The organism is Micromonospora sp. WMMD712 (assembly GCF_029581295.1).
GTDB classification, from domain to species: Bacteria; Actinomycetota; Actinomycetes; order Mycobacteriales; family Micromonosporaceae; genus Micromonospora; species Micromonospora carbonacea.
Genome location: NZ_CP120743.1, coordinates 3008059 through 3121827, shown reverse-complemented (window position 1 = coordinate 3121827; position 113769 = coordinate 3008059). Strand labels below are relative to the sequence as shown.

Annotated in this window: 103 protein-coding genes and 1 pseudogene (1 of these 104 only partly in view); 62 read left to right on the top strand and 42 right to left on the bottom strand. The window is 73.9% G+C overall.

What is annotated here, in order from left to right; translation table 11 throughout:
- From rho to prfA, 3 genes are all read left to right on the top strand, one after another.
- Positions 1–837, top strand: partial view of a transcription termination factor Rho gene (gene rho, locus O7633_RS13205; RefSeq protein WP_282328033.1) — the final stretch only. Its footprint begins 1269 nt before the window's first position; only the last 837 of its 2106 coding nucleotides appear in the window; its start codon lies beyond the left edge, outside the window; it ends in the stop codon at positions 835–837.
- Between the two features lie 361 nt (positions 838–1198).
- Positions 1199–1423: a 50S ribosomal protein L31 gene (rpmE, locus tag O7633_RS13200; protein ID WP_043966028.1), complete on the top strand. Its 225-nt coding sequence runs from the start codon at positions 1199–1201 to the stop codon at positions 1421–1423.
- Between the two features lie 100 nt (positions 1424–1523).
- Complete coding sequence (gene prfA / locus O7633_RS13195) at positions 1524–2612, top strand: peptide chain release factor 1 (RefSeq protein ID WP_074472761.1); 1089 nt, start codon at positions 1524–1526, stop codon at positions 2610–2612.
- Positions 2613–2685: 73 nt separating this feature from the next.
- Here the strand turns inward: prfA and O7633_RS13190 are convergent, their stop codons facing one another.
- Positions 2686–4236: a GGDEF domain-containing protein gene (locus O7633_RS13190; RefSeq protein WP_074472762.1), complete on the bottom strand. Its 1551-nt coding sequence runs from the start codon at positions 4234–4236 to the stop codon at positions 2686–2688.
- A 77-nt stretch (positions 4237–4313) separates the two neighbouring features.
- On the opposite strand from O7633_RS13190, the gene prmC reads away from it, so the two are divergent.
- The 4 genes from prmC to O7633_RS13170 all read left to right on the top strand — a co-directional run bounded on the left by prmC (position 4314) and on the right by O7633_RS13170 (position 9009).
- On the top strand, positions 4314–5309 hold the full coding sequence (prmC, locus tag O7633_RS13185) for a peptide chain release factor N(5)-glutamine methyltransferase (RefSeq protein ID WP_282328032.1): 996 nt from the start codon (positions 4314–4316) through the stop codon (positions 5307–5309).
- Positions 5310–5468: 159 nt separating this feature from the next.
- Complete coding sequence (locus tag O7633_RS13180; RefSeq protein ID WP_178066251.1) at positions 5469–6119, top strand: L-threonylcarbamoyladenylate synthase; 651 nt, start codon at positions 5469–5471, stop codon at positions 6117–6119.
- A complete protein-coding gene (locus O7633_RS13175; RefSeq protein ID WP_278129064.1) occupies positions 6120–6731 on the top strand; it encodes a phosphotyrosine protein phosphatase in 612 nt (203 codons plus the stop codon).
- A gap of 157 nt (positions 6732–6888) precedes the next feature.
- Positions 6889–9009, top strand: coding sequence for a transglycosylase domain-containing protein (locus tag O7633_RS13170; RefSeq protein ID WP_282328031.1), 2121 nt, complete (start codon positions 6889–6891; stop codon positions 9007–9009).
- Between the two features lie 21 nt (positions 9010–9030).
- Here O7633_RS13170 and O7633_RS13165 read toward each other — a convergent pair whose 3' ends face one another.
- A complete protein-coding gene (locus tag O7633_RS13165) occupies positions 9031–10530 on the bottom strand; it encodes an SDR family oxidoreductase (protein WP_282328030.1) in 1500 nt (499 codons plus the stop codon).
- Positions 10531–10608: 78 nt separating this feature from the next.
- On the opposite strand from O7633_RS13165, the gene O7633_RS13160 reads away from it, so the two are divergent.
- From O7633_RS13160 to O7633_RS13105, 12 genes are all read left to right on the top strand, one after another.
- Positions 10609–11040, top strand: coding sequence for a hypothetical protein (locus tag O7633_RS13160; RefSeq protein ID WP_282328029.1), 432 nt, complete (start codon positions 10609–10611; stop codon positions 11038–11040).
- Between the two features lie 181 nt (positions 11041–11221).
- The gene (locus tag O7633_RS13155; protein ID WP_074472880.1) at positions 11222–11458 is read left to right on the top strand and encodes an AtpZ/AtpI family protein; all 237 of its coding nucleotides are present in this window, start codon (positions 11222–11224) and stop codon (positions 11456–11458) included.
- 11 nt (positions 11459–11469) lie between these two features.
- On the top strand, positions 11470–12267 hold the full coding sequence (atpB, locus tag O7633_RS13150) for a F0F1 ATP synthase subunit A (RefSeq protein ID WP_282328028.1): 798 nt from the start codon (positions 11470–11472) through the stop codon (positions 12265–12267).
- Positions 12268–12334: 67 nt separating this feature from the next.
- Positions 12335–12568 carry an ATP synthase F0 subunit C gene (locus O7633_RS13145; RefSeq protein ID WP_178066246.1) on the top strand — a complete coding sequence of 78 codons (234 nt, stop codon included), beginning with the start codon at positions 12335–12337 and terminating at the stop codon, positions 12566–12568.
- A gap of 31 nt (positions 12569–12599) precedes the next feature.
- Entirely contained in the window at positions 12600–13139 is a 540-nt protein-coding gene (locus O7633_RS13140) for a F0F1 ATP synthase subunit B (protein ID WP_278129050.1), read from the top strand.
- Positions 13139–13960 (top strand): F0F1 ATP synthase subunit delta, encoded by an 822-nt coding sequence (locus tag O7633_RS13135; protein ID WP_282328027.1) that lies wholly within the window; start codon positions 13139–13141, stop codon positions 13958–13960. The genes O7633_RS13140 and O7633_RS13135 overlap by 1 nt, the downstream gene beginning before the upstream one ends.
- A 103-nt stretch (positions 13961–14063) precedes the next feature.
- Positions 14064–15704 (top strand): F0F1 ATP synthase subunit alpha, encoded by a 1641-nt coding sequence (gene atpA / locus O7633_RS13130; RefSeq protein WP_178066244.1) that lies wholly within the window; start codon positions 14064–14066, stop codon positions 15702–15704.
- A gap of 9 nt (positions 15705–15713) precedes the next feature.
- The gene (locus O7633_RS13125) at positions 15714–16643 is read left to right on the top strand and encodes a F0F1 ATP synthase subunit gamma (RefSeq protein ID WP_282328026.1); all 930 of its coding nucleotides are present in this window, start codon (positions 15714–15716) and stop codon (positions 16641–16643) included.
- Positions 16643–18079, top strand: coding sequence for a F0F1 ATP synthase subunit beta (gene atpD, locus O7633_RS13120; protein ID WP_278129044.1), 1437 nt, complete (start codon positions 16643–16645; stop codon positions 18077–18079). The genes O7633_RS13125 and atpD overlap by 1 nt, the downstream gene beginning before the upstream one ends.
- 213 nt (positions 18080–18292) lie before the next feature.
- Positions 18293–19429 (top strand): LCP family protein, encoded by a 1137-nt coding sequence (locus O7633_RS13115; RefSeq protein ID WP_278129042.1) that lies wholly within the window; start codon positions 18293–18295, stop codon positions 19427–19429.
- 125 nt (positions 19430–19554) lie between these two features.
- On the top strand, positions 19555–19839 hold the full coding sequence (locus O7633_RS13110) for a F0F1 ATP synthase subunit epsilon (protein WP_043966060.1): 285 nt from the start codon (positions 19555–19557) through the stop codon (positions 19837–19839).
- Positions 19840–19851: 12 nt separating this feature from the next.
- Positions 19852–20307: a DUF2550 domain-containing protein gene (locus tag O7633_RS13105; protein WP_043966062.1), complete on the top strand. Its 456-nt coding sequence runs from the start codon at positions 19852–19854 to the stop codon at positions 20305–20307.
- 348 nt (positions 20308–20655) lie between these two features.
- On the opposite strand, the gene O7633_RS13100 is transcribed toward O7633_RS13105, so the two are convergent.
- Positions 20656–21228 carry a cob(I)yrinic acid a,c-diamide adenosyltransferase gene (locus tag O7633_RS13100; RefSeq protein ID WP_282328025.1) on the bottom strand — a complete coding sequence of 191 codons (573 nt, stop codon included), beginning with the start codon at positions 21226–21228 and terminating at the stop codon, positions 20656–20658.
- Between O7633_RS13100 and murA the strand changes: the two genes are divergently transcribed.
- Positions 21227–22663 (top strand): UDP-N-acetylglucosamine 1-carboxyvinyltransferase, encoded by a 1437-nt coding sequence (gene murA, locus O7633_RS13095; protein WP_282328024.1) that lies wholly within the window; start codon positions 21227–21229, stop codon positions 22661–22663. The genes O7633_RS13100 and murA overlap by 2 nt on opposite strands.
- A gap of 174 nt (positions 22664–22837) precedes the next feature.
- Positions 22838–23686, top strand: coding sequence for a 3-hydroxyacyl-CoA dehydrogenase family protein (locus O7633_RS13090; protein WP_043966069.1), 849 nt, complete (start codon positions 22838–22840; stop codon positions 23684–23686).
- A 62-nt stretch (positions 23687–23748) separates the two neighbouring features.
- On the opposite strand, the gene O7633_RS13085 is transcribed toward O7633_RS13090, so the two are convergent.
- The 3 genes from O7633_RS13085 to O7633_RS13075 all read right to left on the bottom strand — a co-directional run bounded on the left by O7633_RS13085 (position 23749) and on the right by O7633_RS13075 (position 26370).
- The gene (locus O7633_RS13085) at positions 23749–24552 is read right to left on the bottom strand and encodes an alpha/beta hydrolase-fold protein (RefSeq protein ID WP_278129036.1); all 804 of its coding nucleotides are present in this window, start codon (positions 24550–24552) and stop codon (positions 23749–23751) included.
- Positions 24553–24676: 124 nt separating this feature from the next.
- On the bottom strand, positions 24677–25525 hold the full coding sequence (locus O7633_RS13080) for an ABC transporter permease (RefSeq protein ID WP_074472780.1): 849 nt from the start codon (positions 25523–25525) through the stop codon (positions 24677–24679).
- A complete protein-coding gene (locus O7633_RS13075; protein ID WP_178066237.1) occupies positions 25522–26370 on the bottom strand; it encodes an ABC transporter ATP-binding protein in 849 nt (282 codons plus the stop codon). Before O7633_RS13075 ends, O7633_RS13080 begins: the two co-directional genes overlap by 4 nt.
- A gap of 96 nt (positions 26371–26466) precedes the next feature.
- Here O7633_RS13075 and O7633_RS13070 point away from each other — a divergent pair, with 96 nt between their 5' ends.
- Positions 26467–28470, top strand: coding sequence for a protein meaA (locus O7633_RS13070; RefSeq protein WP_282328023.1), 2004 nt, complete (start codon positions 26467–26469; stop codon positions 28468–28470).
- An 85-nt stretch (positions 28471–28555) separates the two neighbouring features.
- On the opposite strand, the gene O7633_RS13065 is transcribed toward O7633_RS13070, so the two are convergent.
- Together O7633_RS13065 and O7633_RS13060 are read right to left on the bottom strand one after the other, a co-directional pair.
- Positions 28556–28852, bottom strand: a complete 297-nt coding sequence (locus O7633_RS13065) for a DUF1540 domain-containing protein (RefSeq protein WP_043966077.1) — start codon at positions 28850–28852, stop codon at positions 28556–28558.
- A gap of 94 nt (positions 28853–28946) precedes the next feature.
- Positions 28947–29942: a polysaccharide deacetylase family protein gene (locus O7633_RS13060; protein WP_282328022.1), complete on the bottom strand. Its 996-nt coding sequence runs from the start codon at positions 29940–29942 to the stop codon at positions 28947–28949.
- Between the two features lie 688 nt (positions 29943–30630).
- On the opposite strand from O7633_RS13060, the gene O7633_RS13055 reads away from it, so the two are divergent.
- Positions 30631–31227 carry a hypothetical protein gene (locus O7633_RS13055; RefSeq protein WP_282328021.1) on the top strand — a complete coding sequence of 199 codons (597 nt, stop codon included), beginning with the start codon at positions 30631–30633 and terminating at the stop codon, positions 31225–31227.
- A gap of 76 nt (positions 31228–31303) precedes the next feature.
- On the opposite strand, the gene O7633_RS13050 is transcribed toward O7633_RS13055, so the two are convergent.
- A complete protein-coding gene (locus O7633_RS13050) occupies positions 31304–31921 on the bottom strand; it encodes a DUF4126 domain-containing protein (RefSeq protein WP_278129028.1) in 618 nt (205 codons plus the stop codon).
- Positions 31922–31992: 71 nt separating this feature from the next.
- On the opposite strand from O7633_RS13050, the gene nucS reads away from it, so the two are divergent.
- Complete coding sequence (gene nucS, locus O7633_RS13045; RefSeq protein WP_043966085.1) at positions 31993–32652, top strand: endonuclease NucS; 660 nt, start codon at positions 31993–31995, stop codon at positions 32650–32652.
- Positions 32653–32694: 42 nt separating this feature from the next.
- On the opposite strand, the gene O7633_RS13040 is transcribed toward nucS, so the two are convergent.
- On the bottom strand, positions 32695–34206 hold the full coding sequence (locus tag O7633_RS13040; protein WP_282328020.1) for an aldehyde dehydrogenase family protein: 1512 nt from the start codon (positions 34204–34206) through the stop codon (positions 32695–32697).
- Between the two features lie 291 nt (positions 34207–34497).
- Here O7633_RS13040 and O7633_RS13035 point away from each other — a divergent pair, with 291 nt between their 5' ends.
- From O7633_RS13035 to O7633_RS13015, 5 genes are all read left to right on the top strand, one after another.
- Positions 34498–34926 (top strand): FHA domain-containing protein, encoded by a 429-nt coding sequence (locus O7633_RS13035; protein ID WP_278129024.1) that lies wholly within the window; start codon positions 34498–34500, stop codon positions 34924–34926.
- A 119-nt stretch (positions 34927–35045) separates the two neighbouring features.
- Complete coding sequence (locus tag O7633_RS13030) at positions 35046–36104, top strand: alpha/beta hydrolase (protein ID WP_282328018.1); 1059 nt, start codon at positions 35046–35048, stop codon at positions 36102–36104.
- 170 nt (positions 36105–36274) lie between these two features.
- A complete protein-coding gene (locus O7633_RS13025) occupies positions 36275–37945 on the top strand; it encodes a 3-hydroxybutyryl-CoA dehydrogenase (RefSeq protein WP_282328017.1) in 1671 nt (556 codons plus the stop codon).
- Between the two features lie 128 nt (positions 37946–38073).
- Entirely contained in the window at positions 38074–38400 is a 327-nt protein-coding gene (locus O7633_RS13020; protein ID WP_043966091.1) for a hypothetical protein, read from the top strand.
- A 66-nt stretch (positions 38401–38466) separates the two neighbouring features.
- Complete coding sequence (locus O7633_RS13015) at positions 38467–39276, top strand: alpha/beta hydrolase (protein WP_282328013.1); 810 nt, start codon at positions 38467–38469, stop codon at positions 39274–39276.
- A gap of 22 nt (positions 39277–39298) precedes the next feature.
- On the opposite strand, the gene O7633_RS13010 is transcribed toward O7633_RS13015, so the two are convergent.
- From O7633_RS13010 to mce, 4 genes are all read right to left on the bottom strand, one after another.
- Positions 39299–40537 (bottom strand): AI-2E family transporter, encoded by a 1239-nt coding sequence (locus O7633_RS13010; protein ID WP_282328011.1) that lies wholly within the window; start codon positions 40535–40537, stop codon positions 39299–39301.
- A 207-nt stretch (positions 40538–40744) separates the two neighbouring features.
- On the bottom strand, positions 40745–42964 hold the full coding sequence (locus tag O7633_RS13005; protein ID WP_282328010.1) for a hypothetical protein: 2220 nt from the start codon (positions 42962–42964) through the stop codon (positions 40745–40747).
- A gap of 180 nt (positions 42965–43144) precedes the next feature.
- Complete coding sequence (locus tag O7633_RS13000) at positions 43145–44398, bottom strand: cell division protein DivIVA (protein ID WP_074477402.1); 1254 nt, start codon at positions 44396–44398, stop codon at positions 43145–43147.
- Between the two features lie 698 nt (positions 44399–45096).
- On the bottom strand, positions 45097–45567 hold the full coding sequence (gene mce / locus O7633_RS12995) for a methylmalonyl-CoA epimerase (protein ID WP_074477404.1): 471 nt from the start codon (positions 45565–45567) through the stop codon (positions 45097–45099).
- 81 nt (positions 45568–45648) lie between these two features.
- Here mce and O7633_RS12990 point away from each other — a divergent pair, with 81 nt between their 5' ends.
- The 6 genes and pseudogenes from O7633_RS12990 to O7633_RS12965 form a co-directional block, all read left to right on the top strand.
- Complete coding sequence (locus O7633_RS12990; protein WP_278129013.1) at positions 45649–46845, top strand: acetyl-CoA C-acetyltransferase; 1197 nt, start codon at positions 45649–45651, stop codon at positions 46843–46845.
- Positions 46842–47846: a methylmalonyl Co-A mutase-associated GTPase MeaB gene (meaB, locus tag O7633_RS12985; protein WP_278129011.1), complete on the top strand. Its 1005-nt coding sequence runs from the start codon at positions 46842–46844 to the stop codon at positions 47844–47846. The genes O7633_RS12990 and meaB overlap by 4 nt, the downstream gene beginning before the upstream one ends.
- 88 nt (positions 47847–47934) lie before the next feature.
- Entirely contained in the window at positions 47935–48348 is a 414-nt protein-coding gene (locus O7633_RS12980; protein WP_074477410.1) for an Asp23/Gls24 family envelope stress response protein, read from the top strand.
- Positions 48349–48442: 94 nt separating this feature from the next.
- Complete coding sequence (locus O7633_RS12975; RefSeq protein WP_282328004.1) at positions 48443–50131, top strand: methylmalonyl-CoA mutase family protein; 1689 nt, start codon at positions 48443–48445, stop codon at positions 50129–50131.
- Between the two features lie 142 nt (positions 50132–50273).
- Complete coding sequence (locus O7633_RS12970; RefSeq protein ID WP_282328002.1) at positions 50274–51188, top strand: tetratricopeptide repeat protein; 915 nt, start codon at positions 50274–50276, stop codon at positions 51186–51188.
- Between the two features lie 65 nt (positions 51189–51253).
- Positions 51254–52189, top strand: a pseudogene (locus O7633_RS12965) (arginase family protein); the annotation flags it as partial.
- Positions 52190–52924: 735 nt separating this feature from the next.
- Here O7633_RS12965 and O7633_RS12960 read toward each other — a convergent pair.
- A complete protein-coding gene (locus tag O7633_RS12960) occupies positions 52925–54898 on the bottom strand; it encodes a penicillin-binding transpeptidase domain-containing protein (protein ID WP_282328001.1) in 1974 nt (657 codons plus the stop codon).
- 324 nt (positions 54899–55222) lie between these two features.
- Here O7633_RS12960 and O7633_RS12955 point away from each other — a divergent pair, with 324 nt between their 5' ends.
- Complete coding sequence (locus O7633_RS12955) at positions 55223–60280, top strand: NAD-glutamate dehydrogenase (protein ID WP_282327999.1); 5058 nt, start codon at positions 55223–55225, stop codon at positions 60278–60280.
- A 71-nt stretch (positions 60281–60351) separates the two neighbouring features.
- Here O7633_RS12955 and O7633_RS12950 read toward each other — a convergent pair whose 3' ends face one another.
- Both O7633_RS12950 and O7633_RS12945 read right to left on the bottom strand, forming a co-directional pair.
- Complete coding sequence (locus O7633_RS12950) at positions 60352–61077, bottom strand: class F sortase (RefSeq protein ID WP_282327998.1); 726 nt, start codon at positions 61075–61077, stop codon at positions 60352–60354.
- A 1-nt stretch (position 61078) separates the two neighbouring features.
- Positions 61079–61993, bottom strand: a complete 915-nt coding sequence (locus O7633_RS12945) for a hypothetical protein (RefSeq protein ID WP_282327997.1) — start codon at positions 61991–61993, stop codon at positions 61079–61081.
- Between the two features lie 589 nt (positions 61994–62582).
- Between O7633_RS12945 and O7633_RS12940 the strand changes: the two genes are divergently transcribed.
- Positions 62583–64388 (top strand): glycoside hydrolase family 6 protein, encoded by a 1806-nt coding sequence (locus O7633_RS12940; RefSeq protein WP_282327996.1) that lies wholly within the window; start codon positions 62583–62585, stop codon positions 64386–64388.
- A gap of 162 nt (positions 64389–64550) precedes the next feature.
- Here the strand turns inward: O7633_RS12940 and O7633_RS12935 are convergent, their stop codons facing one another.
- The 3 genes from O7633_RS12935 to O7633_RS12925 all read right to left on the bottom strand — a co-directional run bounded on the left by O7633_RS12935 (position 64551) and on the right by O7633_RS12925 (position 65796).
- Positions 64551–64916 (bottom strand): hypothetical protein, encoded by a 366-nt coding sequence (locus tag O7633_RS12935; protein ID WP_282327995.1) that lies wholly within the window; start codon positions 64914–64916, stop codon positions 64551–64553.
- Positions 64917–65065: 149 nt separating this feature from the next.
- Entirely contained in the window at positions 65066–65329 is a 264-nt protein-coding gene (locus tag O7633_RS12930; RefSeq protein WP_282327994.1) for a hypothetical protein, read from the bottom strand.
- Positions 65330–65583: 254 nt separating this feature from the next.
- Entirely contained in the window at positions 65584–65796 is a 213-nt protein-coding gene (locus O7633_RS12925) for a hypothetical protein (protein WP_282327993.1), read from the bottom strand.
- Positions 65797–66222: 426 nt separating this feature from the next.
- On the opposite strand from O7633_RS12925, the gene O7633_RS12920 reads away from it, so the two are divergent.
- Positions 66223–67122: a helix-turn-helix domain-containing protein gene (locus O7633_RS12920; protein WP_282327992.1), complete on the top strand. Its 900-nt coding sequence runs from the start codon at positions 66223–66225 to the stop codon at positions 67120–67122.
- Positions 67123–67223: 101 nt separating this feature from the next.
- Here O7633_RS12920 and O7633_RS12915 read toward each other — a convergent pair whose 3' ends face one another.
- Both O7633_RS12915 and O7633_RS12910 read right to left on the bottom strand, forming a co-directional pair.
- A complete protein-coding gene (locus O7633_RS12915; protein ID WP_282327991.1) occupies positions 67224–68204 on the bottom strand; it encodes a hypothetical protein in 981 nt (326 codons plus the stop codon).
- A 10-nt stretch (positions 68205–68214) separates the two neighbouring features.
- Positions 68215–68910 carry a hypothetical protein gene (locus O7633_RS12910; protein ID WP_282327990.1) on the bottom strand — a complete coding sequence of 232 codons (696 nt, stop codon included), beginning with the start codon at positions 68908–68910 and terminating at the stop codon, positions 68215–68217.
- 300 nt (positions 68911–69210) lie between these two features.
- Between O7633_RS12910 and O7633_RS12905 the strand changes: the two genes are divergently transcribed.
- From O7633_RS12905 to O7633_RS12875, 7 genes are all read left to right on the top strand, one after another.
- Positions 69211–71625, top strand: coding sequence for a nitrate- and nitrite sensing domain-containing protein (locus tag O7633_RS12905; protein WP_282327989.1), 2415 nt, complete (start codon positions 69211–69213; stop codon positions 71623–71625).
- On the top strand, positions 71625–72047 hold the full coding sequence (locus O7633_RS12900; protein ID WP_074477436.1) for a roadblock/LC7 domain-containing protein: 423 nt from the start codon (positions 71625–71627) through the stop codon (positions 72045–72047). The genes O7633_RS12905 and O7633_RS12900 overlap by 1 nt, the downstream gene beginning before the upstream one ends.
- Positions 72037–72423, top strand: a complete 387-nt coding sequence (locus tag O7633_RS12895; RefSeq protein WP_282327988.1) for a DUF742 domain-containing protein — start codon at positions 72037–72039, stop codon at positions 72421–72423. Before O7633_RS12900 ends, O7633_RS12895 begins: the two co-directional genes overlap by 11 nt.
- Positions 72404–73003: an ATP/GTP-binding protein gene (locus O7633_RS12890; RefSeq protein WP_074477438.1), complete on the top strand. Its 600-nt coding sequence runs from the start codon at positions 72404–72406 to the stop codon at positions 73001–73003. Before O7633_RS12895 ends, O7633_RS12890 begins: the two co-directional genes overlap by 20 nt.
- 112 nt (positions 73004–73115) lie before the next feature.
- Entirely contained in the window at positions 73116–74153 is a 1038-nt protein-coding gene (locus tag O7633_RS12885) for a lactonase family protein (protein WP_282327987.1), read from the top strand.
- Positions 74154–74328: 175 nt separating this feature from the next.
- Positions 74329–76071, top strand: a complete 1743-nt coding sequence (locus O7633_RS12880) for a substrate-binding domain-containing protein (RefSeq protein ID WP_178066211.1) — start codon at positions 74329–74331, stop codon at positions 76069–76071.
- A 297-nt stretch (positions 76072–76368) separates the two neighbouring features.
- Positions 76369–77784 (top strand): sugar transferase, encoded by a 1416-nt coding sequence (locus O7633_RS12875; RefSeq protein WP_256095815.1) that lies wholly within the window; start codon positions 76369–76371, stop codon positions 77782–77784.
- A gap of 21 nt (positions 77785–77805) precedes the next feature.
- Here O7633_RS12875 and O7633_RS12870 read toward each other — a convergent pair whose 3' ends face one another.
- On the bottom strand, positions 77806–78936 hold the full coding sequence (locus O7633_RS12870; protein WP_282327986.1) for a PP2C family protein-serine/threonine phosphatase: 1131 nt from the start codon (positions 78934–78936) through the stop codon (positions 77806–77808).
- A 99-nt stretch (positions 78937–79035) separates the two neighbouring features.
- On the opposite strand from O7633_RS12870, the gene O7633_RS12865 reads away from it, so the two are divergent.
- Positions 79036–79677, top strand: a complete 642-nt coding sequence (locus tag O7633_RS12865) for a MarR family transcriptional regulator (RefSeq protein ID WP_282327985.1) — start codon at positions 79036–79038, stop codon at positions 79675–79677.
- 107 nt (positions 79678–79784) lie between these two features.
- Here the strand turns inward: O7633_RS12865 and O7633_RS12860 are convergent, their stop codons facing one another.
- The 3 genes from O7633_RS12860 to O7633_RS12850 all read right to left on the bottom strand — a co-directional run bounded on the left by O7633_RS12860 (position 79785) and on the right by O7633_RS12850 (position 83863).
- A complete protein-coding gene (locus O7633_RS12860; protein WP_282327984.1) occupies positions 79785–80804 on the bottom strand; it encodes a cobalamin B12-binding domain-containing protein in 1020 nt (339 codons plus the stop codon).
- Entirely contained in the window at positions 80801–82474 is a 1674-nt protein-coding gene (locus O7633_RS12855; protein ID WP_282327983.1) for a PP2C family protein-serine/threonine phosphatase, read from the bottom strand. The genes O7633_RS12860 and O7633_RS12855 overlap by 4 nt, the downstream gene beginning before the upstream one ends.
- Before the next feature lie 132 nt (positions 82475–82606).
- A complete protein-coding gene (locus O7633_RS12850; protein WP_176735007.1) occupies positions 82607–83863 on the bottom strand; it encodes an ROK family transcriptional regulator in 1257 nt (418 codons plus the stop codon).
- A gap of 49 nt (positions 83864–83912) precedes the next feature.
- On the opposite strand from O7633_RS12850, the gene xylA reads away from it, so the two are divergent.
- Genes xylA through O7633_RS12835 form a run of 3 tightly spaced genes read left to right on the top strand, consistent with a single transcriptional unit; the run spans position 83913 to position 88012 of the window.
- Positions 83913–85100 (top strand): xylose isomerase, encoded by a 1188-nt coding sequence (gene xylA, locus O7633_RS12845; RefSeq protein WP_282327982.1) that lies wholly within the window; start codon positions 83913–83915, stop codon positions 85098–85100.
- A 10-nt stretch (positions 85101–85110) separates the two neighbouring features.
- Complete coding sequence (gene xylB / locus O7633_RS12840) at positions 85111–86553, top strand: xylulokinase (RefSeq protein WP_282327981.1); 1443 nt, start codon at positions 85111–85113, stop codon at positions 86551–86553.
- A 34-nt stretch (positions 86554–86587) separates the two neighbouring features.
- Positions 86588–88012 carry an MFS transporter gene (locus O7633_RS12835; RefSeq protein WP_282327980.1) on the top strand — a complete coding sequence of 475 codons (1425 nt, stop codon included), beginning with the start codon at positions 86588–86590 and terminating at the stop codon, positions 88010–88012.
- Positions 88013–88579: 567 nt separating this feature from the next.
- Here O7633_RS12835 and O7633_RS12830 read toward each other — a convergent pair.
- The 5 genes from O7633_RS12830 to O7633_RS12810 all read right to left on the bottom strand — a co-directional run bounded on the left by O7633_RS12830 (position 88580) and on the right by O7633_RS12810 (position 94872).
- On the bottom strand, positions 88580–90256 hold the full coding sequence (locus tag O7633_RS12830) for a glycoside hydrolase family 13 protein (RefSeq protein WP_282328547.1): 1677 nt from the start codon (positions 90254–90256) through the stop codon (positions 88580–88582).
- Positions 90257–90355: 99 nt separating this feature from the next.
- Entirely contained in the window at positions 90356–91378 is a 1023-nt protein-coding gene (locus O7633_RS12825) for a LacI family DNA-binding transcriptional regulator (RefSeq protein ID WP_278128970.1), read from the bottom strand.
- A gap of 61 nt (positions 91379–91439) precedes the next feature.
- Positions 91440–92405, bottom strand: coding sequence for a carbohydrate ABC transporter permease (locus tag O7633_RS12820; protein ID WP_178066202.1), 966 nt, complete (start codon positions 92403–92405; stop codon positions 91440–91442).
- Position 92406: 1 nt separating this feature from the next.
- Entirely contained in the window at positions 92407–93456 is a 1050-nt protein-coding gene (locus O7633_RS12815; protein WP_278128968.1) for a sugar ABC transporter permease, read from the bottom strand.
- A gap of 69 nt (positions 93457–93525) precedes the next feature.
- The gene (locus tag O7633_RS12810) at positions 93526–94872 is read right to left on the bottom strand and encodes an ABC transporter substrate-binding protein (RefSeq protein WP_278128967.1); all 1347 of its coding nucleotides are present in this window, start codon (positions 94870–94872) and stop codon (positions 93526–93528) included.
- 259 nt (positions 94873–95131) lie between these two features.
- On the opposite strand from O7633_RS12810, the gene O7633_RS12805 reads away from it, so the two are divergent.
- Positions 95132–95905, top strand: coding sequence for a M23 family metallopeptidase (locus O7633_RS12805; protein ID WP_043966153.1), 774 nt, complete (start codon positions 95132–95134; stop codon positions 95903–95905).
- Between the two features lie 69 nt (positions 95906–95974).
- Here O7633_RS12805 and O7633_RS12800 read toward each other — a convergent pair whose 3' ends face one another.
- The 5 genes from O7633_RS12800 to O7633_RS12780 form a co-directional block, all read right to left on the bottom strand.
- Positions 95975–96466 carry a TspO/MBR family protein gene (locus O7633_RS12800; protein ID WP_278128965.1) on the bottom strand — a complete coding sequence of 164 codons (492 nt, stop codon included), beginning with the start codon at positions 96464–96466 and terminating at the stop codon, positions 95975–95977.
- 147 nt (positions 96467–96613) lie between these two features.
- Positions 96614–96760: a GPGG-motif small membrane protein gene (locus O7633_RS12795; protein WP_013288160.1), complete on the bottom strand. Its 147-nt coding sequence runs from the start codon at positions 96758–96760 to the stop codon at positions 96614–96616.
- On the bottom strand, positions 96751–97524 hold the full coding sequence (locus O7633_RS12790; protein WP_074477467.1) for a metallophosphoesterase: 774 nt from the start codon (positions 97522–97524) through the stop codon (positions 96751–96753). Before O7633_RS12790 ends, O7633_RS12795 begins: the two co-directional genes overlap by 10 nt.
- A gap of 13 nt (positions 97525–97537) precedes the next feature.
- A complete protein-coding gene (locus O7633_RS12785) occupies positions 97538–97834 on the bottom strand; it encodes a hypothetical protein (RefSeq protein WP_074477469.1) in 297 nt (98 codons plus the stop codon).
- Positions 97831–98472: a nucleotidyltransferase family protein gene (locus O7633_RS12780; RefSeq protein WP_255378733.1), complete on the bottom strand. Its 642-nt coding sequence runs from the start codon at positions 98470–98472 to the stop codon at positions 97831–97833. Before O7633_RS12780 ends, O7633_RS12785 begins: the two co-directional genes overlap by 4 nt.
- A gap of 98 nt (positions 98473–98570) precedes the next feature.
- On the opposite strand from O7633_RS12780, the gene O7633_RS12775 reads away from it, so the two are divergent.
- The 4 genes from O7633_RS12775 to O7633_RS12760 all read left to right on the top strand — a co-directional run bounded on the left by O7633_RS12775 (position 98571) and on the right by O7633_RS12760 (position 102899).
- On the top strand, positions 98571–99374 hold the full coding sequence (locus O7633_RS12775) for a dTMP kinase (protein ID WP_282327978.1): 804 nt from the start codon (positions 98571–98573) through the stop codon (positions 99372–99374).
- 223 nt (positions 99375–99597) lie between these two features.
- Positions 99598–100512: a MurR/RpiR family transcriptional regulator gene (locus O7633_RS12770; RefSeq protein WP_074477475.1), complete on the top strand. Its 915-nt coding sequence runs from the start codon at positions 99598–99600 to the stop codon at positions 100510–100512.
- Positions 100509–101462, top strand: a complete 954-nt coding sequence (gene murQ / locus O7633_RS12765) for an N-acetylmuramic acid 6-phosphate etherase (protein ID WP_282327977.1) — start codon at positions 100509–100511, stop codon at positions 101460–101462. Before O7633_RS12770 ends, murQ begins: the two co-directional genes overlap by 4 nt.
- A gap of 447 nt (positions 101463–101909) precedes the next feature.
- Complete coding sequence (locus tag O7633_RS12760) at positions 101910–102899, top strand: sigma-70 family RNA polymerase sigma factor (protein WP_178067778.1); 990 nt, start codon at positions 101910–101912, stop codon at positions 102897–102899.
- 74 nt (positions 102900–102973) lie between these two features.
- Here the strand turns inward: O7633_RS12760 and O7633_RS12755 are convergent, their stop codons facing one another.
- The 3 genes from O7633_RS12755 to O7633_RS12745 all read right to left on the bottom strand — a co-directional run bounded on the left by O7633_RS12755 (position 102974) and on the right by O7633_RS12745 (position 104985).
- Entirely contained in the window at positions 102974–103963 is a 990-nt protein-coding gene (locus O7633_RS12755) for a C40 family peptidase (RefSeq protein WP_074477481.1), read from the bottom strand.
- 210 nt (positions 103964–104173) lie between these two features.
- Positions 104174–104500, bottom strand: coding sequence for a DUF3817 domain-containing protein (locus tag O7633_RS12750; RefSeq protein WP_282327976.1), 327 nt, complete (start codon positions 104498–104500; stop codon positions 104174–104176).
- A gap of 50 nt (positions 104501–104550) precedes the next feature.
- The gene (locus O7633_RS12745) at positions 104551–104985 is read right to left on the bottom strand and encodes a hypothetical protein (protein ID WP_282327975.1); all 435 of its coding nucleotides are present in this window, start codon (positions 104983–104985) and stop codon (positions 104551–104553) included.
- Positions 104986–105107: 122 nt separating this feature from the next.
- Between O7633_RS12745 and O7633_RS12740 the strand changes: the two genes are divergently transcribed.
- Genes O7633_RS12740 through O7633_RS12730 form a run of 3 tightly spaced genes read left to right on the top strand, consistent with a single transcriptional unit; the run spans position 105108 to position 106355 of the window.
- The gene (locus O7633_RS12740; protein WP_282327974.1) at positions 105108–105422 is read left to right on the top strand and encodes a DUF6158 family protein; all 315 of its coding nucleotides are present in this window, start codon (positions 105108–105110) and stop codon (positions 105420–105422) included.
- On the top strand, positions 105422–105757 hold the full coding sequence (locus O7633_RS12735) for a hypothetical protein (protein WP_074477488.1): 336 nt from the start codon (positions 105422–105424) through the stop codon (positions 105755–105757). The genes O7633_RS12740 and O7633_RS12735 overlap by 1 nt, the downstream gene beginning before the upstream one ends.
- Positions 105758–105815: 58 nt before the next feature.
- Positions 105816–106355 carry a DUF1360 domain-containing protein gene (locus O7633_RS12730; protein ID WP_282327973.1) on the top strand — a complete coding sequence of 180 codons (540 nt, stop codon included), beginning with the start codon at positions 105816–105818 and terminating at the stop codon, positions 106353–106355.
- A 62-nt stretch (positions 106356–106417) separates the two neighbouring features.
- Here the strand turns inward: O7633_RS12730 and O7633_RS12725 are convergent, their stop codons facing one another.
- The 3 genes from O7633_RS12725 to O7633_RS12715 form a co-directional block, all read right to left on the bottom strand.
- Positions 106418–106615 carry a hypothetical protein gene (locus tag O7633_RS12725; protein ID WP_278128952.1) on the bottom strand — a complete coding sequence of 66 codons (198 nt, stop codon included), beginning with the start codon at positions 106613–106615 and terminating at the stop codon, positions 106418–106420.
- 32 nt (positions 106616–106647) lie between these two features.
- Complete coding sequence (locus tag O7633_RS12720) at positions 106648–106869, bottom strand: hypothetical protein (RefSeq protein WP_282328546.1); 222 nt, start codon at positions 106867–106869, stop codon at positions 106648–106650.
- 668 nt (positions 106870–107537) lie between these two features.
- Complete coding sequence (locus tag O7633_RS12715) at positions 107538–108647, bottom strand: 3-deoxy-7-phosphoheptulonate synthase (protein ID WP_282327972.1); 1110 nt, start codon at positions 108645–108647, stop codon at positions 107538–107540.
- A 297-nt stretch (positions 108648–108944) separates the two neighbouring features.
- On the opposite strand from O7633_RS12715, the gene O7633_RS12710 reads away from it, so the two are divergent.
- The 5 genes from O7633_RS12710 to O7633_RS12690 all read left to right on the top strand — a co-directional run bounded on the left by O7633_RS12710 (position 108945) and on the right by O7633_RS12690 (position 113669).
- Positions 108945–109160: a hypothetical protein gene (locus O7633_RS12710; protein WP_074477498.1), complete on the top strand. Its 216-nt coding sequence runs from the start codon at positions 108945–108947 to the stop codon at positions 109158–109160.
- Positions 109161–109280: 120 nt separating this feature from the next.
- Positions 109281–110573 (top strand): pitrilysin family protein, encoded by a 1293-nt coding sequence (locus tag O7633_RS12705; protein ID WP_282327971.1) that lies wholly within the window; start codon positions 109281–109283, stop codon positions 110571–110573.
- Positions 110570–111916 carry an insulinase family protein gene (locus O7633_RS12700; RefSeq protein ID WP_282327970.1) on the top strand — a complete coding sequence of 449 codons (1347 nt, stop codon included), beginning with the start codon at positions 110570–110572 and terminating at the stop codon, positions 111914–111916. The genes O7633_RS12705 and O7633_RS12700 overlap by 4 nt, the downstream gene beginning before the upstream one ends.
- Positions 111917–112138: 222 nt before the next feature.
- The gene (locus tag O7633_RS12695; RefSeq protein WP_282327969.1) at positions 112139–113164 is read left to right on the top strand and encodes an aspartate-semialdehyde dehydrogenase; all 1026 of its coding nucleotides are present in this window, start codon (positions 112139–112141) and stop codon (positions 113162–113164) included.
- 88 nt (positions 113165–113252) lie between these two features.
- Complete coding sequence (locus O7633_RS12690; RefSeq protein ID WP_282327968.1) at positions 113253–113669, top strand: CBS domain-containing protein; 417 nt, start codon at positions 113253–113255, stop codon at positions 113667–113669.
- The last annotated feature ends 100 nt before the right edge of the window (positions 113670–113769 follow it).

Here is a 113769-nt window from a genome sequence, read left to right as displayed (position 1 = left end):
GAGCGGCTGCGGCTGGAGACGGAGCCGCACATCCTGACGACGCGGGTGATCGACCTGGTCATGCCGCTCGGCAAGGGCCAGCGGGCGCTGATCGTCTCGCCGCCGAAGGCGGGCAAGACGATGGTGCTCCAGGCGATCGCGAACGCCATCACGCACAACAACCCGGAGTGCCACCTGATGGTGGTGCTGGTGGACGAGCGGCCCGAAGAGGTCACCGACATGCAGCGGTCGGTGAAGGGCGAGGTCATCGCGGCCACGTTCGACCGCCCGCCGCAGGACCACACGACGGTGGCGGAGCTGGCGATCGAGCGGGCGAAGCGACTGGTCGAGCTGGGACACGACGTGGTCGTGCTGCTCGACTCGGTGACCCGGCTCGGTCGGTCGTACAACCTGGCGGCGCCGGCCTCCGGCCGGATCATGTCGGGTGGTATCGACTCCACCGCGCTCTACCCGCCGAAGCGCTTCCTGGGTGCGGCCCGCAACATCGAGAACGGCGGCTCGCTGACCATCCTCGCCACCGCGCTGGTGGAGACCGGTTCCATGGCGGACACGGTCATCTTCGAGGAGTTCAAGGGCACCGGCAACGCGGAGCTGAAGCTCGACCGGAAGATCGCCGACAAGCGCACCTTCCCGGCCGTGGACGTCAGCGCCTCGGGCACGCGCAAGGAGGAGATCCTGCTCGCGCCGGAGGAGCTGGCCATCATCCACAAGCTCCGCAAGGTGCTGCACTCGCTGGACTCGCAGGCGGCGCTCGACCTTCTGCTGGACCGGCTCAAGCAGTCCCGCACCAACATCGAGTTCCTGATGCAGATCGCGAAGTCCACACCGGGCGAGTGATCCGGTAGGCAGTACGCGCGGAAGGGCACGGCCGCTCACGGCCGTGCCCTTCCGCGCGGTGTGCGCCCCGTGCGTCGCGTGCCCCCTCCGCGCGCCCCGCGCCCCTGGCCCGGGTGGTGAGAAGGGGACCCTTCTCTACCGGATGCGTTAAGAAGGTGCCCTTCCTTGCACCCGGGGAATGCGGGAGGGGACCGGCACGTTGACGAAGCCGGACCTGCTGTGCGGCCCGCGCGAGGGGCCGGCTCACGCCCATGGCACACTGGTCAATCGGCCACCGGTTCCGGTTCACGCCCGATCCCGACGCACGTGTCGGGGCCGCACGGGCGACCCGGCGACCACCAAGCGAGAGGACCGAGGCGACATGAAGCCCAACATCCACCCGGAGTACACGACCACCGAGGTCACCTGCTCCTGCGGCAGCACCTTCACGACCCGCAGCACCGCCAAGGGCGGTTCCATCCACGTCGAGACCTGCAGCGCCTGCCACCCGTTCTACACCGGTAAGCAGCGCGTTCTCGACACGGCCGGCCGGGTCGCCAAGTTCCAGCAGAAGTACGCCAAGGTTCAGGCCAAGAAGGCCAAGTAGCTCCACGTTCGGCGCCCGCGTCCGGCTTCCCGCCGGGCGCGGGCGCTGTCCGTATTGCCCGCCTCCGTCCGGTACGTCGTCGTCGAAGGAGCACCCGAGCATGAGCAGCGAGCGGCTGGCGGCCCTCCTCGACGAGTACGCCGAGCTGGAGAAGCGCCTTGCGGACCCGGCGATCCACGCGGACCAGGGCGTCGCCCGCCGGGTGGGCCGCCGCTACGCCGAGCTGTCGCCCCTGCACAAGGCGGCCGGCGAGCTGGAGCAGGCCCGTGCCGACCTGGCCGCCGCCCGGGAGCTGGCCGCCGAGGACCCGTCCTTCGCCGGCGAGGCGGAGTCGATCGCCGCCGGGCTGCCCGCCCTGGAGGAGCGCCTCGCCGAGCTGCTGATCCCGCGCGACCCGCACGACGCCAAGGACGTGATCGTCGAGATCAAGGCCGGCGAGGGCGGCGAGGAGTCCGCCCTGTTCGCCGGGGACCTGCTGCGGATGTACACCCGGTACGCCGAGCGCCGTGGCTGGCTCACCGAGGTCATCGACGCGCAGGACTCCGACCTGGGCGGGGTCAAGGACGTCTCGCTGGCGATCAAGACCAAGGGCGTCCCGGAGGGCGGCAACGGGGTGTGGTCGCGGCTCAAGTGGGAGGGCGGCGTGCACCGGGTGCAGCGCGTACCCGTCACCGAGTCGCAGGGGCGCATCCACACCAGCGCCGCCGGGGTGCTGGTGCTGCCCGAGGCGGAGGACGTCGACGTCACCATCGACGCCAACGACCTGCGGATCGACGTGTTCCGCTCGTCGGGCCCGGGCGGGCAGTCGGTCAACACCACCGACTCGGCGGTGCGGATCACCCACGTGCCGACGGGGATCGTCGTCTCCTGCCAGAACGAGAAGTCGCAGCTGCAGAACCGGGAGCAGGCGATGCGCATCCTGCGGGCGCGGCTGCTGGCCGCCGCCCAGGAGCAGGCCGACGCCGCCGCCTCGGACGCCCGCAAGGCCCAGGTGCGCACCGTGGACCGCTCGGAGCGCATCCGCACGTACAACTTCCCGCAGAACCGGATCACCGACCACCGGATCGGCTACACGGCGTACAACCTCGACCTGGCCCTCGCCGGCGAGCTGGACGGCGTGCTGGACGCCCTGGCCGACGCGGACCGCGCGGCGCGGCTGGCCGGCGACCCGGAGCTGACCCGCCGCTGAGGCGTGCCGGCGGGGCTGCCGCCGCTCGCGGCCCCGGACCGTGCCGCCGGTGCGGGGCGGCCCGGACCGGGGATCAGCCGGCGCGCAGCCGGTTCTTCGCGGCGAGCATCTCCCGGTCGGCGGTCTCGAACGCCGCGCCGATCGCCCCGCGCAGGCCCGGGCCGTTGGCCTCGACCTCGGCGAAGCCGATGGTCACCCCGACCGGGGTGCCCGGCACCAGCGCCTCCCAGTCCTCCGTGCGCACCGCCGCCTCGATCCGGCGGGCCACGTCGGCCGCCTCGGCCATGCCCGCGCCGGACAACACCACCACGAACTCGTCGCCGCCGTAGCGGGCCACGAAGTCGCCCCGGCGCATGACCCGGTTGATCACCCCGGCGATGCGCTGGAGGACCAGGTCGCCGGAGTGGTGGCCGTGGCGGGTGTTGACCGCCTTGAAGCCGTCGAGGTCGCACACCCCGATCACCACCCGCTCCCCGCCGGCCACGACGGCCGCGATGTAGCGCTCCAGCCGGCGGCGGTTGGGCAGGCCGGTCAGCGGGTCGGTGAGCGCCTCGCCCTCGAACCGGGCCGCCTCCCGCCGCATCTCCTCGTGGTCGATCCGGGCGGCGATGCCGTCGATGTAGACGTCCCGCAGCCGGTCGTTGCGCTGCGCGGCGAGGCGGAACGCGTGCCGGTCGGCCCGGTGGGCCGCCGCGTGGTCGCCCGCCCGGGCGTACGCGATGCTGCGCAGCCGGGCCGGCTCCGCCGCGCCGAGGGTCTCGTTGGAGACCCGGGCGGTGTCGAGTCGGGTGATCGCCTCGATCGGGTTGCCGGCCGCGATGGCCAGGCAGACCTGGCCGAGCTGGCGCATGTCCCGGGCGCGGGCGCTGTCCGCGCCGTGGCCGAGCAGCCGGTTCGGGTCGGCGTCGGCGGCGGTCTCCACCCGGTCGCCGAGGGCGGCCCGTCGGGCGGCGGCGTAGCCGTACGCGGCCAGGCTGCTCGGGCGCAGCTCCTCGGCGCGCCCGCCGCGCAGGAACCGGCCCAGGTCGGCGGCGACGTCCCGCAGCACCCGCAGGCAGCCGTCGCTGTCGCCGTTGTGGTCGAGGGCGACCGCGTTGCGCAGCCGGATGCCGGGCGCGGCGAACGTCTCCTCGGGGATGCCGGCGGCCAGCCCGAGCTGGCGGGCGCGCTCGATCGCGCCGAGCGCGTACCCGTGGAAGCTGAGGTAGGAGTAGGCCATCGCCAGGTCGTGCCAACCCCAGGCGGTGTCCCGGTCCGGGTCCTCGACCGCGCCCAGCGCCCGGGCCGCCTTCACCAGGTGGGTGACGCACCGGTCGAGCGCCCCCTGATGGTGGGCGGCGAGCGCGGCCAGCGCGTTGAGGTGCCCGTGCAGGTAGGGCTCGGCGAGGTCCCGTACGGCGGCGGACGCCTCCTCGATGGCCCGGGTGTATTCGGCGGTGCGGCCGAGATTGATCAACGCGGAGAGGCGCTGCACGAGCGCGTCGGCCCGGGCGTACTGGTCGTCCGTGCTGCGGATCACGCCGTCGAGCAGGAGGCAGGACTCGGCGGAGCGACTCACCTCCTGCAGGGCGCGTGCCCGTGTCAGGACGTCAACCTGGTCGTTGACCCGGTTGAGCCATCCCACCCGCGACCTCCCTGTCGGTGTGTGCACACGGAGGCACCAACTCGTGGCGCGGGCCCGCGACGCTTCATGATTATGTCGTGACCTCCCGTCCGCAACACCCGTCCGAAGGGTCAGAACGCCTCAGGCCCACGGTGGCGGTGGCCCGCGCCGCCCGCGTCCTCGCCGCGGCGGGGATCGATGCCCCCCGCGCCGAGGCCGAGCTGCTCGCCGCGCACGTGCTGGGCGTGCCCCGGGGGCGGCTGGCGCTGGCCGACGGCCTCGCCCCCGACCAGCTCGACCGGTACGACGACCTGGTCGCCAGGCGGGCCACCCGCGAGCCCCTCCAGCACCTCACCGGCACGGCCGCCTTCCGGCACCTGGAGCTGGCGGTCGGCCCCGGCGTCTTCGTGCCCCGCCCGGAGACGGAGCTGCTCGCCGGCTGGGGCGTCGACCAGGCCCGGCTCCGGTCCGGCGGCGGAGGGCCGTCGGTCCCGGGCGGCTCGTCGGCCCCGGGCGGGTCGGTGGCCGGCGCGGCGCCGCTGGCCGCCGGGAGCCCGCTGGTCGTCGACCTGTGCAGCGGGTCGGGGGCGATCGCCCTCGCCGTGGCCCAGGAGACGCCCGCCGCCCGGGTGGTGGCCGTGGAGCGGTCCCCGGCGGCGCTGGCGTGGCTGCGGCGCAACGCGGCCGACCGGGCCGCCGCCGGGGACCGCCCGGTGGAGGTGGTGGCCGCCGACGTCACCGACCCGGGCCTGCTGGGCGGCCTGGAGGGGCGGGTGGACGTGCTGCTGTGCAACCCGCCGTACGTGCCGAGGGCGGTCGAGGTGCCCCCGGAGGTGGCGGCGCACGACCCGGACGAGGCGGTCTTCGGCGGGGCGGACGGGTTGGACGTGATCCGGCCGGTGCTGGCCCGGGCCGCGCTGCTGCTCCGCCCCGGCGGGGTGCTCGGCGTCGAGCACGACGACACGCACGGCGCGGCGGTGCCCGCGCTGCTGGCCGCCGACGGCCGGTACGAGGCGGTCGAGGAGCACCGGGACCTGGCCGGCCGGCCCCGGTTCGCCACCGCCCGCCGCCGGCTGCCGGCCGCCGCCCGCTGACCGCGCGCCGCCGGTTGCCGGCCCGCCCCTCGGTTGCCGCGCGCCGCCGGTTGCCGGCCGCCCGCCGCGCCTCGCGGAGGCGGTCGCATCCGGACCTGTGGGACCCGTTCACGCCGACGACGCCGACCGGGCCGGGGCGTGGCAGACTGACTTCTCGTGATGCTCTACGACTGTCGGTCGCTCGCCGACCGGGACCGCGGCATCGCCGCTGCCATCGAGGCCGTCAAGAACGGCGAGCTGGTCGTCCTGCCGACGGACACGGTCTACGGGATCGGCGCGGACGCCTTCACCCCGTACGCGGTGCGGGCGCTCTCGGACGCCAAGGGCGGCACCCGGCAGGCGCCCCCGGTGCTGATCGGGTCCCGGCACACCCTCGACGGCCTGGTCTTCACGCTGCCCCGGTCGGCCCGCGACCTGGTCGAGGCGTTCTGGCCGGGCGCGCTCACGATCATCGTGGAGCACTCGCCGAGCCTGTCGTGGGACCTCGGCGACGAGACGGGCAGCGGCACGGTCGCGGTGCGGATGCCGCTGCACCCGGTGGCCCTGGAGGTGCTGCGGGAGACCGGGCCGATGGCGGTGGCGTCGGCCAACAAGGTGGGCCAGCCGGCTGCGGTGACCGCCGAGGCGGCCCGGGAACAGCTCGGCTACACGGTGCGGGCCTACCTGGAGGCGGGGGCGTGCCCCGACCCGGTGCCGAGCACCATCGTCGACCTCACCGGCGAGACGCCGACGCTGGTGCGCGCCGGGGCGATCCCGGTCGAGCAGCTGCGCGACGTCGTGCCGGACCTCGTCGAGAGCCGGGTGGGCTGAGTGCCGCCGTTCACCGTCCTGCACGTCTGCATGGGGAACATCTGCCGCTCGCCGATGGCGGAGCGGCTGCTGGCGCTGGCCGTCCGCGAGCGGCTGGCGCGGCGGGGCGTCGACCCGGCCGACGCCGACGCGCTGCTGCACAGCCACAGCGCCGGCACCGGGGGGTGGCACGCGGGCGAGGAGATGAACCCGCCGGCCGCCCGTCAGCTGGCCGCCCGGGGCGGCGACGTGGCCGGCTTCGCCGCCCGCAAGCTGCGCTCCGACCTCATCGACGCGGCCGACCTGGTGCTCACCGCCACCGCAGACCAGCAGGAGTACGTGGTGGCGCTGCGCCCCGACGCCGCGTCCCGCACGTTCGTGCTCGGCGAGTTCGGCCGGCTGCTGGCGGCCGTGGACGCCGCCGGGCTGCCTCCGGCCGACGCCACCGGCGACGCCGTGTACGCCCGGGGGGTGGCCCTGGTCGCCGCCGTGCACGCCGCCCGGGAGGGCGCGGCCCCGCTGCACACCGACGACCTCGACGACCCGTGGGGGCGCGGCGACCAGTGCTTCAGCCGGGTCGCCGACGAGATCGAGGAGACCGTTCACCCGCTGGCCGCCGCACTGCTGCCCTGAGCCGGTTCCTTCCGCTGGCGCGGCGGGGGCGGGGCACGTCGCGTCGCGTGTCTTTCTCGCGAATTTCGTACCCCTTTGGGGAAAAGCGGCGGGGTCAGCCGCCGTCCGGGTCATTCTGAACGGGTCCGTACCTGACCGGCTCCTGCGGGGAGAGCTGATGATCCGGGCCCGTCGTCTCCACAAGCTCATGACCATCGTGCTGGCCGGCGTGCTCGCCGGGTTGGCGCTCGCCGTGGCGGCGCTGCCGGCCGCCCTGGTCTTCGGGATCGGCATCCGGGGCATCACCGAGCCGTGGTCGGAGCTGCCGGCGTCGCTGCTCACGCCGCCCACGGCGCAACGGTCCACCCTCTACGCCGACGACGGCCGCACCCTGATCACGTCCTTCTACACCGAGGACCGGGTCGACGTGCCGCTGGCCCAGGTGGCGCCGGCGATGCGCCAGGCCGTCGTCGCCGCCGAGGACGTGCGCTTCTACGAGCACAAGGGCGTGGACCCGCGTGGCGTCGTCCGGGCGTTCACCGCCAACCGGCGCGACGGCGCGCCCCGGCAGGGCGCGTCGACCCTGACCATGCAGTACGTGCGCAACGTGCTGGCCGGCGACCCCGCCCTCACCGAGGAGCAGCGGGCCAAGGCCACCGAGGTCACCCTCACCCGCAAGGTCAAGGAGATGCGGTACGCCCTGGCGCTGGAGCGCGAGCTCAGCAAGGACCAGATCCTCGCCGGCTACCTCAACATCGCCTACTTCGGCGCCGGCGCCTACGGGGTGGGCGCCGCCAGCAAACGCTACTTCTCGAAGACACCGGCGAAGCTCACCCTGGCCGAGTCGGCCCTGCTGGCCGGCCTGGTCCGCTCGCCGGACACCGACGACCCGATCAACGGCGACGCCGACGCGGCGTTGGCCCGCCGGGCGTACGTGCTGGACCGGATGGTCGAGACCGGCCAGGTCGCGCCCGAGGCGGCCGCGGCGGCGAAGGCCGAGCCGCTCAAGCTGAAGCCCAGCGCCACGCCGAACGACTGCACGGCCGTCCCGCAGGAGCACAACGACTGGGGCTTCTTCTGCGACTGGTTCACCCGCTGGTGGGGCGAGCAGCCGGCGTTCGGCGCCACCGCCGACGAGCGGCAGCGCACCCTGCGCCGGGGCGGCTTCCGGATCGTCACCTCGCTCGACCCGGCGGTGCAGCGGACCGCCACCGAGCAGGTGCGCGACGTCTACGCCGTCGACGACCCCCGCGTCGCGCCGACCGCCGTGGTGCAGCCCGGCACCGGCCGGGTGCTCGCCCTCGCGGTGAACCGCAACTACAGCGTCGAGGAGAACCCGCAGGGCTGGCGCAACCGCCCGAACACGGTCAACCAGCTCGTCGCCGGGGGCGGCGCGATCAACGGGTACCAGGCCGGGTCGACGTTCAAGATCTTCGCGGTGCTCGCGGCGCTGGAGGCGGGCCTGCCGCTGGACACCCTGTTCGACGCGCCGTCCCGCATCGTCACCCGCTTCCCGGTGACCGGCGGCACCGCCGACTGCCGGGGCCGCTGGTGCCCGGTCAACGCCGACCCGCTCGGGATGGACGGCTACCGGACCATGTGGGACGCGTTCGGCCGGTCGGTGAACACCTACTTCGCCTGGCTCACCGAGCGGGTCGGCGCGGACCGGGTGGTGGAGATGGCCGAACGGCTCGGCATCCGGCTGCGCGCCGAGCCCGACGCCAGGATGGCCCGCTACGGCGCGCGGGACTGGGGCCCGTTCACGCTGGGCGTCGCCGCGACCACCCCGCTCGACCTCGCCGGGGCGTACGCGGCGGTGGCCGCCGAGGGGATGTGGTGCGCGCCCACGCCGGTGGTGCGGATCCTCGACGCCGCCGGACGGGAGGTCGCCGCCGGACGCCCGGACTGCCGGCAGGTGCTCGACACGGACGTGGCCCGGGGCGCGGCCGACGCGGCCCGGTGCCCGGTCGGCGACCAGTCGATGTACGGCGGCTGCGCCGGCGGCACCGCCCCGGACCTGCGCGCCCGGCTGGGGCGGCCGGTGGCCGGCAAGACCGGCAGCTCGGAGGGGAACGGCACGGAGACCGTCGTCGCGTTCACGCCGCAGCTCGCCGTCGCCTCGATCGCCGCGAACCCGGACGATCCCCGCGACGCGGTCGGCCGGGCGGTCCAGGCCCAACTGGTCGACGTGGTGGGGCGCATCCTCTACGACACCCTCCAGGGCCAGCCGGTGCGTGACTTCGTCCCGCCGAGCGAGTCGGTGGCCCGACACGCCACGGCCCCTCGCGCCGGCAACTGACCGCCCGCCACCGCCCAGCGGTCAGCTCCGCAGGGCGCGCGAAGGGTCGTCGGCCGCCGACGGGAGGGCTTCCGCGCCCCGGGCGATGTTCCTCGCCATGCCGCCGAAGACGATCGCGTGGAAGGGCAACACCGCGCCCCAGTACGCGTGCCCGGGCAGACCCCTCGGCAGGAAGACCGCCCGCTGGACGTACCGGCTGACGCCGTCGCCGGCCGGCTCGGCGCGCATCTCCAGCCAGGCCCGGCCGGGCAGCCGCATCTCGGCGCGCAGCCGCAGCAGCTCGCCCGGGACGATCTCCTCGACCCGCCAGAAGTCCAGCGCCTCGCCGACCCGCAGCCGGTGCGGGTCGCGCCGGCCCCGGCGCAGCCCCACCCCGCCGACCAGCCGGTCCAGCCAGCCACGCACCGCCCAGGCGAGCGGGAACGAGTACCAGCCGTGCTCGCCGCCGACGCCCTCGATCACCCGCCACAGCGCGTCGGCCGGGGCGTGCACGGCGCGTTCCCGCACGTCGGTGTAGGCCGTGCCGCCGGACCACTTCGGGTCGCTGGGCAGCGGCTCGGCCGGGGCGTCCGGCCCGCTCGCGGTGGACCAGCGGGTCTCCACCTGCGCGTCGCGGACCCGGGTGAGCGCCAGCTCGACCGCCCGGTCGAAGCCGGTCAGCCCGCCGGGCGGGTCCGGGACGTACGCCGCGATGTCGTGCTCGTGGGCGACCGCCTCGTGGACCAGGCTCTCGACCAGCGGCCGGGCGATCGCGTTGGGCACGGGGGTGATCAGGCCGACCCAGTGCGACGACAGCGACGGGGTCAGCGGCCGGACCGGCAGGATGATCCGCCGGCGCAGCCCGGCCACCCGGGCGTAGCGCTGCATCATGTCGCCGAAGGTGAGCACGTCGGGTCCGCCGATGTCGAACGCCCGGTCGACGTGCGGCGGCAGCGTGGCGCAGCCGACCAGGTAGTGCAGCACGTCCCGCACGGCGATCGGTTGGATCCGGTTGCGCACCCAGCGCGGGGTGACCATGGCGGGCAGCCGCTCGGTGAGGTGGCGCAGCATCTCGAACGACGCCGAGCCGGACCCGATGATCACCGCCGCCCGGAGCACCACCGTGGGCACCCCGCTGTCGAGCAGGATCCGGCCGACCTCGGCCCGGGACCGCAGGTGCGCCGACGGGAGCCCGTCGTCGGCTTTCGGCTCGGGGCCGCCGAGGTAGACGATCCGGCGTACGCCCGCGGCGCGCGCCGCGTCGGCGAAGGCGACCGCCGCCTCCCGGTCGGCGGCCTCGAAGCCGGCCTGCCCCAGCGAGTGCACCAGGTAGTAGGCGACGTCCACGTCCGCGAACGCGGCCGGCAGGGTCTCCGGCCGGCGCAGGTCGCCCTCGGCGATCTCGGCCCGCGCGGCCCACGGCACGTCGCGCAGCCGACCGGCGTGCCGGGCCAGGCAGCGCACCTGGTGCCCCTCGGCGAGCAGCAGGGGCGCGAGCCGCCCGCCGATGTACCCGGTCGCGCCGGTGACGAGGCATCTCACGGCCTCCAGTGTGCGGCTCCGTAGACTCGTTCGCTGTGGAGAACGCGAGGAGCACCTTCCGGGGGCCGGAGCACCCCCGTGGCTGAGCCCGGGGTGGCCGCGGAGCCGGCGGCCGACGACCGGGGTTGGCGGCTGCGCCACCTGCCGGTGCTGCTGGCCGTCTCGGCCGCGGTGGCGGCGCTGGGCGCGGCGGCCGGCGGCGTCCTCGGCGGGGCCGACGCGGCGCTCGGCGTGGCGGCCGGTGTCGCGGTCACGGTGGCCAGCTACGTCCTCACCACCGTGGTCCTGGCCTGGGCGGACGCGCGTAACCCGCAGCTCGTGCTGCCGTTCGGGGTGGGCCTGTACGTCGCGAAGTTCACCCTCCTGGGTGGCGTGATGGTGGCGGTCGCCTCGACGGGCTGGGCGGGCGTGGTCCCGCTCTGCCTGGGCATCGCCGTCGGCGTGGTCGTCTGGACCGGCGCGCACATCTGGTGGATCAGCACGGTGCACGCGCGCCGGAGCAGGGGCTGAGGTTCCAGCGTCCCACGTTTCGGTACGACGCGCGATTGTGTCCGACACCGGTCGTTCATTCGGTGGCGCAAGGGGAGTAGCGTGCCCACAGACGACGCGCCCGCCCGACGCCCACACAACCACGGTTGTGCGGGGGGTGAGGCACAGCCTCGTTTCTCCGACTGATATCGTTCGCCCCGTCATGGCTGGTGACCAAAACCCCCGACCCAGCGGCGGCCCGGACGACATTCCGACCGGTGCCGGCCAGGGTTGGACCGCGCTCTCGTACCTCATCGGGGGCATGCTCGTCTGGGGTTTCATCGGCTGGCTGGTCGACCAGTGGCTCGACACCGGCGGCATCGCCACCGGGATCGGCGTCGTGCTCGGCATGGCCGGGGGGATCATCCTGGTCGTCCGCCGACTCGGCACGCCTACTTAGGAAGGGACGCGGTGTTCGGACAGGCGAACGTCCTGGCAGCGGGCCAGGCGGCATTCCCACCCAGCGTGGAGGACTTCTACCTGCCCAGCATCCTGCCCTGGGGTGCGCACGACTCCTACTGGTTCACCAAGATCACGGCCATGGTCTGGATCGCCGTCGGCGTCCTGATCATCTTCTTCCTGGCCTCCTACCGGAAGCCGCAGCTCGTGCCGACGAAGAAGCAGTGGCTCGCCGAGTCCATCTACGGCTTCGTGCGCAACAACATCGCCGTCGACATGATCGGGCACGCGGGGGTGCGGTTCGCGCCGTACTTCACGACGCTGTTCTGCTTCATCCTGCTGACGAACTTCTTCGCGATCGTGCCGCTGTTCCAGATCTCGCCGAACTCGCACATCGCCTTCCCGGCCTTCCTCGCCGTGATCAGCTACGTGATGTTCATCTGGGTGGGCATCCGGCACCACGGTTTCGGCAAGTTCGTCAAGAACTCCCTGATCCCGCCGGCGCCGTGGTACATCCTGCCGCTGCTGATCCCGATCGAGTTCTTCTCGACCTTCCTGGTCCGGCCGTTCTCGCTGGCCGTCCGTCTCTTCGCGAACATGTTCGCCGGCCACATGCTCCTGCTGGTCTTCACGCTCGGCGGGTTCGCGATGCTCAGCGCCAACGCCTGGCTGGCCCCGGTCTCGGTGCTCTCGTGGGTGATGACCATCGCGCTCACCTTCCTCGAGTTCCTGGTCATCTGCCTGCAGGCCTACGTCTTCACGGTGCTCACCGCCAGCTACGTGCAGGGCGCGCTCGCCGACGAGCACTGATCAACCTCGTACCACCCGTTGTCGTCCCGCGTGAGAGTCACGCGTGATAACCAGGAGGAACCCACTAATGGACTTCATCGCCGCGGTAGAGGGCAGCACCGCCGCCATCGGCTACGGTCTCGCGGCCATCGGCCCGGGCATCGGTGTCGGCCTGGTCTTCGCCGCCTACATCCAGTCGACCGCCCGGCAGCCGGAGTCGTCCCGGATGACCCTGCCGTACGTCTGGATCGGCTTCGCCGTCATCGAGGCGCTCGCGCTGCTCGGCATCGCCTTCGGCTTCATCTGGCAGGGCCAGCTCTAATCCCCGCCCCCCTTTGACCGGGAGGTCTCCCATGTACCTGCTCGCCGCAGAGGGTGGTGAGTCGACGCACAACCCGATCATCCCGATCTGGCAGGAGATCGTGGTCGGTGGCGTCGCCTTCATCCTGCTCTGCATCGTGCTGATGAAGTTCGTCTTCCCGCGCATGGAGCAGACGTTCCAGGCCCGGGTCGACGCGATCGAGGGTGGCATCAAGCGTGCCGAGGCCGCCCAGGCCGAGGCCAACCAGCTCCTTGAGCAATACCGCGCGCAGCTCGCCGAGGCGCGCACCGACGCCGCGAAGATCCGGGACGACGCCCGGGCCGACGCGGAGGGCATCCGGCAGGACATCCTCGCCAAGGCGCGGGAGGAGTCCGACCGCATCATCGCCGCCGGCAAGGAGCAGCTCGCCGCCGAGCGGGCCACCATCGTGCGCGAGCTGCGCACGGAGGTCGGCACGATCGCGGTCGACCTGGCCAGCAAGATCGTCGGTGAGTCGCTGGCCGACGAGGCCCGCCGCAAGGGCACCGTCGACCGCTTCCTCAGCGACCTCGAGAGCGCGGGGGCCCGCTGATGCAGGCCGCCAGCCGGGAGTCGTACCAGGCCGCGACCGAGCGCCTGGCGGCGTACGCGCGGGGTGCGGAGCCGTCGGCGGTGGCCGCCACCGCCGACGACCTGCTCGCCGTCGCCGGCCTGCTGCGGCGCGAGCCGCGGCTGCGCCGGGCGCTGTCCGACCCGGCCCGGCCGGGCGCGGACCGCGCCGGGCTGCTGGGGGAGATGCTCCGGGGCAAGGTCGGCGCGGACGCGCTCGACCTGCTCACCGGGCTGGTCTCCGGCCGGTGGTCGGCGCCGTCGGAGCTGCTCGACGGTGTCGAGCGCCTCGGCGTGGAGGCGCTGCTGGCCAGCGCCGACGCGGCCGGCGACCTGGGCGAGGTCGAGGACGAGCTGTTCCGCTTCGGCCAGGTGGTCGCCGGCCAGCCCGCGCTGTCGGCGGCGCTGTCCGACCCGGTCGCCCCGGCCGAGCGACGGGCCGAGCTGGCCCGCGAGCTGCTCGCCGGCAAGGCCCGCCCGGTCACCGTCCGCCTCGTCGAGGTGGCGCTGAACGGGTTCGGCGGGCGCTCCTTCACCGGCTCGCTGACCCGGCTGGTCGAGCTGACCGCCGACCGGCGGGACCGGCAGGTCGCGTACGTGACCGTGGCGGCCCCGTTGAGCGACGAGGACGAGCGCCGGCTCGGTGCCCGCCTCTCCGCGATGTACGGTCGGGAGGTCTCCGTCAAGCAGACGGTCGACCCCTCGGTCCTCGGCGGCGTCAGCGTCCGGGTCGGGTCCGACCTGTACGACGGCACCGTCCTGCGCCGCCTCAACGAGACCCGCAACGCGCTCGCGAAGCGCTGACCGGCGTCCCGCTGGCACACCGCGAACGCCTGGATTGACAGACGCCATTCGGACCGGTCGGTACTAGGTATCCCCGGGCCCCTGATACTTAAGGAAGCAGAGGATGGCCGAGCTGACCATCTCGACGGAGGAGATCCGCGGCGCCCTGGAGCGCTACGTCTCCTCCTACTCGCCCGACGTCTCCCGCGAGGAGGTCGGCACCGTCGCCGACACCGGCGACGGCATCGCCCACGTCGAGGGCCTGCCCTCGACCATGACCAACGAGCTCCTGGAGTTCGAGGACGGCACGCTCGGCGTGGCGCTGAACCTCGACGTCCGGGAGATCGGCGTCGTCGTTCTCGGTGACTCCGCCAAGCTCGAAGAGGGCCAGCGCGTCAAGCGCACCGGCCGGGTGCTCTCGGTGCCGGTCGGCGACGCCTTCCTCGGCCGCGTGGTCAACGCGCTCGGCCAGCCGATCGACGGCCTCGGCGACATCGCCAACGAGGGCTTCCGCGAGCTGGAGCTCCAGGCCCCGAACGTGATGGCCCGGCAGTCCGTCGACGAGCCGCTGCAGACCGGTATCAAGGCGGTCGACGCCATGACCCCGATCGGCCGGGGCCAGCGGCAGCTGATCATCGGTGACCGCAAGACCGGCAAGACCACGGTCGCCCTGGACACCATCCTCAACCAGCGGGACAACTGGCGCTCCGGCGACCCGAAGAAGCAGGTCCGCTGCATCTACGTCGCCATCGGCCAGAAGGCCTCCACGATCGCCTCGATCAAGGGCATCCTGGAGGAGGCGGGCGCGATGGAATACACCACCATCGTGGCCTCCCCGGCGTCCGACCCGGCCGGCTTCAAGTACCTCGCGCCCTACACCGGCTCGTCCATCGGGCAGCACTGGATGTACGGCGGCAAGCACGTCCTCATCGTCTTCGACGACCTGAGCAAGCAGGCCGAGGCGTACCGCGCCGTGTCGCTGCTGCTGCGCCGCCCGCCGGGCCGCGAGGCGTACCCGGGTGACGTCTTCTACCTGCACTCCCGGCTGCTGGAGCGCTGCGCGAAGCTCTCCGACGAGCTGGGCGGCGGCTCGATGACCGGCCTGCCGATCATCGAGACGAAGGCCAACGACATCTCGGCCTTCATCCCGACCAACGTCATCTCCATCACCGACGGCCAGATCTTCCTGGAGACGGACCTGTTCAACCAGGGCGTCCGGCCGGCCATCAACGTCGGCACCTCGGTCTCCCGGGTCGGCGGCGCCGCCCAGGTGAAGCCGATGAAGAAGGTCGCCGGCTCGCTGCGGCTCAACCTCGCCCAGTTCCGTGAGCTGGAGGCGTTCGCCGCCTTCGCCTCCGACCTGGACAAGGCCTCCCGCGCCCAGCTGGAGCGCGGTTCCCGCCTGGTCGAGCTGCTCAAGCAGCCGAACTACTCGCCGTTCCCGGTGCAGGAGCAGGTCGTCTCCGTCTGGGCCGGCACCGAGGGCAAGCTCGACGACATCCCCGTCGGCGAGGTCCGCCGGTTCGAGTCCGAGTTCCTCCAGTACCTGCGGCACAAGCACGAGGGCACCCTCGCGGCGATCGCCGACAACAAGTGGGACGACGAGGTGATCTCCTCCCTCGACCAGGCCATCGTGAGCTTCAAGCAGACGTTCCTGGGCAAGGAGGACGAGCCCCGGATCAACGAGGCCCCGGCCGCCCCGCTGGAGGGTGACGTGGACCGCGAGACGGTGACCCGCTACCGCGACAACGCCGAGAAGCAGTAGGGCTGACTCATGGCGGCCCAGGTACGCGTTCTTCGTCAACGGATCCGCTCGGCGAAGGGGATGAAGAAGATCACCAAGGCGATGGAGCTCGTGGCGACGAGCCGGATCGCCAAGGCCCAGGCCCGGGTGGAGGCGTCCCTGCCGTACGCCCAGGCCATCACCGGCGTGCTCACCGCGCTGGCGTCCAACGCCCGGATCGACCACCCGCTGCTCACCCCGCGCGAGCGGGTGCGGCGGGCGGGCGTCCTGCTGGTGACCGCCGACCGGGGCCTGGCCGGCGGTTACAGCTCCAACGCGATCAAGACGGCGGAGTCGCTGATCGCCCGGCTGCGCGCCGAGGGCAAGGAGCCCGTGCTCTACGTCATCGGGCGCAAGGGCGTCGGGTTCTACCGGTTCCGCGACCGGCCGATCGAGGCGAACTGGACGGGCTTCTCGGAGCAGCCGACGTTCGCCGACGCCCGCGAGGTCGGTGAGACGCTGATCAAGGCGTTCACCGCCGGCGCGGACGACACCGACGGCTCCGCCGGGCCGGACGGGGTGCTCGGGGTCGACGAGCTGCACATCGTCTACACCGAGTTCCACTCCCTGATGACCCAGACCCCGGTCACGAAGGTCATCGGCCCGATGCAGGTCGACGACCGGCCCAAGTCCGAGGGCCTGCTCCCGGCGTACGAGTTCGAGCCGGAGGCGGAGGCGCTGCTCGACGCGCTCCTGCCGAAGTACATCAACACGCGGATCTACGCGGCGTTGCTGGAGTCGGCGGCGAGCGAGTCGGCGTCGCGTCGGCGGGCGATGAAGAGCGCCACCGACAACGCCGAAGAGATGATCGAGAAGTACACGCGTGAGATGAACTCGGCCCGCCAGGCCGGGATCACCCAGGAGATCAGCGAGATCGTCGGCGGCGCGAACGCGCTCGCCGCGTCGGGAAGTGAAGTGTGATGACTGCCCCAGTAGAGACCAAGACGGCCACCGGTCGGGTGGTCCGGGTCATCGGCCCGGTCGTCGACGCCGAGTTCCCGCGCGACGCCATGCCGACCCTGTTCAACGCCCTGAACGTCCAGGTGAGCCTCTCCGGCGGCGAGAAGACGCTGACCCTGGAGGTCGCCCAGCACCTGGGCGACAACCTGATCCGCGCCATCTCGATGCAGCCGACCGACGGCCTGGTGCGCGGCGCCGAGGTGCGCGACACCGGCTCGCCGATCACCGTGCCGGTGGGCGACACCGTCAAGGGCCACGTGTTCAACGCCATCGGCGAGTGCCTCAACCTCACCGAGGGCGAGACGCTCAGCCCCGACGACCACTGGGGCATCCACCGCAAGGCCCCGGCCTTCGCGGACCTGGAGCCGAAGACCGAGATGCTGGAGACCGGCATCAAGGTCATCGACCTGCTCGCCCCGTACGTCAAGGGCGGCAAGATCGGCCTGTTCGGCGGCGCGGGCGTGGGCAAGACGGTGCTCATCCAGGAGATGATCACCCGCGTGGCGCGGAACTTCGGTGGCACGTCGGTCTTCGCCGGCGTGGGTGAGCGCACCCGTGAGGGCAACGACCTCATCGCCGAGATGACCGAGTCCGGCGTCATCGACAAGACCGCGCTGGTCTACGGCCAGATGGACGAGCCGCCGGGCACCCGGCTGCGCGTCGCCCTGTCCGCGCTGACCATGGCGGAGTACTTCCGCGACGTGAAGAAGCAGGAGGTGCTGCTCTTCATCGACAACATCTTCCGCTTCACCCAGGCCGGTTCCGAGGTGTCCACCCTGCTCGGCCGGATGCCGAGCGCCGTGGGTTACCAGCCGACCCTGGCCGACGAGATGGGCGAGCTCCAGGAGCGGATCACCTCCGTCCGGGGCCAGGCCATCACCTCGCTCCAGGCGATCTACGTGCCGGCGGACGACTACACCGACCCCGCCCCGGCCACCACGTTCGCCCACCTCGACGCGACCACCAACCTGGAGCGGTCGATCTCCGACAAGGGCATCTACCCGGCCGTGGACCCGCTGGCGTCCTCGTCCCGGATCCTCGCCCCGGAGTTCGTCGGCGCCGAGCACTTCGCGGTGGCCACCGAGGTCAAGCGGATCCTGCAGAAGTACAAGGACCTGCAGGACATCATCGCCATCCTCGGCATCGAGGAGCTCTCCGAGGAAGACAAGATCACCGTGCAGCGCGCGCGGCGCATCGAGCGCTTCCTGTCGCAGAACACCTACGCCGCCGAGCAGTTCACCGGCGTGCCGGGCTCGACGGTCCCGATCGCCGAGACCATCGAGGCGTTCAAGAAGATCAGCGAGGGTGAGTACGACCACTTCCCCGAGCAGGCCTTCTTCATGTGCGGTGGCCTGGAGGACCTGGAGCGCAAGGCCGCGGAGCTGATGAAGAGCTAGACGCACGTCACACCGTCGAGGGCCGTCCCGGAAACATCCGGGGCGGCCCTCGTTCATCTACAGGCCCTATGATCTCCGCTGTCCGGTCGCTGATCGGCGGCTCGGCCAAACGCGAGGTACCGTCGACTCACGCCGTCCCCCGGACGAGTGAACATCGTTGCAACTTTTCGGCTGCGTGCGCCCGTCTCCACTTCGTGGGCGTGACGAACGGAGATGCTCGTGGGTAAGGGCGGCAGGAAGAAACCGTCGGCGTGGTCCCGGGTGCCCCGCTGGGCGCGGGTGTGCACGGTCTTCGGTTCCGTGCTCATGCTGCTCAGCGGCGCGGTGCTGGTCGGCTACGAGGCGCTGATGGCCCGCTACGAGGGCGCGGTGGGCAAGGGCGACCTGTTCGGCGACCAGGCCGCCGGCGCCCAGGAGCGCAAGAGCGACATCAAGGGCCCGCTCAACATCCTGCTGGTCGGCATCGACCCGCGCGACGCGAAGACCCCGCCGCTGGCCGACTCGATCATGGTCCTGCACATTCCGAGCGAGCTGGACCGGGCCTACCTCTTCTCGCTGCCCCGGGACCTGCGGGTCGAGATCCCGAGGTTCAGCAAGGCGGACTTCAACGGCGGCACCGACAAGCTCAACGCCGCCATGTCGTACGGCAGCCGGGTGCCGGGGCAGAATCCCGACGCGGCCCGGGGCTTCGAGCTGCTGGCCAAGACCGTGCAGCAGGTGACCGGCATCGACCGCTTCGACGCGGGCGCGATCATCAACTTCACCGGCTTCCAGAAGATCGTCGACGCGATGGGCGGCGTCGACATGTACATCGAGCGCGAGGTGCGCTCCGAGCACCGCGAGCCGAGCGGCGTGCACCGCAAGGGCAACCCGAACGGCGAGGGCTACATCGGCCCGCAGGCGGTCTACAAGAAGGGCAACCAGCACCTCAGCGGCTGGCAGGCGCTGGACTACGTCCGGCAGCGGTACCCGAAGAACGGCGTCCCCGACGCCGACTACGGCCGGCAGCGGCACCAGCAGCAGTTCATCAAGGCGATGGTCGACCAGGCGTTCAGCGCCGACGTGGTGACCAACCCGATCAAGCTGGACAAGGTGATCCGGGCCGCCGGGCAGTCGCTGATCTTCAACGGCCGGGGCAACAGCGTGGTCGACTTCGCGATCGCGCTCAAGGACATCCGCTCGAACAACGTCGAGCTGATCAAGCTGCCGGGGGAGAACATCGGCACCGGGTCGGCGTACCGGGGGGAGCGGCTGCGGCCCGAGGCGGAGGACTTCTTCACCGCCCTGGAGAAGGAACAGCTCGACGCCTTCCTGCTGGAGCACCCGGATTTCCGGAACAAGACGAAGTAGCGTTTCCCTGGGCCGAACGGGGCGCTCCTCAGGCGCGGGTGGCGCAGCTTACGCCACCCGCGTTGGGGGCCCGCGACGGGCGCGACTAGACTTTCGGAAATCCGCCGCCGCAGCAAGGAGACAGCGTGGCACAGCAGCTTCACGTCGAGCTCGTAGCCGTCGAGGAGAAGGTCTGGTCCGGCGAGGCCGAGATGGTCGTCGCCCGCACGACCGAGGGTGAGCTGGGTGTGCTGCCGGGGCACGCGCCCCTGCTGGGGCAGCTCGCCGAGCCCGGCCAGGTCCGCATCAAGCTTCCCGGCGGCGAGCAGGTCTCGTACGAGGTGGCCGGTGGCTTCCTCTCGGTGAGCCGCGAGGGCGTCACCGTGCTGGCCGAGAGCGCCACCCCGGTCACCGCCGCGCAGAGCCGCTGAGCCGCCCCGCCGATGGAGATCGTGGAAGGGATCGGAATCGGCGTCGCCGCGGTGCTCGTGGCCCTGTTCGTCCTCTTCCTCCGGCGCGCGCTGGTCACCCGTAGCGGTGGGATCATCCGGCTCAGCGTCCGGGTGACCACCGTGCTCGACGGGCGGGGCTGGTCGCCCGGTTTCGGCCGGTTCGCCGGTGACGAACTCCGGTGGTACCGGATGTTCAGTTTCGCCCTGCGCCCTAAGCGCGTGCTCTCCCGCAAGACGCTGGTCGTGGAGCGCCGCCGGCTGCCCGAGGGGCAGGAACGCCTCTCCATGCCCGCCGACTGGGTGATCCTGCGCTGTGCCAGTCGCCACGTGCCGGTGGAGATCGCCATGGCCCGCTCCACCGTCACGGGCTTCCTGTCCTGGCTAGAGGCCGCCCCGCCCGGGGCGGCCTCGCCGCGTCTGGCCCCCCAGGACTGGCCCGCCGCCTAACCCGCCCCGCCCCGCCCCCGGTTCCCCGCGGACCCCACCCACCCCCCCGTACCCCCGCCCCGCTCCCGCCCCACCCCGCCCCGTGCGCGATCTTGCACTTTGGGCCCCGGCGAACGGGGTAAAAGGCGCATCCCGAGGGCCGCAAGTGCAAGATCGCGGTGGTCGGGGGGCGGGTCCGGGGGCAGGTCGGGGGCGGGGTGGGTTTCGGGTGGGCAGGGGCGGGGACTCTGCCGGCCCGTGGTGGGCGGGCCCAGCCGACCGGGTGGGCCCGCTGGTGAGCGGCTGGCGGCCCGATCACCCGCGGGGGAGACGGGTCAGCGTTGGCCGCTCATCCGAGGGGGAGACGGGTCAGCGTCGGCCGCCCGGGACCCATAGCACGTCGCCCGCCGGATTCGCCGTTCTTGACAGGATGAAGAGCAGATCGGAGAGCCGGTTGAGATACTTTGCCGGGAGGGTGCTGGTCCGGTCGGGGTCGTGCGCGACCAGTGCCCACGCCGCCCGCTCGGCCCGCCGGGCGATCGTCCGTGCCACGTGCAGCAGCGCCGCTCCCGCGGTGCCGCCGGGGAGGATGAAGGAGTCGAGCTTGCCCAGGCGTGCGTTGAACTCGTCGCACCATCCTTCGAGCCGCTCCACGTACTCCTCGGTGACCCGCAGCGGCGGATACTTCGGGTCCGGCTCCACCGGCGTGGACAGGTCGGCGCCCACGTCGAACATGTCGTTCTGGATCGACCCGAGCACCGCCCGCAACTCGTCGTCGAGCTGGCCGAGGGCGAGCGCGACGCCGATCGCGGCGTTGCACTCGTCCACGTCCGCGTACGCGGCGATCCGCGGATCGGTCTTGGGCACCTGCTCGTTGTTGCTCAGCCTGGTCATGCCGGCGTCGCCGGCCTTGGTGTAGATGCGCGTGAGGTGGACGGCCATGACGCACAGCCTACGGATACCGGACCTGACGATCCCCGCCCGACCGGCCCCGGCGCGCCCCGCCGGGCTCGGCCCCGGCGACGCCGGCGACCCGGCGGTCAACGACGTCGACGTCATCCGCGTCGCCGGTGACGCCCGCCTCGCCGGCACGGTGCACGTGGTCGGGGCGAAGAACTCGGCCCTCAAGCTGATGGCCGCCGCGCTGCTCGCCCCCGGCCGCAGCGTGATCACCAACGTCCCGCGCATCACCGACATCGCCATCATGGGCGAGGTGCTGCGCCGGCTGGGCTGCGGCGTCCGCTTCGACGCCGACGAGCCGGTCGATCCGATGGTGGCCCGGGGCGGCGTGGCCCGGTCCCGGTCGGTCACCATCGACGTGCCCGAGCTGCCCGGCGCGGAGGCCGACTACGACCTCGTCCGCCGGCTGCGCGCGTCCATCTGCGTGCTGGGCCCGCTGCTGGCCCGCCGGGGGTACGTCCGGGTGGCCCACCCCGGCGGGGACGCCATCGGCTCCCGGGGGCTGGACATGCACGTCGCCGGGCTGACCCGGATGGGCGCGGACATCTCCGGCGAGCACGGCTTCGTCATCGCCGCCGCCCCGGACGGCCTGCACGGCGCGGACATCGTCCTCGACTTCCCCAGCGTCGGGGCCACCGAGAACCTGGTGATGGCCGCCGTGCTGGCCCAGGGCACGACGGTGATCGACAACGCGGCCCGGGAGCCGGAGATCGTCGACATCTGCTCGATGCTGATCCGGATGGGCGCGCGCATCGAGGGGGAGGGCACCTCCACCCTGCACATCGACGGGGTGCCCGAGCTGCGGCCGGTGCGGCACGCCACGGTGGGGGACCGGATCGTCGCCGGGACCTGGGCGTTCGCCGCCGCGATGACCCGGGGGGACGTCACCGTCACCGGCATCGACCCGGGCTTCCTGGAGGTCGCGCTGGACAAGCTGGTCTGCGCCGGCGGCCTGGTGGAGACCCGGGGCGACGCCTTCCGGGTACGGATGGACGAGCGGCCCACGTCCGTCGACGTGGTCACCCTGCCGTACCCGGGGTTCGCCACGGACCTGCTGCCGATGGCGATCGGCCTCGCGGCGGTGAGCGACGGCGCGTCCCTGATCACCGAGAACATCTTCGACGGCCGGTTCATGTTCGCCAACGAGATGATGCGGCTCGGCGCGGACATCAAGACCGACGGGCACCACGCCGTCGTGCGGGGCCGGCACCGGCTCTCCGGCGCGCCCGTACGGGCCACCGACATCCGGGCCGGCGCGGGGCTGATCATCGCCGGGCTCTGCGCGGACGGGGTCACCGAGGTCTCCCACGTGCACCACGTCGACCGTGGCTACCCCGACTTCGTCGCCGACCTGCGGGCGCTCGGCGTGGAGGTCGAGCGGGGCAGCGTACCGGAGGAACCGGCCCTGGAGATCTGAGCGCGCGCGGACGGGCCCGGCGCGCGCCGCGCGGCCTGTGCCCGGTGGCCCGTGCCCCGGCGCGCGTCGGGCGCCCCCGTCCCAGCCTGCGCGCCGCGCGGCCCTCGGCTTAGTCTTCGTTCAGTGTCGCCGCTAGGGTGCTGCCAGGCACTCATTCAGGCGAGGGAGAAGCAGATGGCGGGTCGACTCGCAGTTGTCGGGGCCGGGCTGATGGGCTCGGGCATCGCCCAGGTGGCGGCGCAGGCGGGATGGCAGGTGACGCTGCGGGACCTGGACGACGCGGCCACCGGCCGCGGACTGGCCGGCATCCGGAAGTCGCTGGAGAAGTTCGCCGAGAAGGGCAAGATCGAGCCGGGCGAGGTGGACGCCGCGCTGGGCCGGATCACCCCGACGACCGACCTGGAGGCGGTGGCCGACGCGGACATCGTCGTCGAGGCGGTCTTCGAGCGGCTGGAGATCAAGCAGGAGGTCTTCCGGGCCCTGGACAAGCTCTGCAGGGCCGACGCGGTGCTCGCCACCAACACCTCGGCCATCCCGGTCACCCAGATCGCCGCCGTCACCGAGCGCCCCGAGTCGGTCGTCGGCACGCACTTCTTCTCGCCGGTGCCGATGATGAAGCTGTGCGAGCTGGTGCGGGGCTACAAGACCAGCGACGAGACCCTGGCCACCGCGAGGGCGTTCGCCGAGGAGATCGGCAAGACCGTCGTCGTGGTGAACCGGGACATCGCCGGCTTCGTCACCACCCGGCTGATCGCCGCGCTGGTCGTCGAGGCGGTCAAGCTGGTCGAGTCCGGCGTGGTGTCGGCCGAGGACCTGGACACCGCCTGCAAGCTCGGCTTCGGGCACGCGATGGGGCCGCTGGCGACCACCGACCTGACCGGCGTCGACGTGCTCATGCACGCCTCGAAGAACATCTACACCGACACGGCCGACGAGAAGTTCTTCCCGCCGGAGCTGCTCCAGCGGATGGTCACCGCCGGTGACCTGGGGCGCAAGACGGGCAAGGGCTTCTACACGTACTGACGGTTGCGGCGTGGCCCGCAGGTGCGCTCGCCTGCGGGCCGGCCCCCTGCGGCGGGGCGGCGTCAGGGGCGGGCGAGGGCGGCGCCCAGCAGGGCGAAGGCGTCCGGGACGACCCGCCCCCAGTAGGTGAAGTCGTGCCGGCCGTCGGCGTACTCTTCCCGGACCGGGGGCTCGGGCAGGGCGCGGGCCAGCGCCTGCACCTCGCGTAGCAGCCCGTCCTGCCGGCCGCACCAGAGCCCGACCGGGGTGCCGCGCAGCCGGGCCGCGCCGGTGAAGACGGCGTCCCCGTCGCGTACGGCGGGGGAGAAGGCGGCCACCGCGCGCAGCCAGCCGGGGAAGGTCTCGGCGAGCAGCAGCGACCCGAAGCCGCCCATCGACCAGCCCCAGGCGGCGACCCGGGCGACGTCGAAGCCGCGCTCGGCGCACCAGGCCGGCACCTCCTCGCGCACCATCCGCTGCGGGTCGTCGGCCCCCGAGGGTCGCCAGGAGAGCCGGCCGCCGGTCGCCCCGGCGAGGACGAACGGCGGCGCGCCGCGGCGCACGGCGTCGGTGAGGAACCGGGCGAGACCGAAGCGCGCGTAGTCGCGCGGGGTGGCCGACGCGCCGTGCAACACCAGGCAGACCGGCAGCCCCCGCCCGTCGCCGTGGCCGGCGGGCACGGCCGTCCAGAAGTCGACGGTACGGCCCCGGGCCGCCGACTCCCGCCGGAGCAGCCGCTCGTCGCCGGCCGGGGCGTCCGGCAGCTCGGGGGCCGGCCCCGGGCGGGGGCGGGTCGCCTCCCGGGCCGCCACGCCACCGCCCACGGCGAGCACCGCCGCGCCGGCCCCGGCCATCAGCACCCCGCGCCGACTCAGTCGCGCCACCACCGGCACAGTCTCCCAGCCCCGCCCGACATCGGCTGCCCCGCGCCCGGCGCGCCGGCAGGGCTGGGGTGAGCGGGGTACCCCGCTCTACCGAATGCGTTAACAGGGGGCCCTTCCTTGCGCCGCCTCAGCCGTCGCGCTTCGTCGTCCAGCGGAAGGTGGTCAGGCACAGGACCAGGCCGATCACGCACCACAGGCCCAGCACGAGGGCGACCCGGCCCAGCTCGAACGAGCCGCCCGGCTCCTGCGCGCCGAAGCCGTCGGGCAGGAAGACCGAGCGCAGGCCCTGGCACATCCACTTCAGCGGGAACAGCGCCGCCACCTGCTGCATCCAGGAGGGCAGGTTGGTGAAGACGAAGAAGACGCCGGAGATGAACTGGAGGACGAGGGCGACCGGGGTGACCACGGCCGAGCCGCTGCGCGCCGTGCGGGCCAGCGACGAGATCGCGATGCCGCACAGGGTGCACGCGGTGACCCCGAGGACGGAGACCCAGCCGAAGGTGAGCCACCTGCCGGCCGTGCCCGGCAGTTCCAGGTCGAACAGGGCGACCGAGACGGCGAGCAGCAGGGCGGTCTCGGCGACGCCGACCGCCACCACCATGATCACCTTGCCGGCGAACCACACCCACTTCGGCATCGGCGTGCCCCGGTAGCGCTTCAGCACCCCCCGGTCCCGCTCGATCGGGATCCAGATGCCCAGGTTCTGGAAGCTGACCGTCATCAGGCCGGTCGCGATCATGCCGGTGATGAAGTACTGCGTGTAGCTCACCCCGGGGGCGATCTCGTCGCTGAAGATGGCCGCGAAGATCAGGATCATGATGATCGGGAAGCCCATCGTGAACACGACGGACTCCCGGCTGCGCAGGAACTGGGTGATCTCCAGCCGGCCCTGGCGCAGGGCGAGCGTGCCCGCGCCCGGCCGGCGGGCGGGCGCGGCGGCGGTGGCCGGGGCCGCCGGCTTCGTCGTGGTCGTCATCGGTGTCCGATCATGGTCAGGTAGACGTCTTCCAGGGTCGGCCGGGTCACCGTGAGGCCGGGGACCTCGCCGCCGTAGCGCGCGGCCAGCTCGGCGACCAGGGCCGTCGGCGTCGCGCTCTCCGCGCTCTCCGGCACCCCGTCGGGGGTACGCCAGGAGACCGTCGCCAGGGACTCCTGGCGGTTGCCCAGCAGCTTCGGCGGGGCCACCTCGATCACCCGTCCGGCGGCGATCACCCCGACCCGGTCGGCGAGCGCCTCGGCCTCGTCGAGGTAGTGGGTGGTCAGCACGATGGTGGTGCCGGCGGCGGCCAGGTCCCGGATCAGCTCCCAGAACTCGCGCCGCGCCTCCGGGTCGAACCCGGTGGTCGGCTCGTCGAGGAAGAGCAGCTCGGGGCGGCCGATGATGCCCAGCGCCACGTCGAGGCGGCGCTTCTGCCCGCCCGAGAGGGTGTGCGTGCGGGCCTTCGCCTTCGCGCCGAGGCCGACCCGCTCGACGACCTTCGCCGGGTCGTCGGCGTCGGGATAGAAGCCCGAGAAGTGCCGGACCACCTCGCCGACGGTCAGCTCGTCGAACTCGCCGGTGCCCTGGAGCACGATGCCGACCCGGGAGCGCCAGTCGGGGGCGGGGGCGGCGGGGTCGCTGCCCAGCACCCGGACCTCGCCGGAGTCGCGCCGCCGGTAGCCCTCCAGGATCTCCACCGTGGTGGTCTTGCCCGCCCCGTTCGGGCCGAGCAGCGCGAACACCTCGCCCCGCCGGACGTCGAGGTCCACGCCCGCCACCGCGACGTTGTCGCCGTACGCCTTGCGCAGCCCCCGGACGGAGATCGCCAGCTCGTCATCCATGCCGTCAAGTGTGCGACCTGGGCGCGACGGGCGGGCAGGCGGGCCTGTGTGGTTTTGCACAACCCGTTCTACTAATCGGTAACTTAAACTCCGGAAATGGACGAGAAGGCCCCCGCCGGCCGGCTGCCCGAGCGCGACCGCCCCTGGCTGATGCGCACCTACGCCGGCCACTCCTCGGCCGCCGCGAGCAACGCCCTCTTCCATCGCAACCTGGCCAAGGGGCAGACCGGCCTGTCGGTCGCCTTCGACCTGCCCACCCAGACCGGATACGACCCCGACCACGAGCTCGCGGCCGGCGAGGTCGGCCGGGTCGGGGTGCCCGTGGCGAGCCTCGGCGACATGCGGGCCCTCTTCGACGGCATCCCGCTGGCCGACACGAACACGTCCATGACGATCAACGCGCCGGCCATGTGGCTGCTCGCCCTCTACGGCACGGTCGCCGCCGAGCAGGGGGCGGAGCTGGCCCGCTGCGCCGGCACCACGCAGAACGACATCATCAAGGAGTACCTGTCCCGGGGCACGTACATCTTCCCGCCGGCGGCGTCGCTGCGGCTCACCGCCGACCTGGTCGCGTACGCGCTGCTCCGGATGCCCCGGTGGAACCCGGTGAACATCTGCTCCTACCACCTCCAGGAGGCCGGGGCGACGCCCGTGCAGGAGGTCGGCTTCGCCCTCGCCACCGCCGTCGCCGTCCTCGACGCGGTGCGCGACTGCGGCCAGGTGCCGCCCGAGCGGATGGGCGACGTCGTCGCCCGGGTCTCGTTCTTCGTCAACGCCGGGGTGCGGTTCGTCGAGGAGACCGCCAAGATGCGCGCGTTCGGCGCGCTCTGGGACGAGATCACCCGCGAGCGCTACGGCGTGACCGACCCTGGGCAGCGCCGCTTCCGGTACGGGGTGCAGGTCAACTCGCTCGGGCTGACCGAGGCCCAGCCGGAGAACAACGTCCAGCGCATCGTGCTGGAGATGCTCGGCGTCACCCTCTCCCGGGACGCCCGCGCCCGCGCCGTGCAACTCCCGGCCTGGAACGAGGCGCTGGGCCTGCCCCGCCCCTTCGACCAGCAGTGGTCGCTGCGGATGCAGCAGGTCCTCGCGTACGAGTCCGACCTGCTGGATTATCCGGACCTGTTCGCCGGCTCGCACGTGATGACCTCGCTGGTCGACGGGATCGTCACCGGGGCGCGGGCCGAACTGGAGAAGGTGCTGGGGATGGGCGGCGTGGTGGCCGCCGTCGAATCCGGATACCTCAAGAGCGCGCTGGTGGCCTCGCTCGCCGAGCGCCGCCACCGGCTGGAGTCCGGCGCGGACACGGTGGTGGGCGTCAACCGGTTCACCGAGACCGAGCCGTCGCCGCTGACCATGGCCGGCGCCTGGTCGATCGAGCAGGTCGACCCGGCGGCGGAGGCGGCGGCCGTGGCCGCCGTACGCGACTGGCGGGCCGGGCGTGACGGCGCGGCGGTCGACGCGGCACTGGAGCGGCTGCGCGCGGACGCCGCGACCACCGCCAACCTGATGCCGGCGACCCTGGAGTGCGTGCGGGCCGGGGTGACCACCGGCGAGTGGGCCGGCGCGCTGCGGCGGGTCTTCGGCGAGTACCGCGCGCCGACCGGGCTGGCCGGCGGTGCCGGGGCGGGCGGCGACGCGACGCTGGCCGCCGTGCGGCAGCGGGTCGCCGTGACCGGCCGGGAGTTGGGCGGCGGCCGGCTGCGGCTGCTGGTCGGCAAGCCCGGCCTCGACGGGCACTCCAACGGGGCCGAGCAGATCGCCGTGCGCGCCCGCGACGCCGGGTTCGAGGTGATCTACCAGGGGATCCGGCTGACCGCCGGCCAGATCGTCGCCGCCGCCGTGGAGGAGGACGTCGACCTCGTCGGCCTGTCCGTGCTCTCCGGCTCGCACCTGGCCGTCGTGCCGGCGGTGCTGGACGGCCTGCGCGCCGCCGGCCGGGGCGATCTGCCGGTGGTGGTCGGCGGCATCATCCCGGCCGGCGACGCCGACGCGCTGCGGGCGGCCGGCGTCGCCCGGGTCTTCACGCCGAGGGACTTCGCGCTGACCGGCATCGTCGACGAGCTGGTCACCGTGGTCCGCCACGCCAACGGCTTGTAAGGAGGGGCCCCCTGTTAACGCTTTTCGTTGTGCAGGGGGCCCCTGTTAACACCTGCCGGCAGCGGCCAGCGGCCGGCCTGAGCGGTCAGCGGCTGGCGTAGGTCATGCAGTCGGCCATGTCGTTGTCCGGCCCGACGCGGATCGCCGGGGCGTGACACTCCAGGTCGGCGTTGTGCCGGCAGTCCGAGCGCTGGCACGCGCCGACCTGGGCGATCATCGTGTCGATGCCGCCCCGGACGGGCATCTCGACGAACGTGTGGCAGTGCGCGTGATCGGTGCTGCCGATCGTGATGGCGAACGCGTGGCAGTCGCCGGTGTGGTTGTAGGCGCAGGCTGCGACCACGCATTCCTGGACGCGGGGCATCTCCATCGCCGTAGTCATGACGACCTCCTCTGGGTTCTCGAGTCTCTCCCCATATTAGTTTTTTGTCGGTTTTGTCGTTGCGGATCGGTCATACCGGCCGGCCGCGACCGGGTCACCCGGCCGGCGTCGCCCCCAGCACCTCGGAGAGCGGGGCCGGCCGCAGGCCCAACTCGGCGAGCCCGGCCAGGATGCGCGGCAGTGCCTCGTCGGTCATGGGGGCGTTCGCCTCGGTGACGTGCAGGACGACGACCGAGCCGGGACGCACCCGGGACAGCACCGCGTCGACGACCGGCCGCCAGGACTTCGCGAACGGGTCCCCGCTGACGACGTCCCCGTCCACCACGGTCACGCCCAGCGGGGCGAGCTCGGCCAGCGCGGTGCGGTCGTGGCACAGCCCGGGGAAACGGAAGTAGCGGGTCTGCCGGCCGCCGTACGGGGCGATCACGTCGAACGTCCTGGCCACGTCGGCGGCCATCCGCTGCCGGGGGATCGTCGGCAACTGGTAGCAGTCGGCGGTGAAGGCGAGATGGCCGTACGTGTGGTTGGCCAGCTCGAAGCGTGGATTGGCGGCCAGGCGACGGGTCACCCCGGGGTACTCCTCGACCCACTTGCCGGTCAGGAAGAAGGTGGCCGGCACCCGCTCCCGCTCCAGCAGGTCGATGATCGCCAGGTTCGCGTACGACCGCACCGCCCCGCTGCGCAACTGGTACCGCATGGCGTCCGTCATGTCCGCGTCGAAGGTCAACGCCACCAGATCGCCGACGCGCGGCCCGTGGTCGACCACCGGGGGCTGCCGGTCGGTGCGGCTCGCCCCCGGTCGGGCCGTGGCGGAGGGCTCCGCGCCGGGCTCGTCGGCCCGCCCGTCCCGTTCCGGCCGCGAGGGGCCTCCCGGTCGCCCCGATGCCGACACCGGCGGGGTCGGGCGGTTCGTCCCCTGGCCGGGCCGGTCCTCCCCGTCGGCGGCGGGGGGTGTCGCGGCCGTGGGCACCCGGCCGATGGCGGCCCGGCCGGGGGCGTCCGACGGCGCGGGCGCGACGAGGAGGACGGCGACGCCCGCCAGGGCGGCGAGCGTCGCGATCAGTGGTACGCGAGAGGTCTGTGCGGGCACCGGGAGATGATCTCTTGGCGGCTGCCCGTCGGCTGCCCCACCCCACCGGGGCCACGCCGTCTGGGCCACGTCGTCCGCTGGGATGTCGGGGAGACGGCGTTATCCCGGCCCGTTGATGCCCCCACCTGCCCGGCATCCCGTCACGCGACTGCCCGTGTGGGCCGTTTGTCCGTCCCGCTGGGGTGGCGTGGCGTGGGGTGGGTGGGGTTGATCATGTCGGGCAGGTGGCGGTATCCCGGCCCGCTGATACCGCCACCTGCCCGGCATCCCGTCACGCGACTGCCCGTGTGGGGGGTTTGTCCGTCCCGGCGCGGGGGTGGCGTGGGGTGAGGTCGAGGTGGGCCTGCCGGGGGCTGGGTGGGGGCGGGCGGCGGCAACCCGTGGGCCGGAATCTCGACGGGGTCGGGGTCGTTACACCTGACGCACGACCGAAGCAGCACCCCCCAGACCCCCCGACCCAGCAGCCCTCGACCCCCAGGAGTGGTGGCCGGTCGCCGGGAATGGGGGCGGGTCGCCGGTCGTTACACCTGGACCCGGGCCGGCACCACACGGCAGCTGGCCTGGTCCTCCCTCGTCTTTCCCCCTTTTGTTCGTTGTTCGGGCGCCTCGACGTGGTGCTCGCACACCCCCGTACCGCCCCCGTTCGGGGCGTGAGGGTGTGCCGACCCCCGGATTGGAGTCACCCCTGATGAACACGACCATCCTGCGTAAGAGCGTCCTCGGCATCGCCGGACTCGCCTTCGCCGGTGGCCTCGCCGCCGGCCCCCTGAACCACATCACCACCGACACCGGCACCGGTGAGGCGCGGCCCGTCGCCACCACCCAGTCCAGCGGCGTGGACGCCGGGAAGCTGATCCCCCACGGTGTGCAGGGCGCGCAGTCGCGCATCGACCTCGACCCGGAGCAGACCGCCAACGTCAAGGCCATCATCGCCGCCACGAAGAAGGCCGGCCTGGACGAGCGGGCCGCGGTGATCTCGATCGGCACGGCGTTGCAGGAGTCGAAGCTGGAGAACCTGGGTCACCTGGGTGACCGCAACGACCACGACTCCCTCGGCCTGTTCCAGCAGCGTCCCTCCAGCGGCTGGGGCTCGCCGGAGCAGATCACCGACCCCGAGTACGCGACGACGGCGTTCCTCAAGGGCCTGCGACAGGTCGACGGCTGGCAGAACATGGCCCTGACCGACGCCGCCCAGACCGTGCAGGTGTCGGCCTACCCCGACGCGTACGCCCAGTGGGAACAGCAGGCCGCCGACCTCGTCACCCAACACTGGAACAACAGCTGACACCACGTACACACGCTGCCGGCCGGGCCCCGATGACAGGGGCCCGGCCGGTGGCGGTCGCGTGGGGCGTACCGGGTCAGACGCGGTAGCCGGCGGCGCGGGCGGCCTGGCGTTCGCGGCGGCGGCCCCGGCGGCGGCGCAGGAACCAGACGGTGAAGGCGGCCAGGCCGAGCAGGAAGGCCAGCACCAGCACCGGCAGGATGATCGCCACCAGGGACATGACGACGCTGGTGGCGTCCTCGGCGGTGCTGGCCACCGGCGCGCCGAAGCCGGCGGTGGTCGCGTTGATCACCGGGCGGGCGGCGGACTTGAGCAGGTGGACGCCGAGCGCGATGAGCACGCCGGTGACCACCGGCACCCAGTCGTTGGACGAGAAGAAGCTGCCCGGGTCGCTCACGGTGACCGTCTCGGAGGTGGCGCCCGCGCCGAAGGCCAGGCCGCCGGCGGTCGGCCGGACCACGGTCTGTACGACGTCGTTGACGTGGTCGAGCACCGGCACCTTGTCGGCGACGACCTCGACGGCGAGCAGCACCGCGAGGATGGCGACGACCCAGCCGTTGCCGAGCCACTGCCAGCCGCCGGGCAGGTCGATCAGGTCGGTGTAGCGGGCGAGCAGTCCCATGGTCAGCAGGGGTATGTAGGCGTTCAGGCCGGCCGACGCGGCCAGCCCGGTACCCGTGAGGACTTCGAACACCGTCTCAGCATGGCACCGGCGCGCCAGTGCCGCTCGGCGGTGGACGCCGGCGTCTGGGCTACCCTCTCCGGGTGCGGCTGGTGATTGCGAAGTGCTCGGTGGACTACGTCGGACGGCTCTCGGCGCACCTGCCGTTGGCCACGCGCCTGTTGATGGTGAAGGCGGACGGGTCGGTGTCGATCCACGCCGACGACCGGGCGTACAAGCCGTTGAACTGGATGAGTCCGCCCTGCCGGCTGGAGGAGGCCCCCGGCGTGTGGCGGGTCGTCAACAAGGCCGGCGAGGAGCTGCGGATCACCCTGGAGGAGGTCTTCCAGGACACCTCGTACGAGCTGGGCGTCGACCCCGGGCTGCGCAAGGACGGCGTCGAGGCGCACCTCCAGGAGCTGCTGGCGGCCAACCCGACGGCGCTGGGCGAGGGCTACACGCTGGTGCGCCGGGAGTACATGACGGCGATCGGGCCGGTGGACCTGCTCTGCCGGGACGCCGACCTGGGCGCCGTCGCCGTCGAGGTGAAGCGGCGCGGCGAGATCGACGGGGTGGAGCAGCTCACCCGCTACCTCGAACTGATGAACCGCGACCCCCTGCTCGCCCCGGTCACCGGCGTCTTCGCCGCCCAGGAGATCAAGCCGCAGGCCCGGGTGCTGGCCACGGACCGGGGCATCCGGTGCGTGGTCGTCGACTACGACAAGCTGCGCGGCATCGAGCGCGACGAGCTGACCCTGTTCTGAGCGCCCACCGCCCCGCACGGCGGGCGTCGCCCGGCGGCCGGGTCAGCGCCGGCGGCCGTACAGCAGCTTGGTGACCTTGACCAGGCGGGCGACGTCGGCGGGGGTGCGCTCGAAGGTCATCGCCGGCAGCAGCGACCGGGCCCGGCGGCGCGTGACGGCCTTGGGGCGGCCGAACTCGCGCAGCCCGTCCTCGCCGTGGATGCGGCCGAAGCCGGACTCGCCGACCCCGCCGAACGGCAGGGTGGACATCCCCGCGAACGTCAGGGTGGAGTTCACCGCGGCCATCCCCGAGCGCAGCCGCCGCGCGATGGCCACGGCCCGCCGCCGGCCGAAGACCGAACCCCCCAGGCCGTACGGGAGCGCGTTGGCGCGGGTGACGGCCTCCTCGGCGTCGCGGACCCGGTTGATGGTCAGCGTCGGGCCGAAGGTCTCCTCGCGGACGGCGAGCGAGTCCTCCGGCACGTCGACCAGGATGGTCGGGCGCACGTACGGCGGCTGCACCGCGTCGGCGCCGCCGAGGACCGCCCGCCCGCCCCGGGCCAGCGCGTCGTCGATGTGCCGGCGGATCACGTCGAGCTGACCGGGCATGGTGATCGGCCCGATGTCGGCCCCGTCGGCGCCGACGGTCAGCCGCCCGGCCCGCTCGACGACCTTGCCGACGAACGCGTCGAAGACGGGCTCGACGGCGTAGACCCGCTCGATGCCGATGCAGGTCTGGCCGGCGTTGGTGAGCCCGCCCCAGACGCACGCCTCGGCGGCGGCGTCGAGGTCGGCGTCGCTGTCGACGATCATCGCGTCCTTGCCGCCGGCCTCCAGCAGGACCGGGGTGAGCGTCTCGGCGCACGCGGCCATCACCTTCTTGGCGGTGGCCGTCGAGCCGGTGAAGGCCAGCTTGTCGACCCCGGATCGGCACAGGGCCGCGCCGACGTCGCCGAGGCCGTGCACGGCGGTGAGGACGGGCTGCTCGGGCACCACCTCGGCGAGGCTGTCGACCAGCCACTGGCCGACGACGGGGGTGTATTCGCTGGGCTTCAGCACGACCGTGTTGCCGGCGGCGAGCGCGTACGCGGCGGAGCCGACCGGGGTGAAGACCGGGTAGTTCCACGGGCCGATGACGCCGACCACCCCGTACGGCTGGTATTCGAGGTGGCCGGTGAACTCGGCCAGGATGAGCCGGGAGCGCACGCGGCGCGGGCGCAGCACCCGGCCGGCGTTGCGGGCGGCCCAGTCGATGTGCTCGATGGCGGTGAGGACCTCGACGATCGCGTCCGGGACGGGCTTGCCGCCCTCGGCGTGCATCAGCTCGGCCAGCTCCTCGATCCGCCGGGCGAGGACACCCCGCCAGCGCAGCAGCCGCTCCCGGCGGCCGGTGAAGCCGAGCCCCGCCCACCAGCCGGCCGCCTCGCGGGCCCGCGCGACCGCGCGCGTGACGTCGTCCCCGGCGGCGACGGGCAGTCGACCGACCTCGGCCCCGGTGGCGGGGCTGGTGGAGACCAGCCGGCCGTCTGAGATGATCGGGGCACCCGGGGCACCCGGGGCACGCACAGCCGTCATGGCGGAAGTGTAGACCCCGAAGCTACTCGTCGGTAGGTGTTCGGATGGCCCGTACGCCGACCCCGGCGCGGGGCCAACGGGCCTGGTGGCGGGGCCCTCGGGTGGTGCCGGCGGGCCCGGGAGTCGGTTTTCGGCACGGGACCAACGGCCCTGGCGCGCCACCGGCGAAAGCCGAACCGGCTAACGGGAGTTGTCCGCCCGGGGACCGGGAGGTGTCCGGGCGGTGGTGGGCATCGATGCGGTGTGCTGGCAGGCTGACGCCGGACACCGGTGGCTGGAGGCTGACCGTCCATGGAGGACTTTCCGGAACTGATGCCGCTGCTGACGGTGGCGGGTGGACCGATGCGTGGGGCGAGCTTCCGGCTCGGCCGCACGCCACAGGTGATCGGCCGTGCGACGACCGCGGAGGTCAGCGTGGACGATCCGCACCTGAGCCGCCGGCACGCCAGCGTACGGCTGTCGGGCGACGGGGTGTGGCTTGAGGATCTGGGCTCGACCAACGGCACGTGGCTCAACGACCGCCGGATCGAGTCGCCGGAGCTGCTCTCCGACGGGGACGTGATCCGGCTGGGCCGCACCGAGCTGCGCTTCTTCGACCCGGGCCTGGCCCGGACCGACCCGGTCGGGCTGCGGCTGGCCCCCCAACTGGGCCCCCAGCGCCGCGACCGCCGGCCCACCCTGCCGCTGCCCGTCGCCACCCCGCCGGCCGCCCGCCTCTGAGCCGCGCCGGCGGGTGAGAAGGGGACCCTTCTCTACCGCATGCGTTAACAGGGGGCCCCTCCTTTCATGTGGGCCGGCCACATGGAGCCGGGCGTCGCCGCGTGGCAGCATGCCGCGGCATGGAGAGCACGCAGCACACCGTGCCGGCCAACGGCATCGTCCAGCGGGTCCGGGTGGCCGGCCCGCCCGACGGCGCGCCCGTGCTGCTGGTGCACGGCAACTGCTCGTCCTCGGCGTTCTGGGAGCCGCTGCTGCGGCGGCTGCCCGACACCCTCCGGGTGGTCGCCCCGGACCTGCGGGGCTACGGCGGCACCGAGACCGCCGCGGTGGACGCCACCCGGGGCCTGCGGGACTTCGCCGACGACGTCGCCGCCCTGCTCGACGCCCCGGGGCTCTTCGCCCCCGGCGCGCGGCCGGTGGTGGTCGGGCACTCCCTCGGCGGGGGAGTGGCGATGCGGCTGCTGGTCGACCACCCCGGCCGGGTGGCCGGGCTGCTGCTCGCCGCGCCCGTCTCCCCGTACGGCTTCGGCGGCACCCGGGACCTGGCCGGCACCCCGACCACGCCCGACTTCGCGGGCACCGGCGGCGGCACCGCGAACGGGGACTTCGTGGCCCGGCTGGCCGCCGGCGACCGGGGCGCGGACGGCCCGACCAGCCCCCGCAACGTGCTGCGGACCGCGTACGTGGCCGATCCGGCGTCGCTCGGCGACGACGAGGAACTGCTGCTGGACAGCCTCCTGACCACCGCCACCGGGGACGGCAACTACCCCGGCACGGCGGTCGCCTCGCCGCACTGGCCGGGCATCGCGGCCGGCGGCAGCGGCGTGCTCAACGCGCTCGCCCCGGCCCACTTCCGCATCGCCGACGACCTCGTCGCCGTCGCCGGCAAACCCCCCGTCACCTGGGTACGCGGCGACGCCGACGTGATCGTGTCGGACACCTCGCTGTTCGACCTGGCCCACCTCGGGTCGCTCGGGGTGGTGCCCGGCTGGCCGGGGGAGCGGGACTGCCCGCCGCAGCCGATGGTCGGGCAGACCCGGGCGGTGCTCGACCGGTACGCTGCGGCCGGCGGGGCGTACCACGAGGTGGTGTTGCCGGGGTGCGGGCACAGCCCGCACCTGGAGCGGCCGGCGGAGTTCGTCGCCGAGTTGCTGGCGCTGACCGGCGGGAGCCGCTGAGGGGCCGCGACCGGAGGCGCTCGGCGGCCCGGGCCGGAGCCGCCGGCACCCTCCGCGTCCCGGCGGCGGACCGTCGCGTGGCAGACTCGCGCGCAGAACCTTAGTGACCGTTCAAGCGGTCCCGCGGGGGTCCCGTCCCGTGGTCCCGCGCAGCATTGGGGAGGCCGGTCGTGGCGCGCGAGTTCACCAGCGTGGGCGTTGTGGGGCTGGGCACCATGGGTGCCGGCATCGTCGAGGTCTTCGCGCGCAACGGCATCGACGTCGTCGCGGTCGAGGTCTCCGACGCCGCCCTCGACCGTGGCCGGGCCCACCTGACCGGCTCGACCGACCGGGCCGTCGCCCGGGGCAAGCTCGCCGAGGCCGACCGGGACGCCCTGCTGGCCCGGGTCGACTTCCAGGTCGGGCTGGACGCGCTGCACTCGGTGGACCTGGTGGTCGAGGCGGTCCCCGAGCGCCTCGACCTCAAGCGGCGGATCTTCGCCGAGCTGGACCGGGTCTGCAAGCCCGAGGCGGTCCTCGCCACCAACACCTCCTCGCTGTCGGTCACCGAGGTCTCCGTCGCCACCGGCCGACCCCGGCAGGTCGTCGGCATCCACTTCTTCAACCCGGCCCCGGTGATGAGGCTGGTCGAGGTGGTCCGCACGGTGGTGACCGCCGCCGACGTGGTCGCCGACGTCGAGGCCCTCTGCGCCCGGCTCGGCAAGGTCGGCGTCACCATCGGCGACCGGGCCGGCTTCATCGCCAACGCGCTGCTCTTCGGCTACCTCAACCACGCCGTCGGCATGTTCGAGTCGCGCTACGCCAGCCGCGAGGACATCGACGCCGCCATGAAGCTCGGCGGCGGCCTGCCGATGGGGCCGCTCGCCCTGCTGGACCTGATCGGCCTCGACACCGCGTGCGAGATCCTGGACACCATGTACCGGCGCGGCGGGCGGGACCGCCGGCACGCCCCGGTGCCGCTGGTCCGGCAGATGGTCACCGCGGGCCTGCTCGGCCGCAAGTCCGGCCGGGGCTTCTACACCTACGAGAAGCCGGGCTCGGCGAAGGTCGTGCCGGACGGGTCGACCCCGCAGGAGCGGCCGGCGGCCGGCGACGGCGCGCGCCCCGTCGCCCGGGTCGGCGTCGTCGGCTCCGGCGCGACGGCCGCCGGGCTCGTCGAGGTCTTCGCCGGGGCCGGCTACGAGGTGGCCCGGGTGGCCCCGGGCGGGGACCTCGACGGCCTGGCCGAGGTCGACCTGGTCGTCGAGGCCGTGGCCGAGGACCTCGACGTCAAGAAGGAGCTGTTCGCCGGCCTCGACGGCGTCTGCAAGCCGGGCGTCGTGCTCGCCACCACCACCTCGTCGCTGCCGGTGATCGACATCGCGATGGCCACCGGGCGGCCCGCCGACGTGATCGGGCTGCACTTCTCCGGCCCGGCGCCGGCGTGGCCCCTGGTGGAGATCGTGCGGACCGTCCGCACCGGCGCGGAGGCCACCGAGACCGCCCGCGCCGTCTGCGCCACGCTCGACAGGACCGCCGTGGTCTGCGGCGACCGGGCCGGCTTCGTGGTCGACGCGCTGCTCTTCCCGTACCTGAACGACGCGGTGAAGATGCTGGAGGCCGGCTACGCCACCGTCGACGACATCGACCACGCGATGAAGCTCGGCTGCGGCTACCCCACGGGCCCGTTCGAGCTGCTCGACGCGGTCGGCCTGGACGTGGCGCTCGCCAAGCAGCGCGCGCTGTACCGCGAGCTGCGCGACCCCGGCCTCGCCCCGGCCCCGCTGCTCGAACACCTCGTCACCGCCGGCTACCTGGGCCGCAGGGCCGGGCGCGGCTTCCGCGAGCACCCCGGCCGCTGACGGGCCGCCCCGGCCGGTGGCCCCGGTCGCCGGCCGGGCCCCCGCGCGTGCGGCACCTCCCGCCGCCCAGCCGCCCAGCCGCGCACCTCGCCGGGCCGGGGTGGGGAGCCGACCGTAACCTTGACGAGGTGAGCCCTCGTCGCAACCGTCCCCGCCGGGACGAGCACGCCCACCTCGACGCCGACCGGGCCCGCCACGGGGTGCCCACCGTGCAGCAGTGGCGCGACGGCGACTGGCAGGTGCGCGGGATCAGCGGCGGCGCGTCGGTCAAGACGTACCGCTGCCCGGGCTGCGACCAGGAGATCCGCCCGGGGGTGGCGCACCTGGTGGCCTGGCCGGCCGACGACCGGGGCGACCTCACCGACCGCCGGCACTGGCACAGCGGGTGCTGGCGGGCGCGGGACCGGCGCGGCCCCGGGATCCAGCGCGGGCGGGGCGCGCCCCGCTACGGCTGAGCGATCTGGATCACCCTGTTTCCGCCCGGGCGGGCGGTGCCGACGCCGACGCGCGAGACTGGGACGGTGAGCACACCGATCCGCGCGTCCTCGATCCTGCCCGGGCACCGCGAGGACATCGAGCTGCACACCGCCGACGGGCTGACCCTCGTCGGCGAGCTGGCCCGCCCCGTCGGGAGGGAGCCGGCCGGCACGCTGGTCTGCCTGCACCCGCTGCCCACCCACGGCGGGATGATGGACAGCCACGTCTTCCGCAAGGCCGCCTGGCGGCTGCCGGCGCTGGCCGACCTGGCCGTGCTCCGGTTCAACACGCGCGGCACCAGCAGCGTGCGGGGCACCAGCGAGGGCGCGTTCGACAACGCCGTCGGCGAGCGCTTCGACGTGGCCGCCGCCATCGAGTACGCCGAGTTCGCCGAGCTGCCGAAAGTCTGGCTGGTCGGCTGGTCGTTCGGCACCGACCTGACCCTCAAGTACGGCTGCGACCCGGCGGTGGCCGGCGCGATCCTGCTCTCCCCGCCGCTGCGCTTCTCCGCCCCCGCCGATCTCGCGCACTGGGCGCAGGAGGGCAAGCCGCTGACCGCCCTGGTGCCCGAGTTCGACGACTACCTGCGCCCCGACGAGGCGCGGCGGCGCTTCGCGGCGGTGCCGCAGGCCGAGGTCGTCGGGGTGCCCGGCGCGAAGCACCTGTGGGTCGGCGACGCCGAGACCGTGCTCGACGAGATCGTCCGGCGGGTCAACCCGGCCGCCCCGCTGCCCCTGCCCCGCACCTGGGACGGCCCGATGACCACCGGCGACGTCAGCGCGTACGCCGACCGGACGGTCGCCTCGTTCGCCGACGTCCCGGTGCCGGGCCCGAAGACCGACGCCGCCGACTGAGCCCGGTCGGGGCGGGCGGCGGTCAGCGGGAGTCCTGGCGGGGCAGCACCACCTCGCGCAGGATGAGCTGGAGGGCCGCCACCGTCGGGATCGCGATCAGCGCGCCGACCACGCCCATCAGCGACACCCCCAGCAGCGCGGCGAGCAGGGCCGCGACCTCGTTGACCTCGACCGAGCGGCGCATCACCTTCGGGTAGATCAGATAGTTCTCCACCTGCTGATAGACCACGAAGAACGCGACGCACGCGATCCCCACCGGCAGGTCGGTGGCGAAGCCGACGAGGCTGACCACCACCGCGCCGATGGTGGCGCCGATCTGCGGGATCAGGTCGGTCACCGCGACCACCACGGCCAGCGCGAACGGGTACGGCAGCCCGACGGCCAGCGCGAACACGAAGGTGGTCACCCCGGCCAGCACGGCGATGCTCAGCGCGCCCACCATGTACGCGCCGACCTTCGCCAGGATCTCGTCGCCGATGAGCCGCACCCGGTGCCGGCGGGAGCGGGGCACCAACGCGTACCCGACGCGGCGCAGCCGGTCGAAGTACGCGAGGAAGTAGATCGTCAGGACCAGCACGGTGAGCGCCCGGAAGACCGTGCCGAAGATGAGCTGGGCGCCGCCGAGGACCCCGCCGAGCGCCCGCCCCACGGTGTCGGCGTTGGCCGCGGCCTGCACCTTCGCCATCACGTCGTACCGGACGACGAAGTCGTTGACGGCCTCGTTGCGGCGCAGCTCCTCGACGTAGCTGGGCAACTGCTCGACGAACTGCCCGGACTGGGTGACCACCGGCGGGACCAGCGCCACCAGGCCGCCGACGATCAGCGACAGCACGATCAGCGTCACCGCCGCGACGGCCAGCCCGTTGGGCAGGCCCCACGAGCGCAGCCGGACCACCGCCGGGTTGAGCCCGACGGCGAGGAAGAGCGCGATGACGACCAGCACCAGGATGCCGGCCGAGTTGCGGACGCCGAGGAAGACGGCGTACGCCAGCAGCACGCCGAGTGCGCCGGTGAAGCCGACGAGGAAGCTGTTGCGGCGCAGGGGCCGCCCCGGCACCCCGAAGCGGCCCGAGCCGGCGGCGAGCGCGCCGGGCGGGTCGAAGTCGTCGGGGTCGCCAGGGTCCGCCCGGTCGTCGTCCGCCCGGTCGTTGTCTGGCCGGCCGTCGTCCGACCGGCCGCCGCCGGGCGGGGGGCCGACGGGGGTGGCGCGGTCCGCCGGGTCGTCGTCCGGACCGGTGTGGCCCGGCTGCCCGTGGCCCACCGGTCCGTGGCCTACCGGTGGCTCGTGGCTTACCGGCCTGTCGTCCGGCTGCCCGCCGTGCGTCCGTGCGCCGTCCGCCACCGAGACCTCCTCCGCCCTCCGGCGGATGCGCCCGGAGCGTCGTCGTCAGCCGCCCACGGCCCTGGCCGGGCGCGGGTCCTGCCGACAGGAGGGTAGTTGCCGGGCGGACGGCCCGGCCACCCCGGCTCACTCGGACTCGACGGACACCTTGCTCGGCCGGGCGCTGCGCTCGTCGGTCGTCGGCTTGGTCGGCCGCTTGCCGTTCTCGCCGGTGCTGGTGATCTTCGTGGGGGTCGCCCCCCGGCCGCCCTCGCCGGGCACCGCGGCCACCGTCGGCTCGCCGTCCACCCCGGCGCTGGCTGCGCCCCCGTCCACCGTGGTCACCGGCTCGGCCACCGGCCGGGTCCGGGCCGGGGCGGCGTCGTCGGCCGGCACGGCCTTCGCCACCCCCGCGTCGGCGGTCGCCTTGACCGGCGCGGGCTGCGCCGGCTCGCCGGACCCGGCGGCCGCCGTGGCCGACCCGGTCGCCTTCGCGGGCACCGGCCCGGTGCCCTTCGGCGTGCCGGTCGCCTTCGCGGGCCCGGTTCCCTTCGGCGCGCCGGCCGTCGTCGCCGGCTCGGTCCCGTTCGGCGTGTCGCCGGCCGTCGCGGGCCCGGTCCTGTTCGGCGTGTCGCCGGCCTTCGCGGGCCCGGTCCTGTTCGGTGTGTCGCCCGCCTTCGCGGGCCCGGTCACCGGCGCGCCCGCCGTGGCCGACAGCCGGACGCCGGCCAGCTGCTGCCGCAGGTCGAGCAGCTGGTGCTGGAGCTCGTCCGACTCCTGCCGGGACTGCCAGGTCTCCTGCCGCAGGTCGGCCAGCTGCTGCTGGGCCTGGGCGATCTCCAGCATCACCTGGGCGAGCTGCTGGCGGCCGGCGGCCACCTCCTGCTGGGTCGCCGCGAGGTGCTGCTGCGTGGTGGCCAGATGCTGCTGCGTGGTGGCCGCGTACTCCTCGAACTGGCGGCGGGACGCGGCGACGTGCTCGTCGGCCCGGCGTCGCTTGTCGGCCGCGTCGGCCTCGGCCCGGCCCAGCAGGTCGGCGGCCTCCTCCTCGGCCTGCCGGCGCATCGTGAGGGCGTCCTGCTCGGCGGCGCGCCGGATCTCCGCGGCACCGTCCTCGATCTCGGCCCGCCGGGCGGTGTACTGCTGCTCCAGCTCGGTCTGCCGGGCGGTGTACTGCTGCTCCAGCTCGTCCTGCCGGGCCGTGTGCTGCCGGTCCAGCTCCTCGCGGCGCTGGGAGTGTTCCCGCTCGGCGGTCTCCTTGCGCTGGGCCAGCTCCCGGTCGGCCGCCTCGCGCCGGCCGTTGACCTCCTGCTCCACCCCGGCCCGCCAGGCGCCCAGCTCCTGCTGCGTCTGGGCGCGGGCCTGCTGCACGTACGCCTCGGTCTCGGTGCGCATCCGCTGCACGTACGCCTCGGTGTCGGCGCGTTGGCGCTTGCCGGCCTCCGCCGCCTGGGCGGTGACCCGCTCGGCCTCCTGCCGGGCCCGGTCGCGGGTGGCCTTCGCGGCGCCCTCGGCATCGTCGGTGATCCGCTTGGCCTCCTGCAACGCCTTGGCGTGGGTGGCCCGGCTGGCCTCGGTGGCGTTGTCGGTGAGCCGCTTCGCCTCCTGCTGGGCCTTGGCGTGCACCTCCTTGGCCGCCTCGCGGAGCTGGGTGGCCTCCTGCTGGGCCTTGGCGAGGGCCTCCCGGGCGGCCTCGCGCAGCTTGGTCGCCTCCTGCTGGGCCCGGGTGTGGATCTCCTTCGCGGCGTCCCGGAGCTGGGTCGCCTCCTGCTGGGCCTTCTCCAGGGCCTCCTGGGCGGCCTTGCGCAGCCGGGTCGACTCGTCCTTGGCCGCCGCGCGCAGCTGGGCGGACTCGTCCCGGGCGGCCTTCAGCGTGGCGTCCGCCTCGGCGCGCCGGGCGGCGCCGTGCCGCTCCTCCTCGGCCCGCCGGGCGGCGAGGGCGATCTCGAAGTCCTTGAGCGCCTGGGCGGCCTGTTCCTTGGCCTCCGCGACGATGTGCTCGGCGGCGGCGCGCCGCGCCTCGATCTCCTCGTTGGCGGCGGCGAGGATGTCGTCGGCCTGCTCCTCGGCGAGGACGAGGATCTGCTCCACCCGCGGGCCGAGGTGCCGGAACGAGGCCCGGTCCACCACGCCGACCTGCTTGCGCACCTGGGCGAGGTCGCGTTGCAGCACCTCGACCTGCCCGGCCAGCTTGTGGATCTGGGTGTACGCCTGTTCCCGCTCGGCCGCCAGTGTCGCGATCTCGTGCTCCGCGCGAGCGACGTACCTGTCGACCTGTCGTTTCTCGTACCCCCGCAGGGCGGACTCGAAGCTGGGCTCCGTCGTCACATCCCCGCCGAGAGCGAACAGTTCCTCGCCGTGCGACATGCCCCCATCCTCACACGCATCCGGCTCGGCTGGGGCGATACGGACGCCCCGGATGGGAGCTGATTCACTGCCGTTACCGACGCCCGTGCCGCGGCGCGGGGAAACGCATACGGCGCGGGGTCCCACCGGTTACCCGGTGTCACCCCGCGCCGTGTCCATGCCCCCCGGCCGTGCGGTCGGTCAGCCGGCGGACTCCGCGCTCACCCGCTCGTCCTTGCCGTCCGCCTTGGCCGGCTCCGGCTTGGCCTGCGCCGGCGGCACGCCCGGCACGATGCCGGCGAGGCCCGACAGCATCTGGCCGAGCTGCGAGGTGACGGCGTCCTTCTGCCGGGTGAGGTCCTCGACCTCGCGGCGGGCGGCCTGCGTGGTCAGGTCGGCCTCGGTGCGGGCCTCCGTGAGCAGCCGCTTCGCCTCGGCCTTGGCCTCGTTGAGCGTCTTCTCGGACAGCGCTTTGGCCTTCTCGACGGTGTCGTTGGCGGTGCGCTCGGACTCGACCCGACGGGCCTCGGCGCGCTGCTCGATCTCCTTGGCCCGCTCCTGGGCGGCCCGGGCGCGCTGCTCGGCCTCGCCGACCAGCTTCTGCGTCTGGGCGACCTGGGCGGCGTGCCGCTCGGACTCCTCGCGCTCGGCCTTCTCGCGCCGTTCGGCGAGCTGCAGCTCCAGGGCCTGGAGGTCCTTGTCGCGCTTGTCGCGGGCGTCGGTGAGGAGCTTGGTCGCCTCGGCGCGCTTCTCCTCGGCCTCCCGCGCGGCCTTCGCCCGCTGCTGGGTGATCTCCCGCTCGGCGGTGGCGCGCAGGGTGGCGACCTCACGCTCGACGGTCGACTTCAGCTCGGCGACCTCGTGCGCGGTGACGGTGCGCAGCTGCTTGGTCTCCCGCTCGGCGTCGGCGCGCAGGGTGTCGGCCTCCCGGCGGGCCTGCACGCGCACCTCGGCGGCCTCGCGCTCGGCGGCGGTGCGGACACTGCCGGCCTCGCGCTCGGCGGTGGCCTTCATCGCGGCGGCCTCGGCGCGGGCCTTGTCGGTGATCTCGCGCGCCTCCAGACGGGCCGCGGAGAGGATGCCCTCGGACTCGCGCTTGGCCTCGTTGCGGTGGTCGTTGGCCTGCTCCTCGGCCAGCCGCAGGATCTGCTCGACGCGGGTGCCCAGGCCGGAGAGGGTCGGCCGGCTGTTCTCCTCGAGCTGCTTGTTGGTCTCGGCGAGCTTCTGCTCCAGCGCGCTCTGGCGCTGCTCGGCCTGGCGGAGCCGACGCTGGGCGTCGTTCATCCGCTGCTCGGCCTCGGCGCGGGCCTGCTCGGACTGGGTCAGCGCGGCGGTCAGCCGACCGATGAAGTCATCGACCTGCCCGACGTTGTATCCGCGCAGGCCAACGGTGAAATCTGGCTGCGAGTTCGCGTTATCGAAGAACGCAAGAGGGGAGGACTGCTGCTGGGGCATTGGGACATACTCGCAGACCCCCCGGGGTGCTTCGCAAGAGCGGTGCGGGCCTTTCGTGTCCTGTTTACATGGTCAACTGACTGCCGTCGGGCGGGTCCGATCGGTGGGCGATCTTGGCAGCTCCCGGGCCGGTCCGGGGGCCCGGTGGGCGGATGGTCGGGCGCGCCGGAGGCGAGTGGTCGGGCGGCCCGGTGGGCGGTGGCCGGGTGGCCCTGTGGGCGGGTGTTCGGGCGCGCGGGGGCGTGCGGGAAAAGGGCCGCGGGAGCGGCCGGCGGTCCTTTGCCGGCCCGTGCCGGTTTCTCATCGGCCGGTGCCGGTTTCTTGTCGGTTGGTGCCGGCGACTTTCCCTGTCGGCCGTGCCGGCATCGCGCGAAATGGGGACCGCAGCCGGCGTCGAAAGGCAATGCCCGACCACGGCGATGCCCGACCGGGCCTCCCCGGACGGCTCGCCGGCGGCCGGCGGGTCAGCGCCTGCAGGACCGCGTGATCGACTTCATGTCGGCCGGATGGGGGTCTCCCGTCCCGTCGATACCGCCAGGTCACCGACGTGAAGTCGATCGACTCGGCCGCGCACCACTGCGCTCGCGCGGAGGGCTGTGGTGCCGCCGGGCGGGCGCGGCGCCGGGTGGGGTGGGGGTGGTTAAGAAGGGGCCCCTGCTCTACAGAATGCGTTAACAGGGGGCCCTTCCTTTCACCTTTCACCGCCGGGCGGGCTCGACCAGCTCGACGAGGACGCCGCCCGCGTCCTTCGGGTGGACGAAGTTGATCCGGGAGTCGGCGGTGCCCCGGCGCGGGGTCTCGAAGAGCAGCCGCAGGCCGCGCTCGCGCAGCGCCGCGCACGCCGCGTCGATGTCGGCCACCGTGTACGCCACCTGCTGCACGCCGGGCCCCGAGCGGTCGAGGAACTTGGCGATGGTCGACTCCGGGGTGAGCGGGGCGAGCAGTTGCACGCAGCCGCCCTCGGCGGTCGGCCCGACCGTCAGCATCGCCTCGCGGACGCCCTGCTCGGTGTTGGTCTCGGTGTGCACGCAGCGCATGCCGAAGGTGCGCTGGTAGAAGTCGATCGCGGCGTCGAGGTCGGCGACGGCGATCCCGACGTGGTCGATGCGGCGCAGGCCGATGTCTGTGACGAAGTCGGCAGCGGGCTCGACGGGGGAGTTCTCAGCCATGGCGTTAGTCTGACCGAACACCCGTCCAACCGAACAATCGTTAAGGTTCACAGCTCGGCACCCCCCTCGGAGGGCAAGCACATGGCTTCGGTGATCGTCAGCGGCGCGCGGACCCCGATGGGTCGCCTGCTCGGCAACCTCAAGGACCTCCCCGCCACCAAGCTCGGCGGCATCGCGATCAAGGCCGCGCTGGAGCGCGCCGGGGTGCCCCCCGAGCAGGTGCAGTACGTCATCATGGGCCAGGTCCTCCAGGCCGGCACCGGGCAGATCCCGGCCCGGCAGGCCGCCGTCGAGGCGGGCATCCCGATGTCCGTGCCGGCGCTGACGATCAACAAGGTCTGCCTCTCCGGCCTGGACGCGATCGCCCTGGCCGACCAGCTCATCCGGGCCGGCGAGTTCGACGTCGTGGTGGCCGGCGGCATGGAGTCGATGACCAACGCCCCGCACCTGCTGCTCGGCCAGCGCGCCGGCTACAAGTACGGCGACGTGACGATCAAGGACCACATGGCCCTCGACGGGCTGACCGACGCCTGGGACTGCTGCTCGATGGGCGAGTCCACCGAGCGGCACGGCGCGCGGCACGGCATCACCCGCGCCGAGCAGGACGCCTTCGCCGCCGCCAGCCACCAGCGGGCCGCCGCCGCGCAGAAGAACGGCCACTTCGCCGACGAGATCACCCCGGTGGTCATCCCGCAGCGCAAGGGCGACCCGGTGGTGATCAGCGAGGACGAGGGCATCCGCCCGGACACCACCGTCGAGTCGCTGGGCCGGCTGCGCCCCGCCTTCACCTCCGACGGCACGATCACCGCCGGCAGCGCCTCGCCGATCTCCGACGGGGCCGCGGCCGTGGTCGTGATGAGCGAGGCGAAGGCCCGGGAGCTGGGGCTGACCTGGCTCGCCGAGATCGGCGCGCACGGCAACGTGGCGGGCCCCGACAACTCGCTGCACTCGCAGCCCTCCAACGCGATCAACCACGCGCTGCGCAAGGGCGGCCTGGGGGTGGAGGACCTCGACCTGGTCGAGATCAACGAGGCGTTCGCCGCGGTCGGCATCCAGTCCATGCGCGACCTGGGCATCGGCGACGACAAGGTCAACGTCAACGGCGGCGCGATCGCGCTGGGCCACCCGATCGGCATGTCCGGGGCCCGGCTGGTGCTCACTCTCGCCATGGAGCTGCGGCGGCGCGGCGGTGGCACCGGCGCGGCGGCGCTCTGCGGCGGCGGGGGCCAGGGCGACGCCCTGATCATCCACGTACCCGACCCCACCGAGCAGCAGTGAGCGGAGCCGTCGCGCAGGTCCCGGCCGGCGGCGTGCCGTCGGTGCGCCGCAGCCGGGACGTGCCGATGCTCGTGGAGCGGGCCCGCGCCGGCGACCCGCGCGCCGTGGCCCGGCTGATCACCCTGGTCGAGTCCGGCGACGAGGTGCTGCCCCGGGTGGCGGCGGCCCTCGCGCCGTACGCGGGGCAGGCCCAGGTGGTCGGGCTGACCGGGTCGCCCGGGGTGGGCAAGTCGACCACCACCAACGAGCTGGTCCGGGCGCTGCGCTCGCGCGGGCACCGCGTCGGGGTGCTGGCCGTCGACCCGTCCAGCCCGTTCACCGGCGGGGCGATCCTCGGCGACCGGGTCCGGATGCAGGACCACGCCACCGACCCGGGCGTCTACATCCGGTCGATGTCCAGCCGGGGCCACCTCGGCGGGCTGTCGGCGGCGACCCCGCAGGCGGTGCGGGTGCTGGAGGGCGCCGGCTGCGACGTGGTGCTGGTGGAGACCGTCGGCGTCGGGCAGGCCGAGGTCGAGGTCGCCTCGCTGGCCGACACGACGCTGGTGCTGCTCGCCCCGGGCATGGGCGACGCGATCCAGGCGGTGAAGGCCGGCATCTTGGAGATCGCCGACGTCTTCGTGGTCAACAAGGCCGACCGGGATGGCGCCGACGCCACCGTCCGCGACATCCAGGGCATGATCGCCCTCGGGGAGCGGGGGCCCGGCGAGTGGCGGCCGCAGGTGGTCCGCTCGATCGCCGCGCGGGGCGAGGGGATCGACGACATCGCCGCCGCGATCGACAAGCACCGCGGCTGGCTGGTCGAGCACGACGAGCTGCGCCGCCGCCGCGAGAAGCGGGCCGCCGCCGAGATCGAGGCGATCACGCTGGGCGTGCTGCGGGCCCGGATCGGTTCACTGCGCGACGGTACGGAGCTGCCGGCGCTCGCCGCGAAGGTGGCCGAGGGGGCGCTCGACCCGTACGCCGCCGCCGACGAGTTGCTGGCGCAGATCGGCTCCTGACGCGTCCACTGCGGACCCCCGGCAACGAGTACGCTCGCACCGCTCCACGGTCGGCGTGGGGCGGTGCGCGCGTGTTGGGGGAGAGGTCATGGCTGACGAGGCGACGCAGGAGCTGTCGGTGACGCCGGACGCGGTGGCGGGCGGGACCACCCACGTCTCCGACGAGGTGGTGGAGAAGATCGCGGTGGCCGCCGCGCGGTCCGTCCCCGGCGTGGCCGACCTGGGCGGCGACGTGGCCCGGTTCTTCAACGCCGTCTTCGACCGGGTCGGCCTGGACCAGGTCGGCGACGCCCGGCGCGGCTGCTCGGCGCACGTCACGAACGGCGCGGCCGTGGTCAACCTGGTCGTCGTGCTCGACGCCGGCCGGCCGGTGCCGGAGGTGACCGACGGGGTGCGGGCGGCGGTGACCCGGGCCGTCGAGGCGTACGGGCTGCGGGTCGACGAGATCAACATCCGGGTGGACGACGTGGCGCTCGGCGACCCCGCCGCCGCGCCGGCCTGACCGGGTTACCTACCGGTACGCGACTCCTTAGCGATCGTTCAGGCCGGGGACTACACTCGGTCCTCTGACGAGGACTCGAGGAGGAGCCCTGCGCATGGACGCCGACGAGATCGCCGCCGGACGGGCGCGCTGGCAGGCCCGCTACGACGCCGCGCGGAAGCGGGACGCCGACTTCACCACGCTCTCCGGGATGCCCGTCGACCCGGTCTACGGGCCGCCCGAGGGCGTCGCCCACCCCGGCTTCGAGCGGATCGGTTGGCCGGGCGAGTTCCCGTACACCCGGGGGTTGTATCCCACCGGCTACCGGGGGCGGACCTGGACGATCCGGCAGTTCGCCGGCTTCGGCAACGCCCGGCAGACCAACGAGCGCTACAAGATGATCCTCGGCGCGGGCGGCGGCGGCCTCTCCGTCGCGTTCGACATGCCGACCCTGATGGGCCGCGACTCCGACGACCCGCAGGCCCTCGGCGAGGTCGGGCACTGCGGGGTGGCCGTCGACTCGGCCGCCGACATGGAGGTGCTCTTCGACGGCATCGACCTGGCCGGCGTCACCACCTCGATGACCATCTCCGGGCCGGCCGTGCCGGTGTTCTGCATGTACCTCGTCGCCGCCGAGCGGCAGGGCGCCGACCTGTCCACCCTGGACGGCACGCTCCAGACGGACATCTTCAAGGAGTACATCGCGCAGAAGGAGTGGCTCTTCGACCCGGAGCCGCACCTGCGCCTCATCGGCGACCTGATGGAATACTGCGCGCGCGAGATCCCGCGCTACAAGCCGCTCTCCGTCTCCGGCTACCACATCCGCGAGGCCGGCGCGACTGCCGCGCAGGAGCTGGCGTACACCCTCGCCGACGGGTTCGGCTACGTCGAGTTGGGGCTGTCGCGCGGGCTGGACGTCGACGTCTTCGCCCCCGGGCTGAGCTTCTTCTTCGACTCGCACGTCGACTTCTTCGAGGAGATCGCGAAGTTCCGGGCCGCCCGCCGGATCTGGGCCCGCTGGCTGCGCGACGTCTACGGCGCGACCAGCGAGAAGGCGCAGTGGCTGCGGTTCCACACCCAGACCGCCGGGGTGTCGCTGACCGCCCAGCAGCCGGTCAACAACGTCGTACGCACCGCCGTCGAGGCGCTCGCCGCCGTGCTCGGCGGGACGAACTCGCTGCACACCAACGCCCTCGACGAGACCCTCGCGCTGCCCACCGACGAGTCCGCCGAGATCGCCCTGCGCACGCAGCAGGTGCTGATGGAGGAGACCGGCGTGGTCAACGTGGCGGATCCGCTCGGCGGCTCCTGGTACGTCGAGGCGCTGACCGACAAGATCGAGGCCGAGGCGGAGGAGATCTTCGCCCGCATCCGGCAGCTCGGCGGGGACGGGCCGCACCGGATCGGTCCGATGACCTCCGGCATCCTGCGCGGCATCGAGGACGGCTGGTTCACCGGGCACATCGCCGAGTCCGCCTTCGTCTACCAGCAGGCCCTCGAAAAGGGCGACAAGCGCATCGTCGGCGTCAACTGCCACACCGGCACCATCGCCAAGGACCTGGAGATCCTGCGCATCTCGCACGAGGTCGAGGTGGAGCAGCGCCGGGTGCTCGCCGAGCGCAAGGCGGCCCGCGACGTCGCGGCGGCGCGCGCGGCGGTGACCCGGATGGTCGAGGTCGGCCGCACCGGCGACAACATGATCCCGGCCATGCTCGACGCCGTCCGCGCCGAGGCGACCCTCGGCGAGATCTGCGACGCGCTGCGCGCCGAGTGGGGCACCTACCGCGAGCCGGCCCGCTTCTGACAGGTGCAAGGAAGGGTCCCTTCCCATCGCTTTTCGGATGGGAAGGGACCCTTCCTTGCAGGCCGGGGCGGGGGTGAGAGTCGCAACTGTCGCCGTCGCGGTTGATCTGAGTTCGGCGGGACACGTGCGAGACTAGATAACCATGAGCGACCCACGGATCACCTCGTCGATCTTCACCCGCGGCGCGGTCGACCTCAGCGGACTGCGCAACACCGCACCGCCCGCCACCCGCCCCAGCACACCGGCCCAGGCCGGTCCGTCCTCCGGGCTGCCGGCCGCCGCCGGCGGCGGCTCCGTGATCGACGTGACAGAGGCCAACCTCCAGGCCGAGGTGCTCGAACGGTCCACCACGATGCCCGTCGTCGTCTTCTTCGGCGCGGCCGGCTACCCGGAGAGCGACCAGTTCGCCCCGCTGCTGGAGCGGCTGGCCGCCGAGGGCGGCGGCGCGTGGGCGCTGGCCCGCATCGACGTCCAGGAGAACCCGCGGATCGCTCAGATGTTCCAGGTGCAGGGGGTCCCGACGGTCTACGCGGTGGTCGGCGGCCGGCCCGTCGACGCGTTCTCGGGCGCGGTTCCCGAGGCCCAGCTGCGGCAGTGGATCGGCGCGGTGCTCAAGGCCGGCGGCGTCGACGTCGCCGCACCCGGCGACCCCCGCCTCGACGAGGCCGACGACGCCCTGATGAGCGGCGACCTGGAAGCGGCCGAGGAGGCGTACCGGAAGATCCTCGCCGAGTCGCCGGCGGACGCCGCGGCCGAGGCCGGCCTGGCCCAGGTCGGGCTGGCCCGCCGGGTCGCCGGCGCCGACCCGCGCGCGGCGCTCGCCGCCGCCGAGGCCAACCCCGACGACGTGCCCGCCCAGTTGCTCGCCGCCGACATCGAGGTGCTCAGCGGCATGGCCGAGCAGGCGTACGCCCGCCTGGTCGACCTGGTGCGCCGCACCTCCGGCGACGACCGGGACAAGGCGCGCCAGCACCTGATCGCCCTGTTCACCGTCGCCGGCCCGGACGACCCCGCCGTCGCCTCCGCCCGCCGGGCACTGGCCAGCGCCCTGTTCTGAGTTCCGCCGTACGCCAGCGCGGGCCGGCGTTCGCCGGCCCGCCCGACCCACGAGGACGGGAGCCCATGATGCGCCGGATCGCCGTCCTCGACGCGCCGTCCAACCTCGGGCTGCGCCCGCCCACCCCCACCGCCGTCCCCGGCTGCGCCAAGGCACCGGGAGCGCTGCGCGACCAGGGCCTGCTCGCCCGGCTGCGGGCGCGCGACGCCGGCTGCCTCACCCCGCCCCGGTACGACCCGGGCGACTGGCGCCCCGGCGACGGCGTCTGCCACGCCCCGGAGATCGCCGCGTACTCGGCGGCGCTGGCCGACCGGATCGGGGCGATCATCGACCGGGGGGAGTTCCCGCTCGTCCTCGGCGGGGACTGCTCGATCCTGCTCGGCTCGGCGCTGGCCATGCACCGCCTCGGCGAGGCGGTCGGCGGGCGGATCGGGCTCGTCTTCGTCGACGGCCACTCCGACTTCCGGCACCCCGGCAACGCCTCGTACGTCGGCGCGGCGGCCGGGGAGGACCTGGCGCTGGTCACCGGGCGGGGGCAGGCCGACCTGGCCGCGATCGAGGGGCGGCGGCCCTACTTCCGCGACATCGACGTGGTGGTCCTCGGCATCCGCGCCCAGGACGAGTACCGCCTCGACCTCCAGGCCGCCGGCATCACCACCCGGCCGGTGCCGGCGCTGCGCGCCGAGGGCGCGGCCCGCACCGCCCAGTGGGCCCACGAGGAGCTGGCCGACTGCGCCGGCTACTGGGTGCACGTCGACGTCGACGTGCTCGACCCGGCGGTGATGCCGGCGGTCGACGCACCGGACGCGGGCGGGATCGCCTTCGCCGAGCTGGAGATCCTGCTCGCCGGCCTGGTCGACACCCCGCACTGCCTCGGGGTGGAGCTGACCGTCTTCGATCCCGACTACGACGTCGACGGCGCGTACGCCGCCGAGATCGTCAACACGGTGGTGGCCGGGCTCGCCCCGGTGACCGCCCCGAGCGCGGTGCCGCCCCGCCTGCCGCCGGCGGCCCCGGAGACCCGTCTGGTCCCGGCGGCCCCGGAGCCCCGCCTGCCTCCCGGGTCCCGCCCGTTCCCGGCCCCGGAGCGGCTGTCGCCCGCCGGTCCCGCCGGCCCGGACGGCCCGGCCGCAGACCCGCTGGCCGCCGTTGACCCGCTGGCCGCCGACCTGTCGGCCGGAGCCGGTGCGCCGCCGGCCGTCGCCGGTGCGCCGACCGACCCGCCGGCCGGGCCGGACAGGACCGGGGGCGGGCCGGTGGGACCGGCCGGGCGGGTCGACGATGCCGGCCTCGTCGCGGGCTATCCATCCGGCCCGACGGGGACCGCCCCGCTGCTGGAGCCCGTCGGGCCGCCGGCCTCGGCCGGGCCGGGCCTGCTGCGCCGGGTCACCGGGGCGACCCCGGGCGACGCCCCGCCGCCCACCGAGGACGGTGCCCCGCCCCGGCCGGCGGCCGGCATCGCCTGACGGAGGGCCGCTGCTCCCCACCGCCCGCCGCTGGTCCCGCCGGTGCCGCCGCCGGCCCCGCCTTGGGGCCGTCGCGGGGCTCGGGCAGGGGCGCGTGGGGCTCGGGCGTGCTGCCATGTCGGCGACATGGGGGCATCCCGCCGCCCCGGATACCGCTAGGTCGCCGACATGGCGGCCCGGCCCGGTGCGCGGCCCCCGGCGCGGCCCGCGCGGCCCGGCGCGGCCCAGGCCGGGCCGCCGGCCCCGGCAGGTCCGGCCTGGTCCGGGGCGTCAGGAGGCGGCCAGGGCGCGCAGGAAGCGCTCGGCGATCGGGACCGCGCTCGACCCGCTCGATCCGCCCCGCTCCACGAAGACCGCGAACGCGACGTCGCCCTGCCAGCCGACGAACCAGGCGTGGGTGTGCGCCGGGTCGTCGTCGTACTCGGCGGTGCCGGTCTTGCCGTGCACGGGGCCGCCGGGAGCGTCCTTGAGGGCGGTGGCGGTGCCGGCGGTGACCACCTCGCGCATCATCGTGCGCAGCGGCTCGACCGAATCCGGCTTGAGCTGCGGCCCGGCGGGCGCGGCCTTGGCCGGGGCCGGGTCGACGACCAGCTTCGGCTGCTCCCAGCGTCCCCGGGCGACGGCGGCGGTGGCGGCGGCCATGGCCAGCGGGCTGACCAGGGTGGTGCCCTGCCCGAACGCGGCGGCGGCCTGCTCGGCCGGTGAGCCGCCGGCGGAGACCTTGCCGGTGAACGCGTCCAGGCCGAGGTCCCACTCGGTCTCCAGGCCCAGTGCCCGGCCGGTCGCGGCGAGGCCGTCGGGGCCGAGCTTCGGCGCGAGCGCGGCGAACGCCGTGTTGCAGGACTTCGCGAAGTCGGTGCGGAACGGCACCGTGCCGAGGGCGAAGTTGTCGGAGTTCTTGAACGAGCGACCGTCCACCGTGAACGTCTTCGGGCAGGCGACCGGGCCGTCCAGGGTGACCGCGCCCCGGTCGAGCAGGCCGAGGGCGCTGACCATCTTGAACGTCGAGCCGGGCGGCACCTGGGCGGTGAACGCGAGGTTCTCGCCGGCGGCCCCGGGGCCGTTCGCGGCGGCCAGCACCGCGCCGTCGCCGACCCGCACCGCCACCAGCGCGGCGCGGCGCTTCTCGCCGCGCAGGGCCGCGTCGGCGGCGTTCTGGGTGGCCACGTCGAGGGTGGTCCGCACCGCCTGGCCGGGCTTCGGCTCCTGCCGGAACAGCTCCGTGCCGGTCGGCGCGACGGTGCCGTCCGGCCCGGCCCGCTCGCTGATCACGGTGAGCCCCGGGGTGCCGCGCAGCCGTTCGTCGTGCCGGCCCTGGAGGCCGCCGTGGCCGACGAGGTCACCCTGCCGGTAGCGGTCGGGGTGGGCGGCCAGGTCGTCGGCCTGGGCCTGGTCGACCGAGCCGAGCAGCGCGCGGGCGAACTCGCGGGTCGGGGCCAGGTCGAGCTTCTCGGCCCGGAACTTGGTGCCGGGCAGGTCGTAGATGCGGGACCGGATCTGCCGGTAGGCCTCCTCGCGCAGCGTCACCACCTCGACGAACGCGCCCGGGTCGGCGTCGGCGAGGCGCTTGGGCAGGTCGGCGAGGTCGACCGGCGGGTTGATGGCCGGCCGGATCGCCCGGAACGCGGCGTCGAGCTGCCGCGACACCGACTTCACGTCGGTCACCTCGCTCGGTTGCAGCCCGACGCGGACCACGGGCCGGGGCGTGACGATCGGCTCGCCCGCGCCGTCGAGCACCCCGGCCCGGGGCGCGGCGTCGCGGCGCACCGCGATCCGGTCGCCGTCGGTGAGCTGCTCGTGCACTATCTGGGGCTCCCAGATGACCCGCCACTGCCCGTCGCCGCCGGTGGTGAGCCGCACCTGCCGGTCGTATTCCCAGGGGGTGCCCCCGGGCAGCGACCAGGCCACCCGGATCCCGGCGGTGGCGGTGTTGGCGTCGACCTTCGGGTCGCCGGTGCGCCGCAGGGCCGGCGGGGTGTCGGCCAGCTCGCCGGAGAGCTCGCGGAGTTGGCGCGTCACGTCGGCGGCGGGGACCTTCAGCCCGGCCGGGGTCACGAAGCCGACGGCCTGGAGGTCGCCCTTGCCCCAACCCGACAGGAAGGCGTCGACGGTCGGTCCGGGGCCGTCGTCGGACGAGCAGCCCACCAACGCGCCGGCGGCCAGCACGGTGGCCGCCAGCGCCGCGAGTGACCGCCGGGCGCTGGTGCGGACGCTGCCGCGACGGATCGGGTGCGTCTGGTGCATACGGGCGGTCCCTCCGGATCTCCGACTGCCCGTCACGGTAGTACGACCGCTCCCCGCGCACCGCCCCGCCGGGCACGCCACGTGCGGGAAGACGTGCCCCGGGGAGGTGATGAAGCTCTCGCGTCTGGGTACACCCCAGCCGGCCCACCAGAGGGATCTGCAACGGGTGAAAGGACGGAGTCCCGAACCGTACGTTCCGGCCAAGGTCGACCGAAGCACTCATCGGTAGGGCCTACCAAGGTCAACCGAAGCGCGCTCTTCGGCAGGGCCTAGGCTGGGCGGCAGAGTGACCCACAACGCGGTGGGTCGAGGGGAGTGGCACCGATGGACCGGCGTCCGGCGATCAAACCGGGACCCGACCTCCGGCAGGATGACACCGGCCGGGACGACAGTTTCGATTCGGCAACCGACGGGGACGGCTTCGGCCGACTCGACACAGGCGTGACCGGGATGACCGGTTCGAGCATCGACACCCTCTACGACCTCGGGCTGCCCGCGGAGGCGCTGGCCGACGACGTCGAGGATGCCGAGCTCGACGAGCCGGTCCCGAACGCCGAACGCCTGGTCGCCCAGGCCGTCGCGCTGGCCGGGGACGACCACGACGCGGCGACACTGGTCAGCCGCTTCTGGCGGTTCGCCCCGGACGAGGAGCTGATCGGGTTCACCGCCGAGGAGATGCTCGACGCGGCCCGCGCCCACCGGGACCTCGCCCACCAGCGGGTGCCGGGCGAGCTGAAGCTGCGCATCCACGAGCCGGACGCCGACCAGCACCACACGGTGATCGAGATCGTCACCGACGACATGCCGTTCCTGGTCGACTCGGTGACCGCCCTGCTCAACGCCCACCACCTCGACGTGCACCTGCTGGTGCACCCGCTGGTCGTGGTGCGCCGCGAGCCGCTGGGCCGCCTCGTCGAGGTCGCCGCCGACGTGGAGCCCGACGACTCCATCGACGGGGACCTCGTCGAGAGCTGGATGCGGATCGAGGTCGACCCCGTCCGCGACGCCGCCGAGCGGGAGAAGCTGCGCCGCGAGTTGCAGCGGGTGCTCACCGACGTGCGGGAGGCCGTGGAGGACTGGCCGCGGATGCGCCAGCGCGCCCTGGCCCTGGCCGACGAGCTGGCCACCGCGCGCACCTCGGACAGCCGCCCGCCGGTGCCGGAGAAGGACATCACCGACTCGGTGGAGCTGCTGCGCTGGCTCGCCCACGACCACTTCACCTTCCTCGGCTACCGGGAGTACCGGCTGGTCGACACCCCCGACGGCGAGGGGCCGGCGCTGGAGGCGGTGCTCGGCACGGGCCTGGGCATCCTGCGGTCGGACTCGCCGGAGGCGCGGGCGCTGTCGTCGATGACGCCCGAGGCGCACGAGAAGGTGACCGAGAAGCGCCTGCTGATCATCACGAAGGCGAACTCCCGGGCCACCGTGCACCGGTCGGCGTACCTCGACTACATCGGCTTCAAGGTCTTCGACGACGCCGGTCAGGTGGTCGGCGAGCGGCGGTTCCTCGGCCTGTTCTCCACGGCGGCGTACCGCACGAGCGTGCGGGAGCTGCCGGTGGTGCGCCGGAAGGTGGCCGAGGTGCTGGACCGCTCCGGCCTGAGCCAACGCAGCCACTCCGGCAAGGACCTGCTCCAGATCCTGGAGACCTACCCGCGCGACGAGCTGTTCCAGATCAAGACCGAGGACCTCTACCACGCGGTGATCGGCGTGCTGCGGATGGCGGGCCGCCGGCAGCTGCGGGTGTTCCTGCGCCGCGACGCGTACGGGCGGTTCATCTCCTGCCTGATCTACCTGCCCCGGGACCGGTTCACCACGCAGAACCGGCTGCGCATGCAGGACATCCTGCTGCGCGAGCTGAACGGCGTCGGGGTGGACTACACCACCCGGGTCACCGAGTCGATGCTGGCCCGGGTGCACTTCATCGTGCGGACGGACCCGACCCGCCCGCCGGGGGACATCGACGCGGACCTGCTCGCCGAGGAGCTGGCCGACGCGACCCGGCTGTGGGACGACGACTACCGCCTGGTGCTGGAGCGCAAGCTCGGCGACGAGCAGGCCAAGCACCTGTTCAGCCGGTACGCCGACGCGTTCCCGGAGGGCTACAAGGACGGGCACACGCCGTACGAGGCGATGAAGGACCTGGCGAAGCTGGAGCTGCTGGAGGAGCCCGGCCAGCTGGAGATGCACCTGTTCCGCAAGCAGCTCGCGCCGCGCGCGGGCGTCGCCGCCCGGGACGCCGACGTCGACGAGACGATGGACGTGCGGTTCAAGGTCTACCGCTACGGCGAGCCGATGATGCTCTCGGCGGTGCTGCCGGTGCTGCACTCGCTCGGCGTGAAGGTCGTCGACGAGCACCCGTACGAGGTGGAGCGCGTCGACGGGCGGATCTGGCTGTACGACTTCGGGCTGCGGCTGCCCGAGGGGCACCAGGAGTTGGCCGAGGTGCGCCCGCACGTGGAGAACGCCTTCGCGGCGGCGTGGCGGGGCGAGGCCGAGGTGGACGGCTTCAACGAGCTGGTGCTGCGCGGCGGGCTCACCTGGCGGCAGGTGGTGGTGCTGCGGGCGTACGCGAAGTACCTGCGGCAGACCGGGACGGTCTTCTCGCAGGACTACATGGAGCAGACGTTCATCGCGTACCCGAGGATCGCCGCGCTGCTGGTGGAGCTGTTCGAGGTGCGGTTCGCCCCCGGCGAGGCGAGCGTCGAGCAGCGCCGCGAGCGCGGCGGCGAGCTGGTGACGGCGGTCAAGGCGGCGCTGGACGACGTGGCCAGCCTCGACCAGGACCGCATCCTGCGCTCCTACCTCACGCTGATCCAGGCCACCCTGCGCACCAGCTTCTACGCCAAGCCGGTCGGCGGCCGGCCGAAGCCGTACGTGGCGTTCAAGCTGGACCCGCAGGCCATCCCGGACCTGCCGGCCCCGCGCCCCCGGTTCGAGATCTTCGTCTACTCGCCCCGGTTCGAGGGCGTGCACCTGCGCTACGGGCCGGTGGCCCGGGGCGGGCTGCGCTGGTCCGACCGGCGGGAGGACTTCCGCACGGAGGTGCTCGGCCTGGTCAAGGCGCAGATGGTGAAGAACGCCGTGATCGTACCGGTGGGCGCGAAGGGCGGCTTCGTGCTCAAGCAGAAGCCGGGTGACCGGGACGAGGCGGTCGCCTGCTACCAGGAGTTCGTCGGCGCGATGCTCGACGTCACCGACAACATCGTCGCCGGTGAGATCGTGCCGCCCGAGGACGTGGTCCGGCACGACGCGGACGACCCGTACCTGGTGGTGGCGGCGGACAAGGGCACCGCCACGTTCTCCGACATCGCCAACGAGATCTCGGCGGGGCACCAGTTCTGGCTGGGCGACGCGTTCGCCTCGGGCGGCTCCGCCGGCTACGACCACAAGAAGATGGGCATCACCGCCCGGGGCGCCTGGGAGTCGGTGAAGCGGCACTTCCGGGAGCTGGGGCACGACACCCAGACCCGGGACTTCACGGTGGTCGGCGTCGGCGACATGTCGGGCGACGTGTTCGGCAACGGGATGCTGCTGTCCGAGCACATCCGGCTGGTGGCCGCGTTCGACCACCGGCACATCTTCCTCGACCCGGACCCGGACGCCGCCACCTCGTACGCCGAGCGGAAGCGGCTGTTCGACCTGCCCCGGTCGTCGTGGGAGGACTACGACGAGAAGCTGATCTCCGCCGGTGGCGGGGTGTACCCGCGCGCCGCGAAGTCGGTGCCGGTGTCGCCGCAGGTCCGCGCGGTGCTCGGGCTGGCCGACGACGTCGACCAGCTCTCGCCGCAGGAGCTGATGAAGGCGATCCTGACGGCCCCGGTGGACCTGTTCTGGAACGGCGGCATCGGCACCTACGTCAAGGCGTCCTCGGAGACCAACGCGCAGGTGGGCGACAAGTCCAACGACGCGATCCGGGTCGACGGCCGCAGCCTGCGCTGCCGGGTGGTCGGCGAGGGCGGCAACCTGGGCTGCACCCAGCTCGGCCGGATCGAGTACGCCCTCGCGGGCGGGCGGATCTACACCGACTTCATCGACAACGCGGCCGGGGTGGACTGCTCCGACCACGAGGTGAACATCAAGATCCTGCTCAACACGGCGGTCGCCGACGGGGAACTGACCGTGCCGGAGCGCGACGAGCTGCTGGCCGGGATGACCGACGAGGTCGCCGAGCTGGTGCTGCGCGACAACTACGACCAGGCCCGCGCGATCAACAACTCGCAGGCGCAGGCCGCCTCGCTGCTCCCGGTGCACCGGCGGATGATCAACGAGTTGGAGCGCTCGGGCGCGCTGAACCGGGCATTGGAGGCGCTGCCGCCGGACGAGGAGCTGGCGGCCCGCACCGAGACCGGGCTGACCGCGCCGGAGTTCGCGGTGCTGCTCGCGTACACGAAGATCGTGCTGGAGCGGGAGATCCTGGCCGAGGGTCTCGCGGACGAGGAGTGGACGACCGACGTCCTGGTCAACTACTTCCCGACGCCCATGCGCGAGCGGTTCGCCGACCGGATGGGTCAGCACCGGCTGCGCCGCGACATCGTCACCACCGTGCTGGTGAACGAGGCGATCAACCGGGGCGGCATCACGTTCGTCTTCCGGGTGGTCGAGGAGACGGCGGCGTCGGCGGCGGACGTGATCCGGGCGTACGTGGTGGTCCGCGAGGTGTTCGGGCTGCGCGAGCTGTGGGACGCCGTCGAGGCGCTGGACAACAAGGTCGACCCGGAGTTGCAGACCGCGGTCTACCTGGACACCCGGCGGCTGCTCGACCGGGCGGTGCGCTGGCTGGTGACCAACCGGCGCTCGCCGCTGGACGTGCCGGCGGAGATCGACCGGCTGCGCGCCGGGGTGGCCCGGCTGCTGCCCGGCCTGGAGAACCTCTTCTACGGCGGCGAGCGGGAGGCCATCGCCGCCCACATCGACGCGATGACCTCGCGGGGGCTGCCGCGCGGGCTGGCCGAGCAGGCGACCCGGCTGATGTACAGCTTCGGCCTGCTGGACGTGGTGGAGACGACGGCGACGAGCGGGCGGGACGTCGGCGAGGTGGCCTCGGTCTACTTCGTGCTCTCCGACCGGTTCCGGGTCGACTCGCTGCTGTCGAAGATCTCCCTGCTGCCCCGGGCGGACCGCTGGCAGACCCTGGCCCGGATGGCGCTGCGCTACGACCTGTACGCCGCGCTGGCCGCGCTCACCGCGGAGGTGCTCGGCTCGACGCCGGACTCGCTGCCGCCGCTGGAGCGGGTGGAGCAGTGGGAGCAGTCCAACGCGACGTCGATCCACCGGGCCCGGCGGGCGATGGGGGAGTTCGACGAGTCGCGGGCGGACCTCGCCGCGCTGTCGGTGCTGCTGCGCCAGATCCGCACGCTGGTGCGCACCTCGGCGGCCTGACGCCGGACGCGGTGCGGGCGCGGCCGGTCGGATGCCCGACCGGCCGCGCCCCGCCTGCCCGCTCCGGCTGGTCAGCCGGTCATCGTGGCGAACACGATGACGTTGTCCACGTAGCTGCCCGCCGCCTGGTCGAACTGCCCGCCGCAGGTGACGATCCGCAGGCCGGCCCGGTCGTTGGGCCCGTAGACCAGCTCGGTGGGAAAGGCGGCCTTCGGGTACGCCCGCACCTCGTCGACCGTGAAGGTGACGCGGCTGCCGTCGTGCCGCGCCACCTCGACGGTGTCGCCGGGCTGGAGCGCGCCGAGGGAGTAGAACACGGCGGGGCCGCCGACCTTCGCCGAGTCGACGTGACCCACGACGACGGCGTTGCCGATCTCGCCGGGGCTCGCGCCCGGGGAGTACCACCCGGCGCTCAACGCCTGCTCCAGCGGGGGAACCTGGACGGTGCCGTCCGGGTTGGTGCCGAGCGTCATGATCGGGGCGTCGACGCCGATGCGGGGGATCCTGATGGTGGTCGGGGTGGCCCGGGCCAGGCCGGTCGCCGACCGCTCCCCGCCCGCCGCCCCCGGGCCGGCGTCGAGGGGCCCCTGACCGGCGACGTTCCCGCCGTCGTCCGTGGTCCCGCCGACGCGGTCGGGACCGGCCTGGGTGACCGGCTGGGGCGGGCGGGGGGTGGGCACGGGGCGCATGGAGGCGCCGACCATCCCGGCGCCCACCATGGCGAGCAGGACGACGACGGCCGCGCCGGCGGCGCGCCACGGTGTCCCGTGACGGCCGCCGGCCGGTGTCGCCGTCACGTCAGGCGAGGGACCCATTGGCCCGACGCCGCCGCATCAGCACGAGGCCGCCGAGCGCCGCGGCGCCCAGCATGCTCGCCCCGGTGGTGGCCAGCCCACGGTCGGTGCCGCCGGCCGCGCCGCCGTCACCGCCCTCGACGTGGCCGCGCGGGAGCACGACCAGCTCGCCCTCGCCGCAGGAGCCCTTCAGCTCGTAGCGGCCCGGAGCGGCGTCCTCGGCGACCTCCGCCTCGCCGTAGTAGACGAAGTCCTTCTTGTGCTCCCAGGACTTCTCCTCGCCGTAGCCGGAGTCCTCGCCGTAGCCGGAGTCCTCGCCGTAGCCCTTGTCCTCGCCGTAGCTGGAGTCCTTGCCGTAGCCCTTGTCCTCGCCGTAGCTGTAGTCCTCGCTCGACCAGTCCTTCTCGGCCTTCTTCTCGGACTTGTCCCCGTAGCCCTTCTCGGCCTCCTGGTCGTGCTCGTAGCCGCTCCACTCGCCGGAGTCGTCGGCGGCGCCGCCGCCCTTGCCGCCCTTGGCCTTTTCGTCCTCCTTGGCCTTGGACTTCTCGTCCTCCTTGGCCTTCTCGTCTTCCTTGGCCCCGCCGTGCTCCTCGCCGGCCTTCTCCTCGCCGGCCTTCTCCTCGGCCCAGGCGCCTTCTTCCTCGCCCTGGTACCCGCGGTCCTCGTCCGCCGGGTGCAGCTTGACCTTGCCGGTCACCTCGGACCAGACGGCGGCGTGCTCCTGGGCCTCCGGGCAGATCTCCAGGATCTTGACCTTCTCGCCGGGCTTGACGACGTGCGGCTTGGCGTAGACCTTGCCGTCGCGGGTCTCGCCGTCGTAGTGGCCGTCCGCGAACGCGATCCCCGGCGTGAACACCAGCAGGGACGCGCCGCCGAGCGCGGCACCCGCAACGACCTTCCCGAGCATCTTGTTTGCCATGACCTGCGTCACTCCATCCCTCTTCGTCCTGAGCCCGACGTCAGCCGAGCTACCCACGACGTTAGCCCCGTTCGCGAGCTATCAGGGGAAAGATTCGTGTTTTACAGTTTGCAGGGCGATGAGGTGAAGGAGGCTTTAGCGGTATTGATGCCGTGTGTCGGATTGTTCGGGGTGGTCGACGGGGTTGCGACCTGCCGGGCGTTCCCGCACTCTTTCGAGTGGGGCGGGGTGCCCGCGTGCGGCGTCCCGGTCGACACCTTCGGTGCTCAGCCGCCCCGACCGGGGCGCTCGTCCCCGGTGGGCGGGGTCGCCCGGCATCGAACCATTGCCATGGAAGCGCTCCCATGCAAGAATTCCCTCACGCGGTACGGGGAGCCACACCGCGCAAGGCAGATGTCGAGGGCACCGGTTCCACCGGACGACGTCCGCCGCCCGGCCGGCCATGCAAGCGCCGGCCGCGCACCACCACCAAACTGCCCGTCCGGGTCGGGCACCCCCGAAATCCCCCGTGGCGCCGTCGACGTCCGTTCGATGTCGCGCGCCGTTCCGCCGGGCCGCGAGTCCGGTCTCGCCCAAGGAGATCAGTGGCATGAGTATGAGGAAGAGACTGTCCGGCCGCCGCCGGGCGCTCGCACTGACCGGTGCGGGCGCGCTGGTCGCCGGCGGTCTGGTGACCATTCCGGTCACCGCGGCCCAGGCCGCGACCCAGTGCAGCGTCGACTACACCACCAACGACTGGGCCGGCGGCTTCACCGGCAGCGTCACCATCAAGAACATCGGCGACGCCGTCTCGTCCTGGAGCCTCGGCTTCACCTTCCCGAACAGCAGCCAGCGGGTCGTGCAGGGCTGGTCGGCGAAGTGGAGCCAGAGCGGGCAGAACGTCACCGCCGCGAACGAGGCCTACAACGGCTCGATCTCCAGCGGTGGCAGCGTGACCATCGGCTTCAACGGCTCGTGGAGCGGCAGCAACCCGAAGCCCACCTCGTTCACCCTGAACGGCGTGGTCTGCAACGGCGGCACCACCAACCCCACGACGCCGCCGCCGACCACCCCGCCGCCGACGACGCCGCCGCCGACCACCCCTCCGCCGACGACGCCCCCGCCCACCACCCCTCCGCCGACGACCCCGCCGGGGCAGAAGGTGGACAACCCGTACCTGAACGCCAAGGGGTACGTGAACCCGGAGTGGAAGGCCAAGGCCGAGTCCGTCGCGGGCGGCAACCGGGTGTCCAACACCCCCACCGCCGTGTGGATCGACCGGATCGCCGCCATCAACGGCACCCCGGACAGCAGCTCCAACGGGGCCATGGGCGTGCGTGACCACCTGGACGCCGCGCTCGCCCAGGGCGCGAACTACATCCAGTTCGTCATCTACAACCTGCCCGGCCGCGACTGCTCCGCCCTCGCCTCCAACGGCGAGCTGAAGCCGGACGAGCTGCCCCGCTACAAGTCGGAGTACATCGACCCGATCGCCGCGATCCAGGGCGACTCGAAGTACGCCAGCCTGCGGATCATCAACATCGTCGAGATCGACTCGCTGCCGAACCTGATCACCAACACCTCGGACAAGCCGGGCGGCACCGCGACGTGCGACACGATGAAGGCCAACGGCGGCTACGTCAACGGCGTGGGCTACGCCCTGGCGAAGCTGGGCGCGATCGGCAACGTCTACAACTACATCGACGCCGGCCACCACGGCTGGCTGGGCTGGGACAGCAACTTCAGCCCGAGCGCCGCGATCCTGCGTGAGGCCGCCGGCGCGTCCGGCAGCACCCCGGCCAACGTGCACGGCTTCATTGTCAACACCGCGAACTACTCGGCCCTCAAGGAGCCGTACTTCAAGGTGACCGACACCGTGAACGGCCAGACCGTCCGCCAGTCCAAGTGGGTCGACTGGAACTACTACGTCGACGAGCTCTCCTTCGCCCAGGCGTTCCGCAACGAGCTGGTCTCCAAGGGCTTCAGCAGCAACATCGGCATGCTGATCGACACCTCCCGCAACGGCTGGGGCGGCTCCGCCCGGCCCACCGGCGCGGGCCCGACGACCAGCGTGGACGCCTACGTCAACGGCGGTCGGGTCGACCGGCGCTTCCACACCGGCAACTGGTGCAACCAGGCCGGCGCGGGCCTCGGCGAGCGTCCCAAGGCCGCTCCGGAGCCGGGCATCGACGCCTACGTCTGGGTGAAGCCCCCGGGTGAGTCGGACGGCTCCAGCACCGAGATCCCGAACAACGAGGGCAAGGGCTTCGACCGGATGTGCGACCCGACCTACACCGGTAACGCCCGCAACGGCAACAACATGAGTGGCGCGCTGTCGGGTGCCCCGATCTCGGGTGCCTGGTTCCCGGCGCAGTTCACCCAGCTGATGCAGAACGCCTACCCGCCGCTCTCCTGATCCGGCGGAAGGCCTACCGGCCGCCGCGGGAGTGAGGCACCGCGCCGGCAGGTTCCCCCGGCCCCTGGTCCGACCGTCCACCGGTCGGGCCAGGGGCCCCCGCCTGTTCCGGGCCGGTCCGCCCCTGGTCCGTCAGCCCCCGGCCGGCCGGCCCCGGGCGGGTCAGGGCACCGTCCGTTCCACCGCCGCCCGGCCCTGCTCGGCCAGGTCCCGGCGGGCCCGCTCGATGTTCTCCGGCGTCGGGTCCTGGCCCCGCGCCAGCACCAGGTCCTCCGGGTCCCACGGCTGCTCCGCGCCGGTGCGGATGGTGTCCCCGCCGGTGCCCGTGCCCCCGCCGTACGGGTCGCCGAGCAGGTCCTCGGTCGAACCGGCCCCCTCGACGGCCTCCCCCGGCCCGGCGAAGGACGGGTCGGCCCGGTCCGCACCGCCGGTACGCAGCTGCGGCACCGTGCTCTCGTCGTCCACCGCCGCCGCCACCTCGGGGGTCTCCTCCAGCGGTCGCCCCGCGTTCGGCTCGCGCTCCGTCATCCTGCTGCCCTCCCGTGCGCCCAGGTGCTGCCTGATCCCCCCGGCGTACCCCGAAGGACGCAGGGCATGCCGACGGCGCCGGACCCCGCGGTCCGGCGCCGTGGAATCGACCTCCTGCGCCGTGGCGGCTGGATCGTCCGTGCCGCCCGCTACGGGTGAACCGATCGGCGGCGACGCTCCGCCGCCTTCTCGTTGAACACCACCCGGGGCTCCGGACGGCCCCGGGCCAGCCAGAGCCCGAGGGTGATCGGCCAGAACAGGCTGGCGCACAAGGCGGTCAGAAACCAGCCCAGCCCGAACCCGTCGGACCCGAGGATCTTTATCGGGCCCTGGCCGACGCCGGCCCGCGACCGGATGACGACGGTGGCCACGAGAATTCCGAGAAGATAGACGATGCCGGGCACCGCTTCCATGACACTGTCCCCCTACAGCCGTTCGGTCCGTGGTCAGCGCGTTTCGACGAACGCCTTCTCGGTCATGCGGCAGCGTCCGTTGCCGCACTTCGGGCAGTGCAGCGTCTTGCACTCGAACACCGCCCAGTAGCCGGCGGGTCCCGCTCCACTCTTCGAGCCCGGTCGTGCGTACATCGGAACGCCACAGTGACAGGTGGGCCTGCTCATGCCTGCTACCTCCATCGATCAGTTGACAGAAGACCGTCGCCGACCGCTCAGTCGAGCCGCGGTGCGGGCAACGGAAAACACGGCTCCAGTTCCGGATGGCACCAGAACGGCGGAGTCTGGAAGATCGGTGCCGAACTGCGAGTAGAGCTCCTCGACGGCGTCGGTGTCGCCGCCACCGGCGACCGCCCGCGCAGCCACAGGGCGACGACGACCGATGCGCCACCGACGGCCGAGAGGCCGAGGCACAGGGCGAGGTCCACGATGCTCTCCAGATCCGGTGACGAATGCATTCGGCGGGTGGTGGCGGTACCGGACCCGGATCGACGCGTTGATCCGGCGGGCTCGGGGCTGATTCGGCTGGCTCAGGAATGGGTGATCGGCGGGAACGCCCGACCGCCCGCCGGACGTCCACTTGTCCGACTGCTGCGCCCGGCTGCCGCTCGGCCCGGTGGTCCGCCGGAAAGACGGTCGCGTAACGGGGCCGGCGAGGACAAGCATGTCGGCAGAAGACCGGAAAACCCCGGTTCGTTGTCCGGTACCCAACTGTTGTCCGACCTGGACAGACGCCGGGATGCATACGGAAAATCACCACGAAGATCCGGATAATCGTCGGAGGCTCGGCAGTGGGACGTCCTGAAGGCTCTCTCGATCGTGACGGATCGCTGGCCACGGAATTCGCGTACTGGTTGCGCGATCTGCGTAACCGGTCGGGTCTGACGTACGAACAGCTCTCCCGGCGGACCGGATACGGCAAGAGCACCCTGCAGGAAGCCGCGGCGGGACGCCGGCTGCCCACCCTCGACGTCACCCTCGCCTTCGTCAAGGCCTGCGACGGCGACGAGGACGCCTGGCGGGACTACTGGACGCGGCTGAAGCGCGCCGCCGGCCAGGGGCGACCCTCAGGCGCGCCGGAGAGCCTCGACCTGACTCCTCCGTGGGCCGCCGCCGACCGTCCGACGCCGCCCGAGCGCCGCCGGGCGCAGACGGAACGGGAGCCGGCGGACCGGGAGCCGGCGGAACCGGCGTACGCCGACGCCCCGAGCCGGACCGGCGACGAGCCGGCGGCCGGCGGTGTCGAGGGGCGCGCCCCGGCGTCCCGGCGGCGGTTGCCCGCCCGGTGGTGGATCGGGGCGACCGCCACGGCGGTGCTGGTGGTGTCCGTCGCCGTGGTCGGGTTCGTCGCGTTCGCCGACGCCGACGACCGGCCGCCCCCGGCGCAGGCCACCAGCGCGACGCCGAAGGCGCTGCTCGTCCAGAACAAGGTGGCGATCGGTCCGTCCGACCTGGTGGAGGACCGCACCCCCGCCTACCTGTCGGCGGAGCCGGCGGCCCGCTGCGCGGCGCGCGGCTGCAAGCTCGACGACACGGAGATGTGGAGCGGAACCCTCGTCCCCGTCACCTGCTGGGTGACCGGCACGGAGGTCACGAACCGGGACACCACGTCGGCGGGGATCGAGCAGAACCCGAACGGCGTCACCTCCCGGCTGTGGTACCGGGTGGTGTGGCCGGACGGCCGGGCCGGATTCCTCGCGGAGATATACGTGGCGCCCGAGTACCGCGGCGGACTCGCCCTGCCGGCGTGTTGACCCGCCCGCGCGGCGGCCTCCGTCGCCCGGCCCGCCGGCGGCGCACGGGGAGCGACGCGCGCCCCGGCCGTGGTCGGCCGGGGCGCGCGGGGCGGGGACGGTCAGCGGCCGAGCACCCGGTCCAGGAAGTCGCGGTACCCGCGCACCGCGATCCGGAGCTGCTCGGTGTCGTCGCCGGTCTGCTGCCAGTCGCCCAGCTTGTTCTTCTGCTCCGCGAGCGCGGCGGCCAGCGCCTCGATCGCCTCCCCGACCAGCGACTCGGCCTGGCCGGCGGCGGCCCTGGGGTCGTCGACGAAGCGGAGCTGGACGTCGCGCCAGCGGTCCCGGAAGCCCTGCGCCGTGCCGGGCTCGAAGAGGGTGGCGGCGTCCTCGGGCACCGCGCCCGCGGTGGGCCGGGCCGCCGCCGTGACCGCGCCGACGCCATGGGCCGACGGGGCGTCGTCCCGCGCGTCCGGGTCGATCATGCCGGGCTCGGGCCGGCCGTACCCGGCCGCGCCGGCGGCCACCGCGTCCTCCTGGCTGCGGTCCGCGCCGACCCGCCCGTCGACCGGGTGCCGGGTGTCGTGCTCGTGTCGGGTGTCGTCGGCGTGCCGGTGTTCCGCGTGGCGGCCCTCGCCGCGCTCGTCGTCCGGTCCGCCGTCCGCCCACCGGGACCGGTCGTGCAGCCGGTCGGCGGCGGTCGGGTCGGCCCGCTCGTCGTCGAACGCGTCCGTCCTGCCCGGCGCGCCGTCGCCCGGCCTGGCGGTGTCCTCGGCGCGCGGGTCCCGCTCGTCCTCCGGGCGGCCGCTGGCCATCGCCGAGGCGGCGACCGCGCCGCCGACCGTGGTGGCCCCGAACGCGGTCGGCAACGGGGCGGGCTCGTGGAACTCGGGCTCGCCGTCGCCGCGCCCGTCGGCCACGGTCGGGTCGTCGAAGGTGCCCCGGTCGTCCAGCACGTCCTCGGGCACCTCGGCGCGGCCCTCGACGTCCCGGCCCCGGCGCGCCGCCGCGTCGCCGGTCGCCCGGCCCGGGGGCGGCACCGGCACCGGCGCGGACCGGACGGCCTCGGGGTGGTCGCTGCTCACCTGCTGCTCCTGGCGCATCTGGCTCTCCTCAACGGCTCGTGACGTCGTGCGGACGGTCGACCGGCGTCTCCTGCGCCTCCCGGGACGCGTGCTCCGGGTGGCGCTGCTCGGGCCGGTGGTGCTGCTCGGGCCGGCGGTGCTCCGGGTGGTGCTGGTCCGGGTCGCGCTGGTCGGGGACGCGGGCGTCCAGCGGATCCCCGCCGAGCAGGTCGGCGAAGAGGGCCCGGTAGTGGACGACGGCCTGGCGCAGCTCCTCGGTGCCGGCCTCGCCGCGCTCGTTGCGCAGCCGGATCTCGTGGGCGTCCCGGTAGTGCGAGAGCGTCCGGGCGTGCTCGACGGAGAGCTGGGCGATCTGGTCGGAGAAGTCCCCGGTCGGATACCCGCGCTCGGCGACGAGCCGGCCGACCAGCTCGTCGGCGTCGCTCACCGTCTCGGCGGGGGAGTCGACGAAGCGGACCTGGAGCTCCTCCCACGCCGCCGCGTACCGGGCCCGGGACTCGGGGGTGAGCGGGGTGAGCGTCAGCTCCGCGTGCCGGCGTTCCCGCTCCCGCAGCTCCCGCTCGGCGTCGGCGCGGCTGTCCCGTTCGGCGACGACCCGGTCGTATTCGGGCCCGAACCGGGACCGCAGCGCGCGGCGGCGGGCCGCCTGCCGGGCGACGACGGCCAGGACCGCGGCCACCACGAGTACGACGAGAACTATGACGATTACCTGCGTGGGCGACATGGCTCCTCCTTCGTCCCTCCGGTATTCCCTCCGGTCGCTGATCGCCAATCCCGATCCGGGCGACTTTCCTGGGCGATCGGCGGATGTCGGGTGACGGATGGGGGGTTCCCGCCCTGATGGGTCAGGACTCCGAAGCAGCGGAGCGTGCCGGGGCGAGCGCACCGGGCGAGAGGCCGGTACCGCATCCGGCGACGATTACGTATCCTGCCCAAGGCGCCCGTGCCGGTGCCCCGGTGCCGTGGCGGCGAAGCCTGGCCGGCACCGGTGCCACCCGCTGCCACACGTTCCGGGCGAGGTCTGATGAACACCCGCGACTGGCCGATCCGCTCGAAGCTGACGGCCCTGGTCGTAGCGCCGGTCAGCGCGCTGCTGGCCCTGTGGATCTTCGCCACCACGCTCGCCTTCGGCCCCGCCCTGGACCTGCTCTCCGCGGGCACCCTCCTCTACGACTTCGGCCGGCCCGGTGAGACGGTCGTCGCCGAGCTGCAACGCGAGCGCCGGCTGACCGTGGTGCAGCTCGCCGGCGCCGCCGAGTTGCCGGAGCTGGCCGAGCAGCGGCGACGCACCGACGTCGCGGTCGCCGAACTGCGTCGCCGGGTCAACGGCGAGCGCCTGCGGGACGCCGCCGGCGACCTGCTCGACGCCCGGCTCGACCGGCTGCTCGGCGCGCTGGACGCGCTGCCCGCCGGCCGGGGTTTCATCGACCGCCGCGAGGTGGACCGGACGGGCGCGATCGGGCTCTACAGCGGCATGGTGGGCGCGGCCTTCCAGGCGTTCACCGCGCTGGCCGCCCTGCCCGACAACGACCTCAACCGGCAGGCGCTGGCGCTGACCGCGCTCGGCCGGTCCCGGGAGCTGCTCGGGCAGGCCGACGCGCTGCTCGCCGGGGTGCTGGTCACCGGGAGCTACGCCCCGGGCGAGCACACCCAGCTCGTCCAGGTCATCGGCAACCAGCGCTTCCTGACCGAGACGGCGGTGGCCGACCTGCCGGCGGACGACCGGGCGGCCTACCAGCGGCTCGCCGAGAGCGAGGCGTTCGTCCGGCTGCGCACCCTCCAGGACGAGCTGGTGCGGGCCGATCCCGGCCGGACGCCGCAGCTCGACGCCCGGGCCTGGGAGACCAGCCAGGAGGCGGTCCAACGGGGGCTGCGCGACTTCGAGCTCACCCAGGCCGACGCGATCGCCGACCGGACGGTGCCGGTGGCGGTCGGCATCCTGGCCCGGCTCGGCGTCGCCGGGGTGCTCGGGCTCGCCGCGATCGTGGCGTCGGTGCTGGTGTCGCTGCGGGTCGGCCGGTCGCTGGCGCGCCGGCTCACCGCCGTGCGCGACGCGGCGCTGGAGATGGCCGAGCACCGGCTGCCGGACGTGGTCACCCGGCTGCGTCGCGGCGAGGACGTCGACGTGGCCCGGGAAGCCCCGCTGCTGCAACACGGCGAGGACGAGATCGGCCAGGTGGGGCGCGCGTTCACCGAGGTGGGCCGCACGGCCGTCCGGTCCGCGGTCGACGAGGTGACCCTCCGGCGCGGGCTCAACGAGGTCTTCCTCAACATCGCCCGGCGCAGTCAGGGGCTGGTGCACCGGCAGATCGCCCTGCTCGACCGGATGGAGCGCCGGGTCGAGGACCCGGACGAGCTGGCCGAGCTGTTCCGGGTGGACCACCTGGCGACCCGGCTGCGCCGGCACGCCGAGGACCTGGTGATCCTCGCCGGGGCCGCGCCGGGCCGGGGCTGGCGCAACCCGGTCGCGATGGTCGACCTGGTGCGGGGCGCGATCTCCGAGGTGGAGGCGTACGACCGGGTCGACATCGCCGACGTGCAGCCGGCCGCCACCGTCGGCCGGGCGGTCGGCGACGTCATCCACCTGCTGGCCGAGCTGATCGAGAACGCCACCGTGTTCTCCCCGCCCGGCACCCGCGTCGCGGTGCGGGGGCAGAGCCTGCCCAACGGGTACGCCGTGGAGATCGTCGACCAGGGCCTCGGCATGGCCGCACCGGCGCTGGAGGAGGCCAACCGCAGGCTGGCGACGCCGCCGGAGTTCGACCCGGCCGACAGCGCCCGGCTCGGGCTGTTCGTGGTCGCCCGGCTCGCCGCGCGGCACGGCATCCGGGTGCAGCTGCGGCCGGCCGCCCAGGGCGGGGTCACCGCCGTGGTACTGATCCCGCACGGCCTGGTGACCAGCGAGCCGCCGCCCGGCCCGGCCGGCAGGCGGGCGGCGCAGGGCGCGGCCGACGACCGGCGGATGGCCAAGGTGACCCGGCTCAACACGCTGCCCCGGCCCCGCTCGGCCCGGATCACCCGGGAGCGCGGCGACTCGTCGACGGCCGTGGTCCCGCTGGTGCCCAGCCGCTCCGTGCCGGCCGACCCGGGCGACGGCGACGGCCTGCCCCGGCGGGTGCGCCGGCGCGGCCCCACCACCCGCCCCCGGCCGACGGCCCAGGACGCCCCGACCCCCCGCGCCCCGGAGGAAGCCCGGCGGCTGATGTCCGCGCTCCAGGCCGGCACCGCCCGGGGCCGCCGGGACGGGGTGGCCGGCGCGGCCGCGGACGGCGGCGACGCCGCCGGGGGCGACCCCCCGGCGGCCGGCCCCGGCCCGGCCCCGGCCCCCGCCGCCCCGACCGCCGCCGTTCCCCACCCGACCGCCGCTGGCGCGACACCGGAACCGGACGTCCCGGCGGCGCCCCCGCAACCCACGACCGCAACTGAGAGGGACGCCTAGTGGTGCACAGGACGAAGCCGAACGTCGATCTCGACTGGTTGCTCGACGAGCTGGTGGAACGCCTACCGGCCGCCCGTGAGGCGGTGGTGCTCTCGGCGGACGGCCTCCTGCTCGGCGCGTCCGCCGAGCTCGACCGGACCGCCGCCGAGCACCTCTGCGCCCTGGCCTCCGGTTTCTCCAGCCTGGCCAAGGGCGCCAGCCGGCACCTCGCCGCCGGCGGGGTGCGGCAGACGGTGGTGGAGATGGAGTCGGCGTACCTCTTCGTCACCGCCGCCGGCCAGGGGGCGTGCCTCGCGGTCGTCGCCGAGGCCGACGCGGACATCGGCCTGGTGGCGTACGAGATGGCGATGCTGGTGATCCGGGTGGGCGAGAACCTGACGGCCCCGGTCCGGTCCTCCTCGGGTGGGGCCGATGCGGGCTGAGTCCCCGGGGCCGCGGCACGAGTGGCTGGACGGCGACGCGGGCCCGGTCGTCCGCCCGTACACCCTGACCGGCGGGCGGGTCCGGCCGCCGGTCGGCCTCGACCTGGTGGCGTTCGTGCTCGCCGGCCGGGGCGTGGACCCGGCGGCCCACCCGCGCCTGCACCCGGAGCACCGCCGCCTGGTGGAGCTGGCCCGGCGGCCGGTCCCGGTCGCCGAGCTGGCCGTCGAGCTGGACCTCGCGGTGGGGGTGGTCCGGGTGCTCGTCGGCGACCTGCTCGCCCGTGGCCTGGTCTCGGTGCACGAGCCGGCCGGCACCGCGTTCCTACCCGACGACAACATCCTCAAGGCGGTGGTCAATGGACTCCGTGCGCTATGACCGGGACGGGTCCGGGGTGCGGATCCCGCTGGCCCTGAAGATCCTCATCGCGGGCGGCTTCGGCGCCGGCAAGACGACGCTGGTGAGCGCGCTGAGCGAGGTCCGGCCGTTGCAGACCGAGGAGGTCCTCACCGGCGCCGGGATCGGCGTGGACGACCTCTCGGGGGTGGAGGGCAAGTCCACCACCACGGTGGCCATGGACTTCGGCCGGATCACCATCAACGAGGACCTCCAGGTCTATCTGTTCGGCACCCCGGGCCAGGACCGGTTCTGGTTCCTCTGGGACGAGCTGGCCTTCGGGGCGCTCGGCGCGGTGGTGCTCGCCGACACCCGCCGGCTGGCCGACTGCTTCCCGTCGATCGACTACTTCGAGCAGCGGAACATCCCGTTCGTGGTCGGGGTGAACTGCTTCGACGACGGCCGCCGGTTCAGCCTGGACTCCGTACGGCACGCGCTGGACCTCGACCCGGGCGTGCCGTTGCTGTTCTGCGACGCCCGGGACCGCCAGTCCGGCAAGCTGGTGCTGATCTCCCTGGTCGAGCACGTCGCCCGGCAGCGCGGCGAGCCGGTGCCGGCCTGACCCGGGGGCGCACGGGTAGGGGCCGGGCCGACGTGGGTACGGTCCCCGGGGCGACGGGCCCGGCCGGCGCACGGCCGGCGGCGCACACGGACAGCAGCGGAGGGCGGACCGGATGACCGGGCAGCAGGCGATCGTCCACATCGGGGGCTACACGGCGGCCACCGGGGGGCGGGGCGAGGGGATCGTCGCCGCCCGGCGCGACCCGGTGACGGGCGCGCTGACCCCGCTCGGCACCGCCGCGGCGACCCCGTCGCCGTCCTTCCTCGCCCGGCACCCCACCCTGCCGGTGCTCTACGCCGTCAACGAGCTGCCCGAGGGGGAGGTCAGCGCGTTCCGGGTCGGCCCGGACGGCGACCTGACCCCGCTCGGCTCGGTCGGCACCGGGGGCGCCGAGCCCTGTCACCTGGCGGTCACCCACGACGGCGGGCACCTCGTGGCGGCCAACTACGGCGGCGGGAGCCTGGCGGTGTTCCCGCTCGACCCGACGGGCGCGCCGGGCGACCGCAGCGACCTGGTGGTCCACGCCGGGCACGGGCCCGACCCGCAGCGGCAGGAGAGGGCGCACTGCCACATGGTCAGCCCGGCGCCGGACGGCGGGCCGCTGCTCGCCGTCGACCTGGGGACCGACTCGGTCTACCGGTACGACCTCGACGCCGCCTCGGGGCGGCTGGTGCCCCGGGCGCCCCGGGTACACGCCCCGGCCGGCTCCGGTCCGCGTCACCTGGCCCGGCACCCCGACGGCCGGCGTTGCTGGCTGGTGGGTGAGCTGGACGCCGCGGTCACCGCGTACGAGCTGACCGCCGACGGGGCGCTGCACCAGCGGGGCCGGGTGGACGCCAGCGGCCGCGCCGGGCACGTCCAGCCCTCCGAGATCGCCGTCGGCCCGGACGGGCGCTTCCTCTACGTCGGCAACCGGGGCGTCGGCACGGTGTCGGTCTTCGCGCTCGCCGGTGACCTGCCCGAGCTGGTCGCGGAGGTGGCGACCGGCGGGGAGTGGCCCCGGCACTTCGCCCTGGCCGGCGAGCACCTGTACGTCGCCGACGAGCGCGCCGACATGGTCCGGGTGTTCCGGGTGGAGGCCGCGACGGGGGTCCCGACGCCGGTGGGGGAGCCCGTGGCGGTGTCCAGCCCGGCCTGCGTCCTACCGTGACCGCCAGCGGTTCCGGCCCTGATCAGGGGCGTGCCGGCGACCTCGGGGCACGAGGTGGTCACTCAGCGTCATAAAAGTGATGACATCTGTCTCTCCTGAGTAACTTTCGTCCGAACGGACGTGGCAGTACCAGCAGCGGGTCCGCAAGATGGTCACCGTGTCAGGCCGCCATCGTATGCAGTCAGGTATCCGCGGAGCAGGCGCGGTCGCGTCGGCGACGGCGCTCGTCGTCGTCATCGCGGGTGCCTGGTTCGGCTACCGGGCGTTGGTCCAGCCCGCCTGTTCGGGGCAGGTCCAGCTGTCGGTGGCGGCGGCGCCCGAGCTGGCCCCGGCGGTGCAGGCCGCCGCGGCGCAGTGGGTGTCCGACGGGGCGGCGGTCGGCGGCACCTGCATCGCCGTGAACGTCACGGCGGCCGAGCCGGTGGACGTCGCCGCCGCGGTGGCCGGCAAGCACGGGGTGCAGCTGGCCGGCGTCGGCCAGGCCAGCGGCACGGCGGTCACCCCGGACGTCTGGGTGCCGGACTCCTCGACCTGGCTGCTGCGGCTGAAGAACGCCGGGGCCACCGCGTTCGCCCCGGGCAACGGCGCGTCCATCGCCCGCAGCCCGGTGGTGGTGGCGGTGCCCGAGCCGGTGGCCGAGACCCGGTTCGGCTGGCCGGAGAAGAAGCTGACCTGGACCGACCTGCTGCGCCAGGTGAGCAGCAGCAAGCCGATCCGGGCCGGGATCGTCGAGCCGACGCAGGACGCGGCCGGCCTGTCCGGGCTGCTGTCGATGACCGCCGCCGCCAGCGGCGCGGGCGGCGACGCGCAGCAGGCCACCACGGGGGCGTTGCGGGCGCTGGCCACCGGCCGTTCCGCGCTGCGCGAGGACCTGCTGGCCCGGTTCCCCCGCTCCTCCGACCCGACGGCGATCGCCTCCGGCCTCGGTGCCGCCGCGCTGTCGGAGGAGGACGTGATGGCGTACAACGAGCGGAAGCCGCCGATCCCGTTGGCGGCGCTCTACCTGGAGCCGTCGCCGATGCCGCTGGACTACCCGTACGCGGTGCTGCCGGGCATCGAGCCGGCGAAGCAGGCCGCCGCGAAGGTGCTGTTCGAGGTGCTCACCACGCCGGGCTTCCGCAACCGGCTGGCCGAGCGGTCGCTGCGCGCGCCGGACGGCAACTGGGGCGACGGCTTCAACGCGCCGCAGGGCGCGCCGAGCCCGGCGGGTGGTGCGGCGACCGCGCCGGCGCCGGGCGGCAACGGCGCGGGGGGTCTGGACCCCGTCGCGATAGAGCGCGCCGTCTCCAGCTGGTCCATCGCCACCCAGTCCGGGCGGATGCTCTGCGTCATCGACGTCTCCGGTTCGATGAAGCAGCCGGTGCCCAGCGCCAACAACGCCACCCGGGAGCAGGTGACGGTCGCGGCGGCCAGCCGGGGCCTGAACCTCTTCGACGACTCCTGGTCGATCGGGCTGTGGACCTTCTCCACCGAGTTGGTCGGCAGCCTCGACTACCGGGAGCTGGTGCCGATCAACCCGCTCTCCAGCAACCGCAGCCGACTGGAGCAGGGGCTGGCCACGATCCGGCCCTCCAACGGCGACACCGGCCTGTACGACACGATGCTGGCCGCCTACAAGGCGGTGCAGGAGGACTGGGAGCCGGGGCGGGTCAACTCGATCGTGTTGTTCACCGACGGCAAGAACGAGGACGCCAACGGCATCTCCCAGCAGAAGCTGCTCGCCGAGCTGAAGCGGATCGCCGACCCGGAGCGGCCGGTGCAGGTCGTGATCATCGGCATCGGCAACGACGTCAGCAAGTCCGAGCTGGAGTCGATCACCAAGGTCACCGGCGGCGGCAACTTCGTCACCGAGGACCCGACCAAGATCGGTGACATCTTCCTCAAGGCGATCGCGCTCCGCCCGAACGCGCCTCGCTGACGTGCGCCATACTGAGTCATCAATCAGCGGCGGGGGCTCGCCGCGCGGGGAAACCCTTGCGCCGAGCCACGTGCCGCGCCGGTCCGCCAGCAAACTGACGGCAATACGTCCGAAGTAATCGGCGGCCATAGTTATTAAGAGAAGATGTCGAGGTGCTCCGGCGCCGTCGGTCCCGTTGGGGAGACCGGACAACGCCCGGGGCCTTTCTCAGCAGAGTGGGGAGGGCCGGTGACGTCGGCGACGCTGTTGACCGCCACCAGGACGCCGCCGCGGCCTGGTGCCGACCGGGGCGGGCCCGTGGCCCGCGTCGACGAGCGGGCGTACGTTCGCATGCTGGTCGTGCTGGACACCGCCGTTCTGGCGGTCGCGGTGCTGATCGGCTACGTGGCCCGTTTCGGCGACGAGGAGCCGGTGGGTTCGGAGATCCCGTACGTCGTGGTGGCCCCCGTGCTGCTGCTGACCTGGCTGCTCTCGCTCAAGGTCCTGCGCTGCTACGACGACCGGGTGCTCGGCTACGGCGCCGACGAGTACCGGCGGGTCGGCAGCGCCAGCCTGCGCCTCGCGGGCGGCACCGCCATCGCCGGCTACATCGCCGACGTCGGCGTCTCCCGGGGCTTCCTGGCCATCTCGTTCGCCGTCGGCATGCTGGGCCTGGAGGTGGCCCGGTTCGCCGCCCGCAAGCGGCTGCACCGGGCCCGGTCCCGGGGGCGCGGCTGGTCGCGCAAGGTGCTGGTGGTCGGCGACACCGCGCACGTGCTGGAACTGGTGCACCAGCTGCGGCGCGAGCCGTACGCCGGCTACCACGTGGTGGGGGCCTGCATCCCCGACGCGCTGCTCGCGCCGGTGCCGCAGCGGCTCGGCGACGTGCCGGTCGTGGGCTCGTTCCGGGGCATCCCGGAGGCGGCCACCGCGATCGGCGCGGACACCGTGGCCGTCACCGCCTCCGGCGAGCTGACCGCGACCCGGCTGCGGCGGCTCGGCTGGCAGCTGGAGGGCACCGGCGTCGACCTGGTCGTCGCGCCCGCGCTCACCGACGTGGCCGGCCCCCGCATCCACACCCGCCCGGTCGCCGGCCTGCCCCTGATCCACGTGGAGGCCCCCGAGTTCCGGGGGGCCCGCAAGCTGGTCAAGGGCTTCGTCGACCGGTCCGCCGCCGCCGTGGCGCTGGCCCTGCTGCTGCCCCTGCTGGCCGTGATCGCCCTGGCGATCAAGCTCGACAGCCGGGGGCCGGTGCTGTTCCGGCAGATCCGCGTCGGCCAGGGCGGCCGCGAGTTCGGGGTGTTCAAGTTCCGCACGATGGTGGTCAACGCCGACGCCCTGCTCGCCGAGCTGACCACCCGCAACGAGACCGACGGCCTCATGTTCAAGATGCGCGACGACCCCCGGGTGACCCGGGTCGGCCGGGTGCTGCGCAAGTGGTCGCTCGACGAGCTGCCCCAGCTCGCCAACGTGCTGCTCGGGCAGATGAGCCTGGTCGGCCCGCGTCCGCCGCTGCCCTCCGAGGTGGCCCGCTACGACGGCGACGTGGCCCGGCGGCTGCTGGTCAAGCCCGGGATGACCGGCCTCTGGCAGGTCAGCGGCCGGTCCGACCTGAGCTGGGAGGACGGCATCCGGCTCGACCTCTACTACGTGGAGAACTGGTCGCTCGCCGCCGACCTGACGATCCTGTGGAAGACGTTCGGCGCGGTGGTGCGCAGCCGGGGCGCCTACTGACCCCGGGGCGTCCCGGGCCGGTCAGGGTCGCGGGCCCGTCCAGTCGAGGCAGACCACCACCGCGTCGTCGACCAGGTCACCGGCGACGAACGCCCGCAGGTCGCCGATCAGCGACCGCACCGCGTCCAGCGGCTCCATCGGGCCGGTCCGGCGCAGGAACCGGTCCAGCGCGCTCTCGCCGTACCGGACGTTCTGCCCGGTCGCCTCGACGACGCCGTCGCTGAGCACGAAGAGCCGGTCGCCGCGGCGCAGCGTGAACCGCTGCTCCCGGTAGTCGGTGCCGTCGAACATGCCGAGCGGGAACTGCGCCTTCAGCGGCTGCTCCACCACCTCCCCGTCGCGCAGCAGCACCAGCCGGGGCGAGCCCGCGTCGACCACGGTCAGCACGCCGCCGGCCAGGTCCAGCTCCAGCAGCAGCGCCGAGACGTGCTGCTCGCCCCGGTGCAGCGCGTACACGGCCTGGTCGGCGAGGGCGGCCTGGTCGGCTAGGCCCAGCCCCGCCCGGCGGGCGTTGCGCAGGGCGTGCGTGGCCAGGGCGGTCAGCACCGACGCCTGCACGCCCTCGCCCATCCCGTTGATCGTCGACAGCCACAGCCGGTGCCCGTCGTCGGACCAGTCGAAGCTGTCGCCCCGCACCGCGTACGCCGGTTCGAGCTGGCCGGCGAGGCTGAACGACGCGCGGATCCGGCTGCGCCCGGGCAGCAGCTCCCACTGCATCTCGGCGGCGAGGGTGAGCCGGCGGCTGCGGCGGGCGGCCCGGTAGACGTCCGTGCCCTCGTTGACCGCGACCAGCTCGTGCCCCAGCGCGGTGGCGACCCCGAGCAGCTCGCCCACGGCGGCCGGGTCGCCGGGCACCGGCGACACCCGGAGCACGCCCCGCCGGTCGCCGCGCATGCTGACCGGGAGGTAGCCGGTGCGCTCGGCGACGATCGGCTCCTGGTGGTCGAAGCAGCGCCAGGCGGGGTGCCCCGGGCCCTCGACCGGTTCACCCTCGGTGAGCGGCAGCAGCGCCGAGAGGCGGTAGTCGACCTGGAGGAGTTCGACCTCCGTGATCCCGTACGACCGCAGGAGCTCTCCGGCGAGCCGGTCGACCAGCAGGTCGGCGGGCGCCTCGGTCAGGATGCGACGGGCCCGGTCTTCCGCACCGCTCATCGTCACTCCTCTGTTCGGAGGGGCCGGCGACCAGGGACGCCGGGTAGTCTCTTGCCCAACATGACCGAAGAACACGGTCCGCACGGACCAGAAGCGAGTATGGCCGCCGCCCTCGACGCGGCGGCCGGCACCCTGCTCACGGTCTTCGAGGCGGCGCGCGAGCGCACCACCAGCCGGCTCTCCGGGGCGCAACTGCGCGCCGTCATGGTGGTCGAGCAGCACGACGGGATCAACCTGCGCCGGCTGGCCACGCTGCTCGACATGCTGCTCTCCTCGGCCAGCCGGCTCTGCGACCGGCTCGTCGCGGCGGGCATGCTGGAGCGCGAGCCGGGCCGGTCCGACCGGCGGGAGATCTCCCTGCACCTCACGCCGGAGGCCGAGAAGCTCCTCGCCGAGCTGCGGGCCGACCGCCGGCAGCGGCTGGCGGCGATCCTGTCCGGGATGAGCCCCGAGGGGCGGCAGGCCCTGCTCGGCGGGCTCCAGGAGTTCGACGAGGTCGCCCGGCTGCGGCACCCGCCGGAGCCGCCGACGGCGGAGTTAGCCGCCGAGGCCCGGTCGGACGAGTGGGCGCCGCCGCCCGGCCAGGGCTGGCCGGCGGGGGAACACCCGGCCGGCTGGTCGACCCCGGGCGTGCCGCGCGGCCGACCGGCGACGGACGCGACCCCGGGCGGCTGGCCCGCGGACGCCACTGCGGGCGGCGGCTGGTCGGCCGGCGACCCGCAGGTCGCCCGCACCGCCTGACCCCCGCGCTGCCTGCCCCCCCGCACCGCCTGACGCCCGCCGCAGGCGCGGCGCGCCTCCTCCGGCGCGGCAGGTGTTAGGAGGGGGCCCTTCCTATACAGAAAGCGTTAACAGGGGGCCCTTCCTTGCACCTCGCGGGCCCAGCGCAGGTGGTCGCACGCGCGGGGATGGTCGGCCAGGACGGTGCCGCAGGCCGCCAGCACGGCGTCCAGCAGCGGCCCGCGGCCCCCGCCCCGGGCCGCCAGCAGGTCGGCCTGCCACGTCGTGTGGGCGAGCAGGAGCTGCGGATCACCGACCCGGATCGCGGCGGCGAGCGCGTCCACCAGGTGCCCGACGGCGGCGGCGAACTGGTCGGCCTCCGCCTCGGGCGGGGCCACCGCGCGCAGGGCGAACTGCACGACGTCGCGCCGCCGGCGCAGCACCGCAGCGTAGTCGTCGCCGCCCGTCGCGGGCGGCGGGCCGGTGTGCCCGGCGAAGAGGTCCGTCTCCAGCAGCCGGGCCGCGTCGCGGGCGGACGCGCCCCAGGCCGCCGCCCCCACGGCGGCGGCCCACCGGCCGTCGGGGCCGAACCCCGGGCCGCCGGCGACCACCGGGACCCCGGCCGACCGGCACGCCTCGATCGTGCGGCCGGCCCGGACCAGCCGGCTCGGCTGCACGCAGCTCAGCAGCACCGCGTCCGGGCCGGTCTGGTGCAGGTAGGAGACGAGGTGGCGGGCGGGGACGCTGGCGCCGAGGAAGGTGACCCGCCAGCCCTCGGCCCGGACCACCTCGGCGACGATGCGGGCGGCCAGCGCGTGCCACTCGCCCTCCACGCAGGCCAGCACCACGTGGCCGCGTGCCGGCCGGCCCGTGGTCCGCGCGCCGACGGCGGCGACCACCAGCTCGCTGACGTGGGTGGCGGCGTGCTCCTGGGCGACGCTCCACCGCCCGGCCGACCAGCGCAGGCCGATCTCCCGCTGCGCCACGGCCACCACGTCCACCAGGACGTCCGCGACGCTGGCCCCGGCGTCGAGCAGGCCGAGGGCGAGCCCGACGGCCGCCGGGTGGTCGGCGGAGTCCAGGCAGGCGAGGTACGCCTCGACCGCCGCCGCCCCGGGCCCGACGGCGACGCCGGACACCGCCGTCACGGGCCGTCCGCCCGCACGGCGAGCATCGCGATGTCGTCGTGGGCCTGCCCGTCGAGCCACTCGTCGACGATCTGGAGCACCCGGTCGACCAGGGCGGCGGGCGGCAGCCCGACGCCCGACGCGACCGCCCGGCGCAGCCGCTCGTCGCCGAACATGTCGACCTCGCCCGCGCCGCCCCGGGCCTCGGTCACCCCGTCGGTGTAGGCGAGCAGCAGCTCGCCGGGGGCGAGGCGGATCTCCGTCTCGGCGAACCGGGGCGCGGGGAGGGCCCCGATCGGCATGCCGCCGACCCGGACCTGTCCGACGGTGCCGTCGGCGCGGACGACCAGCGGCGACGGGTGGCCGCCGCCGGCGACGCGGACCAGCAGGCCCCCGTCGGGCCGGGGGGTGAGGGTGCCGAGCAGGACGGTGGTGAACTGGCTGCGCCGGGCGGCGTCCGGCGCGTCGAACAGGGCCCGGTGCAGCAGCCGCATCAGCTCCAGCGGGCGCTGCTCGACCAGCCGCAGCGTCTGGAGGGACTGGCGGACGCGGCCGGTGAGCACGGCCGCCCCGACGCCCTTGCCGCAGACGTCGCCCAGGGCGAACAGCGCGCCGTCGGCGGTGGGGAAGACCTCGTAGAAGTCCCCGCCGATGCGCAGGCTGTCCCCGGCGGCCCGGTAGCCGCCGGCGAGGGCGACGCCGCCGATCGTGGGCAGCTCGGGCGGCAGGAGGCTGTGCTGCAACACCCGGGCCAGGTGGGCCTGCTCGCCGTAGAGCTCGGCGGTGGCCAGGGCCGCGCCCGCCCGCGCCGCGAACTCCCGGGCCAGCTCGATCTCCCGGGCGTCGAAGCCGGGCCGCCCGACCCGCCGGATCAGCACCAGCGCCCCGACCGCGCCGGCCGCGCCGAGCAGCGGGCTGACCAGCACGGTGCCGGGCCGCCCGAAGCCCGCCGGCAGCACGGCGTCGAGGTCGGCCAGCTCCGCGTCCAGCCAGGGGCTCGGCTCGGCGTGGTCGCCGGCGAGCGCCTCGGCGAGGCCGGGCACCGCGAGGGGCGGGCCCCCCGGCGAGACCCCGGCCGTCGGGCCCCGGTCGCCCTCGGCGTACCGGAGCCAGTGCGGGGCGTCCTCGGCCGGGGGCGGCGGGCGGTGCACGACCAGCGCCGCGTCCGCGAGGTACGGCACCGGGAGGGTGGCCGCGGCCCGCAGGGTCTGCTCACGGTGCAGGGAGAGCCCGAGCCGGCTGCCGGCCTGGGCCAGGAACGTGGTGCGCGACCGCTCGGCCAGCAGGGCGTCGGTGCGGGCGCGCTCCTCGGTGACGTCGCGCACGTACCAGGCGGACCGGCCGCCCCGCAGCGCGCGGCGGACGCCGTGCAACCGCCGGCCGTGGTGCTCGGCGTCGAACGTGTCCGCGCCGGCCGCCGCGGCCCCGGCCAGCGCGGGCACCGCGCACCCGGCCAGCTCGCCGCCCGGCGCGAGCTCCGGCAGCAGCTCGCCCGCCATCGCGTTGAGCAGGGTGACCACGCCGGCGTGGTCGGTGGTGACGACCGCCTCGGCGAGCCCGTCCAGCAGCTCCCGGGCCAGGCCGGAGTCGGCCGGCAGCGGGGACTCGGCGGGGCGTCGGTGCGCCGGGCGGGACGCCTGCCCGCCGCCGCTGACCGGCCCGGCGAGACCGCCCCGTCGGATGGTCGTCACGGCCGGTCGCCGGCCGCACCGGTCGGAGGCGCTGTGTGCATGCTGGTCGTGCGCTCCTCCGCTGCCGGGAACTTGCCTTCGGGCAAGCGTACCGAGGGGCTCCGACGGTCGCCCATCGAGCGGAAGGGGAGGTCAGGACTGCCGGGTCAGCCAGCCGACCGGTTCGGCGACGATCCGGCGGACGACCGAGCCGGCCGCGCCGACCACGGCGGCCTCGGGGCCGAGCGTCGACGGGCGTACGGTGACCGGCGCCCAGCCGGCGGTGAGCACCCGTCGGGACACCTCGGCCAGCACCGCCGGCCGCAGCCAGGGGGTGAGCAGCGCGTAGCCGCCCCCGAGGACCACGGTGTCCAGGTCCAGCAGGTTCACCACGCCCGCCACCGCGACCCCGAGGGCCTGCCCCGCCTCGGCCAGCGCGGCCAGGGCGGCGGGGTGGCCGGCGGCGGCGAGGTCGGCCAGGCGCGCGGCGGCGGTGTCCGCCGGCAGGTCCGCCCGGTCCAGCCCGGCGGCGGCGAGCACGGCCTCCTGGCCCGCGTACTGCTCCAGGCAGCCCCGGCCGCCGCAGCGGCAGGGCCGCCCCTGCGGCTGGACGGGGATGTGGCCGATCTCGCCGCTCCACCCGCGTACCCCGCGGAACAGCGCGCCGTCGAGGACGATCCCGGCGCCGATGCCCACCTCGCCGGAGACGTGCAGGAAGCTCGCCGGCCCGGTGGGGTCGGCGTGCAGCTCGCCCACGGCGGCCAGGTTGGCCTCGTTGTCGACGACCAGCGGCGGGACCCCGGGCACCGGCCCGGCCAGCGGCGGGTGGCCGGCCAGCAGCTCGGGGACGGCCACGTCGCGCCAGCCGAGGTTGGGGGCGAGCCGGACCAGCCCGGCGTCGCCGACCAGGCCGGGCACGGCGAGGGCCACCCCGGCCAGGTCGAGGCCCTGCCGCTCGGCGTCGGCCCGCGCCTCGGCGGCCAGCGCGACGAGCCGGGCGAGGGCGTCGGCGGGGGAGACCGGGCGCAGGTCGGCCCGGCGCACGGTGTGGTGCCGGACCTCGCCGGCCAGGTCGACCACGCAGGCGGCCAGGTAGTCGACGTTGATCTCCAGCCCGAGGCCGGCGGGACCCGACCCGGCGAGCACCAGCCCGCGCGCCGGACGGCCCGCCCCGTTGCGCGGCGCGGGATCCGACTCGGCGACCAGCCGGCCGGCGATGAGGTCGTCGACGACGGCCGAGACGGTGGCCCGGGTCAGGCCGGTCGAGGCGGCCACGTCGGCCCGCGACGGTGGGCGGGGCGCGGCGGCGATCCGGCCGAGCACCACGGCGAGGTTCAGCTCGCGCAGGCTGCCCTGGCGGACCGCCCCGGGGACAGGGGCGGGGCGGGTCACCCCTTGACAGTGCCACATGCCCGCCAAATAATTCAACCACTGAACAAATAGCTACCGGAGGTCTGCCATGGCACCCCGTCCCACCCCCGCCGACAAATTCTCCTTCGGCCTCTGGACGGTGGGCTGGCAGGCCCGCGACCCGTTCGGCGACGCCACCCGCGGCGAGCTCGACGCCGTCGAGGCCGTGCACAAGCTCGCCGAGCTGGGCGCGTACGGGATCACCTTCCACGACGACGACCTGATCCCGTTCGGGGCGGACTCCGCCGCCCGCGACGCCCAGCTCGCCCGGTTCCGCAAGGCCCTCGACGAGACCGGCCTGGTCGTGCCGATGGTCACCACCAACCTGTTCACCCACCCGGTGTTCAAGGACGGCGGCTTCACCAGCAACGACCGCGACGTGCGGCGGTACGCGCTGCGCAAGGTGCTGCGCAACGTCGACCTCGCCGCCGAGCTGGGCGCCAAGACGTTCGTCATGTGGGGCGGTCGCGAGGGCTCCGAGTACGACCTGGCCAAGGACATCCGCGCGGCGCTGGACCGCTACCGCGAGGGCGTCGACCTGCTCTGCGAGTACGTCGTCGACCGCGGCTACGACCTGCGCTTCGCCATCGAGCCGAAGCCGAACGAGCCGCGCGGCGACATCCTGCTGCCCACCGTCGGCCACGCGCTGGCGTTCATCTCCACGCTGGCCCGCCCGGAGATGGTCGGCCTCAACCCCGAGGTCGGCCACGAGCAGATGGCCGGGCTCAACTACGCCCACGGCATCGCCCAGGCGCTGTGGCAGGGCAAGCTGTTCCACCTCGACCTCAACGGCCAGCGCGGCATCAAGTACGACCAGGACCTGGTCTTCGGCCACGGCGACCTGATGAACGCGTTCGCCCTGGTGGACCTGCTGGAGAACGGCGGCCCCGACGGCGGTCCCGCCTACGACGGCCCCCGGCACTTCGACTACAAGCCCTCGCGCACCGAGGACTTCACCGGCGTGTGGGCCTCGGCCGAGGCGAACATGCGCACCTACCTGCTGCTCAAGGAGCGGGCCGCGGCGTTCCGGGCCGACCCGGAGGTGGCCGAGGCCCTCGCCGCGAGCCGCGTCAACGACCTGGCCACCCCGACCGTCGCCGACGGCGAGGGCTACGCCGGGCTGCTCGCCGACCGCGCCTCCTTCGAGGAGTACGACGTCGACGCCGCCGCCGCGCGGGGCTTCCACTTCGTCCGGCTCAACCAGCTGGCCGTCGAGCACCTGCTCGGCGCTCGCTGAGGCCGCCGCCATGCCCCTGGTCGCCGGGTTCGACTCGTCCACCCAGTCCTGCAAGCTGGTGATCCGCGACGCGGAGACCGGAGCGCTGGTGCGCTCGGGCCGTGCCGCCCATCCCGACGGCACCGAGGTCGACCCGGCGGCCTGGTGGGCGGCCCTGGAGGCCGCCGTGGCGCAGGCCGGCGGCCTGGCCGACGTCGCGGCCGTCTCCGTCGCCGGCCAGCAGCACGGCATGGTCTGCCTCGACGAGTCGGGCGAGGTGGTCCGCCCGGCGCTGCTGTGGAACGACACCCGCTCCGCCGGCGCCGCCGCCGACCTGATCTCCGAGGCCGGCGGCGGCGAGGCCGGCGGACGGTTCTGGGCCGACGCCGTCGGCGTCGTCCCGGTGGCCAGCTTCACCGCCACCAAGCTGCGCTGGCTGGCCCGGCACGAGCCGGCCAACGCCGACCGGGTCGCCGCCGTCTGCCTGCCGCACGACTGGCTGACCTGGCGGCTGGCCGGCGCGCCCGGCCTGGACGCGCTGCGCACCGACCGCAGCGACGCCAGCGGCACCGGCTACTGGTCCCCGGCCACCGGCGAATACCGGTTCGACCTGCTCGAACGCGCCTTCGGCCGGCGGCTGGAGGTGCCCGTCGTGCTCGGGCCGACCCAGACCGCCGGGGCCCTCGACCCGGCGGCGCTCGCCGCCGGCGGGGGGCCCGGCGGGGCGCTGCTCGGGCCGGGGGCCGGCGACAACGCTGCCGCCGCGTTCGGCGTCGGGGCCCGCCCCGGCGACGTGGTCGTCTCCATCGGCACCTCCGGCACCGTGTTCAGCGTCGCCGACGCGCCGACAGCCGACCCGACCGGCACCGTCGCCGGCTTCGCCGACGTGACCGGCCGCTATCTCCCGCTGGTCTGCACGCTCAACGCGGCCCGGGTGCTCGACGCGGCGGCCACCCTGCTCGGGGTCGACCTCGACACCCTGTCCGACCTCGCGCTGTCCGCCCCGCCCGGCGCGGACGGCCTGGTGATGGTCCCCTACCTGGAGGGGGAGCGGACCCCGAACCGGCCGTCGGCCACCGGGGCGGTGCACGGGCTCACCCTGCGCACCTCGACCCCGGCGCACCTGGCCCGCGCCGCGGTCGAGGGGATGCTCTGCGCGCTCGCCGACGGCCTCGACGCGCTGACCGCGCAGGGCTGCCGGGCCGAGCGGGTGATCCTGGTCGGCGGCGGGGCCCGGTCGGCGGCGGTGCGCCGCATCGCGCCGCAGGTCTTCGGCCGCCCGGTGGTCGTGCCGCCGCCGGGGGAGTACGTCGCCGACGGGGCCGCCCGCCAGGCCGCCTGGCTCGCCCTGGGCGGGCAGGACGCGCCCGACTGGTCGCCGGCCGGCACCCAGGAGTACGCGGCCGACGGCGTCGCGGCCGTCCGCGAGCGGTACGCGGCGGCCCGCGACCGGGTGCTCGACCGCCCCGCCTGACGGGGGCCGACCCGGCAGCGGGCATGCTGGGTCGGTGACGGGTCGGTCGGTGGTACGGCGGCGGGGCTGGGGCGGCGGCGCGGCGCACCGGTCGTACAGCGTGCTGGTGTTCGTGCTGCTCGCCTCGCTGGACAACGTGGCGATCGGCCTCGTCCCGCCGCTGTACGGCCCGATCTCCGGTTCGTTCGACGTGTCCCAGCGCCTGCTCGGGCTGGTCACCGCCGTCAGCTTCCTGGTCAGCGCGGTGGCCGCCGTGGGCTGGGCGTACGTCGGCGACCGCACCGACCGCAAGCCGCTGCTCATGGTCGGCACCCTCGTCTGGGCGGCCGGCACCGGCGGCAGCGCGCTGGCGCAGGGCTACCCGGCGTTCCTGGCCGCGCAGCTCGTCGCGGCGGTCGGCCTCGGCGCGGTCGGTTCGGTCGGCTACTCGGTGGTCACCGACCTGATCTCGCCGCGGCGCCGGGGGCTGGTGATGAGCCTCTGGGGGCTGTCCCAGGGCGTCGGCACCCTGGCGGGAACGCTGGTCGGCGGCCTGCTCGGGGCCGCCGACTGGCGGCGGCCGTTCTGGCTGCTCACCGTGGTCGGCCTGGCGGCGACGGCGGCGTACCTGTTCACCTACGACATCCGGCGCGGGCAGAGCGAGCCGGAGCTGTCCGGCGCGCTGGCCGGCGGCGCGGAGTACGACTACCGGATCACCCGCGCCGACCTGCCGGGCATCCTGGCCCGGCGCACCAACCGCTGGCTGGTCCTGCAGGGACTGACCGCCCAGGCGGCCTTCGGGTCGCTGGTCTGGCTGCCGGTGCTGTTCGCCCAGCGGGCCCAGGCCCAGGGCTACTCGGCGGCCACCGCCGTCGTCGTCGGCAGCGTCTTCGCCACCCTGTTCCAGCTCGGCGGGGTGCTCTCCATCGTCGGCGGGCTGGTGGGCGACGCCGTGCAGCGGCGTACCCCCCGGGGCCGGGCGCTGGTCGCGGCGGTGGGCATCCTCGCGGCGCTGCCGTTCTACCTGGTCCTGTTCTTCGTGCCGTTGCGCATCGACGTGCCCGACGGCGGCTCCACCGGCGCGGTGGCCGGCGCGGTCCTGGCGAGCGTCGTCACCGAGCCGACGGTCGGGCTGAGCCTGCTCACCGCCGTGCTCGCGCTGGCGCTGACGTCGGCGAACTCGCCGAACTGGTTCGCCCTGATCGCCGACGTCAACCCGCCCGAGCACCGGGGCACCGTCTACAGCCTCGGCAACCTGGTCAACGGGATCGGCCGGGCGGCCGGCAACGGGCTGGTCGGGGTGGCCTTCCACGCACTGCGGGCGGCGTTCCCCCCGCCGCTGAACTACGCCGTCGGGCTGGCCGTGTTCCAGCTCTTCTTCGTCCCGACCGGCGTCATGTACTGGCTGGCCTCCCGCACCTCGCCGCGCGACATCGACGAGGTGCGGACCCTGCTGCACGAGCGCGCCGAACGTCTGTAGCCGCCGGGGCCGCGAGCCGGGTCGGGTCGGGTCGGGTCGGGTTGGGCTGGATCGGGCCGGGTCGGGTCTGGTGGGGTCGGACCAGCGCTCCTGGCGCTCCCGGCCACTTCCGGTGCTCCCGACGTTCCCGGCCCTTCCGGGCGAGGGCTCCTCCGGTCGCCTAGGGAGCTGATGTCGTGGATGACTCACGCCGTGGCCCGTCCGCTCCCACCGCCCCGCCTGCTGCATATCCGTCCCCGACTGCTCCACCTGCCTCGTCTGTTGCGCCTCCCGCCCCGCCTGCCCTGCCGGCATGCCCTGTCTGCCGCGCGTCCCCGCCCGCCCCGGCGGTCGGCGGGGCGGGCGGGGCGAAACGAGGGCGAGTCATCCACGACATCAGCTCCCTATGCGGCGGCGGCAGAGCCGCCAGCACCCGCCGGACCACCCCGGGACGCCGGCCGGGCACCCGCGCAGGCCAGCCCGGGCGGGGCCAGCCCGGGCGGGGCCAGCCCGGGCGGGGCCAGGCCAGACGGGGCCAGGCCAGGCCGTGGGGCGGGCCAGGCCGTGGGGCGGGCCAGGCCGGGGCGATCAGGCGGCGCGGAACCAGACGGTGACGTCCTGCCCGACCGTGCCGTCGTCGGGCAGCGGGGCGCTGGCGTGCAGCACCTGCGCCCCGGCCGGCACCGGCACCGGCGTCGCGCCGAAGTTCGTCAGCACCGTGACGTCGCCGTTGCGGAAGCTCACCACCTCGTCACCCGAGGCCAGCCAGTAGAGGCCGCCCCGGCCGAGCCCGTGCTCGCGGCGCAGCCGCAGGGCGGTGCGGTACAGCTCGTACGTCGAGCCGGGCACGTCGCGCTGCCGGTCGAGGGCGTACTCGGCCCACGACGGCGGCTGGGGCAGCCAGCTCGCGTCGGTCGGCCCGAAGCCGTACGACGGGGCGTCGGCCTCCCACGGGATCGGCACCCGGCAGCCGTCCCGGCCGCGCTCGGTGTGCCCGCTGCGCTCCCAGGTCGGGTCCTGCCGCACCTCGTCGGGGAGCGTCATGTGCTCCGGCAGGCCCAGCTCCTCGCCCTGGTAGAGGTAGGCCGAGCCGGGCAGGGCCAGCATCAGCAGGGTGGCCGCCCGGGCCCGGCGCAGGCCCAGCGCGGCGTCGGGCTGCGGGTCGCCGACGCCGATGCCGTTCGGGCGGGGGGTGCCGACGGGCAGGCCCAGGCGGGAGGCGTGCCGGACGACGTCGTGGTTGGACAGCACCCACGTGGTCGGCGCGCCGACGGCGTCGGTGGCCTCCAGCGAGCGGGTGATCACCGCGTACTGGGCGGGCGCGGTCCAGGACGCGGTGAGGTACTCGAAGTTGAACGCCTGGTGCATCTCGTCGGGCCGCACGTAGCGGGCCAGCCGCTCGGCGGGCTGCACCCACGCCTCGGCGACGAGGATCCGCTCGCCGTCGTACGAGTCGAGCAGTCGACGCCAGTCCCGGTAGACCTCGTGGACGCCGTCCTGGTCCCACATCGGCGGGCGGGGCTTGTCGACCTCGTTGCCGGAGAGGATCTCCTGCGGCTCCTGCCAGTTCGCCAGGTCGGCCTGCTTGATCAGGCCGTGTGCCACGTCCACCCGGAAGCCGTCGACGCCCCGGTCGAGCCAGAACCGCAGCACGTCCAGGAACTCGGCGCGTACCTCCGGGTTGTCCCAGTTGAGGTCGGGCTGCCCGGGGTCGAACAGGTGCAGGTACCACTGGCCGGGCCGGCCGTCGGGCTCCGTGACCCGGGTCCACGCCGGGCCGCCGAAGACGCTGCTCCAGTCGTTGGGCGGCTGGTCGCCGTCGGGCCCGAGGCCGTCGCGGAAGACGTACCGGGCGCGTTCGGGGCTGCCCGGGGCGGCGGCGAGGGCGGCGACGAACCAGCGGTGCGCCGACGACGTGTGGTTGGGCACCAGGTCGACGATGACCCGCAGCCGGCGGGCGTGCGCCTCGGTGATCAGCCGGTCGGCGTCGGCGAGCCGCCCGAACAGCGGGTCCACGTCGCGGTAGTCGGCCACGTCGTATCCGGCGTCGGCCTGCGGCGACGGGTAGAACGGCGACAGCCAGACCGCGTCCACGCCCAGCTCGACGAAGTGGTCGAGGCGGGCGGTGATGCCCGGCAGGTCGCCGATGCCGTCACCGTTCGCGTCGGCGAACGAGCGCGGGTAGATCTGGTAGATCACGGCCTCGGTCCACCAGGCGGTGGCGGGGCCGGCGGACTGTTGCTGGGGGGTCGCGTCGGTGTTCAGGGCCTTCTCCCGTGTGTCGAAGCCGTCCCGGTCGTGGTTCCCCGGTGGCACGTGGACGAACCCGTTCAGTCTGCCCGGTGCCGGGCGGACGGTCCGCGTTCAGTCCGCCCGGGGCGGGGCGGTCGAGTCGCGTACCACGAGGCGGGTGGGCAGGATCAGCGGGCCGCCCGGCGGGGGGAGGTCCCGGCCGTCGAGCGGGTCGAGCAGGATGCGGGCCGCGAGCCGGCCCTGCTCCGCCGCCGGCTGCGCGATCGTGCTCAGCCCCAGCACCCCGGACAGGTCGTGGTCGTCGATGCCGATGACGCTGACGTCCTGCGGGACCCGCAGGCCCGCCTCGCGCAGCGCGCTCATCGCGCCCATGGCCATCTCGTCGCAGGCGGCGAAGATGGCGGTCGGCGGCTCGCCCCGGGCGAGCAGCTCGACGGTGGCCCGCTCGCCGCCGTCGATGGTGAACTGCGACTCGACGTCCAGGCCGGGGTCGGGCTCGATGCCGGCGGCCCGCAGCGCCTCCTGGTAGCCCCGGCGTCGGTCCAGGTGGGTGGTGAAGGCCAGCTCGTCGTCCGGGTCGCCGGAGATGTGCGCGATCCGGCGGTGCCCCAGGTCGAGCAGGTGCCGGGTGGCGGTCCGCGCGGCGGCCACGTCGTCGATGCGTACGCAGGGCCAGCCGGGCACCCCGCTGCCGGAGCTGATGGTCACGCCGGGCAGGTCCAGCACGGTGAGCGCGGCCAGCTCGGCCCGGCGCAGCGGGGTGGCGACCAGCATGACGGCGTCCACCCGCTTGTGCAGGTTGGCGGTGCCCAGCACCCGCTGGCGGGTGCGTTCCCGGCCGCCGAGGTTGTAGAGCAGCAGGTCGTAGCCGGATTCGTGCAGGGTCTCCTCGACGGCCTCGACCACGGTGCCGAAGAACCAGCGGGTGATCCGGGGGACGATCACGGCCACGGTGGCGGTCCGCCCGCCGGCCAGCCGCGACGCGCTCGGCGAGACCGCGTACTGGAGCTGCTCGGCGGCGGCGAGGACCCGGCGGCGGGTGGCCGCGGAGACCGTCGGCAGGCCGCGCAGGGCCCGCGACACGGTTGCGGTGGAGACCCCGGCCAGGCGGGCGACATCATCGATCTTGGTCATGGATACCCCGCTCCGGCCCGGACCGCCGCCGCCCGGGGACGCGGGCGGCGGCGGTCGCGAGTCAGCCCTTGACGCTGCCGGCGAGCAGGCCACGCACGAAGTACCGCTGGAGCGACAGGAACACGATCAGCGGTACGACGATCGAGACGAACGCGCCGGCGGTCAGCCGCTGCCACTCGTTGCCCCGGGTGCCGGCCATCTCGGCCAGCCGTACGGTCAGTGGTGCGGTTTCGCTGCTGCCCCCGGCGAAGATGAGCGCGACCAGCAGGTCGTTCCAGACCCAGAGGAACTGGAAGATGCCGAAGGCCGCCAGGGCCGGGGTGATCAACGGCAGCACGATGGTGCGGAAGATCTTGGGGTGGGTGGCCCCGTCGACCCGGGCCGCCTCCATCAGGTCCTTGGGGAGCTGCGCGATGAAGTTGTGCAGCAGGAAGACGGCGAACGGCAGCGCGAAGCAGGTGTGCGCGAACCACACCTGCACGAACTTCTGCTCGTCGACCAGGTCCCAGGCGGGCATGAGGGTCACCCCGCCGAGGCTCACCCCGGTGGAGAAGAACCTCAGCAACGGCACCAGGGCCATCTGGAGCGGGACGATCTGCAACGCGAAGATCGCGATGTACGCCCAGTCCCGGCCCCGGAAGTTGATCCAGGCCAACGCGTACGCGGCCAGGGACGCGAACGCGATCGGGAACAGCACCGACGGGATGGTGATCGCCAGCGAGTTGACGAAGTAGTTGGCCAGCTGCCCCGAGGAGGAGGAGCGGCCGAACAGCACCTCCTGGTAGTTCTCCAGGGTGAACTGCGGGTTGGTGAAGAACGTCCACCAGCCGGTGGTCTTGATCTGGTCCTCCGGCCGGAACGAGGAGACGAACAGGCCGAAGGTGGGGATCGTCCAGAACAGCGCGATGACGATCGAGACCAGGGTCGCCGTGCGGCTGTTGAGCCGCTTGCGCACCCGGCCGGCGGTGGTGGAGGTCTTCCCGGTGGCCTGTGCCCCGGCGGGGAGCGTGGGCGTCGTAGTGGTCATCTCAGCCCTCCCGCTGCTGACGCAGGTTGCGGATCTGGTAGATCACGAGCGGGATCACCAGGACGAAGAGGAAGACCGCCAGCGCCGAGCCCTGCCCGTTCTGGCCGTACCGGAACGCCTGGTTGTACATCTCGTTCGCGATGACGCTGGTGTCGTAGTTGCCGTTGGTCGCGGTGCGGACGATGTCGAACACCTTGAGCGTGGCGATCGACAGGGTCACCACCACGACGATCAGCGCGGGTCGGATGCTCGGCATGGTGATCTGCCAGAACATCTGCCACGGGGTGACCCCGTCGAGCCGGGCGGCCTCGACGATGTCGGCCGGGATGGCCTTGATCGCCGCGGAGAGCACCACCATGGCGAAGCCGGCCTGGATCCAGACCATGATCACGATCAGCAGCAGGGTGTTCAGCGGCGAGTCCAGCAGCCACTGCTTCGGCTCGCCGCCGAGGCTCACCACGATCTGGTTGAGCAGGCCGATCTGCTCCTGCCCGTCGCCCCGGTAGGCGTAGACGAACTTCCAGATGATCGCCGCGCCGACGAACGAGATCGCCATCGGCATGAAGATCAGCGACTTGGCCACCGACTCGAACCGGGCCTTGTCCACCAGGACCGAGTAGAGCAGGCCGAACGCCGTGGCCACCAGCGGCACCAGCAGCACCCAGACGAGCGTGTTGATCAGCACCCGGACGATCGAGTCGTCGGAGAACATCCAGGTGTAGTTACGTAGGCCTACCCAGTTCCGGCTGCCGCCGTCCATGAACGACAGCAGCGTGGTGCGGATGGCCGGGACGACCAGGCCGATCATGAGCAGCAGCACCGCTGGCAGCAGGAAGAAGAACGCGAACATGCCCTCGCGCGGCTTGCGACGTCGGGGCAGTGGAGCCCCGCTTGCCGAGGCGGCGATCAGCTGTGCCTCGTGGCGTCGGGCGAACCAGGACGGCACGGCGTCGAGGAGCAGCAGCAGGCCCCCGACGACCACGGCGAACGCGATCAACCCGTACAACAGCATGAGGAACTTCGGCTGCACGTCGGCGAAGTCGAACTCCATCAACCCTCCCTCGGGTTCGGATCAGCCGGTGGTCCGGCCCGCCGAGGCGGGCCGGACCACCGCCTCAGATCACTTCGGCCAGCTGGTCTCGATGCCCTGGAGCACCGCGGCGGTGTCCTTGCCGTTGACCCACTCGACCATGCCCTTCCAGAAGGTCCCGGCGCCGACGGCGGCCGGCATCAGGTCGGAGCCGTCGAACCGGAAGACGGTCTTCTGGTCCTGGAGGATCTGCACGGAGAGCTTGTCGACCGGGTTCGGCACGTTCGCCAGGTCGAGCTTCTTGTTGGCCGACACCCAGTCACCGATCTTGGCGCGGCTGTTGGCGTACTCGCCGGAGGCCAGGTAGGTCTGCACGGCCTGGACCTCGGGGCGGTCGGCGAAGGCCGCGACGAACTCGCCGCCGCCCAGCACCGGCTTGCCCTTGGCCGGGTCGATCGCCGGGAAGTAGAACGCGAAGACGTCGCCGTCCTCGGCCACCTTCGTGCCCTCGGGCCACTGGTTGGCGTAGAAGGACGCCTGGCGGTGCAGGGCGCACTTGCCGGTGGTGATCGGCGTGCCCGCCTCCTGGAACGAGGTGGTGGCGATGCTCTTCACGCCGCCGAAGCCGCCGTTGACGTACTTCTCGTTCTTGAGGATGGTGCCGGCCTTGTCGAGCGCCTCGGCGACCTTCGGGTCGTTGAACGGGATGCCGTGGGTGGTCCACTGGTCGTAGACCTCGGGGGTCTGCGTCCGCAGCATCAGGTCTTCGATCCAGTCGGTGGCCGGCCAGCCGGTCGCGTCACCGGACTCGATGCCCGCGCACCACGGCTTGGTGCCGTCCGCCGCGATCTTGTCGCTCAGGGCGATCAGCTCGTCCCAGGTGGTGGGAACGGTCCAGCCCTTCTCCTTGAACGTCTTCGGCGAGTACCACACGAAGGACTTGACGTTGGAGCCGAGCGGGGCGCCGTAGAACTGCCCGTTCACGGTGCTGTACTTCAGCCAGTCGGCCGAGTAGTTCTCCTCCGCCATCGCCTTGGTGTCGGCGCTGGCGGCCTTGAGCTTGCCGGCGTCGGCGAACCGCTTGAGCAGACCCGGCTGCGGGATGAAGGCGAGGTCGGGCGCGTTGCCGCCGTCGACCCGGACACCGAGCTGGGCCTCGAACTCACCGCTGCCCTCGTGGTCGATCTCGATGCCGGTGCAGTCCTCGAACTGCTTCCAGGACTCGTCGAGGCGGTCGGCCTCGATGTCCCGGATCGACGAGTAGATCGTGACCTTCTTGCCGTCGTTGCCCTGGTACTTCTCGTAAGCCGCACACTCCGCGGAGTCCGCCTTGTCGCTGCTCTTGTCGTCGCCGGTGCCGCAGGCAGTGACGCTGAGCGCCAGCCCCAGTACGCCGGCGACCGCGAGAGCCTGGCGTGGTCTGGCAAAGACCGCCATGCCGTTCTCCTTCCTTGCCGGCGCGGTCGCGTTCAACCGGCGCCGGTCCGATGGGCGTCACCACATGTAAGCGCTTGCATTGGAGCGCGTCCACCCCCAGTCGGACACGGACGAGTAACAATCCCGAAACCGGCTCACCAGTAGTGGGCACGCTCCCACGGATAGGGGTGTTCGCCCCGCCGCGACCCCTTTCGGTCGATGCAGGATTCTGTCACGCTGGAGGGAATCGATTGAAGTTTATCGACATCGGAGGTGCTGGATGCGTAAGCGGTGGTACAGCCTCGCGGCGGTCGGCGCGCTGATCGCGGCGACCCTGGTGCCGGCGACCCCGGCCATGGCCGCCCCGACCTTCAAGGTCCCCTTCCCCTGCGGCCAGTCCTGGTCCGGCCAGACCCGCTCCGACCACAGCCCGGCGTACGCCGTCGACTTCAACCGCACCGACGACCAGGGCGACCCGGTGGTCGCCAGCGCCCCCGGCACGGTCGACCGGGTGACCGACCTCGGCGGCACCAGCTACGGCAAGTACGTCCGCATCGACCACGGTGGCGGCTACACCACCTACTACGCCCACCTCAACGGCTTCAACGTCTCGGTCGGCCAGAGCGTCGGCTACGGCAAGGTGATCGGCTGGGTCGGCAGCACCGGCGGCTCCACCGGCCCGCACCTGCACTACGAGCAGCGGCTCAACGGCAACGACATCCAGGTCCGGTTCAACGGCAACCTGGCGCTGTACTGGGGCACGAAGACGTACACCAGCGACAACAACTGCTCGTCGAGCACCGGCTCCGGCACGGTCGACACCAGCGGCACCCCGCTGACCGTCCGCTCCGGGCCGGGCACCGGGTACTCCTCGGTCGGCACGGTCGCGGACGGGACGAAGGTGACGATCCACTGCCAGACCAGCGGCACCACGGTCACCGGCACGTACGGCACCAGCTCGATCTGGGACCGGATCGGCAGCGGCCGGTACATCGCCGACGCGTACGTCTACACCGGGTACGACGGCTACATCCCGAACGTCCCGCGCTGCTGAGCGCTGCGCCCGGTTAGGAGGGGTCCCCTGTGCAACAGAAAGCGTTAACAGGGGGCCCTTCCTTGCGCCTCAGTTGAGCTGCCAGATCGAGAAGTTGAGGGCGGCGGCGAAGGTGACCCACGCCCAGTACGGCAGCAGCAGCGCCGCCGCCGGCCGGGACAGGCGCGCGAACAGCGCCACGGTCACCCCGATGGCCAGCCACATCAGCACGATCTCGGCGAACGCCAGGCCGTACCGGCCGGCGCCGAAGAACAGCGGAGTCCAGATCGCGTTCAGCACGAGCTGGGCCGTCCAGGCGTACAGCGCCGGCCCGAAGCCGGCCCGCCGCCACACCAGCCACCCGGCGATCGCGATCAGCGCGTAGAGGAGCGTCCAGACCGGGCCGAAGACCCAGGACGGGGGCGCCCAGCCCGGCTGCTCCAGGCTCGCGTACTCCTGCGCGGTGCCCCGCACGCCGAGCCCCCCGATGGCGGCGGCGACCGTCACGGCCGCGCCGAAGCCGAGCAGCGCCCACCATCCGCGCCTCCCGGTCGTGCGCCGGAGGCTGTCCGAAACTGTCATGTGGGGCAGGTGCCCGGCGGCCGCCGCCGGCAAACCCCGGACGGCATGGCGCCGGGGTCGTCCTGTCCGGTGGCCCCTGTCTGGGAGGACGGGGCTCCGGCCACGACGACCCCGGCGGGTCGGTGGTGGATACGACGAAGTCGGGGATCAAGTGTTGAAGATGCTGACCCCGCCCGGGCCGACCAGCAGCCCGACGACGATGAGGACGATGCCCCACAGGATCTGCCGGCGGAACAGCGCGAGAATGCCGGCGACCACGAGTACGACTGCGAGAATCCAGAGAATCAGCTCCATGGCTGCTGAATACCCGAATGACCGATCCGGGAAACCTCTCCGGCGTCCAGGTGATCTCCCAGGTGGAAGATGCTGTACGCCTGCTTGATCACCGGGTGCGCCACGTTGCGGACCCGCACCCCGCCCGGGGTGGTGCCCCGTTCGCTGCCGGCGTGCGCGTGCCCGTGCAGGGCCAGCGCGGTCGGCGCCGAGTCGATGGCCTGCCCGAGCTGGTAGGACCCGAGGAACGGATAGATCTCCAGCGGCTCGCCGGCCAGGGTGTCCGGCACGGGGGAGTAGTGGGTCAGCGCCACCAGCAGGTCGCAGTCCAGCCCGCGCAGGGCCGCGCCCAGCGCCTCCGCGCTCTCGTTCGTGGTGCGGACGAACGCCTTCATCTCCGGCTCGCCGAAGTCGCTGGCGCACCGCCCGGCGAAGCCGCCGCCGAAGCCCTTCACCCCCGCCACACCGAGCCGCCCGGCGGGGAACTCCAGCACGATCCCCTCGCCCTCCAGCACCCTGATGCCGGCCTCCTCCAGCACCTTGACCACCTGCGGCACCTGGTCGCACTGGTGGTCGTGGTTGCCGAGCACCGTCACCACCGGCACGCCCAGCCCGCCGAACTCGCGGGCCACGCAGCGCGCCTCGGCCTCGGTGCCGTGCCGGGTCAGGTCGCCGGCGAGCAGCAGCACGTCGGCGCAGTCGGGCAGCTCGTCCAGGGCGGGCCGGAACCGGCCCACCACGTCCTCGTCCAGGTGCACGTCGCCCACGGCGGCGATCCGGATCACCTTCCGACCTCCCTCACGGCAACTGTTCGACTTCCGTGGGCGCCTGCGTGCGGATCACCCCGATGTCGCTGGTCACGGGCACGTCGGGGAAGCGCTCGGCGACCCGGCGCAGGATCTCCTCGCGCCGGTGCGGGCTCTCCACCTCGCCGTAGAGGACCAGGCCGCGTTCCCGGCGGACCACGGTGATCCCCTGCTCGGCGACGGCCGGGTCCTCGGCCAGCAGCCGGTGGATCTCGGCCTCCACGTACTCGTCGGGCGGGCCGGCGGTGACGGCGGGCGTCCCGACGGCGTTGTCACGGTGCTCGCTCACGCGGTCTCCTTCTCCTCGGTGGCGTCGGCGTACGGCACCACGTCCAACCGGTCGAGCAGCACCAGGAACGCCTCGGCGTACGGCGAGTGCTGCGTCTCCTTGCGTACCCGTTCCCAGTCGATCTGTTCGCGCAGCGACCGGGCCAGCGGCAGCGCCCGGGCGAAGTCGCAGTAGTGCTGGGAGAAGCTGAGCAGCTTGTGCACCATGAGCAGGGAGGCGGACAGCACGGGCATGTGGATCGCGTCGACCGGGCGGTCGATCGTGTCGGCGAACGTCTCCTCGGTGACCGGGGTCTCGATCGGGCGGTGGATCAGGTCCACCATCCGGCCGTCGTCGTAGACCTTCACCAGCCAGTCCTCGGGCGGGCGCTCGGCGTCGAAGCCCGCCTCGACCAGCGCCTCCAGCGCCCGGTCCACGTCCTCGCCCCGGATCAGGAAGTCGACGTCGTGCTCGCTGGAGTGCCCGCCGTGGGCGTACACCGCGAAGCTGCCGCCGAGGGCGAACGGGATCTCGGACTGTTTGAGCACGGCGGCGACCTTCTTCAGCGTGTGCACCAGGGTCTCGTCCCCGCGCTCGGCCATGTGGCTCTCCCGTCGGTCGTGTCGTGGACAGGCGGATTCGATTTGCGTACCCGGCATTCCGTTCGCCCACACCTGAGCGCCGCCTCCCGCGGTGCGAACCGGCCGCAAAGGGACGAAGAACCGGAGGTGAGCGTGGGTCCGATAGTCTGGGGAGGGTGGCCAGATCACTGCGGGACCGGCGGGGCGGGGCCCGACTGCGCGCCGTTGCCCTGATCGGCATCGACGGGTCGGGCAAGACCACCCAGGCCCACCACCTCGCCGAGGCGCTGACCGCCGCCGGCCGCCCCGCGACCTACCACCGCAACGCCGGTGGCCGGCGCTGGCTCGGCCGCGTCGCCCAGCGGCTCGGCCGTCCCGACGCCGAGCGCCTCGTCGGCCGGCGCGGCCTGCTCGCCGTCGAGTCCGTGCTGCGCTGGCTGGCGATCGCGGCGGCGCTGCTGAGCTGCCTCGTCACCGGCCGCACTGCCGTCATGGACCGCTACTCCGCCTGCCAGTACGCCAGCATCCGGGCACACGGCGGGCAGCGCTGGGAGCGGCTGGCCCGGGCCGGGTACCGCCTCTTCCCGCCGCCGCAGGTCACCTTCCTCCTCGCGGTCGACCCCGCCGAGGCGTACCGGCGCATCGAGCGGCGCGGCACCGACCACGAGACGATGGGCTGGCTGACCGCCGCCGACCGGGCGTACCGCACGCTGCCGGAGTTCCCCAGCTTCGTGGTGGTCGACGCCGGCCGGCCGCCCGAGGAGGTGTCCCGGCAGATCCGGGCCCACCTGGCCGCCTGGCTGCCGGCCCAGGGCGTCCCGTCCGCCGGGGCCGCCGCCCCGGCCGGGCCGCCGCCGGCCGAGCCCGCCCCGCCGGCCCCGCAGGCCCCGCCCGCCGCGGCCGGCGCGCCCGGTGCGGTGGCGCTCCCCGTCGACGACGCCGGCCGGGGGCCGGGGCTGCTGGTGGCGGGTCAGGCCTGACGTAGGCCGCCCGGCCCACCCCGGCTGCCCCACCGAAGGACGCCGCCGCCCGGACGGCGGTCGCCCGCCCCCGTCCAGCACGGGGCGGGACCCCTCCGGGGGAAGCGCCGGGGGCGGCGGAAATGACAGCCTTTTCGCAACACTCGTGAACGTCCGGAGTACTTTTTTCCCGATACGTGGAGACATGGTTGACGCTTGCGCCTGGTGAAAGTAAGTTTCATCCGTGGCGAAGAGTCCGAAGATTTCTGCGAGTCACGAGCCGGGTGGGTTGATCGTCCACATCAGCGGCCTGCTCCCCTCGCTGTCGCCCGCCGAGCAGCGGGTGGCCCGGCTGGTGGTCGCCGACCCGGCGGACGCCGCCCGGCGCACCATCACCGACCTCGCCACCGCCGCCGAGACGTCCGAGGCGACCGTCATCCGGTTCTGCCGCTCGGTCGGCATGGACGGCTACCCGCAGCTGCGCATCCGGCTCGCCGCCGAGGCCGCCCGCCGGGTCGAGCCACCCGACGCCCGGGTCGTCGGCGGCGACATCCCGCCCGGGGCGGACCTGGCCCAGATCATCGCCACCATCGCGTTCAACGACGCCCGCGCCGTGGAGGAGACGGCCGAGCAGCTCGACCCCGCCGTCTGCGAACAGGTCGTCGAGGCGATCGTCGGCGCGGGCCGGATCGAGGTCTACGGCGCGGGGGCCAGCGGCTTCGTCGCCTCGGACTTCCAGCAGAAGCTGCACCGCATCGGCCGCATGGCGTTCTACTTCCCCGACGTGCACACCGCCCTCACCTCGGCCGCCCTGCTCGCCAAGGACGACGTGGCCGTGGGCATCTCGCACAGCGGCACCACGGCCGACGTGATCGAGGTGCTGGAGCAGGCCCGCGCCCGGGGGGCCAGCACGGTGGCGCTGACCAACTTCCCCCGCTCGCCGATCACCGACGTCGCCGACTTCGTGCTCACCACGGCGGCCCGCGAGACGACGTACCGCTCGGGCGCGATGGCCAGCCGGCTGGCCCAGCTCACCGTGGTCGACTGCCTCTTCGTCGGGGTGGCCGCCCGCAACCGCGCGCGGGCCCGCCGGGCGCTGGAGGTCACCGCCGACGCGGTGCGGACCCGGCGGGTCGGCCCCGGCCGGAGGCGGGGATGACGGCCGGGCGCGTCGAGCCCGGGGAGGTCGCGGCGGTCCCCGCCCGCCCGGTGGTCCGGGTGGGCGCGCCCACCGAGCGGCGCAACCCGCGCAGCGTCGACCTCGACCTGATGTCCACCCGGGACGTGCTCGCCGTGATCAACGAGGCGGACCGGCGGGTGCCGGCCGCCGTCGCGGCGGTCCTCGACGAGATCGCCGCCACCGTCGACCTCGCGGTCGCCGCGCTGCGCGGCGGGCACCGGGTGCACTACTTCGGCGCCGGGACCTCCGGCCGCCTCGGGGTGCTGGACGCCGCCGAGCTGGCCCCCACCTTCAACTCGCCCCGGCACTGGTTCTGCGCCCACCTCGCCGGCGGCCCGGAGGCGATGTGGCGGGCCGTCGAGGACGCCGAGGACGACCACCGGGGCGGGGCCGCCGAGGCGGCCGACTGCGTCGGCGCGGGCGACCTGGTGGTCGGGCTGGCCGCCAGCGGGCGCACCCCGTACGTGCTCGGTGCGCTCGCCGCCTCCCGGGCCCAGGGGGCCTCGACCGTGCTGCTCTGCGCCAATCCGGAGGCCGAGGCCGCCGGGTCGGTCGACGTCTTCATCGGGGTCGACACCGGCCCCGAGGTGGTGACCGGCTCGACCCGGATGAAGGCGGGCACCGCGCAGAAGCTGGTGCTCAACACCTTCTCCACGGCCGTCATGGTGCGGCTGGGCCGGGTCTACTCGAACCTCATGATCGACATGGTGGCCACCAACGCCAAGCTGCGCGGCCGGATGATCTCGATCCTGGTGGACGCCACGGGCTGCGCCGAGGAGGTCTGCCGGCGGGCCCTGCACGAGGCCGACGGCGACCTCAAGACCGCCCTGGTGTCGCTCGTCTCCGGGGCCGAGGTCCCCGCCGCCCGGGCCGCCCTGGCCCGCGCCGCCCACCAGGTCAGGGGCGCGCTCGACCTGCTCGCCTCCTGAGCGGCCCGACTTCGCCGGCGTGGACCGTGACGGTGGTCACCAACGGCCGGCGGCGGGACTTACCACACGGCACGGATTGTTCAACCGGGTCGAGGGTATTCCGCATCCGTGGATGAACCGACCGGTCCGCCGCCGCGTATCAGGCGGTGACCAGGATCGCAGCGCGACGGTGACGCGGGTCGCTGTGCGCCCCGGGACGGCGATGGTGCCATGCCAGGGGCGTGCGCGTTCCATCGATCCGCCGACCCGTCGGCGGCGTCGACGGCGAGCCACTTTTCGGGGTGCTGACAGCAAACATGGACCGGGCTCTCAGCTACTACTCAGGCATTCGTGACACTTTCGACTCACGACATGGAATCCCCGACGCGTCTCCACTGTTGTGCAGGTGTCAGGTCAGCACCGGAGGGCACAGACGGGAGTTACGGGGGAGGGCTGATGGACGTGGGGATGGCAAGGAACCGGGCAACCGGCGCGAGCGAGGGGACCGTGGGCAACGTGGACAAGAACATCGGCATGCGAACCGACGAGGTGGCCGAGGAGCGCGACCTCGTCGGAGTCTACCTTCACGAGATCTCCCGGACGCCACTGCTGGACGCCGCCACCGAGGTCGACCTCTCCAAGTCGATCGAGGCCGGGCTGTACGCCGAGCACCTGCTCGAGACGGACCGCGTTCCCGCCGGTGTCGCCCGGGACGACCTGGCGCGGGTGGTCGCCGAGGGGGAGCGGGCGAAGGACCTCTTCATCCGCGCCAACCTGCGGCTGGTCGTCTCCATCGCCCGGCGCTACGTGCGCTCGGGCATGCCCATGCTCGACCTGATCCAGGAGGGCAACACCGGCCTGGTCCGGGCGGTCGAGAAGTTCGACTACGAGCGCGGCTTCAAGTTCTCCACCTACGCGACCTGGTGGATCCGCCAGGCGATCAGCCGGGCGATCGCCCAGCAGGAGCGCACCGTGCGGCTGCCGGTGCACCTGGTGGAGGACGTCAACCGGATGCGCAACGTCGCCCGGCAGCTCACCCGCGAGCTGGGCAGCGACCCGGAGCCCGAGCAGATCGCGGCGGCCCTCGGCGTCACCGTCGAGCGGGTCAACGAGCTGGTGCGCTGGTCGCAGGACACCGTGTCGCTCGACACGCCGGTCGGCGACGACGGCGACACCAACCTCGGTGACCTGGTCGCCGACAGCGACGCCCCGTCGCCGGAGGACATCGTCCTCACCGGCCTGGAGCGGCAGCGCATCGAGGGCCTGCTCAACCACCTCGACGACCGGTCGGCCGGCATCATGCGGGCCCGCTACGGACTGGAGGACGGGCGGGAGCACTCGCTGACCGAGGTCGCCTCGCGGTTCTCGCTGTCGCGGGAGCGGATCCGGCAGCTGGAGATCCAGGCGCTGGGCCGGCTGCGCGAGCTGGCCCGGGCCGAGGGGCTACAGGCCGCCTGAGCTGGTAGTAATGACGGCGAACGGCCGGCGTCCGATAGGGGGACGCCGGCCGTTCGCCGTCGCACGGGGAGCGGTCAGCGGACCCGGCCGTACCCGTAGGGCGGCATCAGGGCCAGGGCCCGCTTCTCCACGTTCCGGCCGAAGGTCGGCGCGTGGATCACCTGGCCGTCGCCGACGTAGATGGCCACGTGGCCGAGGCTGTTGTAGAAGACGAGGTCGCCCGGGCGCAGCTCGCTGCGGCTGATGTGGCTGACCACGCCCCACTGCATCCGCGTGTTGTGCGGCAGGGACTTGCCGGCCGCCCGCCAGGCGGCGGAGGTGAGGCCCGAGCAGTCGTACCCGTTCGGGCCGTCGGCGGCCCAGACGTAGGGCTTGCCGAGCGCCCCGTACGCGTACCGCACGGCCGCGCCGGCCCGGCCCGAGACGGCCGGGGCCTTCTCGCCGGAGCCGGACTTCCCGCCCGAGCGCGCCTTCGGCGGGGTGGGCTCGGTGGCCCGCCCGTACGCCTGCCGGCGCATCTCGTACAGCTCGGCGAGGTCCTTCTCGATCCGCTTGCGACTGGCGGTGAGCTGCTTCGCCTGCGCGGCCTGCTTCGCCAGCGTCGCGTCCAGCCGCCCCTTCTGGTCGAGCAGCTGGCGCTGGTTCTCGGTGTAGCCGGCGATCCGCTGCTGGCGCTGCCGGCTGAGCTGGTCGAGTGTGTCGAGCCGGTCCAGCAGGGTGCTCGGCCCGCCGGGGCTCAGCAGCGCGTTGGCGGCGTCCAGCCGGCCCGACTTGTACGCGGTGACGGCGATCGTGCCGACGTCCGCCCGGCTCTGCGCGGTCTGCTCCTCCAGCGGCCCGATCCGGGCCGCGAGCTTCGCCGCGGTGGCCTTGTTCGCCTTGATGTCCTCGGCGAGCTTGTTGTAGGACTCGACGACCCGTTCCAGCTCGGTCGAGGACTTCTCGATCCGCCGCGTCAGCTCGGCGGGGGTCGGCTCGGCCCGAGCCACCGCCGCCGGGGCGATCAGCGCGGCCACGAGGCCGGCCGTCACCAGTGCGCGCAGCGAATTTCTGAGGGACGACAAGAGCGGAGGGCTCCTCTCCCACCAGCCGGCACGACGTCGTGGACGCCGCGTCGGCACCGGCCCGGGGCTGTCCTGGTGGACGGCGGTCGACCGGTCCGGCCTGATCAACCTAGCGCGGGACGGAAGTTACCCGCAGGTGAAGCAGGGACGAACGTGGCGGAACGGCCCAGTGGTACGCGAGGGGCGGTCACGTACGGTGGCGCGGCGCGTTCAGCCGGCCACCGGCTCCGCCGTCGGGGCGGGCTGCGGGGCGAGCCAGCCGCTGACCCGGCGCTCGGCGTAGAACGACACGAACGGGACGGTGCCGGCGAGCATCACCAGCAGCATCCGCTTCAACGGCCAGTCCGCCCGGCGGGACAGGTCGAACGTCGCGGCCAGGTAGACCATGTAGAGCCAGCCGTGCGCGGTGCCGACGACCGCCACCACGGCCGGCTCGTCGAACCCGTACTTCAGGGGCATGCCGATCAGAACCAGCACGACCAGCGCCACGCCCACGATCCAGGCGATCACGCGGTACCGGGTAAGGGCTCCGCCCACCTTCGTCCGTCCTTCCGAACCGGCCTGCGCCGGATAGTCGTGAACCGGCCTCAGCCGGGATAGTCACCGGGCCGGGCCCCCGGATTGGCGTTCAACCATGCCAGGTAGCGGTTGTAGGCGGCCAGGTCGGCGTCGTCCGCGCCGTCGACCGGCGTGGCCGGCGCGCGGGACACCCGCACCGGCCGGCGTACCCCGGTGGGGGTGGCGGACGGCGTGGCCACCGCGACCCGGTCGGCCGGCTCGGTCGTCGTCGGCCCGGCCGGCGCGTCGCCGGGGGCCGACCGCAGGGTGTGCCGCAGCTCACGCCACCAGACGAAGAGCACGAACGCGGCGAAGACCGGCCACTCGACCGCGTACCCCCAGCTCAGCGCGTTGCCCCCGGCCGCCCGGGACAGCTGCCACCAGCCCAGCCCGAGGAAGCCGACGACGAGCACGACCATGGCCACGTGGCGGGCGATCCACGCCGGTGTCCAGAGCCGCTTCATGGCATCGAGGGTACCGGTCGGCGACGTCGTCTCCGACGCGGCGTCGTAGTGCCGGTGGGTTTGCCGGGCGCGCGGGTGGGCATCCGTCTAGACGCCAGCCCAGCCGAGACGAGGGGGGCGACATGACCGAATCAGCCTGGCGGACGACCACCGGCCCGGCCGAGGCCAGCCCGGAGCAGCGGATGCCCGAGTGGGACGGTGACCACCTGCGCGACCCGGCCACCGACGAGGAGCCCGGCATCGACCCGGCCGAGCTCGCCGACGACGACCTGATCCGCGAGATGCACAGCCTGCACCGCACCCGCCTCGACACCCTGCGGCACGCGTCGGACGCGGCGCTCGCCAACCACCTGCGCCGCACGGCGGAGCTGGAGACGGAGTACCTGGCCCGGCACCCGGGGCGGGAGATCGACCCGGCCCGGCTGCGGGACGAGTGATGACCGCCCGCGCCCGGCGCGGTATGTCCGCGCCGCCCGAGGTGGTGTTCAGCACGGCGACCGACCCGGACCGCGCGGCGGCCTGGCTGCCCGAGCCGCTGCGGTCCGACGGCGACAGCCGCCCCGAGGTCGACGCCGGGGACCTGCGGGCCTGGTGGCGCAGCGACTCCGCGCCCGGCTGGTCGGCCGAGATCCGGGTCGAGCCGGCCGACGCCGGGGGCGCGCAGGTGTCGATCGACCTCGCCGGCGCGGCCGGCGGGGCGGAGGCCGGGCTCGCCGACGAGACCCTGGCCAACCTCGCCCGCGAGGTGGCCGACAACCTCACCGCCGGCTGACCGGCCGGCGGGCAAGCCCCAGCGGGGGCCGCGACGCGCTGACGACGAGGAGAGCGGGTTGAGCGAGAGCAGCCTGAGGCAGAAGGCGGCGCGACTGCGCCACGCGTACGCGCCGCACGAGCACCGTCCGCTGGGCGGCTACCTCGCGGCGATGGGCACGTACGCGGGGGTGACCGCCATGATCGCGGGCCTGGTCCGGGCGACCGGCCGCCCCGTGCCCGAGCGGCCCGCCACCGCCGACGTGGTGCTGCTCGCCGTCGCCACCCACAAGCTCAGCCGGCTGCTGTCCAAGGACGCCGTGACCAGCCCGCTGCGCGCCCCGTTCACCCGCTACGACCGCCCGATCGGCAGCGGCGAGGTGATGGAGCAGGTCCGCGACTCGGGCAGCCCGACCCGGCACGCCATCGGCGAGCTGTTGAGCTGCCCGTTCTGCCTGGCCGTCTGGGTGGCCACCGGGCTCACCGGCGGGCTCGTCCTGGCCCCCCGGCTGACCCGGCTGGTGGCCACCGCCCTGACCGCCGTCGCGGCCTCCGACTTCCTCCAGATGGGCTACGCAGTGGCCCAGCAGGCCGCCGAGGGCGGCCACCACAGGGACTGACCCCCTGTCGTACGCGCTGAGGGGAGGGGGCCGGCGCCGGCCCCCTCCCCTCAGCGGTCGCGTCAGCGCTGCATCCCCGACCAGCCGTGCGGCGACTCCGGCTCGCGCTCGTCCTCGTCCTCGCCGGTGATCACGTCGGCGTCGACGGCCGTGCGGTCGTGCTCGTTGGCGAAGTCCGGCTCGGGCGTGGTGTCCAGGCCCTCCGGCGGCTGGCCGAGCGCCTCGACGTGCTCCTGGTGCCGCTCCTGGCGGTCGGTCATCTCGCTGTCCTCTCGGGTTGCGCGGCCGGGCGTCAGGACGCCGATCCGCCCAGCAGGTCGGCGGCCTCGTCCACGGCGTACTCGCCCTGGGGGAGGGCGGCGACGCGGGTGAGCAGCGCTGCGGGCAGCTCGGCGGCGACGGCCCGGCGGTAGATGTCCGCCTGGCTGATCCGCTCCTGGCCGTGGTAGATGTCGTCGAGCAGCTCGTCGAGCGGCCGGGTGTCCGGCTCCTCGACCGGCCCGGCGTCGCTCACCGGCGCTGCCGTCACGGGTGCCCCGTCGGCCACGGCCTCGTCGATCACGGCCTTGTCGGTCACTGCTTCGTCGGTCACGACGATCAGCTACCCGGGGCGGAAACGAGCAAACCCGGAAGGGCCTGGGGCGGCCACGGTAGCGTGATGCCCGTCACGTCGGCGGCCGGAACATCGACCGGCTCCCGCCGGTTGTGACGGGTGTCGGTGTGCCCAGTGTCCCCGGGCCTCACCTGAAATGCCTTCGCGGAATACCGTCCGGCTGGAGCCGCGTCGCGCCACGCGCCGAGAGGCGACCTGCACACCGACACCAGCGGCGCCCCGGTCTTCGGCCGGGGCGCCGCTGGCTTTGTGCCCACCCGGGGCCGCACGTGGCAGGAGCGCCGGCCGGGTCTGCCGGGCGATGCCCGCCACCCGTTCCCGCTCCTTTGCTCTGCACCCGCCGACGCAACGGTTACCGTGCGTAACCAGGCTGGCCGGGCCCGACCCGCGCGGACATTGCGAACATGCTGTTCCGCCGGGGTGCTGCGCCGGTGGGTGCAGAGCAAAGGGAATGCGGGGGCTGGCGTGGGGTTGACCGGCCGGCACGCAGCGTGAGACCGCCCCGCATCCCTCTCGGCCGAGCGTGGAAGTCGCCGCCGGTGAGTAGTAGTGCCGTGCCCCTCGCCGCGTCAGGCGGGGGTGGAGGTGGGGGCGGCAGTGGTGTCGGCCGGGGTGCCGCGGCGGGCGCGGACGGCGGCGGCCAGGCCGTCGAGCACCTCCTCGGTGTCGTCCCAGCCGAGGCAGGCGTCGGTGATCGAGCGGCCGTACTCCAGCTCCCGCGTCGGGTCCAGGTCCTGCCGGCCGGGCAGCAGGAAGCTCTCCAGCATGACGCCGACGATGCCGCGCTGGCCGGCGGCGAGCTGGGCCGCGACGTCGGCGGCGACCAGCGGCTGACGGCGGTGGTCCTTGCCGCTGTTGGCGTGGCTCGCGTCGACCACGACCCGCTCCGGCAGGCCGGCGGCCCGCAGCTTCGCCAGCGCCGCGGCGACGGAGGCGGCGTCGTAGTTCGGGCCGTCGTTGCCGCCCCGCAGCACCAGGTGGCCGTCGGCGTTGCCCCGGGTGTGCATGATCGCCGGGGTGCCGGAGACGTCGATGCCGGGGAAGACGTGCGGGACGCCGGCCGCGCGGATCGCGTCCACGGCCGTGCCGATGCTGCCGTCGGGGCGGTTCTTCATGCCGATCGCCATCGACAGCCCGGAGGCGAGCTGCCGATGCACCTGGCTCTCCACGGTGCGCGCGCCGATCGCGCCCCAGGCGACGGTGTCGGCGATGTACTGCGGGGTGATCGGGTCGAGGAACTCGCAGCCCACCGGCAGGCCCAACCGCAGCACGTCCAGCAGCAGCGCGCGGGCGGTGCGCAGGCCCGTGTTCACGTCGCCGGAGCCGTCCAGCGCCGGGTCGTTGATCAGGCCCTTCCAGCCCACCGTGGAACGCGGCTTCTCGAAGTAGACCCGCATCACGATCAGCAGGTCGTCGGCGAGCCGGTCGGCGACGGTGCGCAGCCGGGCCGCGTACTCCAGGGCGGCGGCCGGGTCGTGCACCGAGCACGGGCCGACCACGACCAGCAGCCGGTCGTCGGCGCGGTCCAGCACCCGGGCGACCGCGCGCCGGCCGTCGAGCACGGCCTCGGTGAGCGTCGCGTCCAGGGGCAGGTGGTGGTGGAGCAGGGCCGGGGTGGTCAACGGCACGACGCGGTCGATCCGCTGGTCGATCACGCGATGGCTGTCCGGGGACGTCACGGTGGGGTTCCTTCCGCCGACCGTGCCCCGGGGCCGGCGCCCGAGGTCGAGCCGGCTGCTCGTACGCAAAAGGGCAGGGAATCAGGCCCCTGCCCAGCCGGCTCGAAGAGGAAGTGACGTCAGATCACGATGAAGTCACCGGCTCCTCCAGCCGGCTGTCTAAACCATCGATACGACCGCGTCACGCCGACCAGCCTACCCGACGCGGCGGGAAAGGCTCACCCCGTCGTCGGGCGGGATCACCTCCGAGGTGCGCGGCCCGTTCCGTTGAGCCGCCCGCTGGGTAGAGACACCGGCATGAGCCACCACGACAGCGACGCCGACCGGATCTCCTCCCGCGCCCACCTGCTGCCCGAGGAGGCGGCGGTCGGCAGCGACGACGCGTACGCCCAGGCCGAGGCGATCCTCGACGAGTCCGACCGGCGGGAGGCCGACCGCGCCGCCGCCCCCGACACCGTGCTGGAGCGGCGCACCTCCGACGAGACGGTGACCACGGTCGAGCCCCCGGACTGACCCCGACCCCGGCCCCGGGCGGCGCGCGCCGCCCGGGACCGGGCAGCGGACCGGCCGGCCTGCGCCGCGCCGACCCCCGCGCGTCACGTCCGCGACCTCGGGATCGGATAGCGTCGGGCCATGCCCGACAGCGGTTTCCCCTGGCCGATCGAAACGACCCGACTGGACAACGGCCTGCGTGTGGTGGTGAGCGAGGACCGCACCGCGCCGGCGGTCGCGGTGAACCTCTGGTACGACGTGGGCTCCCGGCACGAGCCCGACGGGCAGACCGGGTTCGCCCACCTCTTCGAGCACCTCATGTTCGAGGGCTCGGTGAACGTGGCGAAGACCGAACACATGAAGCTCGTCCAGGGCGCCGGCGGCTCGCTGAACGCCACCACCAACCCGGACCGGACGAACTACTTCGAGACCGTCCCCGCCGAGCACCTGGAGCTGGCGCTCTGGCTGGAGGCCGACCGGATGGGCGGCCTGGTGCCGGCGCTGACCCAGGAGACGCTGGACAACCAGCGGGACGTGGTCAAGAACGAGCGTCGCCAGCGCTACGACAACGTGCCCTACGGCGACGCGTGGCTGCGGCTGCTGCCGCTGCTCTATCCGCCCGGGCACCCCTACCACCACGCGACGATCGGCTCGATGGCCGACCTGAACGCCGCCGACCTGGCCACCTTCCAGGCGTTCCACCGCACCTACTACGCGCCGAACAACGCCGTGCTGACCGTCGTCGGCGACGCCGCCGCGACCGAGGTGTTCGCGCTGGCCGACAAGTACTTCGGGGCGATCCCGGCCCGGGAGTCGATCCCGGCCGCGCCGGACGGCCGGCACGTGCCCCGCACCGGCGCGCCGGTCGCCGAGACCGTCACCGCCGCCGTGCCCGCCCCCCGCGTGTTCGTCGCGCACCGCACCCACCCGTTCGGCACCCCCGGCTACGACGTGCTGACCGTCCTGGCCACCGTGCTGGGCAGCGGCCGGGGCAGCCGCCTCTACCAGCGCCTCGCCGACGGCGAGCGGCTCGCCCAGCCCGACACGGTCGGCGCGTACGGGGTGGACCTGCGGCACGCGCCGGCCCCGCTGATCGTCACCGCCACCGCCCGGGACGGGGTGACCGGCGAGCGGCTGGCCGCCGGGGTGGCCGAGGTCGTCGACGAGCTGGCCACCGTGCCGGTCACCGCCGCCGAGCTGGACCGGGCCAAGGCGCTGCTCAGCACCGCGTGGTGGCGGCAGATGTCCACCGTCGACGGCCGCGCCGACACCCTCGGCCGGTACGCCACCCAGTTCGGCGACCCGGCGAAGGCCGCCGAGCGGCTGCCCGCCTGGCTCGCGGTCACCGCCGAGCAGATCGCCGAACTCGCCGCCGAGGCGCTGCGCGCCGACGACCGGGTCACCCTGACCTACCTGCCCGAGGAGACCGCATGAGTTTGATCGCCGACCGTCCCGGGCCGGGGCTGGCCCGGCCCTACCGGTTCCCGCAGGTGGTGCGCCGCGAAACCGCCGGCGGCCGGGTCGTCGCCGCGCACCTGCCCGGGCAGAACCTGGCCGTGGCGCTGCTGCTGCTCGACGCCGGGGCCGGCCGCGAGCCGGTCGGCCGGGAGGGGCTCGGCGCGGTGCTGGCCAAGGCCCTGGAGGAGGGCACCGCGCAGCGGGACGCCACCGCGTACGCGCTGGCCATCGAGGCGCTCGGCACCGAGCTGGTGACCGGGCTCGACTGGGACTCGTTCCAGGTCAGCGTCCAGGTGCCGGTGGAGCGGCTGAGTGCCGCCGTCGCGCTGCTCGCCGAGGCCGTCCGCACGCCGAAGCTGGACCCGGACGACGTGCGGCGGGTGCGCGACGACGAGGCGACCGCCCTGCGGATGGACTGGGCCAACCCCGGCCCCCGGGCCGAGGCGGCGCTGCGGGCCGACCTGTTCGGCGCGCAGAACCGCTGGGGCCGACCCATGTACGGCGACCCCGAGTCGGTGGCGGCCCTGGACCCGGAGGACGTCACCGTCTTCCACTCCGAGTGGTTCCTGCGCCCCGGCACCCTGGTCGTCGCCGGTGACCTGGACCGGCTCGACCTGGACGCGCTGGGCGCGGCGGCGTTCGCCGGCACCGGCGGCGGCCCGCCCCCGGTCGAGGGCCCGATCGACGTGCCGCTGCGCGCCGGCCGGCGGATCATCCTGGTCGACCGCCCCGGGTCGGTGCAGTCCACGCTGCGGCTGGGCCACGCCGCCCCGCACCGGGCGCACCCCGACCACGTGCCGACGAGCCTGGCCGGCACGGTGCTCGGCGGCGCGTTCACCTCCCGGCTCAACCACCTGATCCGCGAGGTGCGCGGCTACACCTACGGCATCCGGGGCGACTTCGCCTCGTCCCGCCGGTTCGGCCGGTTCGCGGTCAGCTCCGGGGTGCAGACGTCGGTGACCGCGCCGGCCCTCGTCGAGGCGGTCGGGGAGATCACCCGGACCCGGGCCGGCGGGGTCACCGAGGACGAGCTGGCGGTGGCCCGGTCGTGGCGGGCCGGGCAGCTCTCGGTCGAGTTGCAGAGCCCCCGGGCGATCGCGTCGGCGCTGACCACCCTGGTCGTGCACGACCTGCCGGACGACTACCACGCCCGGCTGCGCGAGTCGCTGCTCGCCGCCGACGTGGCCGACGTGTCGGCCGCCGCCGCGACCCACCTGCACCCGGAGGCGCTGACCCTGGTGGTCGAGGGCGACGCCGCGCTCATCCGCGACGAGCTGGCGGCCACCGGCCTCGGGGAGATCGTCGACGCCCGTCCCTGATCCGGGCGGGTGTGATTCGCGTCGCGTCCCGGCCGGCGGGGCGGCCCGGCCGGGGCGGCGATGTTCCGGCCCGGGCCCGCCCGCGCCCCCGAAATTCCGGTGCGGCGCGCGGTGGCGACGCCGACGTTGCGGCGCGGGCCCGTCACCGGGCCCGCCCGGCCGGGGCCCGGGCGGTGGGAAAGCGTTCCCGGCCCGGCCGTCGACCTGGGTAGCCTCGCGGGCATGAGGATCGGCATTGTGGGGGCCACCGGCCAGGTCGGTGGCGTGATGCGGCAGGTGCTGGCGGAGCGCGAGTTCCCGGCGGAGCAGGTGCGGTTGTTCGCCTCCGCCCGGTCGGCCGGGCGGACCGTGCCGTGGCGCGGCGGCGAGGTGACGATCGAGGACGCGGCCACCGCCGACTACGCGGGCCTGGACATCGTGCTCTTCTCCGCCGGCAAGGGCACCGCCCTGGAGCTGGCCCCCCGGGTCGCCGCCGCCGGCGCGGTGGTGATCGACAACTCGTCGGCGTTCCGGATGGACCCGGACGTGCCGCTCGTCGTCGCCGAGGTCAACCCGCGCGCCGCCGCGCGCCGCCCGAAGGGCATCATCGCCAACCCGAACTGCACCACGATGGCCGCGATGCCGGTGCTGCGCCCGCTGCACGACGAGGCGGAGCTGGTGAGCCTCGTCGTCGCCACCTACCAGGCGGTCTCCGGGGCCGGCCTGGCCGGCGTGGCCGAGCTGGAGGAGCAGGTCCGCAAGGTCGCCGAGCAGGCCGCCGGACTGGCGTTCGACGGCGCGGCCGTGGAGTTCCCCGCCCCCCGCGTCTTCGCCCGGACCATCGCGTTCAACGTGCTCCCGCTCGCCGGCTCGATCGTCGACGACGGCTCGGCGGAGACCGACGAGGAGCAGAAGCTGCGCAACGAGAGCCGCAAGATCCTGGAGATCCCCGGGCTGAAGGTCTCCGGCACCTGCGTCCGGGTGCCGGTCTTCACCGGGCACTCGCTCCAGATCAACGCCCGGTTCGCCCGGCCGATCACCCCGCAGCGGGCCCGTGAGCTGCTCGACGGCGCGCCCGGCGTGGCCCTGTCCGACGTGCCGACCCCGTTGCAGGCCGCCGGCCACGACCCGACGTACGTGGGCCGGCTGCGTGCCGACGAGACGGTGGAGCACGGGCTGTCGCTGTTCTGCTCCAACGACAACCTCCGCAAGGGCGCCGCCCTCAACGCCGTCCAGCTCGCCGAGCTCGTCGCCGCCGACCTGCGCTGACCGTCGCCGCGCCCCCGGTGTCGGCACGCGGCGTTACCCCGCCCGGGCGGCGGGTAGACCGCGGTGCCGACACCGAGAGGGGAGCACCATGACAACGGTCGGAGAGTTCATGACGACCCGGTTGGTGACGATGGACGGCCACGAGACGCTCACCGCCGCCGCGCGGGAGATGCGCGACAGCGCCATCGGCGACGTGGTGGTGACGGCCGGTGACGACGTGGTCGGTATCGTCACGGACCGGGACATCGCGGTCCGGGGCGTGGCCGAGGAGCGGGACCCGGACACGACCCGGCTCGACCAGATCACCACCCGCGACGTGATCACGGTGAGCCAGTACGACGACGCCGTGGCCGCCGCCGACCTGATGCGCACGTACGCCGTACGGCGGCTGCCGGTGATCGACGACGGCCGGCTGGTCGGCCTGGTCTCCATGGGCGACCTCGCGGTCGAGCGGGAACCGCAGTCGGTGCTGGCGGACATCAGCGCCGACGATCCCAACAACTGACCGTCCGCCGCGCGACGCCGGCCCCCGAACCGGGGGCCGGCGTCGCGTCGTGCCCGCGCCGCGCCCCTCACCCGATCCGGGTGAGGTTGACCCCGCGCCG

What these genes read in the sequence shown, in the direction of transcription:
- O7633_RS12870 (WP_282327986.1), bottom strand. Translation starts at nt 78,936, where the DNA reads ATGAGCGGTGCGGAAGACCGGGCCCGTCGCATCCTGACCGAGGCGCCC.
- rpmE (WP_043966028.1), top strand. Translation starts at nt 1,199, where the DNA reads ATGAAGCCCAACATCCACCCGGAGTACACGACCACCGAGGTCACCTGC.
- O7633_RS12895 (WP_282327988.1), top strand. Translation starts at nt 72,037, where the DNA reads ATGCGGGCTGAGTCCCCGGGGCCGCGGCACGAGTGGCTGGACGGCGAC.
- O7633_RS13090 (WP_043966069.1), top strand. Translation starts at nt 22,838, where the DNA reads ATGGCGGGTCGACTCGCAGTTGTCGGGGCCGGGCTGATGGGCTCGGGC.
- O7633_RS12970 (WP_282328002.1), top strand. Translation starts at nt 50,274, where the DNA reads ATGAGCGACCCACGGATCACCTCGTCGATCTTCACCCGCGGCGCGGTC.
- O7633_RS12725 (WP_278128952.1), bottom strand. Translation starts at nt 106,615, where the DNA reads ATGACCGACCGCCAGGAGCGGCACCAGGAGCACGTCGAGGCGCTCGGC.
- O7633_RS12820 (WP_178066202.1), bottom strand. Translation starts at nt 92,405, where the DNA reads ATGACCACTACGACGCCCACGCTCCCCGCCGGGGCACAGGCCACCGGG.
- O7633_RS12975 (WP_282328004.1), top strand. Translation starts at nt 48,443, where the DNA reads ATGGACGCCGACGAGATCGCCGCCGGACGGGCGCGCTGGCAGGCCCGC.
- O7633_RS12805 (WP_043966153.1), top strand. Translation starts at nt 95,132, where the DNA reads ATGCGTAAGCGGTGGTACAGCCTCGCGGCGGTCGGCGCGCTGATCGCG.
- O7633_RS12960 (WP_282328001.1), bottom strand. Translation starts at nt 54,898, where the DNA reads ATGCACCAGACGCACCCGATCCGTCGCGGCAGCGTCCGCACCAGCGCC.
- O7633_RS13170 (WP_282328031.1), top strand. Translation starts at nt 6,889, where the DNA reads ATGATCCGGGCCCGTCGTCTCCACAAGCTCATGACCATCGTGCTGGCC.
- O7633_RS13180 (WP_178066251.1), top strand. Translation starts at nt 5,469, where the DNA reads ATGCTCTACGACTGTCGGTCGCTCGCCGACCGGGACCGCGGCATCGCC.
- xylB (WP_282327981.1), top strand. Translation starts at nt 85,111, where the DNA reads ATGCCCCTGGTCGCCGGGTTCGACTCGTCCACCCAGTCCTGCAAGCTG.
- O7633_RS12745 (WP_282327975.1), bottom strand. Translation starts at nt 104,985, where the DNA reads ATGAAGCGGCTCTGGACACCGGCGTGGATCGCCCGCCACGTGGCCATG.
- O7633_RS13080 (WP_074472780.1), bottom strand. Translation starts at nt 25,525, where the DNA reads ATGACGACCACGACGAAGCCGGCGGCCCCGGCCACCGCCGCCGCGCCC.
- O7633_RS13125 (WP_282328026.1), top strand. Translation starts at nt 15,714, where the DNA reads ATGGCGGCCCAGGTACGCGTTCTTCGTCAACGGATCCGCTCGGCGAAG.
- O7633_RS13070 (WP_282328023.1), top strand. Translation starts at nt 26,467, where the DNA reads ATGGACGAGAAGGCCCCCGCCGGCCGGCTGCCCGAGCGCGACCGCCCC.
- O7633_RS12910 (WP_282327990.1), bottom strand. Translation starts at nt 68,910, where the DNA reads ATGTCGCCCACGCAGGTAATCGTCATAGTTCTCGTCGTACTCGTGGTG.
- O7633_RS13030 (WP_282328018.1), top strand. Translation starts at nt 35,046, where the DNA reads ATGGAGAGCACGCAGCACACCGTGCCGGCCAACGGCATCGTCCAGCGG.
- O7633_RS12780 (WP_255378733.1), bottom strand. Translation starts at nt 98,472, where the DNA reads ATGCCGGGTACGCAAATCGAATCCGCCTGTCCACGACACGACCGACGG.
- atpA (WP_178066244.1), top strand. Translation starts at nt 14,064, where the DNA reads ATGGCCGAGCTGACCATCTCGACGGAGGAGATCCGCGGCGCCCTGGAG.
- O7633_RS12740 (WP_282327974.1), top strand. Translation starts at nt 105,108, where the DNA reads ATGACCGAATCAGCCTGGCGGACGACCACCGGCCCGGCCGAGGCCAGC.
- O7633_RS13155 (WP_074472880.1), top strand. Translation starts at nt 11,222, where the DNA reads ATGGCTGGTGACCAAAACCCCCGACCCAGCGGCGGCCCGGACGACATT.
- O7633_RS12935 (WP_282327995.1), bottom strand. Translation starts at nt 64,916, where the DNA reads ATGACGGAGCGCGAGCCGAACGCGGGGCGACCGCTGGAGGAGACCCCC.
- O7633_RS13115 (WP_278129042.1), top strand. Translation starts at nt 18,293, where the DNA reads ATGCTCGTGGGTAAGGGCGGCAGGAAGAAACCGTCGGCGTGGTCCCGG.
- O7633_RS12700 (WP_282327970.1), top strand. Translation starts at nt 110,570, where the DNA reads ATGAGTTTGATCGCCGACCGTCCCGGGCCGGGGCTGGCCCGGCCCTAC.
- O7633_RS12980 (WP_074477410.1), top strand. Translation starts at nt 47,935, where the DNA reads ATGGCTGACGAGGCGACGCAGGAGCTGTCGGTGACGCCGGACGCGGTG.
- O7633_RS13035 (WP_278129024.1), top strand. Translation starts at nt 34,498, where the DNA reads ATGGAGGACTTTCCGGAACTGATGCCGCTGCTGACGGTGGCGGGTGGA.
- O7633_RS13000 (WP_074477402.1), bottom strand. Translation starts at nt 44,398, where the DNA reads ATGCCCCAGCAGCAGTCCTCCCCTCTTGCGTTCTTCGATAACGCGAAC.
- O7633_RS12810 (WP_278128967.1), bottom strand. Translation starts at nt 94,872, where the DNA reads ATGGCGGTCTTTGCCAGACCACGCCAGGCTCTCGCGGTCGCCGGCGTA.
- O7633_RS13105 (WP_043966062.1), top strand. Translation starts at nt 19,852, where the DNA reads ATGGAGATCGTGGAAGGGATCGGAATCGGCGTCGCCGCGGTGCTCGTG.
- O7633_RS12800 (WP_278128965.1), bottom strand. Translation starts at nt 96,466, where the DNA reads ATGACAGTTTCGGACAGCCTCCGGCGCACGACCGGGAGGCGCGGATGG.
- O7633_RS13100 (WP_282328025.1), bottom strand. Translation starts at nt 21,228, where the DNA reads ATGGCCGTCCACCTCACGCGCATCTACACCAAGGCCGGCGACGCCGGC.
- O7633_RS12885 (WP_282327987.1), top strand. Translation starts at nt 73,116, where the DNA reads ATGACCGGGCAGCAGGCGATCGTCCACATCGGGGGCTACACGGCGGCC.
- atpD (WP_278129044.1), top strand. Translation starts at nt 16,643, where the DNA reads ATGACTGCCCCAGTAGAGACCAAGACGGCCACCGGTCGGGTGGTCCGG.
- O7633_RS13135 (WP_282328027.1), top strand. Translation starts at nt 13,139, where the DNA reads ATGCAGGCCGCCAGCCGGGAGTCGTACCAGGCCGCGACCGAGCGCCTG.
- O7633_RS12890 (WP_074477438.1), top strand. Translation starts at nt 72,404, where the DNA reads ATGGACTCCGTGCGCTATGACCGGGACGGGTCCGGGGTGCGGATCCCG.
- O7633_RS12760 (WP_178067778.1), top strand. Translation starts at nt 101,910, where the DNA reads ATGGCAAGGAACCGGGCAACCGGCGCGAGCGAGGGGACCGTGGGCAAC.
- O7633_RS12915 (WP_282327991.1), bottom strand. Translation starts at nt 68,204, where the DNA reads ATGCGCCAGGAGCAGCAGGTGAGCAGCGACCACCCCGAGGCCGTCCGG.
- O7633_RS12865 (WP_282327985.1), top strand. Translation starts at nt 79,036, where the DNA reads ATGGCCGCCGCCCTCGACGCGGCGGCCGGCACCCTGCTCACGGTCTTC.
- O7633_RS12905 (WP_282327989.1), top strand. Translation starts at nt 69,211, where the DNA reads ATGAACACCCGCGACTGGCCGATCCGCTCGAAGCTGACGGCCCTGGTC.
- O7633_RS13145 (WP_178066246.1), top strand. Translation starts at nt 12,335, where the DNA reads ATGGACTTCATCGCCGCGGTAGAGGGCAGCACCGCCGCCATCGGCTAC.
- O7633_RS12940 (WP_282327996.1), top strand. Translation starts at nt 62,583, where the DNA reads ATGAGTATGAGGAAGAGACTGTCCGGCCGCCGCCGGGCGCTCGCACTG.
- O7633_RS12945 (WP_282327997.1), bottom strand. Translation starts at nt 61,993, where the DNA reads ATGGCAAACAAGATGCTCGGGAAGGTCGTTGCGGGTGCCGCGCTCGGC.
- O7633_RS12690 (WP_282327968.1), top strand. Translation starts at nt 113,253, where the DNA reads ATGACAACGGTCGGAGAGTTCATGACGACCCGGTTGGTGACGATGGAC.
- O7633_RS13055 (WP_282328021.1), top strand. Translation starts at nt 30,631, where the DNA reads ATGAACACGACCATCCTGCGTAAGAGCGTCCTCGGCATCGCCGGACTC.
- O7633_RS12795 (WP_013288160.1), bottom strand. Translation starts at nt 96,760, where the DNA reads ATGGAGCTGATTCTCTGGATTCTCGCAGTCGTACTCGTGGTCGCCGGC.
- murA (WP_282328024.1), top strand. Translation starts at nt 21,227, where the DNA reads ATGACGCACAGCCTACGGATACCGGACCTGACGATCCCCGCCCGACCG.
- mce (WP_074477404.1), bottom strand. Translation starts at nt 45,567, where the DNA reads ATGGCTGAGAACTCCCCCGTCGAGCCCGCTGCCGACTTCGTCACAGAC.
- O7633_RS12930 (WP_282327994.1), bottom strand. Translation starts at nt 65,329, where the DNA reads ATGGAAGCGGTGCCCGGCATCGTCTATCTTCTCGGAATTCTCGTGGCC.
- xylA (WP_282327982.1), top strand. Translation starts at nt 83,913, where the DNA reads ATGGCACCCCGTCCCACCCCCGCCGACAAATTCTCCTTCGGCCTCTGG.
- murQ (WP_282327977.1), top strand. Translation starts at nt 100,509, where the DNA reads ATGACGGCCGGGCGCGTCGAGCCCGGGGAGGTCGCGGCGGTCCCCGCC.
- O7633_RS12710 (WP_074477498.1), top strand. Translation starts at nt 108,945, where the DNA reads ATGAGCCACCACGACAGCGACGCCGACCGGATCTCCTCCCGCGCCCAC.
- O7633_RS12735 (WP_074477488.1), top strand. Translation starts at nt 105,422, where the DNA reads ATGACCGCCCGCGCCCGGCGCGGTATGTCCGCGCCGCCCGAGGTGGTG.
- O7633_RS12815 (WP_278128968.1), bottom strand. Translation starts at nt 93,456, where the DNA reads ATGGAGTTCGACTTCGCCGACGTGCAGCCGAAGTTCCTCATGCTGTTG.
- O7633_RS13005 (WP_282328010.1), bottom strand. Translation starts at nt 42,964, where the DNA reads ATGTCGCACGGCGAGGAACTGTTCGCTCTCGGCGGGGATGTGACGACG.
- O7633_RS13075 (WP_178066237.1), bottom strand. Translation starts at nt 26,370, where the DNA reads ATGGATGACGAGCTGGCGATCTCCGTCCGGGGGCTGCGCAAGGCGTAC.
- O7633_RS12990 (WP_278129013.1), top strand. Translation starts at nt 45,649, where the DNA reads ATGGCTTCGGTGATCGTCAGCGGCGCGCGGACCCCGATGGGTCGCCTG.
- O7633_RS12880 (WP_178066211.1), top strand. Translation starts at nt 74,329, where the DNA reads ATGCAGTCAGGTATCCGCGGAGCAGGCGCGGTCGCGTCGGCGACGGCG.
- O7633_RS12850 (WP_176735007.1), bottom strand. Translation starts at nt 83,863, where the DNA reads ATGTGGCACTGTCAAGGGGTGACCCGCCCCGCCCCTGTCCCCGGGGCG.
- O7633_RS12705 (WP_282327971.1), top strand. Translation starts at nt 109,281, where the DNA reads ATGCCCGACAGCGGTTTCCCCTGGCCGATCGAAACGACCCGACTGGAC.
- O7633_RS13065 (WP_043966077.1), bottom strand. Translation starts at nt 28,852, where the DNA reads ATGACTACGGCGATGGAGATGCCCCGCGTCCAGGAATGCGTGGTCGCA.
- O7633_RS13140 (WP_278129050.1), top strand. Translation starts at nt 12,600, where the DNA reads ATGTACCTGCTCGCCGCAGAGGGTGGTGAGTCGACGCACAACCCGATC.
- O7633_RS13040 (WP_282328020.1), bottom strand. Translation starts at nt 34,206, where the DNA reads ATGACGGCTGTGCGTGCCCCGGGTGCCCCGGGTGCCCCGATCATCTCA.
- O7633_RS12695 (WP_282327969.1), top strand. Translation starts at nt 112,139, where the DNA reads ATGAGGATCGGCATTGTGGGGGCCACCGGCCAGGTCGGTGGCGTGATG.
- O7633_RS12955 (WP_282327999.1), top strand. Translation starts at nt 55,223, where the DNA reads ATGGACCGGCGTCCGGCGATCAAACCGGGACCCGACCTCCGGCAGGAT.
- O7633_RS12825 (WP_278128970.1), bottom strand. Translation starts at nt 91,378, where the DNA reads ATGACCAAGATCGATGATGTCGCCCGCCTGGCCGGGGTCTCCACCGCA.
- prfA (WP_074472761.1), top strand. Translation starts at nt 1,524, where the DNA reads ATGAGCAGCGAGCGGCTGGCGGCCCTCCTCGACGAGTACGCCGAGCTG.